This is a genomic window from Ruegeria sp. AI3, assembly GCF_056541245.1.
The window spans coordinates 55,319-168,651 of record NZ_JBQFYA010000005.1 but is presented as its reverse complement, the minus strand read 5'-3'; the positions used below and the strand labels follow the sequence as shown (position 1 = coordinate 168,651).

Annotated in this window: 111 protein-coding genes and 4 tRNA genes (2 of these 115 running past the window's edge); 48 read left to right on the top strand and 67 right to left on the bottom strand. The window is 57.3% G+C overall.

Going from position 1 to position 113,333, the window contains the following annotated elements:
• The 3 genes from pepT to ACRZ95_RS10145 all read left to right on the top strand — a co-directional run.
• A protein-coding gene (pepT, locus tag ACRZ95_RS10155) for a peptidase T (protein ID WP_170678468.1) crosses the window boundary here: on the top strand, positions 1–1,087 show its 3' portion. It extends 158 nt beyond the left edge of the window; the window shows 1,087 of its 1,245 coding nt (coding positions 159–1,245); its start codon lies beyond the left edge, outside the window; the stop codon is at positions 1,085–1,087.
• A gap of 80 nt (positions 1,088–1,167) precedes the next feature.
• Positions 1,168–1,578 (top strand): DUF4177 domain-containing protein, encoded by a 411-nt coding sequence (locus tag ACRZ95_RS10150; RefSeq protein ID WP_170678466.1) that lies wholly within the window; start codon positions 1,168–1,170, stop codon positions 1,576–1,578.
• Between the two features lie 142 nt (positions 1,579–1,720).
• Entirely contained in the window at positions 1,721–2,620 is a 900-nt protein-coding gene (locus tag ACRZ95_RS10145; protein WP_480554903.1) for a hypothetical protein, read from the top strand.
• 6 nt (positions 2,621–2,626) lie between these two features.
• On the opposite strand, the gene ACRZ95_RS10140 is transcribed toward ACRZ95_RS10145, so the two are convergent.
• Positions 2,627–2,881: a BolA family protein gene (locus ACRZ95_RS10140; protein WP_170678464.1), complete on the bottom strand. Its 255-nt coding sequence runs from the start codon at positions 2,879–2,881 to the stop codon at positions 2,627–2,629.
• A gap of 107 nt (positions 2,882–2,988) precedes the next feature.
• Between ACRZ95_RS10140 and ACRZ95_RS10135 the strand changes: the two genes are divergently transcribed.
• Positions 2,989–3,615, top strand: coding sequence for a J domain-containing protein (locus ACRZ95_RS10135; RefSeq protein ID WP_170375034.1), 627 nt, complete (start codon positions 2,989–2,991; stop codon positions 3,613–3,615).
• A 7-nt stretch (positions 3,616–3,622) separates the two neighbouring features.
• Here the strand turns inward: ACRZ95_RS10135 and ACRZ95_RS10130 are convergent, their stop codons facing one another.
• On the bottom strand, positions 3,623–4,519 hold the full coding sequence (locus tag ACRZ95_RS10130; RefSeq protein WP_170678462.1) for a Hint domain-containing protein: 897 nt from the start codon (positions 4,517–4,519) through the stop codon (positions 3,623–3,625).
• A 529-nt stretch (positions 4,520–5,048) separates the two neighbouring features.
• On the opposite strand from ACRZ95_RS10130, the gene cobS reads away from it, so the two are divergent.
• From cobS to ACRZ95_RS10110, 4 genes are all read left to right on the top strand, one after another.
• On the top strand, positions 5,049–6,035 hold the full coding sequence (gene cobS, locus ACRZ95_RS10125; RefSeq protein ID WP_170375030.1) for a cobaltochelatase subunit CobS: 987 nt from the start codon (positions 5,049–5,051) through the stop codon (positions 6,033–6,035).
• Between the two features lie 121 nt (positions 6,036–6,156).
• The gene (cobT, locus tag ACRZ95_RS10120) at positions 6,157–8,034 is read left to right on the top strand and encodes a cobaltochelatase subunit CobT (protein ID WP_170678459.1); all 1,878 of its coding nucleotides are present in this window, start codon (positions 6,157–6,159) and stop codon (positions 8,032–8,034) included.
• An 83-nt stretch (positions 8,035–8,117) separates the two neighbouring features.
• On the top strand, positions 8,118–9,908 hold the full coding sequence (locus tag ACRZ95_RS10115) for an aminopeptidase P family protein (RefSeq protein WP_170678457.1): 1,791 nt from the start codon (positions 8,118–8,120) through the stop codon (positions 9,906–9,908).
• A gap of 60 nt (positions 9,909–9,968) precedes the next feature.
• A complete protein-coding gene (locus ACRZ95_RS10110) occupies positions 9,969–10,310 on the top strand; it encodes a DUF427 domain-containing protein (RefSeq protein WP_170678455.1) in 342 nt (113 codons plus the stop codon).
• A 26-nt stretch (positions 10,311–10,336) separates the two neighbouring features.
• Here ACRZ95_RS10110 and ACRZ95_RS10105 read toward each other — a convergent pair whose 3' ends face one another.
• A complete protein-coding gene (locus ACRZ95_RS10105; RefSeq protein WP_170678453.1) occupies positions 10,337–11,002 on the bottom strand; it encodes an outer membrane beta-barrel protein in 666 nt (221 codons plus the stop codon).
• Positions 11,003–11,484: 482 nt separating this feature from the next.
• Between ACRZ95_RS10105 and ACRZ95_RS10100 the strand changes: the two genes are divergently transcribed.
• The gene (locus tag ACRZ95_RS10100) at positions 11,485–12,852 is read left to right on the top strand and encodes a DUF3179 domain-containing protein (RefSeq protein WP_170678451.1); all 1,368 of its coding nucleotides are present in this window, start codon (positions 11,485–11,487) and stop codon (positions 12,850–12,852) included.
• Here the strand turns inward: ACRZ95_RS10100 and ACRZ95_RS10095 are convergent.
• The 16 genes from ACRZ95_RS10095 to ACRZ95_RS10020 form a co-directional block, all read right to left on the bottom strand.
• On the bottom strand, positions 12,849–14,534 hold the full coding sequence (locus ACRZ95_RS10095) for a chloride channel protein (RefSeq protein ID WP_170678449.1): 1,686 nt from the start codon (positions 14,532–14,534) through the stop codon (positions 12,849–12,851). The two genes, ACRZ95_RS10100 and ACRZ95_RS10095, sit on opposite strands and share 4 nt — an antisense overlap.
• 100 nt (positions 14,535–14,634) lie before the next feature.
• Entirely contained in the window at positions 14,635–16,284 is a 1,650-nt protein-coding gene (gene recN / locus ACRZ95_RS10090; RefSeq protein ID WP_170678447.1) for a DNA repair protein RecN, read from the bottom strand.
• A gap of 36 nt (positions 16,285–16,320) precedes the next feature.
• On the bottom strand, positions 16,321–17,184 hold the full coding sequence (locus tag ACRZ95_RS10085; RefSeq protein WP_170375015.1) for an outer membrane protein assembly factor BamD: 864 nt from the start codon (positions 17,182–17,184) through the stop codon (positions 16,321–16,323).
• 126 nt (positions 17,185–17,310) lie between these two features.
• The gene (lpxC, locus tag ACRZ95_RS10080) at positions 17,311–18,231 is read right to left on the bottom strand and encodes a UDP-3-O-acyl-N-acetylglucosamine deacetylase (protein ID WP_170678445.1); all 921 of its coding nucleotides are present in this window, start codon (positions 18,229–18,231) and stop codon (positions 17,311–17,313) included.
• A gap of 213 nt (positions 18,232–18,444) precedes the next feature.
• Positions 18,445–20,046, bottom strand: a complete 1,602-nt coding sequence (ftsZ, locus tag ACRZ95_RS10075; protein ID WP_170678443.1) for a cell division protein FtsZ — start codon at positions 20,044–20,046, stop codon at positions 18,445–18,447.
• Between the two features lie 349 nt (positions 20,047–20,395).
• On the bottom strand, positions 20,396–20,812 hold the full coding sequence (locus ACRZ95_RS10070; RefSeq protein WP_170678441.1) for a hypothetical protein: 417 nt from the start codon (positions 20,810–20,812) through the stop codon (positions 20,396–20,398).
• Complete coding sequence (ftsA, locus tag ACRZ95_RS10065) at positions 20,799–22,133, bottom strand: cell division protein FtsA (protein ID WP_170678608.1); 1,335 nt, start codon at positions 22,131–22,133, stop codon at positions 20,799–20,801. Before ftsA ends, ACRZ95_RS10070 begins: the two co-directional genes overlap by 14 nt.
• 8 nt (positions 22,134–22,141) lie before the next feature.
• Positions 22,142–23,149 carry a cell division protein FtsQ/DivIB gene (locus ACRZ95_RS10060; RefSeq protein ID WP_170678439.1) on the bottom strand — a complete coding sequence of 336 codons (1,008 nt, stop codon included), beginning with the start codon at positions 23,147–23,149 and terminating at the stop codon, positions 22,142–22,144.
• A complete protein-coding gene (locus tag ACRZ95_RS10055) occupies positions 23,137–24,054 on the bottom strand; it encodes a D-alanine--D-alanine ligase (protein WP_170678437.1) in 918 nt (305 codons plus the stop codon). The genes ACRZ95_RS10060 and ACRZ95_RS10055 overlap by 13 nt, the downstream gene beginning before the upstream one ends.
• A 108-nt stretch (positions 24,055–24,162) precedes the next feature.
• On the bottom strand, positions 24,163–25,089 hold the full coding sequence (gene murB / locus ACRZ95_RS10050) for a UDP-N-acetylmuramate dehydrogenase (protein ID WP_170678435.1): 927 nt from the start codon (positions 25,087–25,089) through the stop codon (positions 24,163–24,165).
• A 56-nt stretch (positions 25,090–25,145) separates the two neighbouring features.
• Complete coding sequence (locus ACRZ95_RS10045) at positions 25,146–25,388, bottom strand: DUF2484 family protein (protein WP_170374999.1); 243 nt, start codon at positions 25,386–25,388, stop codon at positions 25,146–25,148.
• A complete protein-coding gene (locus ACRZ95_RS10040; protein WP_170678433.1) occupies positions 25,385–25,633 on the bottom strand; it encodes a DUF2484 family protein in 249 nt (82 codons plus the stop codon). The genes ACRZ95_RS10045 and ACRZ95_RS10040 overlap by 4 nt, the downstream gene beginning before the upstream one ends.
• Positions 25,634–25,705: 72 nt before the next feature.
• Positions 25,706–27,115 (bottom strand): UDP-N-acetylmuramate--L-alanine ligase, encoded by a 1,410-nt coding sequence (gene murC / locus ACRZ95_RS10035; RefSeq protein WP_170678431.1) that lies wholly within the window; start codon positions 27,113–27,115, stop codon positions 25,706–25,708.
• The gene (locus ACRZ95_RS10030; protein ID WP_170527133.1) at positions 27,112–28,209 is read right to left on the bottom strand and encodes a UDP-N-acetylglucosamine--N-acetylmuramyl-(pentapeptide) pyrophosphoryl-undecaprenol N-acetylglucosamine transferase; all 1,098 of its coding nucleotides are present in this window, start codon (positions 28,207–28,209) and stop codon (positions 27,112–27,114) included. Before ACRZ95_RS10030 ends, murC begins: the two co-directional genes overlap by 4 nt.
• Entirely contained in the window at positions 28,209–29,372 is a 1,164-nt protein-coding gene (gene ftsW / locus ACRZ95_RS10025) for a putative lipid II flippase FtsW (RefSeq protein ID WP_170678429.1), read from the bottom strand. The genes ACRZ95_RS10030 and ftsW overlap by 1 nt, the downstream gene beginning before the upstream one ends.
• Before the next feature lie 127 nt (positions 29,373–29,499).
• On the bottom strand, positions 29,500–30,573 hold the full coding sequence (locus tag ACRZ95_RS10020) for a Hint domain-containing protein (RefSeq protein WP_170678427.1): 1,074 nt from the start codon (positions 30,571–30,573) through the stop codon (positions 29,500–29,502).
• A 249-nt stretch (positions 30,574–30,822) separates the two neighbouring features.
• On the opposite strand from ACRZ95_RS10020, the gene ACRZ95_RS10015 reads away from it, so the two are divergent.
• A complete protein-coding gene (locus tag ACRZ95_RS10015; protein ID WP_170678425.1) occupies positions 30,823–32,001 on the top strand; it encodes a BaiN/RdsA family NAD(P)/FAD-dependent oxidoreductase in 1,179 nt (392 codons plus the stop codon).
• A gap of 23 nt (positions 32,002–32,024) precedes the next feature.
• Here ACRZ95_RS10015 and ACRZ95_RS10010 read toward each other — a convergent pair whose 3' ends face one another.
• From ACRZ95_RS10010 to mraZ, 9 genes are all read right to left on the bottom strand, one after another.
• Positions 32,025–32,399, bottom strand: a complete 375-nt coding sequence (locus tag ACRZ95_RS10010; protein WP_170702515.1) for a glycine zipper family protein — start codon at positions 32,397–32,399, stop codon at positions 32,025–32,027.
• Between the two features lie 105 nt (positions 32,400–32,504).
• Positions 32,505–33,905, bottom strand: a complete 1,401-nt coding sequence (gene murD, locus ACRZ95_RS10005) for a UDP-N-acetylmuramoyl-L-alanine--D-glutamate ligase (protein WP_170678423.1) — start codon at positions 33,903–33,905, stop codon at positions 32,505–32,507.
• Positions 33,906–34,053: 148 nt separating this feature from the next.
• Complete coding sequence (gene mraY, locus ACRZ95_RS10000; protein WP_170678421.1) at positions 34,054–35,136, bottom strand: phospho-N-acetylmuramoyl-pentapeptide-transferase; 1,083 nt, start codon at positions 35,134–35,136, stop codon at positions 34,054–34,056.
• Between the two features lie 35 nt (positions 35,137–35,171).
• A complete protein-coding gene (locus tag ACRZ95_RS09995; RefSeq protein ID WP_170678419.1) occupies positions 35,172–36,566 on the bottom strand; it encodes a UDP-N-acetylmuramoyl-tripeptide--D-alanyl-D-alanine ligase in 1,395 nt (464 codons plus the stop codon).
• Positions 36,563–38,044: a UDP-N-acetylmuramoyl-L-alanyl-D-glutamate--2,6-diaminopimelate ligase gene (locus ACRZ95_RS09990; protein WP_170678417.1), complete on the bottom strand. Its 1,482-nt coding sequence runs from the start codon at positions 38,042–38,044 to the stop codon at positions 36,563–36,565. Before ACRZ95_RS09990 ends, ACRZ95_RS09995 begins: the two co-directional genes overlap by 4 nt.
• A gap of 22 nt (positions 38,045–38,066) precedes the next feature.
• Positions 38,067–39,854 carry a peptidoglycan D,D-transpeptidase FtsI family protein gene (locus ACRZ95_RS09985; protein WP_170678415.1) on the bottom strand — a complete coding sequence of 596 codons (1,788 nt, stop codon included), beginning with the start codon at positions 39,852–39,854 and terminating at the stop codon, positions 38,067–38,069.
• Complete coding sequence (gene ftsL / locus ACRZ95_RS09980) at positions 39,851–40,219, bottom strand: cell division protein FtsL (protein WP_170468027.1); 369 nt, start codon at positions 40,217–40,219, stop codon at positions 39,851–39,853. The genes ACRZ95_RS09985 and ftsL overlap by 4 nt, the downstream gene beginning before the upstream one ends.
• Positions 40,216–41,208, bottom strand: a complete 993-nt coding sequence (gene rsmH / locus ACRZ95_RS09975; protein ID WP_170678606.1) for a 16S rRNA (cytosine(1402)-N(4))-methyltransferase RsmH — start codon at positions 41,206–41,208, stop codon at positions 40,216–40,218. The genes ftsL and rsmH overlap by 4 nt, the downstream gene beginning before the upstream one ends.
• Before the next feature lie 4 nt (positions 41,209–41,212).
• Complete coding sequence (gene mraZ / locus ACRZ95_RS09970) at positions 41,213–41,716, bottom strand: division/cell wall cluster transcriptional repressor MraZ (RefSeq protein ID WP_170460901.1); 504 nt, start codon at positions 41,714–41,716, stop codon at positions 41,213–41,215.
• 780 nt (positions 41,717–42,496) lie between these two features.
• Here mraZ and ACRZ95_RS09965 point away from each other — a divergent pair.
• Both ACRZ95_RS09965 and ACRZ95_RS09960 read left to right on the top strand, forming a co-directional pair.
• Positions 42,497–42,844 carry a DUF1127 domain-containing protein gene (locus ACRZ95_RS09965; RefSeq protein ID WP_480554898.1) on the top strand — a complete coding sequence of 116 codons (348 nt, stop codon included), beginning with the start codon at positions 42,497–42,499 and terminating at the stop codon, positions 42,842–42,844.
• Between the two features lie 374 nt (positions 42,845–43,218).
• Positions 43,219–43,509, top strand: a complete 291-nt coding sequence (locus tag ACRZ95_RS09960) for a DUF1330 domain-containing protein (protein ID WP_170643049.1) — start codon at positions 43,219–43,221, stop codon at positions 43,507–43,509.
• A gap of 3 nt (positions 43,510–43,512) precedes the next feature.
• On the opposite strand, the gene ACRZ95_RS09955 is transcribed toward ACRZ95_RS09960, so the two are convergent.
• Positions 43,513–45,909, bottom strand: a complete 2,397-nt coding sequence (locus ACRZ95_RS09955; RefSeq protein WP_170678413.1) for a UvrD-helicase domain-containing protein — start codon at positions 45,907–45,909, stop codon at positions 43,513–43,515.
• 180 nt (positions 45,910–46,089) lie between these two features.
• Here ACRZ95_RS09955 and ACRZ95_RS09950 point away from each other — a divergent pair, with 180 nt between their 5' ends.
• The 7 genes from ACRZ95_RS09950 to ACRZ95_RS09920 all read left to right on the top strand — a co-directional run bounded on the left by ACRZ95_RS09950 (position 46,090) and on the right by ACRZ95_RS09920 (position 56,219).
• Positions 46,090–47,868, top strand: a complete 1,779-nt coding sequence (locus tag ACRZ95_RS09950; RefSeq protein ID WP_170678412.1) for a sensor domain-containing diguanylate cyclase — start codon at positions 46,090–46,092, stop codon at positions 47,866–47,868.
• A gap of 39 nt (positions 47,869–47,907) precedes the next feature.
• On the top strand, positions 47,908–49,044 hold the full coding sequence (locus ACRZ95_RS09945; RefSeq protein ID WP_170678410.1) for an alpha-hydroxy acid oxidase: 1,137 nt from the start codon (positions 47,908–47,910) through the stop codon (positions 49,042–49,044).
• 146 nt (positions 49,045–49,190) lie between these two features.
• Positions 49,191–52,628 carry a pyruvate carboxylase gene (locus ACRZ95_RS09940; protein ID WP_170678408.1) on the top strand — a complete coding sequence of 1,146 codons (3,438 nt, stop codon included), beginning with the start codon at positions 49,191–49,193 and terminating at the stop codon, positions 52,626–52,628.
• Positions 52,629–52,700: 72 nt separating this feature from the next.
• The gene (locus tag ACRZ95_RS09935; RefSeq protein WP_170554180.1) at positions 52,701–53,084 is read left to right on the top strand and encodes an MAPEG family protein; all 384 of its coding nucleotides are present in this window, start codon (positions 52,701–52,703) and stop codon (positions 53,082–53,084) included.
• Positions 53,085–53,401: 317 nt separating this feature from the next.
• Positions 53,402–53,477: transfer RNA gene (locus ACRZ95_RS09930), tRNA-Thr, on the top strand.
• A 395-nt stretch (positions 53,478–53,872) separates the two neighbouring features.
• On the top strand, positions 53,873–54,391 hold the full coding sequence (locus tag ACRZ95_RS09925) for a hypothetical protein (protein WP_480554895.1): 519 nt from the start codon (positions 53,873–53,875) through the stop codon (positions 54,389–54,391).
• The gene (locus tag ACRZ95_RS09920) at positions 54,366–56,219 is read left to right on the top strand and encodes a 7-cyano-7-deazaguanine synthase (RefSeq protein ID WP_480554893.1); all 1,854 of its coding nucleotides are present in this window, start codon (positions 54,366–54,368) and stop codon (positions 56,217–56,219) included. The genes ACRZ95_RS09925 and ACRZ95_RS09920 overlap by 26 nt, the downstream gene beginning before the upstream one ends.
• On the opposite strand, the gene ACRZ95_RS09915 is transcribed toward ACRZ95_RS09920, so the two are convergent.
• The 4 genes from ACRZ95_RS09915 to ACRZ95_RS09900 all read right to left on the bottom strand — a co-directional run bounded on the left by ACRZ95_RS09915 (position 56,220) and on the right by ACRZ95_RS09900 (position 59,264).
• Positions 56,220–57,281: a site-specific integrase gene (locus ACRZ95_RS09915; protein WP_170678406.1), complete on the bottom strand. Its 1,062-nt coding sequence runs from the start codon at positions 57,279–57,281 to the stop codon at positions 56,220–56,222.
• The gene (locus ACRZ95_RS09910; protein ID WP_170678404.1) at positions 57,259–57,765 is read right to left on the bottom strand and encodes a helix-turn-helix domain-containing protein; all 507 of its coding nucleotides are present in this window, start codon (positions 57,763–57,765) and stop codon (positions 57,259–57,261) included. Before ACRZ95_RS09910 ends, ACRZ95_RS09915 begins: the two co-directional genes overlap by 23 nt.
• A gap of 649 nt (positions 57,766–58,414) precedes the next feature.
• On the bottom strand, positions 58,415–58,858 hold the full coding sequence (locus tag ACRZ95_RS09905; protein ID WP_170678402.1) for a hypothetical protein: 444 nt from the start codon (positions 58,856–58,858) through the stop codon (positions 58,415–58,417).
• 37 nt (positions 58,859–58,895) lie between these two features.
• Positions 58,896–59,264 (bottom strand): antibiotic biosynthesis monooxygenase family protein, encoded by a 369-nt coding sequence (locus tag ACRZ95_RS09900; protein WP_170678400.1) that lies wholly within the window; start codon positions 59,262–59,264, stop codon positions 58,896–58,898.
• A gap of 103 nt (positions 59,265–59,367) precedes the next feature.
• On the opposite strand from ACRZ95_RS09900, the gene ACRZ95_RS09895 reads away from it, so the two are divergent.
• The 3 genes from ACRZ95_RS09895 (at position 59,368) to ACRZ95_RS09885 (ending at position 61,975) form a co-directional block, all read left to right on the top strand.
• On the top strand, positions 59,368–59,856 hold the full coding sequence (locus tag ACRZ95_RS09895) for a MarR family winged helix-turn-helix transcriptional regulator (RefSeq protein WP_170644368.1): 489 nt from the start codon (positions 59,368–59,370) through the stop codon (positions 59,854–59,856).
• A gap of 246 nt (positions 59,857–60,102) precedes the next feature.
• The gene (locus ACRZ95_RS09890; RefSeq protein ID WP_170644371.1) at positions 60,103–61,224 is read left to right on the top strand and encodes a linear amide C-N hydrolase; all 1,122 of its coding nucleotides are present in this window, start codon (positions 60,103–60,105) and stop codon (positions 61,222–61,224) included.
• A gap of 292 nt (positions 61,225–61,516) precedes the next feature.
• Positions 61,517–61,975: a hypothetical protein gene (locus ACRZ95_RS09885; protein WP_170644373.1), complete on the top strand. Its 459-nt coding sequence runs from the start codon at positions 61,517–61,519 to the stop codon at positions 61,973–61,975.
• A 299-nt stretch (positions 61,976–62,274) separates the two neighbouring features.
• Here ACRZ95_RS09885 and ACRZ95_RS09880 read toward each other — a convergent pair whose 3' ends face one another.
• From ACRZ95_RS09880 to ACRZ95_RS09865, 4 genes are read right to left on the bottom strand one after another with little or no spacing between them, the layout of a single operon-like run.
• Positions 62,275–63,186, bottom strand: a complete 912-nt coding sequence (locus ACRZ95_RS09880) for a glycosyltransferase family 4 protein (RefSeq protein ID WP_170678398.1) — start codon at positions 63,184–63,186, stop codon at positions 62,275–62,277.
• A 13-nt stretch (positions 63,187–63,199) separates the two neighbouring features.
• Entirely contained in the window at positions 63,200–64,186 is a 987-nt protein-coding gene (locus tag ACRZ95_RS09875) for a glycosyltransferase family 2 protein (RefSeq protein ID WP_170678396.1), read from the bottom strand.
• A gap of 20 nt (positions 64,187–64,206) precedes the next feature.
• The gene (locus tag ACRZ95_RS09870; protein ID WP_170375782.1) at positions 64,207–65,121 is read right to left on the bottom strand and encodes a glycosyltransferase; all 915 of its coding nucleotides are present in this window, start codon (positions 65,119–65,121) and stop codon (positions 64,207–64,209) included.
• A complete protein-coding gene (locus tag ACRZ95_RS09865; protein ID WP_170678394.1) occupies positions 65,118–66,356 on the bottom strand; it encodes an oligosaccharide flippase family protein in 1,239 nt (412 codons plus the stop codon). Before ACRZ95_RS09865 ends, ACRZ95_RS09870 begins: the two co-directional genes overlap by 4 nt.
• A 195-nt stretch (positions 66,357–66,551) precedes the next feature.
• Here ACRZ95_RS09865 and ACRZ95_RS09860 point away from each other — a divergent pair, with 195 nt between their 5' ends.
• Complete coding sequence (locus tag ACRZ95_RS09860) at positions 66,552–67,781, top strand: polysaccharide biosynthesis/export family protein (protein WP_170678392.1); 1,230 nt, start codon at positions 66,552–66,554, stop codon at positions 67,779–67,781.
• 1 nt (position 67,782) lies between these two features.
• Here the strand turns inward: ACRZ95_RS09860 and ACRZ95_RS09855 are convergent, their stop codons facing one another.
• From ACRZ95_RS09855 to ACRZ95_RS09840, 4 genes are all read right to left on the bottom strand, one after another.
• On the bottom strand, positions 67,783–70,320 hold the full coding sequence (locus ACRZ95_RS09855; protein WP_480554890.1) for an ATP-binding protein: 2,538 nt from the start codon (positions 70,318–70,320) through the stop codon (positions 67,783–67,785).
• A gap of 45 nt (positions 70,321–70,365) precedes the next feature.
• A complete protein-coding gene (locus ACRZ95_RS09850) occupies positions 70,366–70,872 on the bottom strand; it encodes a molybdopterin-dependent oxidoreductase (protein ID WP_170678388.1) in 507 nt (168 codons plus the stop codon).
• A gap of 101 nt (positions 70,873–70,973) precedes the next feature.
• Positions 70,974–71,855, bottom strand: coding sequence for a UTP--glucose-1-phosphate uridylyltransferase (locus ACRZ95_RS09845; RefSeq protein WP_170678386.1), 882 nt, complete (start codon positions 71,853–71,855; stop codon positions 70,974–70,976).
• A 20-nt stretch (positions 71,856–71,875) separates the two neighbouring features.
• A complete protein-coding gene (locus tag ACRZ95_RS09840; protein ID WP_480554888.1) occupies positions 71,876–73,249 on the bottom strand; it encodes a WecB/TagA/CpsF family glycosyltransferase in 1,374 nt (457 codons plus the stop codon).
• Positions 73,250–73,501: 252 nt separating this feature from the next.
• On the opposite strand from ACRZ95_RS09840, the gene ACRZ95_RS09835 reads away from it, so the two are divergent.
• From ACRZ95_RS09835 to ACRZ95_RS09825, 3 genes are all read left to right on the top strand, one after another.
• Complete coding sequence (locus ACRZ95_RS09835) at positions 73,502–74,116, top strand: response regulator transcription factor (protein WP_170678384.1); 615 nt, start codon at positions 73,502–73,504, stop codon at positions 74,114–74,116.
• 267 nt (positions 74,117–74,383) lie between these two features.
• The gene (locus tag ACRZ95_RS09830) at positions 74,384–75,712 is read left to right on the top strand and encodes a GumC domain-containing protein (protein WP_480554886.1); all 1,329 of its coding nucleotides are present in this window, start codon (positions 74,384–74,386) and stop codon (positions 75,710–75,712) included.
• Complete coding sequence (locus ACRZ95_RS09825) at positions 75,712–76,986, top strand: O-antigen ligase domain-containing protein (RefSeq protein ID WP_170678379.1); 1,275 nt, start codon at positions 75,712–75,714, stop codon at positions 76,984–76,986. Before ACRZ95_RS09830 ends, ACRZ95_RS09825 begins: the two co-directional genes overlap by 1 nt.
• A 476-nt stretch (positions 76,987–77,462) precedes the next feature.
• On the opposite strand, the gene ACRZ95_RS09820 is transcribed toward ACRZ95_RS09825, so the two are convergent.
• The 7 genes from ACRZ95_RS09820 to ACRZ95_RS09790 form a co-directional block, all read right to left on the bottom strand.
• A complete protein-coding gene (locus ACRZ95_RS09820; RefSeq protein WP_170678377.1) occupies positions 77,463–78,353 on the bottom strand; it encodes a DUF2950 family protein in 891 nt (296 codons plus the stop codon).
• 1 nt (position 78,354) lies between these two features.
• On the bottom strand, positions 78,355–79,656 hold the full coding sequence (locus ACRZ95_RS09815) for a DUF3300 domain-containing protein (protein WP_170678375.1): 1,302 nt from the start codon (positions 79,654–79,656) through the stop codon (positions 78,355–78,357).
• 186 nt (positions 79,657–79,842) lie between these two features.
• A complete protein-coding gene (locus ACRZ95_RS09810) occupies positions 79,843–80,535 on the bottom strand; it encodes a substrate-binding domain-containing protein (protein ID WP_170678373.1) in 693 nt (230 codons plus the stop codon).
• Between the two features lie 308 nt (positions 80,536–80,843).
• Complete coding sequence (locus tag ACRZ95_RS09805; protein ID WP_480453936.1) at positions 80,844–81,308, bottom strand: phosphate-starvation-inducible PsiE family protein; 465 nt, start codon at positions 81,306–81,308, stop codon at positions 80,844–80,846.
• Positions 81,309–81,357: 49 nt separating this feature from the next.
• Positions 81,358–82,146, bottom strand: coding sequence for a transporter (locus tag ACRZ95_RS09800; protein ID WP_170678371.1), 789 nt, complete (start codon positions 82,144–82,146; stop codon positions 81,358–81,360).
• A gap of 40 nt (positions 82,147–82,186) precedes the next feature.
• On the bottom strand, positions 82,187–83,197 hold the full coding sequence (locus ACRZ95_RS09795; RefSeq protein ID WP_170511132.1) for a DUF1254 domain-containing protein: 1,011 nt from the start codon (positions 83,195–83,197) through the stop codon (positions 82,187–82,189).
• A 17-nt stretch (positions 83,198–83,214) separates the two neighbouring features.
• Positions 83,215–84,270, bottom strand: a complete 1,056-nt coding sequence (locus ACRZ95_RS09790) for a DUF1214 domain-containing protein (protein ID WP_170511134.1) — start codon at positions 84,268–84,270, stop codon at positions 83,215–83,217.
• Positions 84,271–84,745: 475 nt separating this feature from the next.
• Between ACRZ95_RS09790 and ACRZ95_RS09785 the strand changes: the two genes are divergently transcribed.
• The 4 genes from ACRZ95_RS09785 (at position 84,746) to ACRZ95_RS09770 (ending at position 88,830) form a co-directional block, all read left to right on the top strand.
• Positions 84,746–85,822: an AraC family transcriptional regulator gene (locus tag ACRZ95_RS09785; protein WP_480554883.1), complete on the top strand. Its 1,077-nt coding sequence runs from the start codon at positions 84,746–84,748 to the stop codon at positions 85,820–85,822.
• Positions 85,812–86,636 carry an outer membrane protein gene (locus ACRZ95_RS09780; protein ID WP_480554881.1) on the top strand — a complete coding sequence of 275 codons (825 nt, stop codon included), beginning with the start codon at positions 85,812–85,814 and terminating at the stop codon, positions 86,634–86,636. Before ACRZ95_RS09785 ends, ACRZ95_RS09780 begins: the two co-directional genes overlap by 11 nt.
• Before the next feature lie 254 nt (positions 86,637–86,890).
• Positions 86,891–88,066 carry an alpha/beta hydrolase gene (locus ACRZ95_RS09775; RefSeq protein ID WP_170511138.1) on the top strand — a complete coding sequence of 392 codons (1,176 nt, stop codon included), beginning with the start codon at positions 86,891–86,893 and terminating at the stop codon, positions 88,064–88,066.
• Between the two features lie 362 nt (positions 88,067–88,428).
• Complete coding sequence (locus ACRZ95_RS09770) at positions 88,429–88,830, top strand: RidA family protein (RefSeq protein ID WP_480554879.1); 402 nt, start codon at positions 88,429–88,431, stop codon at positions 88,828–88,830.
• A gap of 177 nt (positions 88,831–89,007) precedes the next feature.
• On the opposite strand, the gene ACRZ95_RS09765 is transcribed toward ACRZ95_RS09770, so the two are convergent.
• Complete coding sequence (locus ACRZ95_RS09765; RefSeq protein ID WP_170469388.1) at positions 89,008–90,030, bottom strand: helix-turn-helix domain-containing protein; 1,023 nt, start codon at positions 90,028–90,030, stop codon at positions 89,008–89,010.
• Positions 90,031–90,126: 96 nt separating this feature from the next.
• On the opposite strand from ACRZ95_RS09765, the gene ACRZ95_RS09760 reads away from it, so the two are divergent.
• Complete coding sequence (locus ACRZ95_RS09760) at positions 90,127–91,638, top strand: DUF1214 domain-containing protein (RefSeq protein WP_214648678.1); 1,512 nt, start codon at positions 90,127–90,129, stop codon at positions 91,636–91,638.
• A 34-nt stretch (positions 91,639–91,672) separates the two neighbouring features.
• Complete coding sequence (locus tag ACRZ95_RS09755; protein WP_170678367.1) at positions 91,673–93,166, top strand: DUF1254 domain-containing protein; 1,494 nt, start codon at positions 91,673–91,675, stop codon at positions 93,164–93,166.
• Positions 93,167–93,304: 138 nt separating this feature from the next.
• Here ACRZ95_RS09755 and ACRZ95_RS09750 read toward each other — a convergent pair whose 3' ends face one another.
• Genes ACRZ95_RS09750 through ACRZ95_RS09740 form a run of 3 tightly spaced genes read right to left on the bottom strand, consistent with a single transcriptional unit; the run spans position 93,305 to position 95,268 of the window.
• Entirely contained in the window at positions 93,305–93,607 is a 303-nt protein-coding gene (locus ACRZ95_RS09750) for a hypothetical protein (protein ID WP_214648679.1), read from the bottom strand.
• Positions 93,608–93,667: 60 nt separating this feature from the next.
• Positions 93,668–94,438, bottom strand: coding sequence for a nuclear transport factor 2 family protein (locus ACRZ95_RS09745; RefSeq protein WP_170678365.1), 771 nt, complete (start codon positions 94,436–94,438; stop codon positions 93,668–93,670).
• 35 nt (positions 94,439–94,473) lie between these two features.
• The gene (locus tag ACRZ95_RS09740; RefSeq protein ID WP_170678363.1) at positions 94,474–95,268 is read right to left on the bottom strand and encodes a VOC family protein; all 795 of its coding nucleotides are present in this window, start codon (positions 95,266–95,268) and stop codon (positions 94,474–94,476) included.
• Positions 95,269–95,372: 104 nt separating this feature from the next.
• On the opposite strand from ACRZ95_RS09740, the gene ACRZ95_RS09735 reads away from it, so the two are divergent.
• Positions 95,373–96,254 (top strand): LysR family transcriptional regulator, encoded by an 882-nt coding sequence (locus ACRZ95_RS09735; RefSeq protein WP_170379999.1) that lies wholly within the window; start codon positions 95,373–95,375, stop codon positions 96,252–96,254.
• A 128-nt stretch (positions 96,255–96,382) separates the two neighbouring features.
• On the opposite strand, the gene ACRZ95_RS09730 is transcribed toward ACRZ95_RS09735, so the two are convergent.
• Positions 96,383–97,015 (bottom strand): tyrosine-type recombinase/integrase, encoded by a 633-nt coding sequence (locus ACRZ95_RS09730; RefSeq protein WP_170678361.1) that lies wholly within the window; start codon positions 97,013–97,015, stop codon positions 96,383–96,385.
• A 104-nt stretch (positions 97,016–97,119) separates the two neighbouring features.
• Positions 97,120–98,283 (bottom strand): site-specific integrase, encoded by a 1,164-nt coding sequence (locus ACRZ95_RS09725; protein ID WP_170678358.1) that lies wholly within the window; start codon positions 98,281–98,283, stop codon positions 97,120–97,122.
• A 599-nt stretch (positions 98,284–98,882) separates the two neighbouring features.
• Between ACRZ95_RS09725 and ACRZ95_RS09720 the strand changes: the two genes are divergently transcribed.
• A complete protein-coding gene (locus tag ACRZ95_RS09720; RefSeq protein WP_170678356.1) occupies positions 98,883–99,116 on the top strand; it encodes a hypothetical protein in 234 nt (77 codons plus the stop codon).
• A 47-nt stretch (positions 99,117–99,163) separates the two neighbouring features.
• Here ACRZ95_RS09720 and ACRZ95_RS09715 read toward each other — a convergent pair.
• Positions 99,164–99,247, bottom strand: a tRNA-Tyr gene (locus tag ACRZ95_RS09715).
• Positions 99,248–99,363: 116 nt separating this feature from the next.
• Here ACRZ95_RS09715 and rlmB point away from each other — a divergent pair.
• The 4 genes from rlmB to ACRZ95_RS09695 all read left to right on the top strand — a co-directional run bounded on the left by rlmB (position 99,364) and on the right by ACRZ95_RS09695 (position 101,652).
• The gene (gene rlmB, locus ACRZ95_RS09710) at positions 99,364–100,140 is read left to right on the top strand and encodes a 23S rRNA (guanosine(2251)-2'-O)-methyltransferase RlmB (RefSeq protein ID WP_170480235.1); all 777 of its coding nucleotides are present in this window, start codon (positions 99,364–99,366) and stop codon (positions 100,138–100,140) included.
• 9 nt (positions 100,141–100,149) lie between these two features.
• Positions 100,150–100,431: a hypothetical protein gene (locus tag ACRZ95_RS09705; RefSeq protein WP_170554427.1), complete on the top strand. Its 282-nt coding sequence runs from the start codon at positions 100,150–100,152 to the stop codon at positions 100,429–100,431.
• Positions 100,432–100,531: 100 nt separating this feature from the next.
• Positions 100,532–100,984, top strand: a complete 453-nt coding sequence (locus tag ACRZ95_RS09700) for a YHS domain-containing (seleno)protein (RefSeq protein ID WP_480554875.1) — start codon at positions 100,532–100,534, stop codon at positions 100,982–100,984.
• Between the two features lie 197 nt (positions 100,985–101,181).
• A complete protein-coding gene (locus ACRZ95_RS09695; RefSeq protein ID WP_170678354.1) occupies positions 101,182–101,652 on the top strand; it encodes a CoA-binding protein in 471 nt (156 codons plus the stop codon).
• A gap of 2 nt (positions 101,653–101,654) precedes the next feature.
• Here the strand turns inward: ACRZ95_RS09695 and ACRZ95_RS09690 are convergent, their stop codons facing one another.
• The 3 genes from ACRZ95_RS09690 to hisF form a co-directional block, all read right to left on the bottom strand.
• Positions 101,655–102,221, bottom strand: a complete 567-nt coding sequence (locus ACRZ95_RS09690) for a hypothetical protein (protein ID WP_170374931.1) — start codon at positions 102,219–102,221, stop codon at positions 101,655–101,657.
• Between the two features lie 72 nt (positions 102,222–102,293).
• Positions 102,294–102,611: a phosphoribosyl-ATP diphosphatase gene (locus ACRZ95_RS09685; protein ID WP_170678352.1), complete on the bottom strand. Its 318-nt coding sequence runs from the start codon at positions 102,609–102,611 to the stop codon at positions 102,294–102,296.
• Positions 102,608–103,369 (bottom strand): imidazole glycerol phosphate synthase subunit HisF, encoded by a 762-nt coding sequence (gene hisF / locus ACRZ95_RS09680; RefSeq protein ID WP_170678350.1) that lies wholly within the window; start codon positions 103,367–103,369, stop codon positions 102,608–102,610. Before hisF ends, ACRZ95_RS09685 begins: the two co-directional genes overlap by 4 nt.
• A 118-nt stretch (positions 103,370–103,487) precedes the next feature.
• On the opposite strand from hisF, the gene ACRZ95_RS09675 reads away from it, so the two are divergent.
• Entirely contained in the window at positions 103,488–103,934 is a 447-nt protein-coding gene (locus ACRZ95_RS09675; protein WP_480554872.1) for a DUF302 domain-containing protein, read from the top strand.
• A 5-nt stretch (positions 103,935–103,939) separates the two neighbouring features.
• Here the strand turns inward: ACRZ95_RS09675 and hisA are convergent, their stop codons facing one another.
• Positions 103,940–104,659 (bottom strand): 1-(5-phosphoribosyl)-5-[(5-phosphoribosylamino)methylideneamino]imidazole-4-carboxamide isomerase, encoded by a 720-nt coding sequence (hisA, locus tag ACRZ95_RS09670; protein ID WP_170678348.1) that lies wholly within the window; start codon positions 104,657–104,659, stop codon positions 103,940–103,942.
• A gap of 123 nt (positions 104,660–104,782) precedes the next feature.
• Here hisA and ACRZ95_RS09665 point away from each other — a divergent pair, with 123 nt between their 5' ends.
• The gene (locus ACRZ95_RS09665; protein ID WP_170678346.1) at positions 104,783–105,184 is read left to right on the top strand and encodes a DUF2147 domain-containing protein; all 402 of its coding nucleotides are present in this window, start codon (positions 104,783–104,785) and stop codon (positions 105,182–105,184) included.
• A 4-nt stretch (positions 105,185–105,188) separates the two neighbouring features.
• On the opposite strand, the gene hisH is transcribed toward ACRZ95_RS09665, so the two are convergent.
• Both hisH and hisB read right to left on the bottom strand, forming a co-directional pair.
• Positions 105,189–105,827: an imidazole glycerol phosphate synthase subunit HisH gene (gene hisH, locus ACRZ95_RS09660; RefSeq protein ID WP_170678344.1), complete on the bottom strand. Its 639-nt coding sequence runs from the start codon at positions 105,825–105,827 to the stop codon at positions 105,189–105,191.
• 58 nt (positions 105,828–105,885) lie between these two features.
• Positions 105,886–106,473: an imidazoleglycerol-phosphate dehydratase HisB gene (gene hisB / locus ACRZ95_RS09655; protein WP_170374919.1), complete on the bottom strand. Its 588-nt coding sequence runs from the start codon at positions 106,471–106,473 to the stop codon at positions 105,886–105,888.
• Positions 106,474–106,627: 154 nt separating this feature from the next.
• On the opposite strand from hisB, the gene ACRZ95_RS09650 reads away from it, so the two are divergent.
• The gene (locus tag ACRZ95_RS09650) at positions 106,628–106,867 is read left to right on the top strand and encodes an Lrp/AsnC family transcriptional regulator (RefSeq protein WP_050602861.1); all 240 of its coding nucleotides are present in this window, start codon (positions 106,628–106,630) and stop codon (positions 106,865–106,867) included.
• A gap of 125 nt (positions 106,868–106,992) precedes the next feature.
• Here ACRZ95_RS09650 and ACRZ95_RS09645 read toward each other — a convergent pair.
• Together ACRZ95_RS09645 and ACRZ95_RS09640 are read right to left on the bottom strand one after the other, a co-directional pair.
• Positions 106,993–107,067 (bottom strand) — tRNA-Gly (locus tag ACRZ95_RS09645).
• Positions 107,068–107,104: 37 nt separating this feature from the next.
• A tRNA-Gly gene (locus ACRZ95_RS09640) sits at positions 107,105–107,179 on the bottom strand.
• 106 nt (positions 107,180–107,285) lie between these two features.
• On the opposite strand from ACRZ95_RS09640, the gene ACRZ95_RS09635 reads away from it, so the two are divergent.
• Positions 107,286–107,465 carry a hypothetical protein gene (locus ACRZ95_RS09635; protein WP_170678342.1) on the top strand — a complete coding sequence of 60 codons (180 nt, stop codon included), beginning with the start codon at positions 107,286–107,288 and terminating at the stop codon, positions 107,463–107,465.
• A 202-nt stretch (positions 107,466–107,667) separates the two neighbouring features.
• On the top strand, positions 107,668–108,543 hold the full coding sequence (locus tag ACRZ95_RS09630; protein WP_170678340.1) for a hypothetical protein: 876 nt from the start codon (positions 107,668–107,670) through the stop codon (positions 108,541–108,543).
• A 16-nt stretch (positions 108,544–108,559) separates the two neighbouring features.
• On the opposite strand, the gene ACRZ95_RS09625 is transcribed toward ACRZ95_RS09630, so the two are convergent.
• Positions 108,560–108,826 carry a DUF2312 domain-containing protein gene (locus ACRZ95_RS09625; protein ID WP_170374913.1) on the bottom strand — a complete coding sequence of 89 codons (267 nt, stop codon included), beginning with the start codon at positions 108,824–108,826 and terminating at the stop codon, positions 108,560–108,562.
• 164 nt (positions 108,827–108,990) lie between these two features.
• Between ACRZ95_RS09625 and ACRZ95_RS09620 the strand changes: the two genes are divergently transcribed.
• A complete protein-coding gene (locus tag ACRZ95_RS09620; RefSeq protein ID WP_170468076.1) occupies positions 108,991–109,209 on the top strand; it encodes a hypothetical protein in 219 nt (72 codons plus the stop codon).
• 9 nt (positions 109,210–109,218) lie between these two features.
• On the opposite strand, the gene ACRZ95_RS09615 is transcribed toward ACRZ95_RS09620, so the two are convergent.
• The gene (locus ACRZ95_RS09615; RefSeq protein ID WP_170468079.1) at positions 109,219–109,434 is read right to left on the bottom strand and encodes a hypothetical protein; all 216 of its coding nucleotides are present in this window, start codon (positions 109,432–109,434) and stop codon (positions 109,219–109,221) included.
• A 235-nt stretch (positions 109,435–109,669) separates the two neighbouring features.
• On the opposite strand from ACRZ95_RS09615, the gene ACRZ95_RS09610 reads away from it, so the two are divergent.
• Genes ACRZ95_RS09610 through ACRZ95_RS09595 form a run of 4 tightly spaced genes read left to right on the top strand, consistent with a single transcriptional unit; the run spans position 109,670 to position 111,855 of the window.
• Positions 109,670–110,533: an MBL fold metallo-hydrolase gene (locus ACRZ95_RS09610; RefSeq protein ID WP_170678338.1), complete on the top strand. Its 864-nt coding sequence runs from the start codon at positions 109,670–109,672 to the stop codon at positions 110,531–110,533.
• 30 nt (positions 110,534–110,563) lie between these two features.
• Entirely contained in the window at positions 110,564–110,983 is a 420-nt protein-coding gene (locus tag ACRZ95_RS09605) for a YeeE/YedE thiosulfate transporter family protein (protein WP_170678336.1), read from the top strand.
• A complete protein-coding gene (locus tag ACRZ95_RS09600; protein ID WP_170678334.1) occupies positions 110,983–111,414 on the top strand; it encodes a DUF6691 family protein in 432 nt (143 codons plus the stop codon). Before ACRZ95_RS09605 ends, ACRZ95_RS09600 begins: the two co-directional genes overlap by 1 nt.
• 9 nt (positions 111,415–111,423) lie before the next feature.
• A complete protein-coding gene (locus tag ACRZ95_RS09595) occupies positions 111,424–111,855 on the top strand; it encodes a protein tyrosine phosphatase family protein (RefSeq protein WP_170678331.1) in 432 nt (143 codons plus the stop codon).
• A 1-nt stretch (position 111,856) separates the two neighbouring features.
• Here ACRZ95_RS09595 and ACRZ95_RS09590 read toward each other — a convergent pair whose 3' ends face one another.
• Both ACRZ95_RS09590 and ACRZ95_RS09585 read right to left on the bottom strand, forming a co-directional pair.
• Entirely contained in the window at positions 111,857–112,951 is a 1,095-nt protein-coding gene (locus ACRZ95_RS09590) for a FliM/FliN family flagellar motor C-terminal domain-containing protein (RefSeq protein ID WP_170678329.1), read from the bottom strand.
• Between the two features lie 76 nt (positions 112,952–113,027).
• Positions 113,028–113,333 carry the end of an ATP-binding protein gene (locus ACRZ95_RS09585; protein ID WP_170678327.1) on the bottom strand. It continues 2,373 nt past the right edge of the window, so 306 of the gene's 2,679 nt are visible here — the last part of the coding sequence; the start codon falls outside the window, past its right edge; its stop codon occupies positions 113,028–113,030.

Here is a 113,333-nt window from a genome sequence, read left to right as displayed (position 1 = left end):
GGATGTCGAGATAACCGGCGACAGCGTCGTTGTGGCGACCATTCCTGGCACCGCCGAAGGGCCGACCGTGGGGTTCCTCGCCCATGTCGACACCGCCCCTCAATTTAACGCAACCGGCGTCAAACCGCGCGTCATCAAAGGCTATAATGGCGGTGAGATCACCTTTCCCGATGATCCCGATCTGGTTCTGTCCCCGGACGAACACCCTTATCTAGCCGAAAAGATCGGCCATGATCTGATCACCGCTTCGGGCACCACTCTGTTGGGCGCTGATGACAAGGCCGGCGTTTCCATCCTGATGACCATGGCGCGGCACCTGATCGAAAATCCAGACATTCCACACGGGCCCATCCGCATTGCTTTCACTCCGGACGAAGAAATCGGACGCGGCGTGACCGAGCAACTGCCAAAGGACCTCAAGGCCGATTTCGCATACACGCTGGACGGGCAGGAAGTGGGGGAAATCGAATATGAAAGCTTTTCGGCCGACCGTGCGGTGATCAAGATCACCGGCGTTTCGATCCATCCCGGTTTAGCAAAGGAAAAGATGGTCAATGCCACTCATCTCGCCGCAAAGATCGTACAGACACTGCCGCAGGCGACGTTGACCCCGGAAGTCACCGATGGGCGCGAAGGGTTCATCCATGTCACCGACATGAATGGCGGCTCGTCCGAGATGGAAATCAAGCTGATCCTTCGGGATTTCGAGATGGAAGGTCTTGAGGCCCAGCGCGACCTGGTGCGCAAGGTCTGCGACGCCGTTCAGGCCTCCGAGCCTCGCGCGACCATCACCTGCGATATCAGCCATCAATACCGCAACATGCGCTATTGGCTTGAGAATGACATGACCCCCGTCGATTTGGCGCGCGAAGCCTGTCAGGAATTGGGGATCGAGCCGCTCTCGGTTCCGATCCGCGGCGGCACCGATGGCTCTCGCCTGACCGAATTCGGCACACCCTGCCCCAACCTCTTCACTGGTATGCAGTGCATTCACGGACCGTTGGAGTGGATTTCGGTGCAGGACATGGCGCTGGCGACCGAGCTTTGCCTCTCGGTTGTGGCCAAGGCGGCGCAGAGAACCGGCTGATTTGCGCCACTTGCGCAACGTCTCTTTCACCCGGCGACCTGCGTGATAAGTTGTCGACTAAAGGTACAAGGGAACAGTCGATGCCGCGCTACGAATACAAAGTCATTCCGGCCCCGCAAAAGGGCGCGAAGGCCAAAGGCGTCAAAACGCCCGAGGGCCGCTTTGCCACCTCGGTCGAGCAGGTGCTGAACGAAATGGGCCAACAGGGATGGGAATACCAGCGCGCCGAGTTGCTGCCCAGCGAGGAACGCTCGGGTCTGACCGGATCGACCACAAATTGGCGCAACGTGCTGGTTTTTCGGCGGGTGATTGAGGCCGACGCCACCGAGGTAGTGGCCCCCGTGGCCACACCATCGCCAACCGAAACGCCCGAGGGGGTGCTCTTGGCTCAGCCCGTTCCCGGGCCAGATGCGGTTCAAGCCCCGGAACCAATTTCAGCCGAAGTAGATGAGCCGCCGTTGACGTTGAAACCGAGCGAAGAGGCCAAGTAAAACGCATCCAGACCGCACGGACCAGAGGGTGTGGTTTAGATAACACGGATTGAGCCAACGAGACTCAGGCGGTCATCCGTTCCTGAGTTTTGCTCGTATCGTTCCAAAACATCCTTCGTCACAGAACAGGACCACGGTCGCGATGAAACCTTGCACCGCTCTTCTTTGTTTCCTCTCCGCATTCGCCTGCCAGATCGCGCTGCCTGCCACCGCACAACAACGTCTGGGTTGGGTCAGCCAGATCGACGGGCTCGCCGCATATCAGGGCAGCGCCGATCTGGATCAAGGCGGAGACTTCAGCGCGACGCGATCGTTCCTGCGGGCCACCGGACTTTACCGATTTGATAGCGAAACGTCACTTGGCATTTCAGTCAGCTACGGGCAGCTGGACTATGACTTCAGCGCGGCTGACAACCAGCCCTGGAACGACATTCGTGACATCCGAATATCGGCTCCTCTGCGGTTCCAGGCTGGACAGCGGGTCAGTGTGTTCGTGTCGCCTCAGGTCAGATGGGACTATCAGAAAGGCGCCGCATCTTCGGATGGTCGTACCTATGGTGTTTTTGCGGGCGTTGCGTGGCAGATCAGCGAAAGCCTGACCATAGGACCGGCCTTTGGCGCCTTCACGCAATTGGAAGATAGTGGTGTCGATTTCTTTCCCGCGCTTTTGGTGGATTGGGACATCAATGATCGCTGGAACCTGAACACCGGCTCCGGAATCGGTGCGACTCGCGGGCCGGGTCTCACCCTCAGCTACGCGTTGAATGACGATTTCAGCCTCTCACTGTCGGCCCGATCCGAAAAAATCCGCTTCCGGCTGGACGACGCGGAGCTGGCACCGAACGGGATCGGCGAAGACAAGAGCCTCCCCGTGGTTGCGTCGCTCAGCTATGCTCCGAATCCGGGCGTGTCTTTAACCGTCTTTGCTGGGGCCGAATTCGATGGCCGACTGACACTGGAGGACGAAAACGGCAACGAAATCAGCCGCCAGAGCTATGACACAGCACCTTTGGTCGGGCTCGCCTTACGACTCCGGTTTTAGACGAAATTAAACGCCAATATCCAACGCCAAGGCATGGATACGCGTCACAACGTCCCCTAGCGCTTTGTGAACGGCGCGATGTCGGGCCACGCGAGATTGGCCTTCGAATGCGGCGGAGCGGATGCGGACGTTGAAATGGCTCTCGCCACCTTCCTGAAACCCGGCATGGCCCCGATGGCTTTCGCTGTCATCCACCACCTCAAGCTCACGCGGATCAAAGGCGGCCTGCAGTCGGGTTCGGATTTCGTCAGTCACAGTCATTTTTACGCTCAACGGCAAAAAACTTGCCGCCCCCCTCTTCTACTTTCGGCTGCTTAGACTAAACTGCTGCCTCCGAGTCGAGAAGATGCGTTCTTAAGGATCACAGCATGACGAAATCAGACCCTTTCGGATTCGATATGTCCGTCTCCAGCGCCAAGAAAAAGAACCCGCGCGGGCGTCGGGGGATGTCGGGCGCATCTGAGACCTCGGTGCGAATCTGTGATCATCCGGGCTGCGAAGAGGCGGGCAAGTACCGTGCCCCCAAGGCCCCGGACGTTCTGGATGACTTCTACTGGTTCTGCCAGCAGCATGTGCGCGAGTACAATCAGAAGTGGAACTTCTTCGACGGCACGACCGAGGCCGAGCTGAACGCACAACGCACGAAGGACAAAGTCTGGGAGCGTGAAACCAAGCCCATGGGCGACCCCGAGGCACGCGCCTGGGCGCGGCTGGGCATCGAAGACCCACACCAGGTGCTGGGGGCAAACAGCACCCAGAACAAAGGCCGCACCTCGGGTGGCGGTGGCCGCCGCCTACCCCCCACCGAACGCCGCGCGATTGAGATTCTGGAGGCCAATGACAGTTGGTCCAAGGCCGAGGTTCGCAAGGCTTACAAAAAGCTGATCAAGGTGCTGCACCCGGATATGAACGGCGGCGACCGGTCTCAGGAAGAGCAACTGCAAGAGGTCGTCTGGGCCTGGGATCAGATCAAGGACAGCCGGAACTTTAAGTAGACCGCTCTTACCCTGGCAAAAAATCCCGCAATACTTCTGCTTCGGGTCGCTTCAGACAACGCAAGTATGTGCGCTGTCGCTGCACTGAAGCCGGATTTCGAAGCTCGGGAAACAAGGCACGCAATTCCTCGACGTCTTCGCGTTGGAATGATTTCAACGCAAGATCACCCAGAAACAAGCTTTCGCTTTGCAAACCATGTGACGAAAGGACCACATGCCGACTACAGGCAATGTGGAAGTAAGTTACTGGTGCTTCAGGTGGCATCTGACGGATCAAAACGTCGTTCACCAAGTGTATTGCGGCACAAAAAACCCGGGGCTCACCAAAAAGAAGCTCTGCTCGCCAACCTTCCAGCACAATTCGATGCTGGGGGGAAACAAATAAGTCTTGGCTGGGCAGGTCATCACCCAAAGCGCCGCGCTGAATCCGGACGGGCCTGAACTTTGGATTTTTGCGCAACACTTTCGCGCTCAGAGTTCTTTTGCCTATCCAGATGATCGGCAAGGTATGCCCGCCTTCCACACAGACCCGATCCCCAGCCATCAAAGAGTCTACAGGGCGTGGCCCAATTTCTGTGTCAATCAGCGTTCCGGTTACAAAACAAGGCGGGTTGACCGGGTCGAGGTCACTTACGGTGATCTCCCAATTCCCGGTGCTGAGAGACCCGGTCGGATCGACACTATTGAAAGCGTAAATCTGCCCACCTACTTGGATAAAATCCGCGGTTTCACTGGTCCCGCGATAGTTCCCCTGACCAAGATATGTGTAGGGTACGAAGGTCGTGCCGCCGTCGAAAGAAACCGTTTGACCTGAGATAATCGCAGGTGTCGTTGATCCCTGAACTATAAGGTTACCAGTGCCGCCGGTCTCATTCACCGAGTAGAGGGTCGCGTCAAAAGGCATTCACTGCACCTTGCCCGTCGCCAACAGGTAACAATTGAAGCCGCCCTGATTTAACAGAGGATATCGCGAACACCTTAACCCCCTACATATAGCCCACTACACATGCGGACTTTGCTCATTTTACCCTTCAGTTAGGCCCATTCAAAGAAATATTTATTTTCTTGAATTTAAATCCCTATCCGTCTCGGAGTGAGGCGTCCTCTAAACGATGATTGAATGAACGGGCTCTCAAACTTGTCCTTGAGCAGGAACTCAAGCCCGAGCCCAGACCGCGACTTTTTGTAGTTGCCGCGCGAATAGAGACATCGGGTTTGCCTAAGGTTGACGATTTATTGAAGAACCCAACCAGAGCCGCTTGCTCATCGACACTCTAACGTTACCCCGCCCTTCCCGCAGATAAGGCCAGTTGATAAGAAACATCCTGTCAGCGTTTTTAGCGCGCGGCTTTCCCTTGCCCTTGGTCGGAATATGTTGCACCACACACGGGTTCAAACCCGGCAAGACGGGCCTAAGGATAAGGACAAGGCGAATGGCTGACGGATCGATTGATATCAACGCAAAACCCACCGAAGAGATCTCGGTCCGTGACGTGTTCGGCATTGATACCGACATGGCGGTCAAAGGTTTTGCGGAACGTAGCGACCGGGTGCCCGCGATTGACCCGACCTACAAGTTCGACCCAGAGACGACTTTGGCGATCCTGGCAGGTTTTGCGCATAACCGTCGTGTGATGATCCAGGGCTATCACGGCACAGGTAAGTCGACCCATATCGAACAGGTTGCCGCCCGTCTGAACTGGCCCGCCGTGCGTGTGAACTTGGATAGCCACATCAGCCGGATCGACCTGATCGGTAAGGATGCGATCAAGTTGCGTGACGGCAAGCAGGTGACCGAATTCCACGAAGGCATCCTTCCCTGGGCCCTGCGCAACCCCGTGGCCATTGTGTTCGACGAATACGATGCGGGCCGTGCCGATGTGATGTTCGTGATCCAACGCGTGCTGGAGCATGACGGCAAGCTGACCCTGCTGGACCAGAACGAGATCATCACGCCGAACCCGAATTTCCGCCTGTTCGCCACCGCGAACACCGTGGGTCTGGGCGATACGACCGGCCTCTATCACGGCACGCAGCAGATCAACCAGGCACAGATGGACCGCTGGTCGCTGGTTTCGACGCTGAACTACCTCAGCCACGATGCCGAGACGATGATCGTTCTGTCGAAAGCACCGCTGTATAACACTGCTGAAGGCCGCAAGACCGTCAGCCAGATGGTCACCGTTGCCGACCTCACCCGGACCGCCTTCATGAACGGCGACCTGTCGACCGTGATGAGCCCCCGGACCGTGATCAACTGGGCCCAAAACGCAGAGATTTTCCGCAATGTGGGCTATGCGTTCCGCCTGTCCTTCCTGAACAAATGTGATGAGCTTGAGCGCCAGACCGTGGCCGAGTTCTATCAGCGCTGCTTTGACGAAGAACTGCCGGAAAGCGCGGCGAGCGTGAGCTTGGGCTAACGCCGAATTGCGCCCGGTTTCGGGCGCAGTGCCTCCGGCGGAGGTATTTTTAGCCAGATGAAGGCGGATCCGGCTTCCTGTTTGGTGGAAATCGGGACGGCACTGTGAAAGGCTTGGGGACATGGCACAAAAGAACGACAACCCTGCTGATCCGTTCAAGAAAGCTCTCGCTGAGGCCACCAAAGTCATGGCCGATGATCCGGAGCTTTCGGTAAGTTACACCGTCGACCCCTCGGGCCTTTCTGGTGAGGCAATGCGGTTGCCTCAGGTATCCCGCCGGATGACGCGCGAAGAGGTTTTGCTGGCGCGCGGAACTGCCGATGCCTTGGCCTTGCAGCGCCGCTATCACGATGACGCAACCCATACGCGCTATGCCCCACCCGGAGATATGGCGCGAGACCTCTATGAAGCGATGGAAACCGCTCGGTGCGAGGCGATGGGCGCGCGGGATATGCCCGGCACGGCCTCAAACATTGATGTCAAGATCAGCCATGAAGCCTTACGGCGCGGTTATGACCAGTGCAAGCAACCCGCCGATGCGCCTTTGTCGGTTGCTGCGGGCTATCTGATCCGGCATCTGGCGACCGGGCGTGACCTGCCGCCGGCGGCCAATAATGTCATGAACCTCTGGCGTGGATACATCGAGGAACAGGCCGGTGGCACGCTTGAGAAGCTCGACGAAATCCTCTCGGATCAGGCAGAGTTTGCCAAGTTCACTCGCCAGGTGATCAAGGATTTGGGCTATGGCGACCAGCTGGGCGATGATCCTGATGAGCTGGACGAAGAGCAGGAAGATCAGGCTGAAGAAAACGCCGAAGATCAGCCCGATCCCGACAGCACCGGACAGGATGATCAGGAGGAACAGGATCCTGACGCCACGCCCGAGCAGTCACAGGAAGAGCAGCAGGATCAATCTCAGGCCCAAGTCTCGATGGACGAGATAGCCGAGGATGAGATGGGGGATGAGGCCGAGATGCCCGAGGGCGAGGCTCCGCTGGAGCCGCCTGCCCCTCCGCCTGCGTCCGAGGCTGATCCGGAGTACAAGGTCTATCTAAACACCCATGACGAGGAGATCGCTGCCGAGGATTTGGCAGAGCCTGCTGAACTGGAACGGTTGCGGGCCTATTTGGATCAACAACTTGAGCCGTTGAAGGGTGCGGTCAGCCGCTTGGCCAACAAGTTGCAGCGCCGCTTGCAGGCACAGCAGAACCGGTCGTGGGAGTTCGATCGCGAGGAAGGTATTCTGGACGCCGGTCGTCTGGCACGCGTGGTTGCCAACCCGACCACACCGCTGAGCTTCAAGGTCGAAAAGGACACCGAATTCCGCGATACCGTGGTGACACTGCTTCTGGACAACTCGGGATCGATGCGAGGGCGTCCGATTTCGATTGCAGCCATCTGCGCGGATGTTCTGGCCCGCACGCTGGAGCGTTGCAACGTGAAGGTCGAAATCCTTGGCTTTACGACCCGCGCCTGGAAAGGCGGTCAGGCCCGTGAAGCTTGGTTGAATGCAGGCCGCCCGCAGCAGCCGGGACGTCTGAACGATCTGCGTCACATCATCTACAAAGGTGCCGATGCCCCATGGCGGCGGGCGCGGCCCAATCTGGGCCTGATGATGAAAGAAGGCCTGCTGAAGGAAAACATCGACGGTGAGGCTCTGGAATGGGCCCATCGCCGGATGCTGGCGCGGCGCGAGGCGCGTAAGATCCTGATGGTGATTTCCGACGGTGCTCCGGTCGATGATTCCACGCTCAGTGTGAACCCCGCGAACTATCTGGAGAAACACCTGCGCGACGTGATCGCCATGGTCGAAAAGCGCAAGATGGTGGAATTGTTGGCCATTGGGATCGGGCATGACGTGACCCGGTACTATGATCGCGCGGTGACCATCACCGATGTGGAGCAATTGGCTGGTGCCATGACCGAACAGTTGGCGGCATTGTTCGACAGCGATCCGCGCGCGCGGGCCCGAGTGATGGGGATGAAAAGGGCCAGCTGAGGCTGGCCTTGCCTCCGGCGGGTATTTTTTCAAAAAGATAAAGAGGTGGCTTGAAACCACACTTTGGCTTGAGGGAGGCAGGTATGTTTCAGTCTTTTGAGGTAACAGCACGGCCCGAACAGGGACCTCCGCGATTGACTGCTTTGCGGCAGGAACTAGAGCGCGAAGGTTTGGACGGGTTTCTGGTGCCGCGCGCGGATGCGCATCAGGGTGAGTATGTGGCCCCTCGGGACGAACGGCTGGCGTGGTTGACCGGGTTCACCGGCTCGGCCGGGTTTTGCGCCGCGCTGCGGGACGTGGCCGGGGTGTTCATCGATGGGCGCTATCGGACGCAGGTCAAGGCGCAGGTGGCCGACGACTACACTCCGGTGCCCTGGCCCGATGTGAGCCTGAGCAGTTGGTTGAAACAGCAGTTGCCAAACGGGGGATCGGTCGGATTTGATCCCTGGCTTCATGCCGCAGGGCAGATCAAAGCAGCGCAGACGGACCTTGAGGGAAGCGGGATTGAGTTGGTGCGCTGTGCCAATCTGGTGGACCGGATATGGCGGGATCAGCCTGCTCCTCCGATGAACCCAGTCAAGGTACATCCGATTGAGTTTGCAGGGGAAACCGCTGAGAGCAAAATCACCCGAATGGCTGAAAGCCTACGAGACGGCGGGCGGAGTGCGGCGGTGATCACTTTGCCCGACTCGATCATGTGGGTGTTGAACATTCGCGGCTCGGACATTGCTTACAACCCGGTCGCCCATGGCTTTGCCATTCTGCATGCGGACGGGCGTGTTGATCTGTTCATGGCTGCAGCAAAACTAGGCGAAGTGGGAGAACATCTGGGCCCTCAGGTTTCGGTTCATGAGCCTGATGGATTTCTGGACGCCGTTGCTGCCCTAGAAGGTAAGGTTCAGGTCGATCCGGGCACAGTGCCTCAGATTGTGGCGGATGCGCTTGGGGACTGGATGGTTGACGGTGGCGACCCCTGCGCCCTGCCCAAAGCGCGCAAGAACCCGGCCGAAATCGCAGGCAGCGCCGAGGCCCACCTGCGCGACGCCGTTGCCGTCGTCGAAACGCTGTTCTGGCTGGATCAGCAAACGCCGGGGCAGATCAGCGAAACGCAGGTCGTGACCCGGTTGGAAGAGGCCCGTCGGCGGGACAATGCGCTACAGGATATCTCATTCGACACGATCGCCGGCACAGGTCCCAACGGGGCGATCATGCATTACCGTGTGACTGAAGAGACCGACAGCACCTTGCAGGACGGTCATCTGTTGGTGCTGGACAGCGGCGGGCAGTATCTGGACGGAACCACCGACATCACGCGCACCATCGCAATAGGTGTGGTTGGTGAGACCGAGAAGGCCTGCTTTACTCGCGTGTTGAAAGGCATGATCGCCATGTCGATGCTGCGCTGGCCAATCGGTCTGGCCGGACGCGATATCGAATGCGTCGCGCGCGTGCCTTTGTGGCAGGCCGGGCAGGACTTCAACCACGGCGTCGGTCACGGTGTCGGCGCGTATCTGAGCGTGCATGAAGGCCCGCAACGCCTGTCGCGTGTCAGCCATGTACCGTTTGAGCCCGGCATGATCCTTTCGAACGAACCCGGGTATTACCGCGAGGGCGCGTTTGGCATTCGGATTGAGAACTTGATTGTCGTGGAGGAAGCACCATCGCTGCCCGACGGCGATGCGGAACGGGCTATGTTGCAGTGGCGCACGCTAACCTATGTGCCCATTGACCGCCGCCTGATCCTGGTCGACTTGTTGACCGCGCAGGAACGGGATTGGCTGAACAGCTATCACCGCGACGTTGCGGAAAAAATCAGGCCAAGGCTGGGCGAGGACGCTCAACTGTGGTTGGATGCCGCAACTGCGCCAGTCTGACATCAGACTGTCACATAAAATGGGCAAAGGAGAAGCCCTGACAAGAACGAGGGAAAAGACATGGTTGAAATCACGATCACCGAAGCACCCGGCAAATGGAGCGTCCGCTCTGGTGGGGCCATTCTGGGCGAAAGCTCAAACGCGCTTGAGCTGCGCGAAGGTGATCTGGAACCCGTGATCTATTTCCCCCGTTCTGACATTGCGATGGCCTTCCTGGACCGTACGGACAAGGTGATTCACTGCCCGCACAAAGGCGATGCCACGCATTTCTCGATCGTGAACAAATCCTCGGTCACCGAAAACGCGGCCTGGAGCTTTGAGACCCCCGGTAAGGATATGGCCGGCCTCAAAGACTATCTGGCTTTCTACCCGGTGGACTCGATCAAGGTCGAACAGATTTGAGGGGCGGAAGTACTTAGTTACGTCTGTCAGAAACTGTAGCTGTACCCAAGAATGAGCGAGTGCGACGAGTAGCGGCCATCCGTGAGATCTGTTGGGATGAACACTTGGGTCGTGGTGAAATCAAGATCGCCGGTCGTCTTGTAACGGTACCCGATGTCGATGTTTCCGCGTTCCCCTACTTGGAAGCGGCCACCAAACCCCAATTGCCCTGCAATAGCGGTGTCACTGTCATCGACCAATGTGACGCCAGCACCGGACTGACCGTCGTGGGAAACCCGCGCAAACCCAAGTCCCCCGCCAATATAGGGCTTGAACCTGCCCTGCACCGGGATGTCATACCAGAGGTTTACCATCCCGAATGTCGCATCAAAGCTTCCGTCGTACTGGGTAAACGGGCGGCCGATTTCCTTTGTATCATTCGAGGCGTGTGAAAGTTCGAATTCGGCCCGCAGATTAGGCGCGACCTTCATTCCGACGGCCAGTCCGTAGGAGATTCCAGTGTCGGTTGTGATGGTGCCTTGACCGACCACGACTGAAGGAATCGTTTGGAAGAAATCAAAATCATAGTCGCCCATATCGGTAATACCGAGAAAGCCGGTGACATACGGAGCCTCCTGCGCTCGAACTGGGACAGCACCAATCATCGAGATCGCAACCGCCGCTGTCAGCCAAGAAAATCGTTCGTAAGACATGTCCAAACCTCAATCAGAGTGACTTTAATGAGAAGTTCGTCAATTAGGCTAGGAGACACCGCACTTTCAGACAACGTGCTCAATTCAAAGAGAAGCCCATAGTGGCCCGGCCGCCACCAAAACCTCATGAGTGTTCCTCAGCCGCTGTCCCCGCCAGCAAAGAGGTCGCGATCAAAATCGAGCGCATAACAGGGAAGTCCGACCTATTGCACATAGAAAATGGGCAAAGCGGTGAAGGCAAGGCAATGCGCGAAGGAAGGCAAAACACAAAACCCGCCGCCGGCCAGAGCGCGCGGGATACGGCTGACCACCCAGCATCGCATTGGTCATGGGAAATCTGCTCTGAAAATACCCTCTCTGTTTTTCAGACCTAGCCCCTCAAATCAACGATCGCGGGTGATCACGCGCCAATCACGCAGCTGTTTCATGCAAGGCGGTGCATTTGCCCTCATACTAAGCGCGAAAAAGGATCGGAGGGTGCCATGTCTGTTTCTCGTCGCCAATTTGTTGGAATGGTCGGAGCCAGCGCGCTGTCACCCTCAACAAGCTGGGCGCAGGAAGACCCTGTGCTGGACGCGCTGCACAGCACGTTGCGCGGCGGTCGTACGGATTTCGAAGCCAAGATGGCCTTTCTGGTACAGCGTGGGAACCCGGATGTGGTCCCTGCCCTGTTGACGGCCATGCGCTTCACCGACCGGCGGCGGGACGATATCGTCGAGGTGATGGAGACACTGACCGGCGAGCAACGCGGCACCGACTGGTTCGACTGGATGCTGTGGCAAGAGCAGAACCCTCAGATCGTCCCCCACCCCTCGTTGATCCCGTTCAAACGCGAGGTCCTGCTGCGGATAGACGACAATTTCGACCTGTTCCTGCGTCCCGAATACCTGCAGCGCGAGCGGATGAAGATCCGGCTGGAGGAGATCACCTGGGGCGGCGTGCGCAAGGATGGCATCCCTTCGCTGGACAATCCGACGCTGATCTCGGCCTCGGACGCCGACTATCTGAAAGAGGATGATCTGGTCTTTGGGGTCTCGATCAACGGTGACGTGCGCGCTTACCCGCTGCGTATCATGGGCTGGCACGAGATGTTCAACGAGGTGATCGGCGGCGTGCCGGTGGCGCTGGCCTATTGCACCCTCTGCGGGTCCGGCATTCTGTTTGAGACGCAAGTGCCGGGGCGGCGGAAACCGTTTGTCTTCGGTTCCTCGGGGTTCCTGTATCGCTCGAACAAGCTGATGTTCGACCGCGAGACGCATTCGCTGTGGAACCAATATACCGGCAAACCAGTGGTGGGCCCTCTGGTAGATAGCGGGATCGAGCTGAAGCAACGCCCTGTGGTGATCACGACCTGGGACAGCTGGAAGACCTCGCACCCTGACACGCGCGTCCTGTCGCTCAGCACCGGGCATCGTCGCAACTATGGCTCGGGCGTGGTGTATCGCGAGTATTTCGCCTCACCCGAATTAATGTTCCCGGCTTTGGTGGATCAATCCGAGCATCGCCAGAAAGACTACATCTTCACCATCCGCCAGTTCGGCGCCGCGCGGGCCTGGCCGCTGGACGCTTTCGACCGGACCCGTGTGATCAACGACGCGATTGCGGATCGGCCTTTGGTTCTGATCGGCAACTCAGACCGGCGGACAGTGCGCGCCTATGAGCGTGCGGGCCACCGGTTCAAAGCATCAGACGGAGGTCTGGTCGACGAGAGCGGTCGCAAATGGACCTTGTCCGAAGAGATGCTGATCGGGCCAGATGGCACGCAATTACCGCGCGTGGCCGGGCATATTTCGTACTGGTTCGCGTGGGACAACTATCTGGGCGACGCGGCCAGCGTGTATAACGGCTAGGAGTGTTCCTCGGCTGCTGTCGCAGCCAGCGCCCGGTTGTAGGCCTTTAGAACGTCGATGTGATAGAGCGCGCCAACCGGCGTCTCTGTCCCGTTTTCGTCCATGACGATCACCGGAATACAGGGAATATCATCGCGGTCAAAATAGGGCATCGCCGCCTCGAGTGTCGCGCTTGCCTTGACGCAGAGGCCTTTTTCGATCAGTGCCCGCGCTTCCTCCTTGGTGATCGAGCGCGCATCGCCAATCGGTCGCATCACCGCCCCGGCGCGCAGCATCGCCAACAGATAGGCCTGTGGTCCCGCCGCCAGATGCACATTACGACGTTCCAGCTGGGTCAGGAAGAACGACCGGTCCACAAGGCGTGAGGCCAAAGCCGTGGACATCGACACTGATACCATCACCGCTAGACCGATCTGCCAGTCTCCGGTCAATTCGAACACAATCAAAGTGGTCGAGATCGGAGCGCCCAGAACCGCAGCGGCCACGGCCCCCATACCAGCAAAAGCGTAAAGGGTATGTGTGCCCGATACATCCGGCAGCAATCCAGTGGCGATCAGCCCAAAGGCCAGTCCGGTCAACGCTCCGATCATCAGAGAAGGCGAAAACACCCCTCCGCCCATGCGCCCGCCCATGGTTATAGCCACAGCCACTGTCTTGAGGACCGCGAAGAGGATCGCCGTGGTCAGCACCAGATCACCGGTCAGGGCACGGATCGTCGTTTCATACCCAACGCCAATAATGTGCGGGAACCAGATCGCGAGAAGGCCCAGCATCGCGCCCGAAACCGCAGGGCGCAGCCATCCGGGCAGGGAAAGTCGGGCTTGAACATGATTGCCGAAATCCTCGGCGAAAAAGATCGAACGCATCAGAAGCAAGGATACCAACCCGCAGATCAGCCCAAGGATTAGGAAAGCGGGCAGTTCGACGTAGAATTGCAATGAACCGGGTGTATCCAGCGTGAACTCGGTGACGTCGCCATATTCCAGCCGGTTGATCACCGTCCCCGCGACCGAGGCAATGACGATGGGTGCAAAGGCGTGGACCGCGAAATGGCGTAAAACGACCTCAAGCGCGAATAGTGCTCCTGCAATGGGGGCATTAAAGCTGGCCGAAACCGCAGCCGCTACAGCGCAGCCCAACAGGTCGCGCCCGGTGATTCCGTCGGCATGGATGCGGTCGCTGACCCAGGTCGAGATGACCCCGGCCATATGCACCACAGGCCCTTCCCGACCCGTGGAGCCGCCTGTGCTGAGTGTAATCAAAGAGGCGAACAACGAAGCGACGCCAGCCTTGGTCTCGACCCGTCCATCGCTGACCGCCGCCCCTTCGATCACATCCGCGACCGAGCGTACTCGGCCATCATCAGTAAAGCGCGTGAGGATCAGCCCCACGATCACCCCGCCGATGATTGGAATGATCAGCACGATGAACCAAGGCAGCTTCTCAGCGTGGCTGTGCAGCAGCAGGATATCCTCGGTATCGTAAATATAGGCCTGCAAGCCTCGGATCGCTTTGCGGAACCCAAGCGCCATGAACCCTGCCGCAATCCCAATCGCCAGAGCGATAAACCAGAACTGGATTTGGCTCGGCCCTCGGCGACGCATCACCCGCAACGCATCCTTGATCGCGGCAAGAGCCTGATTGAGCTGGTTGCGCAGAACGGTGCGGGTTGATTGGGTCATTGGCTCTCGGGGATCATAACTTAACCCTTAGTAAGCCACGGCGAGGTCTGAGAAAAGTAAGATAGCGACGGTCAGGCCGGCGGATTGCGCCAAAGACGCACTAAGCCTCCAACAAAGCGCGAGCAGCCGCCCGCGCTTCCTCTGTGATCGTATCGCCCGAGACCATGCGGGCAATTTCGTCCACGCGATCTATTTCGGCCAGCGGCACAACGGTTGAAAGCGTTTGGCCATCGGTGACCTGCTTCTGCACACGCCAGTGATGGGCTGCTCGCGCCGCGACCTGAGGGGAATGCGTGACGACCAGAACCTGCCCGCCCTGCGCCAGAGACGCCAGCCTGCGACCCACCGCATCGGCCGTCGCGCCGCCCACACCCCGGTCGATCTCATCAAAAATCATGGTCCGGGCGCTGTCATCGCCGGACAGGCAAACCTTCAATGCCAGCAGAAAACGGCTGAGTTCCCCGCCTGAGGCGATTTTGTTCAGCGGTCCCGATGGTGCGCCTGGATTGGTGGCAACCGTAAAGGCCACCGCGTCGGTGCCCTCGGGTCCGGGATCGGACTCGGTAAGCTCTGTCCGAAACACCGCACGTTCCATTTTAAGCGGCGCAAGCTCGGCCATGACGGCCTGATCCAATTGTCCAGCCGCCGCTTGACGCGCAGCGCTAAGATCTGCCGCAGCCGCATCATAGGTCGCCTGGGCCGCCTCGACCGCGGCACGTTGGTCGGCCAGATCGGCATCGCCCGCATCAAGCTTGCCCAGACGATCACGCAGCGTATCAGCAAACGTGCCCAAATCATCCGGGGCCACATCATGTTTACGGGCCAGTGCTCGGATGGCGAACAAACGCTCCTCGGCGGCTTCCAGTTCGGCGGGGTTGAAGTCCAGCGCCTGAAGGCAGGTGTTCACACCATCCTGCGCCACGCCCAATTCGATCATGGCCCGGCCAAGCGCTGCGATCGGTTCCTCCAATTGTCCGCCTGCAGAGTCCGACACACCCTCGAGCCAGCGTATCGCATCCGACATCGCGCCTTCGGCCCCGTCACCACCCAGCAGATCAAATGCGCGGGCGACATCGTCGCGGATACGCTCTGCCCCTTGCATCATGCGGCGGCGGGCATCGAGATCAGCGTCTTCTCCGGGTTGCGGATCGAGCTTGTCCAACTCGGCCACGGAATGGCGCAGGAATTCCTCTTCAGCGCGCATGGCTGCCAAAGCGGCCTCGGTCTCGGCCAGCGCTTTTCGGCTGCTCGACATCTCCGACCACGCCTGACGGACCTTGGCCAATAGTTCCGAGACCTGAGCGTAGTCATCCAGCAGAACACGGTGCCCACGAGGGTTCAACAATCCCCGGTCATCATGCTGCCCATGCAATTCGATCAGTGTTTCCGACAAAGCGCGGAGGACTTCACCTGAACAGCGGCGATCATTGACCCAAGCGGTTTTTCGGCCCTCTGCCGTGTTGACGCGGCGCAGGATCAATTCTTCACCACCCGGCAAACCGGCCTCAGACAGAACAGCATGGGCGGGATGCCCTTCGGGCAATTCGAACTCGGCTACGACCTCGCCCTGTGCAGCGCCTTGGCGGACCAGCTCAGCCCGTCCACGCCATCCAAGGACGAAGCCCAGCGAGTCCAGAAGGATCGACTTGCCCGCGCCGGTTTCACCGGTCAACGCGTTCAAGCCCGGCTGAAAACTCAGTTCCAGCCGGTCAATGATCAGCATGTCGCGAATATCGAGGGCGCGCAGCATCGGGTCTTTAGCGTCCCAAGCCTGATGACATGGCGATTACAACCACTCACCTTTGATCGTCTGGCGATAGATCGTGCTGAGCCAGTTGTTACCACGGCTCTTCAGATCCAACCCACGCGAGGTCAGCAGCTTGTACCCGTCATCATACCATTCCGAGGATTGGTAGTTGTAGCCCAGGATCGCGCCCGCCGTCTGCGCCTCATCAAACAGGCCGAGGGACAGATACGCCTCGATCAGGCGATAAAGCGCCTCTGCGGTGTGAGAGGTGGTCTGGAAATCCTCGACCACGACACGGAACCGGTTGATGGCCGCGACGTAGTGATCCTGACGTAGGTAATAGCGCCCGATCTCCATCTCCTTGCCCGCCAGATGGTCAAAGGCTAGATCGAATTTCAGCACGGCCGAGGTGGTGTATTCGCTGTCCGGATAAACCTCGATCACGGTGCGCAGCGCTTGCAGGGCCTGAAAAGTCAGCCCCTGATCGCGGCCAACTTCGTCAATCTGGTCATAATAGCTGAGCGCCAGAAGATACTGCGCATAAGCCGCATCTTCGTCGGTTGGGTAAAAATCGATATAGCGCTGTGCCGCAGCACGGCTTTCCTCGTAATTCTTGTCGGCGTGGAACGAAAACGCCTGCATGATCAGCGCGCGTTTGGCCCAATCAGAATATGGATACAGACGCTCAACTTCCGAGAAATACCACGCCGCGTCGTCCGAGCGATTCTGCGACAGCTCATATTCACCGCGCGTATAGATTTGTTCCGGTGTGAACCCTTCAAGGTTCTGATCCCGATCCGCGCCTTTGCTACCGAACAGGCCTCCCCCGTTGCCGCAGGCGCTCAAAACTGCTGCCAGAAGAATCGCACTTGCGAGTCTGACTGCCGCTTTGTTGCCAACCATACCGCTCATCCTTAGTCGTCTTACTCACAGGATCCCAACCGGATCGAGCCTCGGTCTAGCACAGAAAATTCTGGTGCAAAACGCATTATCCACTTCATGGCGGAAATGTCGTCAGAGTTGATCAGATCAGGCGACGGCAGGGATTTCGGCGGCAATCAGGCCCTGACCGGGCAGACGGGCGGCCTGCTCGGGGGTACAAAGGATCGGACGAACCGCGCCAGGTGTCTCGAACAATGTGCGCAGCAGCGTGTTGGTCATGGAATGGCCCGACTTGTCGCCGGTGAAGTGACCCAGAATCGGACCGCCTGCCAGATAGAGATCGCCCAGCGCGTCCAGCATCTTATGGCGCACAGCTTCATCCGCGTGGCGGAAACCGCCCGGTGTAAGAATCTCGGTGCCCTGAACGACCACCGCGTTTTCCAGCGTCCCGCCCAAAGCCAAGCCGTTCTCACGCATGGTTTCGACGTCGATCCGACGGCAGAAGGTGCGGCTATCGCTAAGTTCGCGCACGAAGGACCCGTTGCGCATATCCAGCGTTTTCGTTTGGCTCCCGATGGCCGCATCCTCGAAATCGATGTGGAAGTCGATGATCAGCCCGTCCGCAGGCTTGATCGAGGCACTGGCCCCTTCACGAGACGCCGTCACAGGCTTCAACACTTCGTAGGCCAGAACCGGGCTGGCCTGCCGGCGAACGCCCTTCGCCATAATGCCCCGTACAAAGTCGATCGAGGATCCATCCATAATCGGAACTTCGGGACCATCAATTTCGATCAGGGCGTTGTGGACCCCACACCCGGCAAGCGCCGCCATGATATGTTCAATGGTCGAGACGGAAACACCGGCGTCATTCACCAGACGGGTGCAAAGCGGTGTACGCTCGACCATGTCGTAAACTGCAGGGATCAACGCATTGCCCAGCTCAATATCCGTCCGTTTGAACCAGATCCCGTGACCGGCAGCTGCCGGTTTCAGAACCATGATTGCAGGCTGACCGCCATGCAGTCCAACGCCTTTAAACGTAACCGGAGATTTGAGCGTATGTTGCAAAATGGGCCTCAGAGCGTGGTGTCCAGCCTATGCGGGCTGTGTTGGACACTGAGTTAAGGAAGAGGCCTCTCAGGCTCAACTCACTCTTTGCAACTGAATGAAACATGAATGTGACAGATCGGCAAAACCCTGCTCAGGGCTATTTAAGATCCTGTAAATCATGAAGAAAGGGCCGCCTTTTGGCGACCCTTTACGATGATTTTGTTACCGCGATTAGTTCGCTTGACGGCGCAGGAAGGCCGGAATTTCGATACGATCCTGATCCGGATCAGCCTCTTCCTGCACAGGTACCGTAGCGTCAGCCTGGCGCATTTGCGGCTGATGACGCGGCGGTTGCGCAGGTGTATCTGCCGCGTGGCCGGTCATCCGGTCGATCAGACGATTGAACCCGAATCGGGGGCGCTCTTCGTATTCTGCCTGCGGCTGAGGGGCTGGTTCCTGAGGCCGAGTAGCCGTCAGGCGTTGCGCCGCTGAGGGGACATTCTGAACGGCGGCCTGAAGGCGCTGCAGCGCCTCGGGCGAGGGGGTGCCGGCAGAATGCTGATGTGGCGCGGTATAGGTTTCGGGGGTCTTTTCAACCGGTTCCGGCTGCGGCTCGAATTCGGCCACGCGCGGTTGGTAGGCTGGGGGAGGAAGACCATCATCATCCTGCTCAACCTGCGGCTGGAACTGGCTTGGGGCCGGCTCTTCCGCCGCTTCGAACAACGACGGTTCGCGGTTTTCGGTCTGAACCGGCGCGGCCTCGGCTGCGGCGGGTGCCTCTTCCTGGACTGGCTCTTCAGCTGAAACAGTGCGAGTCAGAGGCTCGGACATCGAGCGGCGCGCGACCGGAACTTCCGAGGTCTTCTCGCTGGCGTCGATACCAGTTGCGACGACCGAAACGCGCATGCCACCTTCCATTGCGGTATCCAGCGTCGAGCCAACGATAATGTTCGCCTCGGGGTCCACTTCCTCACGGATGCGGTTGGCGGCTTCGTCCAGTTCGAACAGCGTCAGGTCGTGCGACCCGGTGATGTTGATCAGCACACCCTTCGCGCCCTTGAGGCTGATTTCGTCCAGCAGCGGGTTGGCGATGGCCTTTTCCGCCGCCTGAATGGCGCGATCTTCGCCAGTGGCTTCGCCTGTGCCCATCATCGCCTTGCCCATCTCGTCCATCACGGCGCGCACGTCCGCGAAGTCGAGGTTGATCAGGCCCGGACGGACCATCAGATCGGTCACACCCTTTACACCCTGATACAGAACGTCGTCCGCCATCGAGAACGCCTCGGTGAAGGTGGTCTTTTCATTGGCCAGACGGAACAGGTTTTGGTTGGGGATGATGATCAGCGTGTCGACAACCTTTTGAAGCGACTCAACGCCGTCTTCGGCCTGACGCATGCGCTTGGCCCCTTCAAACTGGAAGGGTTTGGTAACGACGCCAACGGTCAGAACGCCCAGCTCACGCGCGGCCTGCGCGATGATCGGAGCAGCACCCGTCCCGGTGCCACCGCCCATACCGGCAGTGATGAAGCACATGTGCGCGCCCGCGAGATGGTCGACAATCTGTTCAATGCTTTCTTCTGCGGCAGCGGCGCCAACGGTTGGTCGGGCCCCTGCCCCCAGACCTTCGGTGACTTTCACACCCAGCTGCACCCGCGCCGAGGACTGGCTTTGCTGCAGCGCCTGCGCGTCGGTGTTCGCGACGACGAAATCCACGCCGTCCAGCTGTTTCTCAATCATATTGTTGACTGCGTTACCGCCCGCACCGCCAACGCCAAATACTGTAATCCGAGGCTTCAGTTCGTCGTGCCCGGGCATCGAAAGATTCAATGTCATGCTCTGTCCGCCTGTATTTTTGTTCCGCCAAAGCGGTGTTTTTCTTTACCTATCCATCTTTGATTCTAGCGATGTGATGCGTAAAGGTCACGTCAAAAATCACGCGATTCCACAAAATATGGACGAAATAAGGCAGCAACCGGCGGCATTTCGCATGCTTTGCCAAATATAGCGGAAACAACGCGGATCACTACAAGACACAGAGCATCCGAGCAGTGAACGACCTATGCGTCACGCCTCGAATTCGAACCAAAACTACTGCGGAAAACTGCTCAATGTCCTGCCGCAAGACCTCTGACGGGTCCTGTGGATATCTTGAGGGATAAAGCAGGCCTCCGCAAGGTGTTTTTCAACTGATTGGGGCACTTGGACAATTCAGGCTGTGATTGGTCATGCTGCGCACCTCCTGGATTTCACCATTGCCCAGCTCTGCCAGCCGGACCATCAAACGGCCCTCGTACTCGAACGGCCACCAGCAAACAGGAATGCCGTCTGTATCATCATCATAGAGAAAACAGACCTGCCCATTCGGTGTTGTGATCTGACCGTAGACGCATGCCCCACCTTCAACCCGCCAGACCGAGGTCTTGCGGTTCAGGAATTGCTCGGTTCCCACCAGATCACCGCTGCGGATTTCGTGGAACTGCACCGTTTTGCCCAGCACAGCATCCAGAAACTTCTCAGGTGAGATGACGGACTGCGCCGAAGCGAGGCCGGGCGCAAGCGCCACGCACAAGGCGCGGCGCAGAGTTCTACCAATTGTCACGGAACCACCGAACGGCGCGCTTAAACGGCCGCGCGGCATAGGTGTCGACAGGGACCTCGAAATCCCACCACTCATCCTGCGGATGCGCCGCAAACAGGCTTAGACCAACGGCCGAGGAAAAGCCCGGACCAGTCGCGGATTGCGGCAGGCCGTGAACGCGCAGCGGGCGGCCCAAACGGACGCGCTGGCCAAGTATACGGGTCGCGAGGCCGTCCAGCCCCATGATCTGACTGCCTCCACCGGTCAGCACGATCTGCTGGCTGGGCATATGCTCGAACCCGGCGGCATCCAGACGGACGCGAACCTCTTCCAGAATCTCTTCGACCCGAGGGCGCATGATCCCGATCAGCTCGGCCCGGCTGACGGTGCGGCGATCATGTTCCCAATCGCCGGTATCGCCGCCGATATCGATCAGGTCGCGATCGTCGGCTCCGGTCGCGTGGACACCGCCATTGAAGGTCTTGATCCGCTCGGCCACGGCGGTTGGCACACCCAGACCCATCGAGATATCCTGCGTGACGTGATCACCACCCATGCGCACGCAATCAGCGTAGATCATGTGTTTCTTCATGAAGATCGACACGCTGGTCGTACCGCCGCCCATGTCGATACAGGCCGCGCCCAGCTCCTGCTCATCCTCGACCAGCGCCGAGATACCCGACACATAGGCCGAGTTCGCAATCCCTGCGAGCTCCAGATCGCACCGCTTGATGCAGCGGACGATGTTCTGGATCGAAATCGCGTCGACGGTCAGCATATGCATGTCGACGGCCAGAGATTGTCCCATTTGCCCGCGCGGGTCGATCAGCCCCGATCGGTTGTCCAATGCGAAATTCACCGGTTGGGCATGCAGAACCTCGCGCCCTGCCCCGTAATCCGGGACGTCGCAGGCGTTCAGAACACGGCCGACCTCGGCCTCGGTCACAAGCTGGCCTTCCAGATCGACCTGCGCATCCAAACCGTAGGAACGTGGGTTCGCACCCGAGAAACAAGCGATCACATGATCGACTCGGATATCGGCCATCTTCTGCGCGGCTTGCAGGGCGGTGCGGATCGCACGCTCGGTTTCCTGCATGGCCGTGACTTCGCCGAACTGCACCCCGCGCGAGCGGGTGGTCGCCGCGCCAATGACCCGGAACCCGGTCTGCCCGGCCATCGAGCCGATGGTGTTATCCTCACTCAGCCGCCCGGTGCCATCAAACCGCAGCACGAGGCACGAGATTTTCGAGCTACCCACATCCAGAATGGCGATAACGCCCCGCTGCATCGCTTGTCTGCGCATTTGCCGCATGGCGCGTTGGGACTGATAGAGATCGGTCATCATGGTCGTTACTGCCCGTTACCCACTGTCACTTTTGTATTCCACCAGTCTTCGCTGGCGGCTTTGGTCATTCTGATAGTTGGCCGCTGTCCGAGGCGCATATCCACCACGGACACGTCTCGCTCCAACAGATCCTGCACTTCGTTCACGGCCAGCACCCGTTCGAGCGCGCGCACTGGCCGGTCCGTCGGCAGCATGATGCGCTGGCCGCGATCCAGCACCAGATCCCAGCGCCGCTCACCAATGCGCACAAGGCCCCGAACACGGCTGCCAAGGCTGCGTGAGGTGCGGAAAATCTCAAGCGCTTCAGCGACATGCTCATCCGCGCCCTTGCCCGCGATCAAAGGCAGATCGATGTGATCCTTGCGCGACGCGATCAGGTCCACATGAACGCCGGTCTCATCCAAAAGCTCGATAGACTCTCGGGTGCGCCACACGATGACAGGCTGACGCTCGACAACGTCCACCTGCAGGATGCCACCGGGCCGAATGCGCACGGTGGCCGATTTCACCGGGTCCAGGCCGATAATCGTGTCGCGCATCTGTTCGACATCCAGATCCCAAGAGCTGATCGGGAAATCCAGAGGCACCACCTCGCGAATGTCATCCGACAAGCCGGAGCCCGCGCCATCAATGGCCATCAGATTGACCATGAACTCAGGACGTTCCTGAATCGAGGTCCGGATGTCGGCGATATAGGTATTGAGCGCCTCGCGCCGTTCCTCGGACGCAAAGTAGAGCCCGACGGCCGCCGCAACAACGCAGACAGGCAGACCCAGCTTGACGCCCATGCGGATGCCCGGTGTCAGCATCCAGCGCTGGAACCGGTAGCTGAGGCGCGAGGGGGCCGGGTCAGACCGGCGCGCGGTGCGTTTGAACAGCTTCACCCCGCCCAAACGCAGAACAGGCTGCGTATAATGGGATTCGGTATCGGCGGCTTCGAAATCGGCATCCGGCCCGGCCAGAGGTTTGGCCCGATGGATCACCGGCGCGCGGGAGGCTCTTAGCGGTCGCATGAAGCGTCCTCCACCATCCAGGCACAGAGCTGTCCGAAACTCATCCCGCAATGTTCTGCCTGTTCCGGCACCAGAGAGGTTGGCGTCATACCGGGCTGGGTGTTCGTTTCCAGAAGGAACAACCCATCCGCGCCCATAGTGTCGTCCCAACGGTAGTCGGTACGGGTCACGCCGCGGCAGCCCAAAGCGTTGTGCGCTTTCAAAGCGTAGCCCATGCAGCGGTCAAAGATATCCTGCGGGACGTCAGCGGGCAGCACATGCCACGAGCCGCCGGGCTTGTATTTGGCATCGTAGTCGTACCAACCACCATCCGTCATGATCTCAGTCACGGTCAGGGCGCGATCACCCATCACGGTCACCGTCAACTCACGTCCCGCAACGTATTTTTCGACCATGATGTGATCGGGCATATCCTCCGACAACTGCGGAGGACCGTTCGACCCTTCGTGGACGATGTAGATGCCGACGCTCGACCCTTCGTTGTTGGGCTTGGCGACGTAAGGCGGCTCCATCACATGAACCTCAACCACCTCGACCTTGGGCACGATCACGCTGGGAACAATGGGCAGTCCTTCGGCCTGATAGACCTCTTTGCTGCGCTGCTTGTCCATTGCAAGCGCCGAGGCCAAAACACCCGAATGGGTGTAGGGAATGCGCATCCACTCAAGCAGGCCCTGCACACAGCCATCCTCGCCCCAGCGGCCATGCAGAGCGTTGAAGACCACATCCGGTTTGATGTTCAAAAGGCGCGCGTAGAGGTCGGGACCTGCATCCAGCTCAACCACTTCAAAGCCTTCTCCCACAAGGGCGGCTGCGCATTCGCGCCCAGAGCTGAGAGACACCTCGCGTTCCGCCGAGGGGCCACCCATCAATACCGCCACTTTGGGGTTTGTCTTGCTCGACATACCCAACGTGCGCCTCAATGTCCCCGGACCTTATGTGGTGGTCCGTACTGTGTTTATGCCTTTGATCCGTCGCCGTTAATTGCCTGTTATGGTCTGACGGTTGGGGCTTTATTCTTCCAGCGGATCACCGACCCGCATGATTTCCCACTCTAGCGTGATGCCGCTTGTTTCGTAAACCTTTTTTCGCACCTCTTCACCCAGACCTTCTAGGTCTGCGGCGGTGGCATCGCCCGTGTTGATCAGGAAATTCGAGTGCTTGGGGCTCATCTGCGCGCCACCTTTCGTGGCCCCACGCATGCCCGCGTCGTCGATCACCTTCCATGCCTTCAGGTCATGCACATCATCCGCCTTCCCCGTCGAGGAGAACCCAGCCGGATTGCGAAAGGTCGAACCGGCGCTGCGGTCTTTGGTGGGCTGGGTTTCGTCGCGCTTTTGCAACTGCGCCGCCATTCGGGCACGAAGCGCGTCGGGGTCACCTTTGGGACCTTCGAAACTTGCCGAGATCAGCACCGCGCCATCAGGCAGATCGGATTGACGGTAGCGAAAGTTCAGGTCCTCGGGGTCAAGGTCCATCACCTCACCTTGCCGTGTGACGATAGTGGCCTTTTTCAGAACATCCGCCGTGTAGCTACCATAACACCCTGCGTTCATGCGCACGGCCCCACCGATTGACCCCGGAATCGTGCGCAAAAAGGTCAGATCCACACCAGCATCCGCCGCTCTACGTGCCACATGCGCATCCAACGCTGCAGCACCTGCGGTGACAGTAGTGCCCTCGATCTCAATCCCGTTGAAGCCCCGGCCCAGCCGGATCACCACTGCGCGCAAACCGCCATCGCGCACAATGAGGTTCGAGCCGACTCCCATCGGAAAGATCACGACATCATCGGGAAGTTCGCGCAAAAAGCCCTGCAGATCTTCAACATCCGCAGGTTGGAACAAATAGTCTGCCGGACCGCCGACACGCAGCCATGTCAGGTCGCTGAGGCTTCGGTTTTCGGACAGTTTGCCTCGAGGCACAGGAAGAACAGTCATAGCTGCTAACTCGCGGATTCAGAGGGAGTTGGCAACCTGTATCCGCAGCGAAACGGTCAAATCCGCCTACGCAGCCACCGCCCCAGATAGATCACCGGCCAGCGCAAGATCGACATACCCATCACGAGGACTATCAGCCCTATCCACGGGCCGTTCTCATAGGTGACATATCCAAGCAGAGGGATCCCGACTGCGATCAGGATGTAGGCGCGGGTCCAGTGGTTGTCCTTGCTGGGGATCATCGCCAGAAGGTTCGCAACAAGGCCCCAAAGGGCCGCGAGGGCAAGAGAGAAGGTCATTCCATCACCTCTCCGCGCACCCATTTGCGCCAGTAATAGCGGATCGGGTTGCGGAACATCGAGACGAAACCTCCGAAGGCGAGAGCCGACCAGACCCATCCATGGTCATAACCCAGCCAGAGGATCATCACCGGCGCGCAGAGCAACAGGACAATCCCCGGAGGGAATTGCAGCCGCATCGGCAACAAGGCCACGATGGTGGCGCTGATCACCCAAAGGGCGGCAAATATGGTCGAATAGTCCATTGTCCCCTCCTGGGACGCGGTCTTGGCAATAGGTCACACACCCTCAGGTTGTGCAGCAAATAAGATCAGCCGTCAAACAGCCTGTTTTCGTTGCAACCGCTCAGGCAACCCGTTCGCCCATGCACTGATTGTCCCGGCGCCGAGACACACGACCATGTCGCCCGGGCGGGCTTGTTCGCGGACCAGACGCTCCAGATCGTTTTCGTCCAGCAAGGCCCGCGCATGGCGGTGGCCGTGACGGATGAGGCCCTGCACCAGATCATCGCGCGAGGCGCCCTCGATCGGGTCTTCTCCGGCGGCGAAGATATCGGCGATGGCGACCACGTCAGCGTCGTTGAAGCAGGTGCAGAAATCGTCGAACAGGTTGGACAGACGCGAATAGCGGTGCGGTTGGTGAACGGCGATCACGCGGCCCTCGGTCGCTTGGCGAGCGGCTTTCAGGACGGCGGCGATTTCGACCGGGTGGTGGCCGTAATCGTCGATGATGGTGACACCGTCGACCTCTCCGACCTTGGTGAAGCGGCGGTTGACGCCACCAAAGTTGGCCAGCGCCTCGCGGATTTCAGTGGTCTTCATGCCCAGATGGCGCGCCACAGCGACAGCCGACAACGCGTTCGAAACATTGTGGTCACCCGGCATCGGCAGGGTGCAACCTTCGATCACCTTGTCCTCATATTGCAGGTGGATATCGAAATGCGCGACGCCGGCTTTGTAGGTCAGGTTCTCAGCCCGCACATCGGCCTGCGCATTGAAGCCATAGGTACGAACGCGGCGGTCAGTAATGCGCCCAACCAGCGCCTGCACTTCGGCATGATCCGTGCAGCACACCGCCAAACCGTAGAAGGGCAGGTTCGATACGAACTCATAGAACCCGTCGCGCAGCGTATCGAAATCACCCCAATGCTCCATATGCTCGGGGTCGATATTGGTGACGATGGCGATGGTTGCGGGCAGGCGGTTGAACGAGCCGTCGGATTCGTCGGCCTCGACCACCATCCATTCGCCCTGCCCCATCCGCGCGTTCGAACCATAGGCGTGGATGATACCGCCATTGATGACGGTAGGATCGAAGTCTCCGGCCACCATCAGTTCGGCCATCATCGTGGTCGTGGTGGTTTTGCCATGCGTCCCGGCGATGGCAATGTTCGAGCGCAGGCGCATCAATTCGGCCAGCATATCAGCGCGGCGAACGACCGGCAGTCCTTGGGCGCGCGCCTCGTCCAGTTCCGGGTTGCCCGGTTTGATCGCGGTCGAGGTGACGACCACGGCGGCGTTCTGCAGGTTTTCGGCCTTCTGCCCCACAAAAATCTCGGCCCCCAGAGACGCCAACCGATCCGTGATTTTCGAGGCTTTCAGGTCCGACCCCTGCACCCTGTAGCCAAGGTTCAGCAACACCTCGGCGATCCCCGACATCCCGATCCCGCCAATCCCAACGAAATGGATCGGTCCTACGTCCTGCGGCAGTTTGGTTGCGGGGTTCATGTGGTCTCCTTCTGCGCCAGTTGCTCGACAAGGGCGACCAGCCGCTCGGTGGCGTCGGGGGCTCCTGTCGAGAGGGCGGCATGGGCCATTTTCTGTGCGGCTTCGGGGTTGGTCAAAACCGTGGTCATTTGCTCGGTCAATGAGGGAACGTCAAGCGCCTTTTCGGGGATCATGATCGCCCCACCCGCCTGCACCAGCCCTCGGGCGTTGGCGGTTTGGTGATCCCCTGCGGCGGCGGCAAATGGGATCAGGATTGAGGGGCGGCCGATGACCGAGATATCGGCCACGCTCGACGCGCCCGAACGGCTGATGACCAGTTGCGCATCCGACATGCGGCGCGGAACGTCATCAAAGAACGGCTGCACATCCGCGCGAATGCCGTGATCGGCGTAGAAGGCCGTGACCCTCTCACCATCCTCGTCGCGGGCCTGATGCGAGACGCGGATGAACCCGCGTAGAAATTCCGGCAAAGCCGCGATCGCTTCGGGCACCACATCGCTGAGGATACGCGCACCCTGACTGCCACCCATCACCAGCACCGACATCGGATATTCGCCGGGCGGAATGTAGGGCGCACCGGCCCGCTCCAGCACCGAGGCGCGGACCGGGTTACCGGTGTGAATGCCGCTGGACCCTTCGGGCAGATCGGTCGGCCAAACACCGCAGGCCACTTGGGCCACGCGTGTGGCGAAGAGCTGGTTCACACGCCCCAAAACGCCGTTCTGTTCGTGGATCATACGCGGCAGTTTCAGCAGCGTTGCCGCGCCCAGCGCCGGGATCGACGGGTAGCCGCCAAAGCCCACAACCACGTCCGGACGGTCGCGCAACATCTGCATCGCCATGCTGGTCACACCGCCTACAATCTTCGGCCCCACCAACGCCTTTGCGGCCAGACCGCCGCGTGCGAATGTGGCCGAGGACGCCTCGACAATCTCGGTCGTGTGCGGGAAGCCCCCGGTATAGCGAGCGCCACGCGGGTCGGTCGACAGACGCACGCGCCAGCCTTTTTGCAACATCGCCTCGGCCAGAGCCTGCGCCGGGAACATGTGGCCCCCGGTGCCGCCAGCCGCGATCAACAGGTAAGGTTTGCCCATCAGCATCGTCCGCGCAGAATATCACCAAGCTCACCCTGTGGGCGCGAGCGTGTGAAGGCCAGCAACATACCGACTGCAATACCACCTGCGATCAGGGATGAGCCGCCATAGCTGACAAAGGGCAGCGTCATGCCCTTTGCGGGCAACAGGCGCACGGCCACACCCATATTGATCATCGCCTGTACGCCAAACATGCAGGCCAACCCCGTCCCAGCCAGACGTATGAACATATCCCGCTCACGCATCAGGCGCATCAGCGAGCGCACAACGATGATCGAATAAAGCGCGATGATGATCAGCACCAGGATCAGCCCATATTCCTCGGCCGCTACGGCGATGATGAAATCCGTATGCGCATCAGGCAGAGACCATTTGACCTGCCCCTCTCCCACGCCAACGCCGAACAAACCGCCCTCACGGATGGCATTGGTGGCGTAGCCGAGCTGAGTGGTCGGATCGACCTCCTGGTTCAGAAATCCGTCGATGCGGCGCGCAAAGTGGTCCGAGTTGGAATAGGCGAACATCCCGCCTAGCACGACCACTCCGGCCATGCCAACCAGCAGAAGCATCGGCGCTCCGGCCACGAAATACATCACGCCCCAGCCGAACAGGATCAGGCAGGCTTGCCCGAAGTCAGGCTGCATCACCAGCATGCCGACAATCGCCATACACAGCGCAAAGGACCACAACCGCCCCGGAGGGCCATTGATCTCTTGCGAAGCCGCCAGCAGCCACGCCGCAACGACCACAAATCCAGGCTTTAGAAACTCGGACGGTTGCAACGAGGCGAACCCCAGCGAGTACCAGCGCACGGCCCCTTTTCCGAAATCCGTCCCGAAGACCGGCAGGAACGCCAGCGCCACGAAGGCCCCTAGAAAGCCCAGCACCGCCAGACGACGCACCAGTGTCGGCGACATCATCGAGGTCAGCAGCATCGCGATCAGCGCCAATCCGCCGAAAAGAGCCTGTCGCTCGACATAGTGGAAGGGATCAAACCCGTTACGCCCGGCCAGAGGCGGCGATGAGGCCAGCCCAAGCAACAATCCGATGACAAAGAGAATCAGAACGCAGGACATCGTCCAGCGATCAATCGTCCGCCACCACTTCGGTAGAATCGGTTCCCCGCGCCGGTCCTGGACCGCGCCATACACCATCTCAGTCATGAGATACCGCCACTTACTGCCTCACTCGCGTCCCGTTTTCGGGATCTGTTTGAGAGTCTACAGCGAAATTGGCGTTTGGGCTAGGGAAATGAGCCGTGCAAACGAAAAACCGCGCCTTAACGAGATGTCATCCGCCCCTGCTAGCCTTAGCCTTTCCTTGAACCACTGGCTTACCGTTTTTCACGTGACGCTGCACCAGATTGCGCATTTGCCTCCCCCTCCTCGGGACCAGTCGCGCGGGTTCCGGCTTGTGGGTGTCTAAAAACAACTGCGGAAAAATTTGCCGCAATTCTTTGACCGCATCCTTTCCAATCGCCCTAAGCGCTTCGGGCCCCGTGAACAGGCTTTCCGTCGGCGCGCCCTCGGCAAAGATGACCTCGTGGTGGTCAAGGAGAAGGTGGATATACGTAACCGTCGCGCCTCCCGTCTGCACTGAAACGCCAGGCAGATCGAGCAGTTTGCAGGCCGGGACAAAGACCTCATCTTTGGCGAACATGCGCTCAGCAATGGCTGACTTGACCAGCATGCGGTGTTGTGGCGAGACACACAGATCACGCGCAGGAACGCCCTGTCCCAAAGCACCCTGCGCGATATGGATTGGCCTTAGCTTGGGTTTCAGCGTCAGATCTATTTTGTCGAGGTCCTGCGTGCCGATCCAACGGATCGGTTGAGCACCATTATCCTGAGTGAGAACCAAATCACCTGGGTTCAGATCGTCAATCAATCGTGGGCCATCAGGTGTTTCGATCAACGTGCCCGAAACGAAACACGGCACAACCGTATCAACATCAATATCGGGGCCGTTGTCGATAACCCCGTTGACGGTCAGAGGCGTGTTCAGCGGTGGAACAGAGCCATCAAGAAACCCAATGAAGAACCCGGATTCCGCGTTGATAACGTTCGAGTTTCCATTGCCGTCGATGTCGTAGTCGAAGATACCGATCTGGTACGTATTGGTGCCGTCAGTGACTTCGATAGTGAAGTCCCAGAAGATCACATTGCCATCGAAGGTCTGCGTTGGATCGTTTGGAAACTCGTTGTTCTGGTCATCACCATCGATGATTGTAGCGTCGGCCCCATCCTCGATAGTGATCTGGCTGTAGGCCGAAATCTCGAAGACAACGCCTGTTGGATCGAAGGTAACGTCATTCGCAGACAGATCTGTATCGGTTCGGAACGCACCGAAAACATTGGTCGGCATAGTGAATACACTCCGCAAAACGGGAAACAGCTCGGAACTTGGCACTTTTTTATCGTCACTCAGGCAAAGGTAACAGGTGGTAGGCCTCACAACGGTTCAAAATACATTAATCTGTTGCTGTTCAGGCGCTCTCGGCTGCGGAAACTGTGCCTTTCGCCTGATAGAAGCTGGCCTTTGGACACGCTCTGTTTTTGAGCGGGTGTCTTACCAGCGCTTGCCATCCGGGCCAATCCGCGCCATTCGCAGCGCATGACCTATGACACGATCATCCTCGGGGCCGGTGCTGCCGGTATGATGTGCGCGGCGCATTGCGGCGGGCGGGTTCTGGTGATCGATCACGCAAAAGCCCCCGGCGAGAAGATCCGCATCTCGGGCGGCGGGCGCTGCAACTTCACCAATATGTATGCGGGGCCTGCCAATTTCCAGTCGCATAACCCGCATTTCTGCAAATCCGCGTTGGCGCGCTATACGCAATGGGATTTCATCGATCTAGTCGGGCGTCACGGCATCGCATGGCATGAGAAAACGCTGGGGCAGTTGTTCTGCGACGACACCTCGAAGCAAATCGTGCAGATGCTGCTGGATGAGATGACCCGGGCCGGGGTTGACTTATGGCTACGGACCGATGTCAAAGCGCTGCGCAAGACCGAAGCCGGATTCGCGCTTGAGGTCGACCGCGAAGGTGCGCGGCACAGCCTGACCGGCCGCAATCTTGTGCTGGCAACCGGCGGCAAATCGATCCCCAAAATGGGTGCGACAGGTCTGGCCTATGACATCGCGCAGCAATTCAATCTACGCGTCACGAATACTCGCGCTGCGCTGGTTCCGTTAACCTTCTCGGACGGGAGGTTCAAGGAGCTGTCAGGCGTCTCTCTGCCCGTACGCCTATCCAACGACCGCACGAGTTTTGACGAAGCACTTCTGTTCACCCATCGCGGCCTCAGTGGGCCGTCGGTGTTGCAACTCTCGTCATATTGGCATGAGGGAGAAGCGATCCGCGTCAATCTGATCCCGGACCTGCCTTTGTTCGATCTTTTGCGCGATCAGCGACAGACCGGAGGGCGCAAGGCGCTGACCACCGAACTCGCCCGGCACTTGCCATCGCGGTTGGTGGATCACCTCGCCCAGCATATCCCGATGAAGGGCAACCTTGCCGATCAGTCCGACGCCGCGCTGAACGATCTGATCTCGGCATTGTCAGAATGGCAGCTGACCCCCTCAGGGACCGAAGGGTATCGCACCGCCGAAGTCACTCTGGGCGGAATTAACACAGATGACCTGTCGTCAAAAACGATGGAGGCCAGGGATGTCCCCGGCCTCTATGCGATTGGTGAAGCTGTAGATGTCACCGGTTGGCTTGGCGGCTATAACTTCCAGTGGGCGTGGTCCTCGGGCCACGCCGCCGGAAAGGCCATTTCCGCGCGTTAGCCGACACGACTAACTGCGCGGCCTCAGCCGACGACGTTATAGCCGCGTCCGCGCATGCAGTTGCGCACGATGACTTCCTTATTCTGGTTCTTCGCGATCACGTCAGCTCCGGCCCCGATCAGAGCCCCCGCCGCAGCAGCGCGACCCAGATTGTCGCTGCTGTCCTGAATGATGGCAGTGGTCGCCGCAGCACCGGCCGCACCAATCGCCGCGTTACCCGCGGTCGATCCATCGACCGCTGCCTGAGACGCCGCCAGTTGCTGACATTGCAGCAGGTCCGACTGGTAGTTGGGGCCAACCGGGCCATCAATAACGGGCACGTAGTTTGCGCCTGTATTCGTGCAAGCCCCAGCCAGCAGCAGAGCCGGGACGATCAGAAGGGATTTCGGGTTAGGCATATTCATGACCTCTTTTTGAATTTCCGAGCAGAAAAGCAAATCCTTAAACGGCTTCAAGCCGATACCCGCAAACTGTCGCCCAATCGGCAAGGAATTGCAAACGGGCTAGGCGTTTAGGCACTTTTGAACCTGCGCTGCGAAGTCATCCCCGCGCTGCTCAAAATTGTCATATTGGTCAAAACTGGCGGCTGCTGGGGCCAGCAAGACGGTCTCCCCTGCCTCGCTGTCGGCTATGGCCTGCTCAACGGCAGCGGCCATTGTGGTACAGACCTGCGCCTCGATCTTTAGCTGCATGGCGAAACCCGCCGCCTCGCGCCCGATCACATAGGCCTTGATCACCTGATCCGAGGCACCGTTCAGGGAGTCGATACCGCCTTCTTTCTCCAACCCACCGCAAATCCAGCGGATTTTCTTGAACGCACTCAGAGCTTTCACGGCACTGTCCACATTCGTTGCCTTGGAGTCGTTCACAAAGGTCACCCCACCCGCTTCGGCGATGATCTGACTGCGATGCGGCAGGCCCGGATAGCTGTGCAAGGCATCCTCGATCACGCGCGGCGCCAGACCCAGAGACCGGCAAGCGGCATAGGCGGCACAGGCGTTCTGGTGATTATGCGCGCCCGGCAACCCCTTGATACCGCGCAGATCAATCGAGCCGGTCTGCCGCCCTTTGCGATACTCCGAAAGGAAGCCTTTGCGGGCAAAGACCTGCCATCCCGGACCGGTCAGTTTGCGCTCAACCGAGATGCGGATCACCCGATCATCCGCCGGACCCTCGGCCAATTGTCCGGCCAGGAATGCGCCTTCGGCTTCATCAATGCCAATCACGGCACGGTCTGGCCCACCCTCGGCAAAGAGGCGTCTCTTGGCGGCGAAATACCCACCCATTCCACCGTGGCGATCCAGATGGTCCGGCGACAGGTTCGTGAAAACAGCTACATCAGGCGTCAATGCGCGGGCCAGCTCGGTCTGATAGCTCGATAGCTCCAGCACGACGACCGATCCATCGCCGCCGGGGTCGATATCCAACACGCCGCGCCCGATATTGCCCGCCAACTGCGCCTCACGCCCAGTTTCAGTTAGGATGTGATGGATCAGGGCCGCCGTGGTCGATTTGCCGTTCGACCCGGTCACCGCGATCACGCGCGGCGGCATGTCGTAGTTGTTCCACTCAGACCCGGCAAAGGATATAAAGAACAGGCCGATATCGTTGTCCACTGGTACCCCGGCCTCCAACGCGGCTGCGACAATCGGGTTCGGTTGAGGGTAAAGATGCGGAATACCGGGTGAGACGATCAGCGTGGCGATATCATCAAACGCCCCGTGGCGCCGCAGATCGAGGCATTGAAACCCCTCCCCTTCAGCAGTCTCGCGCGCAGCCGGATTGTCGTCCCAACAGATCGCCTCGGCCCCACCGGCACGCAACGCGCGCGCCGTCGCCAAACCCGACCGACCAAGGCCCAAAACGGCGACCTTTTGCCCTGAGAAACCTTTGACCGGGATCATGCCGCCCTCTTCTTTTCAACTTGAATGCGCGCCACACTGCACCGAAGAAAAACCCGATGGCAAGGGCGCTTTCAGGCTCGCGCGCCAGCGCGAGCCTTGCCCAACAGGTGGCAAGAGGGCCGCAGGCCCTCTGAACCTGGCGGGAGGGCTACCGGACTTTCAGTGTCGCCAAACCGATCATCGCGAGGATCAGCGAAATGATCCAGAACCGGATCACGATGGTAGGTTCCGCCCAGCCTTTCTTCTCATAGTGATGATGGATCGGAGCCATCAGGAACACGCGCTTGCCAGTGCGTTTGAAATAGAGAACCTGAATAATCACACTCAGCGCCTCGACCACAAAGAGGCCGCCAACCACTGCCAGCACCAACTCGTGCTTGGTCGCCACGGCAATCGCGCCCAGCGCACCGCCCAAGGCGAGTGACCCGGTATCGCCCATGAACACAGCCGCAGGCGGTGCGTTATACCACAGGAACCCAAGGCCGCCGCCAAACAGGGCCGAGGTGAAGATCAGAATCTCGCCCGTTCCGGGCACGTAGTGCACATCCAGATACTCGGTGAAGTCGACACGACCCACCGCATAAGCGATAATCCCCAGCGTTGTGGCGGCAATCATCGCGGGCATGATCGCCAAACCGTCCAGACCATCGGTCAAGTTCACGGCATTGGCAGAGCCGACAATCACGATAATGGCAAACGGGATGTAGAGGATCCCTAGATTAACCAGAGTATCCTTGAAGATCGGCACCGCCAGCTGGTTCTGCAAAGCCTCCGGATGATGCAAAGACGCCCAAAAGGCCGCCAATACGGCGATGATGATTCCCAGTGCCAAGCGCATTTTGCCCGATACGCCTTTGGTGTTCTGCTTGGATACCTTCGCATAATCATCGGCGAACCCGATGGCCGCATAAGCCAACGTCACAAACAGCACCATCCAGACGTAGGGATTATCCCAGCGCGCCCAGAGCAGCGTTGACGTGACCAGCGCGCCTACGATCAGCAAGCCCCCCATGGTCGGCGTTCCGGCCTTGGAAAAATGGCCCTCGGGACCGTCATCACGGATCGGTTGGCCTTTGCCCTGCCTGCGGCGCAGTACGTTGATCAGAGGCTTGCCAAACAAAAACCCAAAGATCAGCGCCGTCAAAAAGGCCCCACCCGCGCGGAACGTGATATAGCGGAAGAGGTTCCAGAAATCCCCTCCGTCCGACAGGGCGGTCAACCAATACAGCATTACAGTACCTTTCTCACACGAGGCGCACGGGCGCGTTACCCGTCAAGCGCGCCCCCTTGCCCCATTTTCCGTAGACCGTCAACAATCCGGGCTAACGCCATGCTGAGCGAGCCTTTCGCCAGCACGGTATCGCCACTTTCAATCAATTCCGGCAGGTGTCCCGCCATCTCGGCGCTAGTTTCAAACCACAGGCCCCTCTTTGTATCCGGCAAAGCCTCGTGCAGCGCTTTCATCAACGGACCAATGCAGTGAACCTGATCTACCTGCGCCATCGCGCTGACCTCGGCCATGCCTGCATGCATCGCGTCCTCTTGCGCGCCCAGTTCCTTCATGTCGCCCAAAAAGGCAATACGGCGCGTTCCGTTCGAGGCGGCCAAGACGTCCAGCGCAGCCTCCATCGAGGTCGGGTTGGCATTGTAACTGTCGTCCAATAATTCGATCTGACCGCCAATCGCCAGCGGCAGAGTCTCCCGAACCCCGCGCCCCTTGACTGGCGACCATTGACGCAGGCCGTCTATTGCCTGATCCAAGCCGACACCCATCTCAACACAAGCGGCCAACGCGCCCAGCGCATTCAGCGCAAAATGAGTGCCTGCCGATTGGACGTCGAAGTTAAACAGGGTGTCACCAACCTCAGCCCGTGCGTGAACGGAGTCTGGTCCAGCCGTCACGTTGGTCAGCTTGTAATTTGCAGCCTGCCGACCGAACTCAACGATTCCAGCGCCAAGGCCATGTGCTGTCTGGCGCAATATACCCGCATGTTCGATATCAGCGTTCACGATGGCTGCGCCACCGGGCTCCAGCCCTTCAAAGATCGCCGCTTTCTCGTGGGCGATTCCGGCAACGGACTCGAACGCTTCTAGGTGAACTGCCGCCACCGTCGTCACCAAACCCACATGCGGGCGCGCCTGACGGGCCAGCGGAGCTATCTCGCCCGGATGGTTCATCCCAATCTCAATCACTGCGAATTCAGTGTCTTGCGGCATCCGCGCGAGCGTCAGTGGAACACCCCAGTGATTGTTATAGCTGGCGACACTGGCATGGGTTTTGCCCTGCGTTTCCAGAATGGTGGCCAGCATTTCCTTGGTTGAGGTCTTGCCAACACTCCCTGTCACGCCCACCACACGCGCCTCGGTCCGGGCACGAGCGGCCTGTCCGAGTGCTTCCAGCCCGGATTGCACGTCGTCGACAATCAGCAAAGGCGCATCTTCGGACACCCCTTCAGGGACGTAAGACACCAAAGCTGCTCCAGCGCCCTTCTCCAGCGCCTGAGCTACAAAATCATGGCCGTCGCGCGCGGCCTTCAACGCGACAAACAGGTCGCCCGGCTGCAAAGTCCGCGTATCAATCGACACGCCATCCACAGTCCAATCACTGGTGGCGCGTCCACCGGTCGCGGAGGCGGCCTCTGCCGCAGTCCAGAGCGTCATGCGACCCTCCCGTCCAGAGCGGCCACGGAAATGCTCGCTTGTTCCACATCATCAAAGGGTAGCACCTGATCACCTACGATCTGGCCGGTTTCGTGCCCTTTGCCTGCAATCAGCAGCGCATCGCCCGGTTGCAAAGCGTCAATACCTCGCAGAATAGCCTCGGCGCGATCGCCCACTTCGGTCGCCTCTGGCGCACCATCCATCACGGCGGCGCGGATAGTGGCCGGGTCTTCGCTGCGCGGGTTGTCGTCAGTGACAAAAACGATATCCGCGTGGTTGGCGGCGGCCTTTCCCATCAGCGGGCGCTTGGTTGCGTCGCGATCTCCGCCCGCGCCAACAATAGCGATCAGACGGCCCATCACATGCGGGCGCAACGCTTTCAAAGCCGTGGCAACCGCATCCGGCGTGTGGGCATAGTCCACAAACACCGCAGCGCCATTGTCACGCGTTGCGGCTAGCTGCATGCGGCCCCGGACCGTTGTCAGATGCAGCAGGGTCTCGAACACCCGCTCAGGGTCGTCGCCTGCCGCGATGACCAGTCCGCAAGCCAGCAAGATGTTTTCAGCCTGGAACCCTCCGATCAGGTTCAGGCGCGTCTGGAAGGTCTTTCCCTGCCACGAGAACCGCAAATCCTGCCCGGTCGAGTCAAACCGTTGGTTCATCAAGCACAGGTCGGCCTCACCCAGCCCAACGGTCAGCACTGTCTGCCCCCGTGCTTCGGCAATCTTGCGCACCTGCGCACCCTTCGGGTCACTCAGGTTGACAACCGCCGTGCCGTCCTGCGGCAGAACCCGGTCGAACAAACCCATTTTGGCTGCAAAATAGGCCTCGAAGGTCTCGTGATAGTCCAGATGATCCTGCGTGAAGTTCGAGAAACCAGCAGCGGCCAGATGCACTCCGTCAAGGCGGCGCTGTTCCAGCCCGTGCGAGGACGCCTCCATCGCTGCATGGGTGACGCCATTCTCGGCGGCCTCGGACAGACAGCGATGCAAAATGATCGGTTCGGGCGTTGTATGGGCCAGCGGGGCCGTCCATGCGCCTTCGACCCCCGTGGTGCCTAGGTTGACGGCGGCGTGACCAAGCTCGGACCAGATCTGGCGGACGAATGTGGCGACCGAGGTTTTGCCATTGGTTCCGGTGACCGCAACAATCGTCTGCGGTTGCGCACCGAACCAAAGTGCAGCGGACCCGGCCAATGCCTGTCGCGGGTCTTCAACCACCACCAAGGCAGCGTTGGATGCGGCCAGTTCGGCCTCGGCGATCTGCGCGCCTTCAGCGTCGGTCAGAATAGCAGCAGCGCCCATGCGCAGAGCGAATTGGATAAACTCACCCCCATGGACGCGCGTACCTGGAAGGGCTGCGAAAAGGAAACCGTCTTTGACCTCTCGGCTATCGACGGCCAGCCCGGTGATGTCGGGATTCGCGCCTCCGCGTGCTGTCAGGGCCAGTTGGCTGAGTTTCTTTGTTCTTGCGCCCATGACCCACCTGTTCTTTGGCACCCTAATTCGAGGTCAGGGTTATAGCAGCGCTCGCCTCAGGCTCAAGCCGGGGTCGCAGGCCCAACAAGGGCGCGACGCGGCCGATCAACTCAGCCGCCACGGGCACCGCTGTCCAGCCCGCAGTCCGGCGCTTTTCTCCATAAGCCAGAATGGAGGGTTCATCCAATGTGACGATAAGCACGTATTTCGGGTCGTAGGCCGGGAAGATGGTCGCGAAGGTCGCGATCACCTTGTCATCATAATACCCACCACGCGGTTTGGGCTTATCGGCGGTACCGGTCTTGCCCGCCACATCATAACCATTGACCTCGGCAAAACTGGCCGTGCCGTCGGTCACCACTTTGCGCAGCATCTTCTGCGCCTGACGCGCGGTGTTTTCCGACATCACACGTGGCCCGTATTGAGGACCATTGCGGCGCAGGATCGTTGGGCTGACATAGTGCCCGCCATTGGCAATCGCCGCATACCCTGCCGCCAGATGCATCGGGCTGGTCGACAGACCGTGGCCGTAAGAGATGGTGACCGTGCTCAACTCACCCCATTTCTTGGGCTTGAGGGGCGCACCGCCTGCCGCTTCGACGATCTCGAACGGGGTGGGTTCGAACATTCCCAGCGTTTCCAGAAAGCTCTGCTGGCGTTTTGAACCAATCTGCAAGGCCAGACGCCCGGTGCCCCGGTTAGAACTGTGAACGATCACATCTGCCACGCTGATCTTGCCATAGTTCTTGCCGTTGAACTCGCCAATTGGGAATCGACCGATCTTCATTGGGCCCGAAGTGTCGATGATGGTGTCCGAATTCACCAATCCTAGTTGCACAGCCTGTGCGGCGGTAAAGATTTTGAAGACCGACCCAAGCTCATAGACACCCTGCACATAACGATTGAACAGAGGGCTGTCGGACGGATCAAAGCCCGAGGTTGGCGGGCGCGGACGGTCATTGGGGTCAAACGAAGGCAGAGACGCGGCCGAGATCACCTCACCCGTATGTGCATTCATCAGAACCGCCGAGGCCCCCTTGGCGTTCATGATCTTCATCCCGCCATACAACACCTGCTCGACCGCTGCCTGAATGGTCAGGTCCAGCGACAGTTGCAACGGCTTGCTGCCGTTGGCCGGGTCTCGCAGGTAGTCGTCAAACTTCTTCTCGACCCCGGCAACACCGATCACTTCAGCAGCACTAACGCCTTCGCGGCCAAAACCTGACCCGCCAAGAATATGTGCCGCCAGCTTGCCATTCGGGTATAGGCGCATTTCGCGCGGACCGAACAGGATGCCCGGATCGCCGATGTCATGCACCGCCTGTTTCTGCTCGGGCGAGATGCGTTTCTTGATCCACAGGAACTTGCGTTTACCGGTGAAGTCCTTGACCAGACGCTCTTTGTCGAGATCCGGGAAAATCGCGACCAGCTGATCGGCTGCCGCAATCGGATCAATCATCAAAGGCGGTTGGGCGTAGACTGAGTAGGTATCCAGATTGGTCGCCAGAATGCGGCCTTCGCGATCAACGATATTGGCGCGCTGCATTGCAATCGAAGCACCGGGCGCGCTGGCCAGCGGCTCTTGCGCCTCGGACGTCGCCAGCATTCCCATACGGACACCCACAACCGAGAAAGCGCAGAAGAAAAACAGACCCAAAACCAAAAGGCGCCCCTCGGCACGAGCACGGGCGCGGTCTTTCATCTTTTCATGACGTTGGCGGATGTTCTCGCGCTCAATGGCCTTTGGGTTTTCGCCCTTCGCGCGGGCATCCAGAACGCGTGCCAGAGGGCGGAGGGGAGTACGGGTCATGGAATCTGCACCTCGCCCAAAGCCTGAATGTCGGTGATCGCCTGCAGCTCGATCGGGTCGACAACCGGCAGGTCGGGGTCCTCGGCATAGGCGATCTGGTCTGCACGTCCGAATTGCTCAGCCCGTAAAGGCAGCAGGCCCATGCGTTCGAAATTCAAATCAGCCAGTTCACGCAAACGATCGGGGCGGTTCAGATAGGCCCATTCGGCATTGAGAACCGCCAGCTTAACCTGCGCCAAGCCGATCTCACCCTGCAGCGCCTGCATTTCCTTTACAACTTGCTGGGTCCGGTAGTTCTCCTGATAAGCCCACAGAGCCAATCCGAACACGGACAGAGCGGTCAACACATACAGAATACTCTTCATCTTGCCCTTCCCCCAAGTTGTGGCATACCAATGGCGCGGGCCTCAATTTCCCCCGCCTGAGCCTCAGTACGGATCGCAACACGCAGCTTGGCCGAGCGCGCACGCGGGTTTTCCTGCAATTCCTGCTCGTCCGGCCCGACGGCCTTGCGTGTTTTGAGCGTAAATTGCGGCAGTTCCTGTTCCATCTCGGGCGCATAGCGGTTGGCCCGCCCAGTCTTACCAGCCCGAGACTGGAAGAACCGTTTAACCATGCGGTCTTCGATGGAATGAAAGGTCACAACGGCCAGTTGCCCGCCGGGCTTCAAAGCCCGCTCGGCGGCCATAAGACCTTTAAACAACTCATCATATTCGGCGTTCACTGCAATCCGCAGGCCCTGAAAACTGCGCGTCGCCGGGTGCGATTGTCCCGGCTTGGGGCGCGGCAAGCAGGATTCGATAATCTCGGCCAGTCGCAAGGTCGAAGTGATGGGGTCCTCGGCGCGCGCTTTGACAATCGCCTTGGCGATACGCCGACTCGCACGCTCCTCACCGTAGTGGAACAGGATGTCAGCCAATTGCGCCTCAGTCGCGGTGTTGACCAGATCGGCGGCGCTTTCACCCTCCTGGCTCATACGCATGTCGAGCGGGCCGTCTTTCATGAAAGAAAAGCCGCGCTCGGCCAGATCCAGCTGCATGGACGAAACCCCAAGGTCCAGCACTACACCGTCGAGATCCTGGGCATACTCATCCAAGCGCGAGAACACTCCGGGCTGCATTACTAGTCGGTCGCCATAGTCACCCGCCCAGTCTGCGGCCATCTCAAACGCAAGAGGATCGCGATCCACGCCGATCACTTTCTCAGCCCCGGCCTCAAGCAAACCCCTAGTATAGCCGCCTGCGCCGAAGGTGCCGTCCAGCCAAGTGCCCTCCACCGGAGACACCGCCGCCAGCAAAGGGCGCAGCAGGACGGGAATATGTGGCTTAGAAGATGAGGAGACCGCGCCGGACATGCCGTTACGCGTCCCCAACGCCATCGAGATAGACCATCGGGTCGAAATCATCCGGCAGATCGTCCATCCATTCCTCGGCTTTGGCCAGCTCCTCGACCTCATAGGTCTCAGGCTTCCAGATCTGGAAGGTGTCACCGGCTGCTATGAAGAACGCCTCATTCTCTAGGTCGATTTTGTTGCGCAGCTTGGCCGGCAAAACCAGACGTCCGGTTTCATCCACATTGGTGGGAAAGGACTGACCATGGAACATGCGTTGAAGCATCTTACGCTCCATCGAGCCACGCGGCAGAGCGTCGATCTTGTCGTCGACCTCATCAATCGCCTGCATGGTATAGCATTCAAGGTATTTGCGGCGGTGGTCACCATAGACAATCACAAGCTCAGGATTGTCACCGGGCTGCCAATTGGGGTCAGACGATTCAAGCACACGGCGAAAAGAGGCCGGGATCGAGACCCTGCCCTTCGTGTCCACCTTATGGTGGCTTTCACCTCTAAACCTGCGCGCCAAGACGACTGTCCCTTTCGCTTGCGCCCCACTTGAATTTCACGTTCCCCCCGGATGAAAAACGGCGGGTTGATCTGCTGCCACTGATCAACCCGCCGCATTGGCCCGCTTTGCGGGATGTCCAGCTGCACGCGCCACCTGGGGGGATGTCTGCTCGCCCGCGCGCCGGATCTCTTGAGTGATGAAAGCGAGATGCCTGTATGAAACCTGATTATTTTTGGTTGGGGTCGTTTGCTGCCCCTGCTGCCTCGTCCTCATCGGATGCATTAGGGATGACATGGGAATTCATGGAAATCAATAGGAATTTTTGGGCACCATCTAGTACGAGCTATGAAAACAAGGCGAATTTTGAGCCAATTTTAGAACCAACACACCTCATATCGACACCCAAAGTCAATCGATAGCTATATATGGTAACCTCAAGAACCTCCCGCGATCACCCATGATTTCCCAAAAAAATTTCAAATTCTTGGAAATTTTGCCGACTGAGACCCATCAGCAACGCAAAAAACAAAGAATCACACAGAAGGAAACAGCGTGGAATGTGGCCGCTTTGATCTACTCCCACGAATTCCCAAGCCACGATCCAAGATCGCTTTCCCGTGATCGAGTTGAAACAAAACGTCCATCAAACGCACAAACTTTCGCAGCTGCGCTCAAACTCCGGGCAAGTCGAATGGTGAGACGGAAACTTTGCTCGACCAAGACTTAGCGCTCAAGGTCCCGCAAACCCCAAAAAATCATGGGTGATTTCAAACCGAGACTGACAAGGCTCTGATATCCATGCATTTGCTGCATAGCAGCATTGACGTTGCGAGCTATTGTGCAATCGCAGCATTCACTTATTTTCATCCTCAAGCAAACGCTGGCACCGGTCAGCAAGACAAGAATGAACGGAATAACAAGATGGCAATGGCAACAAACACACCGGCACTTAAAGGCACTCAATTTGGCGGTATCACCACCATGATCGAGGCCGCAAAGACACGTTTTGCCCGCTACCGCCTGTACCGCCAGACGGTAAGTGAGCTGTCCGCGCTGTCGAACCGCGAGCTGGCCGATCTCGGCCTGAGCCGTGCAATGATCCGCGGCCTGGCCAGTCAGGCGGCAAACGACTTCACAGCGCGCTAAGCGCACAGGAATACACGAGATCAGACCCTTCCTCCTCCCTTTAGGGTCTGTAATCAGCGGCGGCGTCTCTCCTCCTCCCTGACGTCGCCGCACCAAATACCGGCCTCGCAACGCCGGACCAAGACACACCGGGCTCTCCTCCTCCCTGCCCGGTGTTGAAAGCGCGCGGTGACGTCTTCCTCCTCCCTGACGTCGCCGCGTCTTCCTCATACCGGGCTCAAACCCGGGTTCGGATACATCGGGGCTCTCCTCCTCCCTGCCCTGATGTAGAAAAGAACGGCGGTATCCCTTCCTCCTCCCTGGGAAACCGCCGTTTTTGCTTTTTGGGCAAACGGAATAAGATCGGCGCAGTTACGATTATTCAGGAGTGCGTCATGGCCGCCTATTTCATCGCTCAGATTTCCATTCATGACCCGGACGGGTATCAGAAATATCTTGAAGGCTTCATGCCCATCTTTGACCGGCACGGTGGGCGCCTGCTGACCATTTCTTCAAAACCCGTTGAGATCGTCGAAGGCAGTTGGGCCGAAGAAGGCATCGTGCTGATGGAGTTTCCGGACATGGCCGCGGCCCGGGCGTGGAAAGACGACCCGGACTATATCGAGTTGGCCAAGATCAGACGCAAGACAGCGACGGCCAATCTGGTGCTGGTCGAAGGTCTCTAGCGGTCAGAACGGAACGTCGTCCTTCGCGGTCAGGAAACGGGAAACGACCTTTTTCACGCCTGCTTTGTAGAAATCGACCTCGACCTTATCACCTTCGATGCCGGTAACCGCGCCGTAGCCAAATTTCTGGTGAAACACCCGCTCACCCAAGGTGAAACTGGCAATCGCAGTGGCGTCAATCACGGTATTCCGGCTTTCTTTCGGCTGGGACATCCCATACTGGCCCTGCCGTGCCTGCATCCGCTTCCAGCCCGGAGAGTTATAGACATTCGCCTCAGCCGCGCGGGTTTCGATCGTCGCAGCTGGTTGCCCACCGCCATACAGCCCCGGAGGCGTCAGAACCTCCACATGATCCTCGGGCAATTCGTCGATAAACCGCGACGGCATCGCGTTCTGCCATTGCCCGAACACCCGCCGATTGGCCGCGAAAGAAATCGTGCAAACCTCCTCAGCGCGGGTAATGCCCACATATGCGAGACGGCGTTCTTCCTCGAGGCCCTTGAGGCCCGATTCGTCCATGGAGCGTTGCGAAGGGAACAAACCGTCCTCCCACCCGGGCAGGAACACGGCGGGAAACTCCAACCCCTTTGCCGCGTGCAAGGTCATGATCGAAACCTTCGCTCCATCGCCCTCTTGTTCATTGTCCATAACCAGGCTGACATGCTCCAAAAACCCTTGCAGGTTCTCAAAATTGTCTAGCTGATTCACCAGTTCCTTGAGGTTCTCCAACCGGCCCGGCGCTTCGGGCGTCTTGTCGTTTTGCCAATGCCCGGTATAGCCAGATTCGTCCAAGATGATCTGCGCCAGCTCGATATGCGTGTGCTCCGGCGCACCATAGCGAATGGGCGACACCCCGTCGTCAATAACCGAGTCGTCATCGACCTCGATCCGAGGCCCTCGCGTCAGTCCATTCCACCGCGCCAATCCGTCGATCAACTCGCGCAGAGCCTTACCGCCCTTGCCCTTGATCAACTGGTTCTCAACCGCAATCCGCGCCCCTTCGACCAGAGATACCCCGTTTTGGCGCGCAACAACCTGAATCGTCTGCTGCGCCTTGTCACCAAGGCCGCGTTTGGGAGTGTTCACGATCCGCTCGAACGCCAGATCGTCCTCAGGGCTGACCACCAGCCGGAAATAGGCCATGGCATCGCGAATCTCCATCCGCTCATAAAAACGAGGGCCGCCAATCACCTTGTAAGGCAGACCAATCGTCAGAAACCGATCCTCAAACGCGCGCATCTGGTGTGAGGCGCGAACCAGTATGGCGATCTGGTCGAGGTTCATCGGGCGCACACCACGCGTGCCGCCCTGCATCGCGTCGATCTCTTCCCCGATCCAGCGCGCCTCTTCCTCACCATCCCAATGGCCGATCAGTCGAACTTTTTCACCGTCTTCGGCATCGGTCCAAAGCTCTTTGCCCAAACGGCTTTCGTTGCCGCGGATCACATTCGACGCAGCCGCCAGAATATGCGGGGTGGAGCGGTAGTTCTGCTCCAATCGAACTACATGCGTGCCGGGGAAATCCTTCTCGAATCGCAAAATATTGTCGACTTCAGCCCCACGCCATCCGTAGATTGACTGATCGTCGTCACCAACAACACAAATGTTTCGATCGTCATTGGTCAGTAAACGAAGCCAAAGATATTGAGCGACATTAGTATCCTGATACTCGTCCACCACGATGTATTTGAACCAACGCTGATATTGTCGCTGCAGGTCCCGATGTGTCCTAAGAATATGGATCATATGCAGCAGAAGATCCCCAAAATCCACTGCATTAAGTTCACGCAAACGGGTCTGATATTGGGCGTAGAGTTCAATACCCCTTTTGTTAAAGGCCTCGGCATCCGCCGAAGGAACACTTTCAGGCAGCAATGCGCGATTTTTCCATTCGTCGATATGCCCTGCCAAAAGGCGGGGCGGCCAACGTTTTTCGTCTATGTTGGCAGCCTGAATGAGTTGCTTGAGCAAACGAAGTTGGTCGTCACTATCAAGAATTGTGAAATTTGATTTCAGCCCTACAAGTTCCGCGTGGCGTCGAAGCAACTGTGCGCATATTGAATGGAACGTTCCCATCCATGGAATGGGATGCTGAAGTTTATACGGATCATCCGCCATTCGTTTTTTCATGTCTCTAGCAGCTTTATTAGTGAACGTTACCGCCAAGACTTCGTTTGGTCGCGCCAGATGGTTTCGTATCAGATACGTCACACGGGCCATCAGCGTCCTAGTTTTTCCGGTACCCGCACCGGCCAAAATAAGAACAGGTCCACTAACCATCTCAGCGGCCTTGCGCTGCTCAGAATTGAGATAGCCCAATTCATACCGCTTACCCGCTGCCATTGCTTTTTGGGATAGCGATGCGCCCTCAAAGGCGTCCATTTCGTCAAAACTGCTCATATCAGCAAACTACGCTGGATGGGCCAAAAGGAAAAGGGTTTGTTCACGGCTTGTTCGCACGAATTTTCCTTCTGGGTCTTACAAATCTTAATCATTTTCGCACCCGCACATGCAACGAAGTTAACACTCTGTCAAAACCTGTTGCCGATGCTGCTCTGCACTTTGTGGGAGAACGCGGGTATGGAACAGACAGCAAAAGCACGCCTTATGGGCAAGCTGAAGGTCTTTGTCAGCACGGCAGTGCTGATCGCTCTGACGGTTTTGGCCGGTTGGGGGATATATACGCTGCCTGCCCCGCTTGTGGACCGCATGCTGGAATCGGATCTGCGGCATCACGCCGTACGCCTTGAAAGGAAAGTGGAAAGTCAGCTTTTTGACGTCAAGACCAGCTTTGAACGGCATATCCTCAGCCAACATGATGAGGCTTTTCTAAGCTTGCTGCCTGAAACCTCAGATATCTACCGCTTCAAACTGTTCGATTCCTCGGGTGAGGTTTTCTGGTCTACGCGGGACGGCGATGTCGGCTCGGTGAATACCAAACCTTATTTCACGGACGTAGTTGCCATGGGCAACCTGTTCTACAAGCATGAGGAAAAGCCCATCGCCGAGGTGGACTCGCTGAACGCCGACCAGTTGGAGAATCTGGACAGCAACACCCGCCACGTGGCCGAAATATATACGCCTGTGATTCAGAGTGGAAAATTCCTCGGCGCGATTGAGTTCTATTCCGACATCACGGATGTGAGAAATCTGTTCATTGATCGGGTTCGAATGTCGCTGATCGCGATCAGTGCGGTGGTCCTACTGGCTTTGTCCGCCGTAATTCTGATTGTGCATCGCAACAATCGCAGGCAGTTGGGCGTACTTCGCGTTCGTGCGCAGAAAGAACGAGAGTTGATGGATGACCAACTGCGCCTCGCGCGCGAAGTCCGCCTGCTGGGCGAGTTGAATGAATGGCTGCAATCCAGCCGCTCTCTGGATGAGCTGTTTGACATGGTCTCACGATTCATGACGCATATCCTGCCCGAGGCTGAGGGCAGTGTTTATGTCTATTCCAACTCGCGCGATGTTCTGGACGGATGCGCCAGTTGGAACGGTGGCACCCACAAGACGCATATCCACCCCGAGGGTTGTTGGGGCCTGCGCCGTGGGCGGACCTATGAATTCGGTGCCTCCGAGATTGATTTCGTCTGCGAGCATGCCGAGCCCCATGACGGTCGGGCCTATTTCTGCTTTCCGATACTCGCGCATGGCGAAACGGTCGGTCTGTTGCACCTGCGCGCGCATGAAGGAAAGTGCGAGGCCTTTCACGCCAGCAAGAAACTGGCGCAGCTCTGCGCGGAACAGATAAGCATGGCGATTGCCAATGTGCGGATGCGCGATCAGTTGCATGACCAGTCAGTGCGAGATCCACTGACAGGGTTGTTCAACCGACGCCACATGACCGACAGCCTCCGCCGGGGAATCAGCCGTAGCCAGCAAACCGGAGCACCGCTCAGCCTGATCGCAGTGGACGTGGATCATTTCAAGAAATTCAACGACACACATGGGCATGACGCGGGTGATATGGTTCTGCGCGCCGTGGGCGCCGCCTTGGAACAAGGGTGCGACCGCGATGAGATCGCCTGCCGCATCGGTGGCGAGGAGTTCATGCTGGTTCTCCCCGACAACACGCCAGATGATGCGGTGACACGGGCTGAAACCCTGCGCCAAGCGGTCGAGGCCGTATCGGTCAGATATGGTGACAAGTCCCTGCCTCGGATCACGATCTCGGTCGGAGTAGCGCATTACCCTGCACATGGGACAATGCCGCAAGACCTGATGCGAGCGGCTGATGACGCCCTCTATTCAGCCAAGGACAACGGCCGAAATCAGGTGCGCGTTGCAAGTGGTCATACCGATTCGGCCGCTGAACGTCCGGGGCCAAAATCACTCAACGGGAGGCCTGATGCGGCGTGATCCCCTTGCCGAATCGCAGTGCAGGTCGGATCAAACCTCATGGACCTGCACAGCACCTATCCCGGCATTGCCGACCTGAAACGCCGCGCCCGACGGAGGCTGCCGCATTTTGTTTGGGAATATACCGAAAGCGGGACCGGTACTGAAACAGCCCTACTTAGAAATCGAGCAGCGCTGGATGCGGTGAGGCTGCGCCCCTCGATTCTAAAAGGTGAACTGGAATACGATACCAGCACGCGTTTTCTGGGGCAGGACTGCCCACTTCCTTTCGGAATCGCGCCGATCGGCATGTCGGGTCTGATCTGGCCGGACGCAGAAGGCATATTGGCGCGTGCGGCTGCGCAGGCCTCTCTGCCCTACACATTGTCAACGGTGGCCAGCCAATCCCCGGAGGATCTGGCCCCTCATCTGGGTGAAAACGCGTGGTTCCAGCTTTACCCGCCTAGGGATCCCGAGATTCGGGCAGATTTTCTGGCCCGCGCCCGACATGCTGGGTTTAAAACGCTGGTTCTTACCGCCGATGTTCCTGTCGCCTCCCGCAGAGAGCGTCAGACACGCTCAGGGCTGACCCATCCGCCAAGGCTGACGCCAAGATTGCTGGCCCAAGTAGCGCGGCGCCCCGCTTGGGCGTTTGGGATGCTGCGACAGGGCATGCCCAAAATGCGCACGTTGGACAAGTACATCGACAACACAAAATCGATGCCGCTCACGGCCCATGTCGGATACTTGCTGCGCACGTCACCGGACATGGATTACGTCAAACGGTTGCGCGATCAGTGGGATGGGCCCTTCGTAATCAAGGGAATCATGCGCCCCGACGATGCCGAAATGCTTGAACAAGCCGGGGTGGACGCGCTTTGGGTCTCGAACCACGGAGGCCGTCAATTTGACGGTGCCCCCGCCAGCATCGAAGTTCTACCGGGGATTCGCAGGGTCACCAGCCTGCCTCTGATCTTCGACAGCGGCATCGAAGGTGGGTTGGACATCCTTCGCGCTTTGTCCAAGGGGGCCGATTTCGTCATGCTTGGACGGGCCTTTTTGTATGGCCTGGCGGCACTTGGCGCCAAAGGACCAGCTCATGTGATTGATCTCTTACGGCAGGATATGCTCGCAAATATGGGACAGATGGGCCTTGCCGACCTGACCCAAATCAAGACGATTCATCACGAAGATTGATGCTGCGGCGCAGCAACGCTACAAGAAACGCGCGAACAATGGCCGTTTGCGAGCGTTAACATGCCGGTTATACCCAGAACCACTGATACACCTGCGCGTATTCTCCGCCTATGAACACGGCCGAAACACCAAGACCGGGACCCAAAATGACCGATTTCAAGAAGATCCTGATCGCCAATCGCGGCGAGATTGCCATTCGCGTGATGCGCGCAGCCAACGAGATGGGTAAACGCACCGTTGCGGTCTTTGCCGAAGAAGACAAGTTAGGCCTGCACCGCTTCAAGGCGGACGAAGCCTATCGCATTGGCGAAGGTCTTGGCCCTGTCGCGGCATATCTGTCGATTGACGAGATCATCCGCGTTGCCAAGGAATCGGGTGCGGACGCGATCCATCCCGGCTACGGCCTGTTGTCCGAGAACCCGGACTTCGTGGATGCCTGTGTTCAAAACGGCATCACCTTCATCGGCCCCAAGGCCGAAACCATGCGTGCCCTGGGCGACAAGGCTAGCGCCCGCAAGGTGGCGATTGCCGCCGACGTGCCGGTTATCCCTGCCACAGAGGTTCTGGGTGATGATATGGCCGCGATCAAGAAAGAGGCGGCCGAGATCGGCTACCCATTGATGCTGAAGGCCAGCTGGGGTGGCGGTGGGCGCGGCATGCGCCCAATCCTGTCCGAGGATGAGCTGGAAGAGAAAGTTCTGGAAGGCCGCCGCGAGGCCGAGGCCGCATTTGGCAATGGCGAAGGCTATCTGGAAAAGATGATCACCCGCGCCCGTCACGTCGAGGTTCAGATCCTCGGCGATAAGCACGGTGAGATCTATCACCTCTATGAGCGTGACTGCTCGGTCCAACGCCGGAACCAGAAGGTGGTTGAACGCGCCCCTGCCCCCTATCTGACCGAAGAACAACGCGCCGAGATTTGCGAACTGGGCCGCCGCATCTGCGCCCATGTGAACTATGAATGCGCTGGCACCGTCGAATTCCTGATGGATATGAATACCGGCAAGTTCTACTTCATTGAAGTGAACCCTCGCGTTCAAGTGGAACACACCGTCACCGAAGAGGTCACTGGCATCGACATCGTTCAGGCTCAGATACTGATCGCCGAGGGCAAGACACTGGCCGAGGCCACTGGCAAAACCAACCAAGATGAGATCCGCCTGAACGGCCACGCGCTGCAGACCCGTGTGACCACCGAAGACCCGCTGAACAACTTCATCCCGGACTATGGCCGCATCACCGCCTATCGCTCGGCAACTGGCATGGGCATCCGTCTGGACGGCGGCACCGCCTATGCGGGCGGCGTGATCACGCGCTACTACGACTCGCTGCTGACCAAGGTCACTGCTTGGGCGCCGACGCCCGAAAAGGCGATCGCCCGGATGGACCGTGCCCTGCGTGAATTCCGCGTGCGCGGCGTCTCTACCAACATCGCATTTGTGGAAAACCTGCTGAAGCACCCAACCTTCCTGTCGAATGAATACACCACCAAATTCATCGACGAGACACCGGACCTGTTCGCCTTCAAAAAGCGCCGTGACCGGGGCACCAAGGTTCTGACCTATATCGCGGACATCACCGTCAACGGTCACCCCGAAACCAAGGATCGCCCTGAGCCGCGCGCCGACCTGAAAGAGGCGAAAGCCCCAGCTCAGAAAGCCGAACCCCAGATGGGGACCCGCAACCTGCTGGAGCAAAAGGGCCCGCAGGCCGTGGCCGACTGGATGAAGGCCCAGCGTCAGCTACTGATCACCGACACCACCATGCGGGACGGTCACCAGTCGTTGCTGGCGACACGGATGCGCTCGATCGATATGATCAAGGTCGCGCCCAGCTATGCCGCGAACCTGCCGCAGCTGTTCTCAGTGGAATGCTGGGGTGGCGCGACATTCGACGTGGCCTATCGCTTCTTGCAGGAATGCCCGTGGCAACGCCTGCGTGACCTGCGCGAGGGGATGCCGAACCTGATGACCCAGATGCTGCTGCGCGGCGCAAACGGTGTCGGCTATACCAACTACCCTGACAATGTGGTGCAGGAGTTTGTGCGCCAGGCCTCGCAAGGGATCGACGTGTTCCGCGTGTTCGACTCGCTCAACTGGGTTGAAAACATGCGCGTTGCGATGGATGCAGTCGTTGAAAGCGGCAAGATCTGCGAAGGCACCGTTTGCTATACTGGCGATATTCTGGACCCGGATCGCTCGAAATACGATCTGAAATACTATGTCGGCATGGCGAAAGAGCTGCGCGATGCAGGGGCGCATATTCTGGGCTTGAAAGACATGGCAGGTCTTCTGAAACCGGCCTCGGCCAAGATCCTGATCCGCGCGCTGAAGGAAGAGGTCGGCCTGCCGATCCACTTCCACACACATGACACCGCAGGCATCGCCAGCGCCACCATTCTGGCGGCGTCTGAGGCCGGCGTCGACGCGGTGGATTGCGCGATGGACAGCTTCTCAGGCAACACGTCTCAGGCGACGCTGGGCACCGTGGTTGAAGCGCTGCGCCATACCGAGCGGGACACTGGCCTCGACATCAAGTCGATCCGAGAGATCAGCGATTACTTCGAGGCCGTACGTGGCCAGTACGCGGCCTTTGAATCCAGCCTGCAGGCCCCGGCCTCCGAGGTGTATCTGCACGAGATGCCCGGCGGCCAGTTCACCAACCTCAAGGCTCAAGCGCGCTCTCTGGGGCTTGAAGAGCGCTGGCACGAGGTCGCGCAAACCTATGCTGACGTGAACCAGATGTTCGGTGACATCGTGAAGGTGACGCCGTCGTCCAAGGTTGTCGGTGACATGGCGCTGATGATGGTCAGCCAGGGCCTGACACGAGAGGAAGTGGAAAGCCCTGCAACCGATGTGGCCTTCCCCGACTCGGTCGTGGACATGATGCGCGGCAATCTGGGCCAGCCTCCCGGTGGCTTCCCGCCTGCGATCCTGCAAAAGGTTCTCAAGGATGAGGCCCCCAATACCGAGCGTCCGGGCAAGAACGTACCCGCCGTCGATCTCGAGGCCACCCGCGCCGACCTCTCTAAGCAGCTGGATGGCAAAGAGGTCGATGACGAGGATCTGAACGGCTACCTGATGTATCCGAAGGTGTTCCTTGACTACATGGGTCGTCACCGCACCTATGGTCCGGTGCGCACCCTGCCGACCCGTACCTTCTTCTACGGCATGGAGCCGGGCGAAGAGATTACGGCTGAGATCGATCCGGGCAAGACGCTGGAAATCCGCTGTCAGGCGATCGGTGAGACCGACGAGAAAGGCGAGGTCAAAGTGTTCTTCGAACTCAACGGCCAGCCCCGCGTCATTCGAGTGCCCAACCGTCTTGTGACAGCCACCACGCAGGCCCGCCCGAAGGCCGAAGTCGGAAATATCAACCACATCGGCGCGCCGATGCCGGGTGTTGTGGCTACTGTTGCGGTCACCGCTGGCCAAGAAGTCAAGGAAGGCGATCTCCTGCTGACAATCGAGGCGATGAAGATGGAAACCGGCATCCACGCCGAACGCGACGCGGTGGTCGCTACCGTCCATGTACAGCCCGGCGGCCAAATTGACGCAAAGGACCTGCTGGTCGAACTGGAATAACCAGTCTAGTTTTCGAAAGCACAAGGGCCGCTCGGGGAACCGGGCGGCCTTTTTCTACTCAGGAGGAACACGATGCTGTCCATCACCCCAATCTACGCCTCGTTGCTGGCGATCCTTTACATTGTTCTGAGCTTCCTGGTCATCAGCCAGCGCCGCAGTGACAAGGTCTCCTATGGCGATGGTGGCAAGCCGGACATGCTCAAGGTGATCCGGACGCACTCCAACTTCATCGAATACACGCCCTTTGCCCTTCTGCTGATCACCATGGTCGAGCTTCAGGGTGCCGGAGCGCTGATGCTGAACCTGTTGGGCCTCTGCCTGCTGGGCGGTCGCTTGTCGCACGCCTACGGCTTTGGCCGCAGCCCGCAGATCGTGATTCTGCGCCAGATCGGGATGGTCCTGACCTTCACAGCTATCCTCGTTGCGGCAATTGCGAACCTCGTGTTGGCGCTTTGAGCCAAGCATCCGTTTTTTGGCGAACGCCTATATTTTTCGAGCCGATGCGATCAAGCTACGACGGAAGGATGCCAACGGTTCCATTGGCTGCCTCCAGTTAAAATCGGAGTGTATGAACAACGTTGCAAACTGAGTAAATTAGCGGGTTGCGGGCCAAAAAATTTTGCCATATACGCCTGCTCATCCAGTTGGCCGTTGCCCAACGAACATAGACCAAAATGTTCAAGGTAGCGCCCTAACTTTTGAAACTTAGCCTTTCGTGGCTTGATCTGAACAAAAAGATCTGGCTTTGCACTGAAGGACCAAGTTGAAAAAGTGCCCCTATAGCTCAGCTGGTAGAGCAACTGATTTGTAATCAGTAGGTCCGCGGTTCGAGTCCGTGTGGGGGCACCACTGTTTTCAAAGACTTACGAGGCGATCTCATGCCTAACACTCGCTTCGGGTAAGCGCAGGGTAAGCGAAGGCCGCCATTTTTCCCTTTACATTCGCCTGATGGTTGAATGGCTCTTCAGGCAAGGGAGGAGCGGATGGGACACATCAGGCTTGGCACTTTGCCTCGGTCCAGGAAGTGGCGCGAGGTCGTTGATCTGATCGCAACCAATGCGCCGGTCGAACAGATCGCCGAGGCCGCAGCGGATGCATCCGACAAAGATCTTAAACGGGCGAGTCGTGACCCTCGGTTTCAATTTGTAAGTGATCTTCTGGTGCGGTTGCCTTTGCTTGCGAGGGCCCCTGGCTTCGAAGACGCTTTGGTCGATCTCGGAATCGACAGATCAGAGCTTAACTCTGTGACAGGACTGCTTGCAGGATTGGAACGCGTTGTTGATCGCAACAGTTTTGATCTCCGAGGTTCCTCAGATGCAGGCGAATTGGCGAAGGCCGCGCTCTTGGAAAGCCTTTCCGTTCAGCTGCACGACCGGTTGCCATCGCTGTTTGAACCGACACCGCAAGAAATTCGCCAAGCACTCGCGAGTTTCGCCGTGGGTGATGCATTTGCGAGACTCGCGCGGGATTTCTTTGCCCGGCTGACATACCGCTCTCTAGACTACTATCTGAGCCGGGAACTCGCCAATCACACTGGCGAGGATCGACGCTTTTCAACCGATGCACAGCGAGTGGCATTTCAACAAGCCCTGGCCCAGCACACATTTGAAGTGTCAAGAATCGTCGAAGAATATGCGGGCGGCTGGTATGGCAAAACCGTCTGGCAGAAGCAGGCGCTTGATCGCGATGCAATAGACAAGTTCACAGCTTACGCGTTCAAAAAGATGCGCTCGGAATTTGGGCGCCGTCGCGCCGTTGCCTGAAGTTGAAGTCAGATGGTTGCCGCCCCTGACAAAAAGCGGCGGTGATGAAGTCCTGCGTCTCGACATTGCTGGCCGCGAAGTCGCAATGACGCTACGGATTGGACAATTGAACCGTCAATTGGTCGAGGGATTGCAGGATCGTGTGCTCGATTTGCTGGAGATTGCCGCGCTTGTCTATTGCGCGGACGCGGCAGTCAGCCGTGGTGGTTTGGCAGATCAGAAGATGGGTGAGAAGTGGCACAGACGGTTCGTAGCCACCATGCCGGTACGCGATCTGGATTTCTGGCAACGTGAGAGCGTAATACAGGCTCTGGAAGAAACGTTGATGTTTCTATCCGGCGATCGCTTTGAATTTTCTTTTTCGATCAAAGACGAACCGGATGCAGAGCGATCGCGCTTCTTCAAATTCGGTCGAAATAGTTCATGGAAGCCCCACCGTGTCTTGATGTTTTCCGGCGGGCTCGATTCCTTTGCGGGCGCTGTGGAAGAAATCGTGGAACAGAAGCATCGGGTTGCTTTGGTCAGTCATGCCTCGTCCACGAAAATAGCGCCGGTCCAGAAACGGCTGATCTCAGCGTTGAGCAAACGGTACGGACCGGAAAAGTGCCGTCACATTCCCATGAGCGCCCAGTTGAAGGGTCGATCGACTGCGGAAAGAACGCATCGCACGCGCTCATTCTTGTTCGCGGTACTTGGGTCGATCACTGCAAAGGCCTTCGGACTGGACCGCTTGTCGTTCCATGAAAACGGCGTTGTGAGCCTCAACCTGCCGCCGGTTGGCAGTGTCATTGGAACGCGAGCGACGAGAACGACCCATCCTAAGGCACTCAACCTGTTGACCGGTTTTCTGCAGCTTGTTTTCGAGAACGATATGCGCGTCGACAATCCCTACTTCGCGCGCACTAAAGCTGAAGTCGTGGAGCGCATCTCCCAACTTGGGATGGCAGATCAAATTGTCGAGACGCGCAGTTGCGCGGATGTGCATAATCAAACCAATCAATACTTCCATTGCGGTCGCTGTTCGCAGTGTATCGATCGGCGTTTTGCGATGCTCTCAATAGGGCTTGAACGTTTTGACCCTGAAGATGCGTATCGCGTGGACTTGATGTCGGACGCTCGACCGAACGGCATCGACCGGGAGATGGCGTTGTCCTATGTGCGCAATGCAGTGTTGTTTGAAAACGCCACGCCAGATGCACTGATCCGAAATTTCCCCGTTGTGTTGGATGCGGTCAATTACCTCGACAATCCGCCAGACACAGCCATGGTGATGATCGCAGATTTGCTGAACCGCCACGGCAAGGCGGTCACATCTGTCATGCGCAGAACTCTCGAACGCAAGTCACCCGGTGAGTTCCCTGAACAGAGTTTGCCAAGACTATATGGTGCGATGCAGAGCGCCTTGACCTTGCCGTTCGTACCTGCGGCCTCAGTTGATAAAAACGAGAAACAGCAACTTCCGCTGTCCATAGAAATCGACAAAGCCTCCCGTTTGGTTGTGATCGGCGAACATGTTGAGCTTAAGAAAAATGCCACAGCTGACCTGTTAGTGGTCTTGGCTGAAGAGTGGCTCCGTTCTGCTGGTGAATGTCTCGAACCCATGGACCATCACTGCGTGAAATCTGGCGAACTCGTTGAAAAATTAGGCGTTGAATCCGACGAAGCCGTTAGACGGAGAATTCAGACTGCTCGCAGAACGCTTGCAGGGAGATTGGAGTCCGCTGGCCTGTCAGTTGATAAGCCCCAAGAGTTGATTGAAAATCTCCCTTGGCATGGATACCGGCTTGCTCCCGAGCGCGTGGTCGTTCGGGTGCGTCACCGGAGCTGATCATTCATCAATAACCGCGTCCTCGTCTGGCAACGGTCCACGGCGGCGAAACCGCCCCATCAGTTCGACCTGACGGCCAGGTGAAACAGAACCATAGGAGCTGAACGTCGTCATCACGTCGTCGTGTCCCATGTTCTGCGACCAGGCTTTATAGTCCTCTGGTGTCCTGCAGTGAAGTTTTGCCAGCTCTGCGATCGTATCTCGCACGCGGTGCGGCGAAAACGGTGGCAGCCCGGCGTTAACGAAAGCTTGCTTGAAGATCCTGGCCACAGACGACGGGCCGGCCCACGGCTCGCGCGCGATACCTACTGCCTCAAATCGTCTGGACGGGCCAACAGCTACGCGCGTCTTGGGGAACAGAGGATCCGTGTCCGAGAAAAGATGGTCCTGACGAAGCTCCGTGATCCAGTCTCGCAGAATCCTTTCGTCATCATCACCTAAGGGAAAGAAACTGGTCGTGAAGGACTTTCCAAACTTTGTATCCACGGAACGACCGTCAAACTGCACGCATTTATTGGCTGGATCGACATGACCCAGCCGCAGGGTGATGGCGGCACCTTCACGTGATCCGGTCAAGAAAAGGAAGGCGATCAGGGCGCGGTCACGGCGCTGGACCACTGTTTCTGCAGGCATGTGGGACAACAGGTGGTTTAGTTGTTCAGGGGACGGATGCGGCTTCCACAGGGTGCTTCGACGGGCCTGTTCCGATTTGCGGTCCGGCGTGAGATAGGCGATGTCTGAGCGTGAGATCTTTGACTTGTACCCCGGTTGGTCCGCCATCCAGTCAAAGAGCTTCATTACATCGCGCAACACACCGTTTATCGTGGCAGCCGACAATGGGGCGCCCGTGCGTTCGTTGCGCAAACTTTGCAGATGGCGTTTGAACGCGCGCGCCCTTTCTGAATGAAACGCCCTGTAGTCCTTGCCTTTGAGCCATCTGTCATAGATGGCAATCGACGCTGCAGCTTTGTCGATCGAAGATTGCGACAGCCCCTTTGCGTCCTTCAGCCAGACAAGGTGTTTGCGCTTGATGCGCAGGTTATCCGAGGTGTGTTTTGGCATGGGTCTCGGGCTCCTCTTTCAAGGTCACTTTTGAATGAGTTTCGGTACAGGACACTAATCTTGGGGAGGCTTGTTGAAGTGTGACCTCCAGTTTGGCCTGAATGGCTTCCAGATCTGAACGGCGAATGATCTTGTTCATGACCGCACCGCACGTCGGACAGAGGGCTGTTACGCGGCCGCTGGAAGCTGTTTCCTGAACATAATCCGCAATCTTGCCGTCAGGTTCACGCGGACCTCTGCAACTGAGGCAGTAGCAGTGATGCAATGCCAACTTGCACCGCGCCTTGCGTTGTCTTTGTCCGAGGAAGTTCTTGAGCACATGTCCTTCGATCAACCAAGGCTTGCTGCTGGTATCAGCCGCAAGTCCGTTGTTCCAAATCCAGCGAATGACGGTCTGGCGATGACAGCCCAAAACGTCCGCCACCTCCCAGACTGTGTAGACAAGGTGCGATTTGACTTTGTGTGAGGGGAAGGACTTTGCCATTACACACCCTCCCCGGAAATTGGTCCGCATGTGTTCTGGCAGATCTGGGCCTCTTCATAGGCTTCGATCACGCCTTCATCGTATAAAACGCGCGCGCCGATCTTCAAAAACCTGGGACCCTTTCCGAGCCACCGCCACTGCTCTAGCGTTCGCGGCGACATGTGCCACCGCTCCGCCAGCTGATCTTGTGTCAACTTGGTCACATCAACCTCAACTGTTCTCTGCGGCACGAGGAAGTTCGGTCCGCTTCTGTTGAACAAAGTGAGGGTTCGGAGTTCAGAAATCTGTGGCCACCGCCAATAAAGGCGTGACACATGCCAGGGCTAAATCATTGATATTATGTGACTTGAATCAGAAAGGTGTGACGCATCCGCAAAAATGCGTGACCTTGCCACCCAAATCGCAGGGAGTCAGCGGCTGCAAACGACCCGAAAGCTGACGTTAATCAAAAATGCTTGGAAGACGGCTTCGAGCCCTTTGCAGACTTCTTGCCGCAACCCAGTTTTTGCAACCGCATCAGGCCGCTCGCAGCCCTAATCGGACATTCCAAACTGAACTTTGCAAATCCCTACAAGCGGACATAGCATTAGTTCGCTGCATTTGCTCGAATCTCGGCAATTTCGCCAGTGGTTGGACTAGCATCGAGCTTTCAGCGAGGCCTCTGAATTTTGCCGGTCATTCGCAAGCCATCACGAATGTTCAATCCCATCATCGTGAGGTTTGCTCCCCCAGCGATCAGTTCAATCACCTGAATCGTATAAAACGTGCTGTCGAATTCGCCAGCAGTGGCTTTGCCAGCCAGAAACCAAGCGGCCGGTACGAGGACTAACAAGCCGTTCAGCGCAATGATCGGCATACGGGTTTTCTTGGCTTTTGTAAGCGCATCCTTGCGTTTCCGGCCCATTGCCGTGCCCGATCCGCCAGCAATTGCCATTGCTGGAACTAGAATGAACATACCTTTAAGGATCAATGCTTTGACGGTTGCGACTGTTTCATGGGTCGCAAAGAGTTCGCTAACGACCGTCGATGTCCAAAAAAGCAGGATCATCACAAAACCGATGCCGCCAGCGATGGCGTGAATCTTTGTTTTCATTGCGGTTCCCTCAAATGGGCTTTTTCAAAGGGTTTTGTCAGGCCGTGCAACAATTTGGCACCGCAACCTTTTCGAACAGGTGGGGTGCTGTCACAGCGCTTGAGGGATAGTGGCTGAGCTGCTGCTGAAATTCGGGGATTGAAAACGCGGCGCGGAAATCTGCCACAGACTCCCAAATCGCGTAGTTCAGGTATATACTGCCCTCCCCAACGGCTTTGTGCAGTTGAGTGCTGATGTAACCCGGCTGCTTTTTCATCCATTGGGCATCGCTCCTCCAAGCTTCAACCAAGGCGTTTTGGTCATCGGGATCGACTGTGAAGAGATTGACGAGAACGACGGGTCCAGCGTCGATGCCCAATTGCCGTTCAATGGGAAACTCAGGGTCGAGCGGTTTGAAACTCACCATTTCGGTGCTCCTTGAAAGTGGATTCATTATGGTGTCATGTTGTCATATTTAGGAAGCACCAAACATAATGACAATACGTTGTCAAATGAAATGAGGAATCGACATGCCGGATGCGCGAAGGACTGAAGAAGGAGAAGCCGTGACAGCCTTGATACTGGATGTGTTTCGGTTGAACGGTCGATTGCAGCTTGCCGGTGATCGCCTCGTATCAGAACTTGGTCTAACAAGTGCTCGATGGCAGATTCTTGGTGCCATCGCCTATTCTGATCGACCGGAATCCGTTGCCTGGCATGCACGGACGATGGGCGTTCACCGGCAGGGCGTACAACGGATCATCAATGAATTGAGCAAAGAAGGCATGGTGGAGTTTCAGTCGAACCCACACCACAAGCGGGCGCACTTAGTCGTACTGACCCCAAAGGGGCAGGAGTTGTACGAAGCCGCGATTGCGAGACAAATCCCATGGGTGAATAAACTCTCAGAAGGCCTGTCGCCAGATGACATTGCGACAGCGCAAAATGTTGTTGGCTGTCTCAAGGCACGTCTCGAAGAAGCCGCAACGCGACTAGATCAGAGCCCGACCCAAAGTTGACACTCATACCGAGTGTAGCATCGGTCAATCTGGGCTCGTAGTCGACCTTCGCTACCTCTCGAATAATTGGCTGGAGGCAGCCCGAAGCAGACATTTCCGACTGGACTTTGCAAAGTCCGAAGGACGGAATAGGCGGACTTTCTCGCCTATTTAGAGATCATGCAAACGTCATTCAACTTGAGAACCGGTGTGGTAGCTTGGTCGAGTGAGTTCATGAGATCAGATCAGTCCAATTGGAGAACGACCATGCGTCATTTCAAGTTACTTCGAACATTGCCGAAAGCGACCATAGCCTTTGTGGCTTCAGTATCGATGGCTTGGGGATGTACTGGCATCATGTTGACGGGGCAGGATGGAAGCATCGTTCGCGCTAGGACCGCCGAGTGGGGGCCATTCGATCTTGAGACAAAGATCAACATTATTCCCGGAGGTTTCACGTATTCCGCAGGCGGAATGCCAGATGGGCAAGACGGAGCAAACTGGACGGGTCGTTTTGGGATGGTCGGTATCAGCATGTTGGATCATGGGGCTCCCGCAGATGGGATCAACGAAGCCGGATTGACCGCCGGACTGTTTTATCTGCCCGGCTTTACCGAGTATCAGGACTACGATCCCGACCTAGCTGACAACACGATCCCCGGCGATTTGCTCGCCAGCTATGTTCTTTCCCAGTTTGAGACGGTTGAAGAGGTTGCCACCGGGTTGGCGAATGTCCGTGTGGTCGGGGTCGTGGATGAGACTCTCGGTTTTCCCTTCCCATTTCATATGTTGGTTGCTGACCGGTTCGGCGGAAGGATCGTTGTAGAGTACATTGATGGCGAACTGACGATTTTCGATGCTCCGCTTGGGGTGATCACCAATTCGCCAAACTACGATTGGCACATGACCAACCTAAACAACTACGTAAACCTGTCAGCACTCGGGCTTCCGGAAGTTGAGGCAAGCGGCGTGACCTTCGCGCCCCTTGGCGCCGGGAGCGGCATGATAGGGCTGCCTGGTGACTTCACACCCCCATCCCGCTTTGTCCGTGCAGTCGCCTTTTCACAGACAGCGCGGGAAACGCAAGGTGGCTATGACACCGTGCGCGAGGCGTTCCGTATTCTGGACAACTTCAACATTCCTGCCGATGCCGCTGAGGGTGCCCAAGACGACGTACAATCGGATGACCTGCTTTATAGCGCAACACAGATCACGACCGCTGCGGACTCTCTGAACCTCGTCTACTACTATCACACGATGTACGACAGAACGGTGCACATGGTTGATATGAAGCAGATTGACTTCGAAGCTATGGGAGACGAGATGATCAGCTTTGAAACTAGCGGTGATCGCGAACCCACGTTGGTCGATGTGACCCCAACGAATTGACGCAATACCACGCGGGCCGTGGCGGCATCACCGCTGGCTGCGGCCCAATACAACTTCGGAATAGAGAGTTTGCCGCTCCAGCGAATAAGCGGCGTTAGGATCTAAGTCGCGTTCGCCATTATTCGCACTATTGACTGGAGGCAGCCCGAAGCGGACCTTCATCACCAAGCTTTGCAATCTCTGAGATGCGGGACGAAGCTGACTTTTCAGGTCCGGCTATGCGTTCCTTTCCTAGCAATAAATTTCGTAGGCTCTATCATGCTGGCTTTGCCCCATTGTCGAAGGAAACAACATGTTGCGTTCAATGCTAATCCCCGCAGTTCTCATTGCACCTCATTGTCTGACTGCTGCAGAGAAAGTGTCGGCAACGAACTTCTATGTCGTCAACCAAGAGCAAATTTCCGCGGGCGAGGACGTGTTCTGGAAAGAGGACAACTATGGGACTTATACCGTTGACGAGGGACCAATCGATCCTGGTTTTGTCCGGTGCGTGGGCTCGGGTTTCGGCGGACCCAGCGGTGTCAGCGGCGGTGGCGTCTGTGTTTATGGTGAAGAAGAGGACACGTTCACCATGAGATGGGAGGTTGTTGCCTTCGGCGTCAACAACTGGCGGATAGTTTCCTCTACCGGCAAATATTCGGGGATGACTGGAAGTGGAACGACCAAAACACGTGTGGCGTCAAAATTCCTGGCGCTACCGCACCGTATTTCTGACTGGGAAGGCGAGGTTGCCTTGCCCGCTAGGGATTGAAACTCGAACTGAAATGGTCGGGGATGATGCTGATTTGAAAGGTTGGCAAAGCCCGCATTGGGCTCGCTGCTGTCGTTCGCTGTGATCTGTCCGAGGGACTGCTATGCGGACATAGCTGCCGTCCACTTAGCACAAGGCAATGACCGCTCCCAGTCCAAAGAGGGCACCAAAATGTACTGCGCTAAGTAGGCTCGCGCACAAAACGCAAAGCTGGACTCAGGCAATTTCTTTGAAATCACAATTGATTTTGCAGCGAATGGCTCGGCAAAAACGCAAAAGATCCAGTGTCAAATTTTGATTCAGCTGTTTTTCTCAATAGTGTTGGAAAGCAGAAAATTATTGATCGCAAGTCGCCAATCATAAGGGTCAAGGTTGCAGAATGAAACTCTCGTATCTCCTTCACGGTCACGTAACCCATCAACTTTACTGGCGATCACATTGCGCTTCGCGGCAAGCGCTTCGTCCAGCACAAGTCCATAAGCCTCCCAACGCGAGGGAATCGCAATGATATCGACGGCTTGATAAGCCTCTGCTGGATCTTTGGCATGACCCCTAAATTCGATGCGCAGGTCACCCTCTGCCAACGCCTCAAGGTATGAACGCTGACCGCCTTCGCCAAAGATCAACAAGCGCGCCTCCGGCGTTCGGGTTGACCGAAAACCCTGGATCAGGATGTCGAACCCTTTCTGCTGTTCCAAACGCCCGATGGCACCAATTGTGGTCCTTGACTTGGGAGGTATCGCCTTTCGTGACAAGCGCTCAAGATCAACGGTTGGAGGAATGACGATCAGCTTTTCCGAAGTAGCCAGGCGTCGTTCCTTCATCCAGTCCGACTGCGCATGGCTGACCGCGACCACCTGATCGAAGAAGGAATAGATCACCCGCAGCATCGCAAAGAACCGACGTTTGTGTGGGACATTCAGGGTGGTGAATGCCCGGGTGTAACTGTGTTCGACATGGACCAGTCGAGTGTCCAGATGCATTGCGCGAAGCGATGAGAACGCGGGCAGGCTTCTCCAACTTGGTACGACGTGGGACACGATGACATCCGCATTCAGTTTGCCCCAAGAAAACGCGGTCCGTTTGACTTTCAACACCTTTTGCTCGACCGCGCCGGACAGATCTGACTGCGCCAAAAGATGGTCGAGCATCCGCATCACGCCACCCGCTGTGGTGTCGTCTACCAGGTGGAGGATCTTTTTCTGTTCCATGATGGCGCCTCTCTCAGATCGATTGCAGTTTGGATTTCATTTGTCCCAGCCGTGTGATCGGGCCGGGTCCAAACGTTTTCAACACAAGGGCTGCGGCGAAAGTGCTGAACGATTTCAGAGGTTCCTGCAGCACCGGGCTGGGACTTTCCTGAACGCTTCGCACAAACAACTCCCAAGCTGTGTCCCGGTCTAGGTTGGTGATGGCCCGCCGCGCCAGATAACGCAGCTGATAAGCACGAGCTGAGGGTTCGTGCCGGGCAAAGAACTCAGGGTTCAGCGGGCGCAGCTTCGCGACCATCCGCTCCCACGCTTCCAACTGGCGATCCAAAGCCGCCGAAAGCCCGCCTGCATTGATCCGGTAGTGGGTCAGAAGCCCCGGAACGCCTTCGATCTGCCAATCGGTCTTCAACATCAACCGCATCCAGCATTCGATATCTTCGGACTGCCGGAAGGTCTCATCGAAGACCCAATCCCGCTGGGTTTCAAAGCTCGGACGGTAGGCCAGAGCCTCCAGCACCGTCTTTCGAATAACGGCCGCCGATCCATTACCGATTGGGTTGCGGTTCAGAACATGTGCTGCGGTCACATCCTTCAGGCGGGGTGCTTGTTTGATCCCCATCGCGCACCCCGCCTCGTCGATCAAGGCACTGCCGGAGTAACTAACCCCCACATCCGGTGCGGCCTTGAGATGGTGAATATGAGCCGCCAGCTTCTCGGGCATCCACAGATCGTCGGCGTCGCAAAAGCCGATGAACGTACCCCGCGCGGCAGCGATGCCGGTATTTCTGGCCCCCGCCAGCCCGCGATTGGCTTGCCCGACAAGTCGTACGCGCGGGTCGCATTGGTGCGTGCGGGCAATCCCGGCGGTCGCGTCCTGCGATCCATCATCGACGATGATGATTTCGAAATCGTCATAGGTTTGCGCCTGCAGTGCGGCGAGCGTTTCGGCCAAGGTTGCTTCGGCGTTGTAGGCGGGTACGACGATGGATGCTGTGGGCATGGTGATCTCCTTCAGAATTCTCATGAAAACAACGCGCGTTTGATCGCTTGCGGCAGGATCGGGGCCAGCGCGGCCCCTGCGGCGGTAGGCAGTCCTCGGCGCAGGGGCAGCAGGAAACCGCGCGCATGCAGACTCAAGCCTTTGCCTGTGTAAGACAGCGCCTGACCCTGATGTCCCAACCGCAGCGCTCGGCGGGCGAGATAGCGCAGATAGACGGCCTCGGACGACCGGGACGGGAATACGCCATATGATGCGGCTGTTTTGACCGCGTAGGCCCGCCCAGCGCGCATTGCGTTCAAGTCCGAGGACAAGCCCCCGGTGCTGGTGCGATACCAGACTTGGAACTGATTGACCCCTTTGATGGTGAACCCTTCGCCTGCGACGCGGATCAGCAGTTCCAAATCTTCGTTATGCACCGTTCTCGTGTCCAACCCGCCGACCTCGTTGAAGACCTCACGGCGGATCGAAAGATTGGACATGGTGCAGACCGGGTTCTCAGCCAAAAGGTCCTGAATGGTCAGGGGTGCGTCAGGAACGGTCGAACCTGTCTGAGAATCTCCGGGCCGATCCGTGAAGAACCGGATCTGCCCAAAAACAGCATCCGTCGAGGAGGATTGGAAGGTTTCGTTTAGCTGCGCCAGCTTGTCCTTGTGCCACAGATCATCCGCGTCGCAGAACGCCAGTATGTCTCCCTTGGCCAGTTCGGCCCCATAGTTGCGGGCAACGCTTGGGCCATCGAAGGGGCTGCTGGCGACCCGGATACGGTGGTCTTGCGCAATGTGATATAGCACGATGGACAGGCACGCGCTTGAAGGACGGTCGCCGACGCAGATCGCCTCCCAATTCGTGAAGCTTTGCGCGCGAATGCTGGTCAGCGTGTCGGCAATTGTATCCGCATCGGTGTGAAACGGCACGATAATCGTAAAGTTGGTCATTGGAAGCCGAGCCTTTCTGTTGTTTTGTGATCCCGAGGCAGCAGAACCCAAGAGGCCGTTAGCATCACGGCAGCACTCGTAAGCAGGTACCCGGTCGCCACTGGCATCAGCCCGAAAGGCGCTATGATCGCGGTGTTGAGGATCAATGCGAAGGCCAAGGCCGCGCTGACCCATAGCTCGGTAACCGCGCGGTTCTCGGACCGCAGCCATCCGGCCACGGCTGACCAGATGACGCTGGGCAATGCGGCAAGGCACAAGACCGAGACTACCGGTGAAATCTGTTGCCACTCGGCCCCTAGCAGCAGCGGCACATAGACCGGCGCAAGCGCGGCTTGCAGCAAAACCAACGGGCTCAGCACCAGGAGGGACGTGCCGAGCCCATGACGCAGCGCCTTGGTTTTATCCAGGGCTGCGCAAAGATGTGGGAAAAGAACAACTGAAAAGGCCTGCGTGAAAGATGTCGCCAAGCCGAGCCCAGCGTTGAAAGCCATGAAGTAGATGCCAAGGCTCTCGGCCCCCAGCATCGCGCCGACGACAAGCTTGTCGGCCTGGAGACGCAGAACTTTGACTATCTCGACGCCCAGAACGGCCCAGCCGAACCCAACAAAGGGGCGAAGAGCGGCAAATCCTTGTTTGGTGTCCAACGCCCAGGGACGCAGGCGGCGCATCAGGACCAGCCAGATCGGAGCAGCCAGCAAGCGGGGCAGCACCAAAGCCAGCGGCGAGGCCCAGAGCAGCGCCAGTAGCGCCGCCATGACATTCGCTCCAACCACCTGCCCTCCGGCAATGGCGGCGGTCTGCTGCAGCTTGCCCTCACGCATCGCAAGCGAGGCCTGTACTAGACCGGCGGGCATGAACAGGTACTCTCCCGCCAGAATGGCGAGCAGCAGCGCCAGCGTCTCGTGCCCTATCGCGTAGAGGAACGCAGCGATAGCCAGCTGCAGCGAAAACAGCGCCCCGCACCAGACCCAGAAGATGCGATGCGCAGTGTTGCAGCGCTGTTCCAACTCAGCCTGAGGGGCTTGGATGATCCTCTGCCCTACGCCGTTCTCGGTCAGCGCCTTGAGGATATCCCCTGCCGCAAGGGCAGCAGCAGCCAGACCGATTGCCTCGGGGCTGAGGCTGCGGGCCACGACAACAACGACCACAAGGCGCGACGCCTTTGCAGCCACTTCGGACGCCGCATAGGCCAGCAGGTGCCGCAAAAAACCGGAATGTGCCAATTGCTGAGTCATGTCGCCAAATGTCCAAAAACAGTGTTGGGATCAGTTCTAATTGGCCGCGACTTCCCTGTCCCAGACGCGGGCGGACAGCCAGACGAACCATCCGGCGAGGGCCCTATCCGAATGGGATAAACGGCAATCCCGATGCCGGTCTGACGCATATCAAGACACTGCCGTAGCTGTAGATGCAGTTCAGGAGAGTTCAAAATGACACAACATTTCAAAGTTTTGGTATTAGGAGCCGTCAGCGCGATTGCTCTGTCGGGTTGCAGCAGCATGAAGACCCCGCGCAACATCGAACCCGTCGCAAAAGGCGACAGCTATCAGGCGCAGTACCGTGCCCCCTCGCGGCGCCGGGCAAATGCACCTTTGCTGCAAGCGGAACATATGAATGGACGCGCCTGTATGCCTCAGACCGGGGATCAGGGCGCAAGTGCTTTTGCCAAATGGTCACAGCCCGCGCTTAGCCCATTGTTGGGCGAGAAGCTTTCGCGCAATGACATGGTGCAGATCACCATCGACGGGGATGAGCTTCTCAGCGACACCTATGTTGTGTCCCGCGATGGCGATCTGAAGCTGCCCTACCTACCGCCGGTGCGTGCGCAGGGTCGTACGACCGAGCAGGTAGAGCGGGATGTCGCCCGCGTTCTAGTGGCGGCACAGTTCTATGACAGTACCCCGCGTGTCACGGCGCGCATCAGCGATTTCGCCTCGGTTACTGTCGGCGTGAAAGGCGCAGTGTTTGAGCCCCACTCGGTCGAGATCGGAGGCACCCCAGGCGACTCACTGGATCGAGGACGCCAGGGTGTGCTGGGCGCCTCGACCGAGGCGCGCAACCTCTCGGTCGCCATTCGCGCTGCCGGAGGTGTGCGCCCTGATGCGGATCTGTCAGCGGTCGAACTGCACCGGCAAGGCACGATCTACCGGCTGGACCTACGCGGCGTGTTCGAAGGCTCAGACCCGACCGACATCATGCTGCTGACCGGGGATCAGATCGTGGTCAACAGCCGAGGGTGTTTCCAGGATGATCTTATGCGCCCCAGCCCGATCAGCCCGCCCGGCGTGACGCTTTACATGTCCAACCTCACACAACCTGCAACTGGCAACGCAGAGTCGGCTATTGGACGCGACGTGCGTGAGGTACCCTATGGCACGCGCTACCTGCAGGCCGTCGTCGATACCAATTGCGTCGGCGGAGCCAAGACAACCAACGCCAATCGCAGCGCGGTCCTGTTCACCCGCAACCCGATGACCGGGAACTCGATCGTCATTGAACGCAACATCGAAAAGCTGCTGCGACGCGGGGATCGGGATGACTATGACCCCTATGTTTTGCCGGGTGATGCGATCGCCTGCTACGACAGCAAGGCAACCGGCCTAACCGAGGTCGCCCGCGCGGTTGGCATCGTCGGCGCAGCGGCACTGCTAGCCCCCTAATTCAATCCCGAGCGGGCGATGCTTTCGCCCGCTCCCAAGCGGTAGAAACTGCGGCGAGTTTGTCAGTAATGTCTTTGTGTTCTTTGACCGCAGTCTCTACCGCAATTAACGCCTCGCGAAATTCTTCCGCGCCGAAGGTTGCCGCGCTGCCAGCCAGTTTGTGACAAGCCTGAGCGATTTGGGTCAAATCTGACTGGTCAATGGCACCGGTTTCGAGCTGTTCAACGAACTCATCCCCTTCGACAATGAACTTGGCATACAGACGGCCAAAGACTTCGGGCCCGAGGCTGTCTCTTAACTCAGCCAACGGATCAGGCTGCGCATGCCCTGAAATCTGGCCGTCGGTTCGGGTGACCACCGAAAGCGCCTTGCGCAGAGCATCAAGCGAGATTGGTTTGCCAATGAAAGCTGTCATGCCAGCGGCACGAAAGGTTTCGACCGCGTCTGGCAGGACATTGGCCGACACTGCGATAATCGGCACATCTGTCGACTGCCCCTGGCCATTGCGGATGTGGCGTGCAGCGGTTGGTCCATCCATCACCGGCATGCTGATATCCATCAGGATCGCGTCGAACCGCTGACTGCTGGCCTTTTCGACGCCGACCTGCCCGTTTTCCGCTGTCGTTACACTATGACCGTCCAGCGCCAGCATGTTGCAGATGACCTCGAGGTTGATCTCGTTGTCTTCGACCACCAACAAGCTCAGCGGGAGAGCGGTCTCGGTATTGATCTGAGCAGCTTCTAGCAGTTGGTCGCGCGCTGACGGCTGTAACGGTATCCGCAGCCAAAAAACGCTTCCTTCGCCCAATGTGCTTTCCGCCCCCACCTCACCCCCCATGGCCTGCGCGAACCTACGGGCAATTCCCAGGCCAAGCCCAGTTCCTCCGACCGTGCGACCGATAGAGGGATCGCTGGTGTAGAAGTCATCAAAAATGGCGTCGATCTCATCATCGGCGATGCCAACCCCGGTGTCGATCACACGCACTTCGTAGACATGTGCCTTACTCTGATCTGCCGGTTCACATCTTTCGACCTCGATCGACACACGGCCATTTTCGGTAAATTTGATTGCATTACCGACAAGGTTCAACAGAATTTGCCGCAACCTTTGCGCATCAGTCGCGACATGCGGATAGGCACCTCCTACCCATTGCCACGAGATTGAGTTGCCGCGCGAGGCCGCATTGCCGCTTTGACCATCCACCAGGTCCTGCAGCATCGCGTTCAGGTCGGTTGGCTCGTGCGCGACTGACAGCTTGCCGGCCTCGAACCGAGCAATATCCAGCACCGCATCCACATGATTTTGCAGAACCTGGCCCGATATCTCCATGTTGCGGACAAACTGAGACTGCTGTTTAGTCGTGCGTGTATTCTTGAGAAGGGTGAGGTTGCCCAGCAGCCCGTTTAACGGGGTTCTGATCTCATGGCTCATTACAGTCAGAAAATCCGACTTGGCCTTTTCCCCGGCAAGGGCACGGTCGCGGGCCGAGACAAGCTCTTTCTGATCCGCAACGCTTTGTGAGATATCGCGGACGAAACCGATTACGATTTCCTCGTCTCCGGCCCGGGCGGATTGCAACGCAAGTTCGACGGGAAAGACCTCACCATTCTTGCGCATCGCCTCAAGCTGGACGCGACCTTTGCCGACGACGTGGCGGTCTCCTCCGCTCTGCATCCGCTCCATGCCTTGGTTGTGGGCCTCGCGTAGATGCGAAGGTACAATCAATTCACCGATCGAATGCCCTTTGGCCTCTGCCTCGGAATACCCGAAAATTGCTTGTGCAGCCGCGTTGAACTCCAGCACTGTGCCGGCGGCGTTCACCACGATCACGGCATCCAATGAGGTCGAAAGGATCGTATTCATGCGTTGGTTTGCCTGCTGAATCGCCTGCCCCCGCCGATCAGCTTTGCGGTTGACCACCAAGAGGTATGCGCTGACCGCAGTCAGCGTCAGAAATAACCCACCGGACAAAACGGCCAGTTGAAACAGGCTGAGCGCGGTTTCCTCACGGCGCTGATCCGACTGGCTTGCAAAGTACGAGATCGCCGAGACCGAAAGTTCGCGCACCCGCGGAGCGATCCCCTGCGCACCGTCATAGAGATTTGACAGCCCAGCAATCAGGCCTGGGTTCTCAGCGTCGATTGTAGGCACCGAGGCCTTCAGATAGGCGGAGACGTCGTTCAGAGGTTCAGCGAATTTCGGGTCACTTCGCAGCGTTTCAAACAAACGCGAGGTGTCAAGAATGTCGATACGACTATACAAAAGATCGAAACGGCGGCGGACAAGGTCCAGGTTTTCAAGACTTGGCCCTGCATCCGATACACCCGCCTCAAGCGCGTTGAGGTAGAACAGGAACTCGACCTCGACCTGCGTTAGCGTCCATTGCACGTTATCTGTCCGAGCTGACTGCCGGTCGCGCAGGTCGGATATCACCTTGGCGGACAGCAACAAAACCAAAGCAAGGGCACCCAGAACGGCGATGCCGATGAGCCCGAAAGCCCACCGGCGCCGCGAGTGGTTTTGGAAATTTCTTGTCAATGTCTGGCCCGTATCGCCCACTTCATACCGAATTGTAACCCCACGCTATTTAACGATTTCCAACCTGTCGAGTTGCCAAATACTGCGAGAGTAAATCACCTCTGTCTGGTACTTGGTATCACTGTCATAGGGATATACGATCCAAAGCGGACCCTTCTGTCGCCGGGACATCGCTGCACCGTCCATCTCATAGGCGACAATCGGGTCCTTTGCCGAGATCGACTCCACAGGGATCTCAACCGCGTAGTCGTTGATCGCCGTCGCCCGGATCGTCTCGCCCTCTGCTCCGATCCGTTCCAGCAAGACAGACAGGGGCACGCCAACAAAGCTGGTCTCGCCTTCAGTCCAGATCGTCGATGTTTCAAAACTTCGCTGCGGCATCGCCTTCAACATTTCCATATCGAACTGCGCCGCCCCGTCGGGCCCGGTCTGTGCGATATTGCCAGAAATGGTCAGCACGACCTCTCCTGCCGGGGTCGCCAAATCTTCGGCTTTCGCAGACGTCAGGCAAAAAGTGAACACCGCTGTGAGGATCGCAAAAACCAGACGCATCTTAGTCTCCATTTCTTTGGCCTTAAGAAACCAGAAAGTGGTCCACAGCGACAGATGGGCATGGGGATACGCGCCTATCCGAACGGATAGGTGCGCAGGTCTCATGCGGCTGCAGACAGCAGGTTCATGCGCTGATGCAACATGGATTTGAACCCCTCCCGCAACTCCACACGTTGCAACGCAAAGACGGTGGTTGCTTCAAGATAACCGGCGACCGACCCACAATCGAAGCGCTCTCCCTCAAACGCGAACCCGTGGCATCCGGTCCTTTCGATATCCGCCGCAATCGCATCGGTCAGTTGGATCTCCTTGCCCGCGCCGGGTACTAATCCTTCCAGCTGATCGAAAATCGACGGGTGCAGTAGATACCGCCCGACAATGCCAAACTCTGACGGAGCCTGATCGGACGAGGGCTTTTCGACCAACCCTTTCAGATGCTGCACCTGCCCAGCCCTATGCGCGATATCGACCACGCCATAGGCGCTGATCCGGTCGGATGGAACCTCTTCGGTCGCGATCATGTGTCTGCCTTCAAAGTTCTGGACCATTTGCGCCAGGACCGGGCGCTGCGCGTGGATCACATCATCCGGCAGGATCACCGCGAAGGGTTCATCACCGACAATGTCACGTGCCAGAGAGACTGCGTGGCCCAGTCCGCGTGGGCTGTCTTGTTGGATAAAACTGTATGCCTCATCCTCAAGATTCGTGCGGCGCAAACGGTTCAGCAGGGTGGTTTTGCCGCCATCCTTCAGTTTGCGCTCCAGCCCCGGGTTCCGCCCAAAATACGTCTCCAGCGCGGATTGGCCAGTTGACGTGATAAAGATGAATTCAACAATCCCGGCGGCGCGGGCCTCGTCCACTGCATATTGGATCAAGGGGCGGTCGATCAACGGCAGCATTTCCTTGGTCACCGATTTGGTGGCCGGCAGAAACCTTGTGCCCAGACCTGCGACCGGGAAAACAGCTTTGCGAATACGGGTCATTTCAATGCTCCTAGGATTGATCAGTAAGCGCCTCTACCCGACACGACGGCACGTGCGGTCAATGCGATGAGAAATAGGTTCAGAAGGGGCGAGCGGGCGCGGACATAGGCCGTATCCAGTTCGATCATGCGGTCAAAGCCGATGCCCGCGCGGCCCGAAACCTGCCAGAGGCCAGTGATACCGGGACGCACCTGAAGGCGCTCCAGTGCTTGCTCAGGATAGGCTGCAACCTCTTCGGGCAAGGCCGGGCGCGGGCCAACCAGAGACATATCCCCTTTCAGCACGTTGAAGATTTGCGGCAGTTCGTCCAGCGAGCACCGGCGCAGAACTTTCCCAACACGGGTGATACGCGGGTCATTTTTGGCTTTGAAGCATACGCCTTCACGATCCGAATGGGCGAGCAGGTCCGCACGCTGGGTTTCGGCGTACTGCGTCATCGAGCGGAACTTGTACATCGTGAAGGGCACCCCGTTTCGACCGATGCGTGTCTGTCGAAAAAAGGCGGGGCCGCGGCTGTCCAATCGCACCAATGTGGCGATTGCGGCCATGGGCAGGGCCAGAAGAGACAGCGCGACCACCGCCAAAGTGAGGTCCAGCAGGCGACATGCTGAGACCTTGGGAACAGAATTGTGCGCGGCACGCCCAAGGAATTCGAAATTGCCCAATAGATATCTGCGGGCCATGCGACGGGGCTCCATCGCTAACCGCCATGCCCACTCCATCCGGGCGCGTCGAACCATGCGCGGTGCCCGGCGCACGTTGCCAGCCAGGAAATCAAACAAAGCACCCACGCCCAGCGCGATGCGAGGGTCTAGCCGGTGGCGGTTCTGCGTAATCCACAATTCCTGCAGCGGAACACCCATCGCGACCAACAGGATGTCGGCGCCGGACTGGTTGATATCGTCGATCGCCTCATCAACCCGCGCGGCACCTTCATAACCATCGCGCGTACCAGACACGGCCAAATCGGGGATCATATGCTGCAACCGGGCCGCCGCTGCCTGAGCTGTTCCGGGACGTCCCCCCAACAGGTAGACCGACTGCCCAAGACGCGCCGCGCGTTTCAGCAGTTTGGGCACAAAGTCCGTACCGTTCAGGTTCTCGGCCAACTGGACGCCTTGCAACTTTGCCGCGACATCTACCCCAATCCCGTCAGGTAGGATCATATCTGCCCGGGCCAATGCTGCTCGATAGGTATGGTTACGGGCTCGTATGTTTGCGCAATGTGCATTTAGGAAAAAGACCGTCCGGCGGGTTCCATCCAGCAGTTTTGAGATCACCTGCCCGGATTGGGCATTCACAACTGGCAAACCCAAAATCTCGGTCTCTTCCAGAGTTGGTGTGGGGGTCGGCTGCGCGCCTTTGTACATATCTTGGACTGACAGGAACTGCATGGAACTCTCCGATCAACGATGACAATCTGTGGTTTCAGACTGCCAACGTGATCCTGCAACCGATAGGCGAGCATCCGGAGAGGGATCGGAGAATAGGTCTATTCAAACGACCCCGCAGCACATAGCGTGGTGGAAACGGCCCGCTGACCTATCCGATTGGATATTCACCTGTCCGTCAGGCAGGCTTCATGCCATGTGTTCAATGATTTATTAACGCATTTGGGTGTGGTTGGGGGCAGACGGAGATTTGAGATGAAAGTTCTTATTGCTGACGACCATGAGCTTATTTTGGACACGCTCGTTGCCTTCATAGATGCCGCGGGCGGGATCGAGGTTGAGACCGCGACGGATTTCCCAGCCGCGAAAACTCTGATCCAGAACGACGGAGCCTTTGATCTGGTCCTTCTGGACCTGAACATGCCCGGCATGAACGGGTTGGCCGGACTTGAAACCTGCATCGCTTTGGACGGTGCCCAACATGTGGCCTTGTTTACCGGCGACACCTCGCGCGATCTGGCGCAACGCGCGTTGGAGCTTGGGGCGGCCGGTTTCGTCCCCAAGACTCTACCAGCCAAATCCCTGGTCAATGCGATCCGCTTCATGGCGATGGGCGAGCAATACCTTCCTGCGGGTTTCATGAACGCGGAGCAGCCAGAAGACTCCCACCCTATGGCTCAAAAACTCACAGAGCGAGAGCGGCAGGTTCTGAAGGGACTGACTGAGGGCAAATCCAACAAAGAAATTGCCCGTGATCTGGATCTGTCAGAGCCGACGATCAAGCTGCATATGAAGACTTTGTACCGCAAAGTGGGTGTCAGCAATCGAACGCAAGCCGCCCTGGCCGCGCGCGAGGCGGGGTTGTTCTAAGCGTCGCTATCCGAAGGGATAGGGGGCGCTCCCAATCCCCTCGGCCCCTAGCCTGCTGAGCGAATGATCAGCGATTAGATGCGGTGTATCACCCTTGTAAGAAAGGGTTTTTCCATGCCGCAACAGATTTCAAACTCCTCTGATTCCACGCGCGACATGCAATTTCTGCATTGGGTGCGCATTTCCCGATCCAATTTTCGAACGCTGGGGTGGCGTCGCATCTTAAAGGGTGGGCGCCTTAGCGATCTAGGCCGCCTGCCCCGTTACATGGCATTATACCTTCTTGGGGCGAGTTGCATCTGGGCCCCCATCAGCGGCTATTTGGCGACCGCGCCTGTCAAATACACCTCTCACGCATCATTGATCCTGCCAGGATCTGGCGCTTCCGCATCGGTCAATCTGGCCAATATCGGTCAGGCATCCTCATATGCGAATTCTGCCTTTGCCAACGGGTCGATCAGCCCGACCGAGACGTATAAACGTTTGTTGTCGGCCGATCGTATCCTCGATGCGGCAGCCAAGGCGGTAGAGGCTGACCGAGATGCGTTTGGCAAGCCGCGGGTTCAACTGGTCGATCAAACCAGCCTGATCCATATCGAGCTTCAAGCGGCCTCTCCGGCTGACGCTCAGCAATATGGTGACGCCCTAGTGGCGGCTTTTTTAGCCGAAATTGACGCCCTGCGCGCCGATGAAATTGCCACCCGTGAGGCCAGCAATACAGGCGCGATCGAAGACTACACGCGTGCAATTCAGGCCACACGGGCCGAAATCAAACAGCTGCAGTCGCAAAGCGGCCTAATATCAGTCGCGCAATACCAAGAGCAGGTCGCCGCGAATGACCGTGCAAAGCAGGAACTGCGAACGCAGGAGAGCGAGCTGGCACGCCAATCGGAACGTGTCGCCGCGTTTCAAGTCGCGTTGGATCTGCCCTCTGATGCAGCCGCGGCAACGTTGAAACTCTATGCCGATGCGCAGTACCTATCGTTGCTTGAGGACGTGTCGGTGGGGGCTGCAAAGCTGGCGCAAGCTGACGCGACCTATGGATCGCGCCATCCGATCTACGTGAATGCCCAAAACGACTATGAAGGGGCGCGTTCGGTTGCGTTACAACGCGCGTCGCAGGTGACGGGCTTGACGGCCGAGCAGCTCGGTGGACTGGATCGCGCGCCGGAAGGGCAACGGGCGCAGTTGCTCAGCGAGTTGGTGCGCGAAGATGCCTTGCGGGCCGGTTTGGACAAGCATGTCGTAACACTGCGCGCACAAATTCGTCTGGAAACTCTGCGCCTCTCAGACCTTGCCCCCATCGCTGCTGAATTGGAGGACCGGCAGAGAGATTTCGCAGTGGCAGAAGCCGTGTTCGCCTCTGCCATCGCCCGGTCCGAGTCGAAAAAAACCGATGTCTACGCCTCCTACCCTTTGATCCAAGTGCTGGAAAACCCGTCTCTGCCGACCCGCCCGTCTTCCCCGAACAAGAAGATCTCGATCGCCGCCGGGATCGCTGCAAGCCTTATGCTACTGATGGGTTTGGTGCTGGCATGGATCCGAAATCCGCTGATCTCAAAGCTGCTCAAAGACCAGAAAAAGGCCGCAGCTTAATGCATGTGGCCCTTCAAACCCCGGCCGAAAAGATCGTCTGGTACACGCTGATCTGGACCTGGCCGTTCTACGGACTCGGTGCGCTCTATGTTGTCGGTCCGGTGTTAGGTTGGATGTTGGCTGCGATAGCCGGGGTGTCACTTTATCTCGGCCCGGCGATCCGTTTGGATATGCGTGCAACGGGCCAAGCACCTACTCTGGTCTGGATCTGGAGCGTTGGCATGCTAGTGATGCTGGTCTCACTTTGGGCAGGCCACGCGGATTGGAATCTCGGCCCCACCAAAACGATCAAATCGAGCATCGGATGGGCCAAGGGTTGGGCGCTGATCCCGTTGTTCATCCTTGCCGGGTCGGTCTTGCCCATCCGACGCGAGGTGCTAGTCAGAGGACAATGCGTACTGGGCCTTTGGACCTTGTGCCTTCTGCCGTTGCTAGTCGTCGCCCCCTATGCCGGACTGCCTCATCTGCTTTTTACGTCTCCGTTGAAAGCAGTTGGCGGCCCAGGGCCTGAGTATTTCTCGGTCTACCTGTACACAATCGACCCGGCCAGCAGCACGCCGCGTTGGCAGTTCTTTGCGCCCTGGTCACCATTTGCGGCCCTGTTGGGCGTCTGCATGGTCTTGTTTGCTCTCGAAGAAAAGCACCGCACATGGAAATTCATCGGCTTGGCCGCCGGAGTTTTGATGATCCTGATGTCGAAGTCCCGCATGGGCTTGGTCGGATTGGTGGTCTGCTCGCTGTCACCCCGCCTATTGCCACTTGTCGCCCGCAGCTTGGGGTGGATTCTAATGTCTGCAGTCACCACCACCGTAGCCGTTTGGGGCGCAGTCTTTGTCGAATTCGGCAACCGAGCACTTTACAGCTTCAAATCCGCGCGCGCCGATAGTACCCGCGTACGCGAAACTCTGCAGCGTATCGCGTATGAGCGGTGGCAATCGGATGCGATGGTTTTCGGGCACGGCACAATCAGACCCGGAGCGCATCTCGTTGAGTACATGCCGATCGGCAGCCATCACACCTGGTACGGGTTGCTATTCGTCAAAGGGCTGGCCGGATTTGCCGCGTTCCTCATCCCTTTCCTCGTTCATTTCTGGGTCGTCACCTTGGACGCCATAAAGTCGGAACGCGGGAGGCTACCGCTCGGGCTGTTGCTCACTGTTCTCCTGCTGACTTTTGGAGAGAACGTCGAAATCCAAACCTATCTCCTCTGGCCGACCTTACTGATGCTCGGATTGCATTTGCGAGAGGTCAAATCAGTGTGTCTGGGAAGCTGATACGCCGCTAGGATTGTTGCGATACCAGCGTAGTGTCAGACGTCATTCTTTTGGGTTGGTTCAATTACCACTCTCGAGAACGAATGGTAGAGATTTTCAGGTGAAGACTTTCATGTTTTTTTCGGTGAACTTGCTGTCGATCTGAAATCTGCATCTCAAAGTTCATCAACGACAGTTTGGTTCTTCAGCCAACTACTGAGATCGGATATCTGGTAGTCTGCTTTGGGCTCAAAGCGGTCATTCGGTAATTTCAGATGAAACACCGCTCTGCGAACTACCCGATCATTCAGTTTAAACGTGTTAAGGCCGAAGAATGGATCAAACCGTAAGATGGGCAATTTGCTCGCAGTCACAATGTGTGTTGCAACAGCGATCCAAGCTGAATCTGTAACCATCGAACTAAAGCTTGTTACACGAAGTGCAAATAGTGGCCTCAGCAAAGCAGCAGAGCTTAAACGCCACTATCAATCCAAACATTACTCGACCGGTGACCAATTGGTGTCTGGATCATAGGCAGTAATTTCAGCGGCAATACTGAGTGTTTCCGGGCCAAAATCTGCCTCGTAGACTATGCCGTTTTCGCCTACTAGAAAAGAATAGATGCCTGTTTCTCCGTAGTCTGCCGGTATTGCGAGCAAGGCATGTCCTGCAACGAAGAAATCCCCGACGAAATAGGGGTAGGCGCCCCCCGGAGCGTTAGGGCCCTGCTCTTGCAGGATTGTGTAATAGTAGCCAAGAAACGGTTCGGCTTCATAGTCAGCCTGACCATCACTCCAGCCCGAAGCTGCGGCGCGGGCGAGCGCTGCGCCGACAAAGCTGTCTTTACCAGGCCAGAAGAGTCCGTTTTGCTCTTCGGGATCAGAAATGATCGTCTGAGCGAATTCCATAACGCCATCCCCGTTATGGTCCACAAGCCGGAATGCTGCCTGAAGGTCAACATAGGCCTCAAGCAATTCGATCACTTCCAACTCATTCAAGCCAATTTCGCGGGCTGAAAGTTCCTCGATCCCAGCCTCCAGGTCAAAGCGCCAACCGTCCTCTTTACGCAGAATTGGGATAGGAAAAGGCCAACCGTCTTCACCCAGAAGAAGTACAACGCCATCGTCCTCAGGCCGGAAACGATACCCCTCGGCATACATGCCAAGCACTTCCTGCCTTCTTTCTTGATCTTCCGTCGGATCACCCGTTCCGACTAAATCCTCGGCTTCAGGACCGAAAATTTCGAGCAGCTTGCTCTGATCATTGGCCTTCAACGCACCAACAAAAGCATCCAGAGCGGTTTGCGGGGTATCAAATCTGGCTCCGTCAGAGAGGACCGGGCTTGAAGTCCCGGCGAGCAACAAAATTGTAAATACTATTCTACGCATCTTACCGTCTCCGCGTGCCTTTAGCGGCGTGTCCACGCTTGGACGCGCTTTGAGTTCTGCTACCGGACGCTTTTTTCTGCAACGCTTGCCCTTTGGATGCCCTAGGCTTGCCTTGTGTCGATGCGGCTTTCTTCGCCTGCGGCTTTTTAGAGGTCTGCGGTCGTTGTGCGACTGGCTTTTTCGTTGCATCTGGACGTTTGGTACGATCAATGGCCTGTTGCTTTGCTGCGGCCTTGTCCCGATTAGCGTCGCCCCGGTTCGCTAAAGCCCCGCCTGCTACAGCCCCAGCACCGGCACCAACCACAGCTGCGGCCGCTCCGCGGTCCCGGCTAATATCTGCAGCGCCAGATTCTCGGCTCAACTTTGCACGCAGTTCATCTGTGCGACCATCAGGACGGTTAACTGGCAAGTCGCCACGGCCACCTTCAGGTCTTTTATGGTCCGCTATTTTCTTCCGGGCCTCCTGTTGCCGGTCAGGATCGGGGTTCCATCCGATATCCGTTCGGTCACCTAAATCTATATCATTGCCGATATTGACGTTGCCATCGACGTCTATGTCGATGTTTGGATTTCTATAAATCGGACCACCGCCCCAACCACCGCAATTTCTGCACCCCCAGTAGTCATACCAATCATCGTCGTCGTCAAAAATTTCGTCGATAAAGGCAACAGCACCAAAAGTCAGTAGTGCCGCGCCCACAACATCCCCGGTTGACGGGCCAGTATAAACTGTCTCGGGATTGTATTGTGGGACGTATACCGTTTCGGGTTCTGTCGGTGTTATTACTACTGTGTCGTCGTCAGACACTTCGACAGTTTGCTCGGGACCTGAAACAAGTGCGCCGCTGTCAATTGCCTGATCCCGCATGACCTGTACCGCATCCATCACATCATCGGACTGAGCCAACATGGCGGTGCCGACTGTCTCGGTCCAGTCGATATGGGTGGCCATCTGACCAACAACTTCGGGAAAAGCCGTCGCCAACACGCTGACAGAAGGATCCCATCCCATTGCTTCGATTTCCGGCTCAAGTTCAACGGTGTCGCGGTCGGCGTTATCCAGCAAATACCGTTCAGCCTTAACAATTTCCAATGGCTGGGTGGCCGCGACAAATATCTGTATGAGTAACGTGTCGGGATACAGAGCAACCGGGGCGACCAATGTCTGCAACTCAGCGTCAGTTAGCAGGCTGGACGAGGTCGCTGAGTTATCGTCTTTTGCCGCTAAATCCTCGGACGACTCTTGCGCTAACGCGAAAGTAGATACGCAAATACCCAATGCAATTAAAAGAAACCTAAACATATTGCGATCCTTCGATTTCTTAAAGGATCACCTAAGACTGCGATTCTGGCAACCGATCAGTCAAATAGACGGTTGTGGGATAATAGTGGCCCCCAAACCAAGTTTGAGCGAGTGTTCGCTTTGGGCTCTCAGCGGACTTTGCGGCCGTCGCGAAAGGCCCAGCAGTTCTGGTTCGTCGTCGTCATGTCAATCTAATGCAAATCGAAATATGCCTGCCGCTGCAAGCTCGTCATCCAGCTCACTTGACGTCAGAAAAGAGAGTGCCTGTGATGCACCTGGGTGGGCTTTGATGCCGAGGAAAACCGATATGTCGATATGCGTTCCAAGTTCTTCGGGAAACACGGCTGCCAGAACGATATCCGGGGTGGAAAGGATCGTCGTGAGGGGGGCGACCGCGAGTTCTGCTTCACCGGCTGCGACAGATGCAACGGGTTCACCGCCACCCATGGCCTTGCTTTTGGGAAAGACAGCATCTGTTAGACCGATCCTTTCCAACGCCTTAAGATAAGTGCGGCCGCTTGTGCCGACCCCAGTGAAAGCAATGCTTTCAGCCTCACGAAAAAGGGCTTTGAGATCCTCGACATTTTCCTTCACTCGATCCTGTCGCCCTGGCCTTTGAGCAACCGCAAGCGGGACGCGGCCAAAGGCACGATGACTTCCAACTTCCGCATAACCCGCTGCAATCAATGCCTTTGCGTAGCCTGGATTGGTCATGCCCAGATCATATTCCTCTCCAGCTGAAACGCGTTCGGAAATTGTCGGGTTAAGATCGATCATTTGCTTGATCGACACACCTGCGGCAACTTCGATGCGTTGAACGACGCCGTTGACGAACGCTCGTATGGCGGTCGGCACGAAGAAGCGAATTTCATTCGACATCACGTTTGGAGACCCCTCGGGCCTTGCGGCGCTTGATCTGCATGATTCTCATGAGCTCAGAAGTGGGCAACTGTTGCAAATACAATTACCGCTTCGGGCTCACACCAGTCATTCGACGAGCTCAGACAAACGACCGCAGTGCGGACATAGTGATCTTTCGCCGAGCAAGTGCCAAGGTCAGCTTCTAGATTTTTAAGATTTTCGTCCGTTTCTTCTTTGGCTGAATAAGGAGGCGATTGCGGCTTCAAAAGCACCAATGTCGGCGATCTCTCTTTTGCCAGCGTCGATATAGGCGTTCTGTGAAATACCTACTTGCCACGCCACAACAACCAATACGTGACGCCAAACGCCAGACCGAGTCCAGAGTACCCAACGAAATAAAGCGGCTCCAGGTCCGTCGTGTCGAGTGTGATGACCTTTCTGGCAACGGCCATAAGGGCAGTTGCAACTACCAGCTTAACATGTATGACATCGGCCGTCAGGTAAAGCGTAACATTCGTGTAAATCTCGATGGCGATCAGTACGACAAGCGCGGCCGCAAAAACCTCCAACAGATCACTGACGTCAAGAACCAGGACCGGCGGACTTATAAGCTTGATATAGAACGAGTAACCGGCGTCGATGACGGCAAATCCGATCACAACGACCATGAACAAAGACATCACCCGAACGGCGTGTCGAATGATCCGATTGCAGCTTCTGACAATCAGATCCTCATGGTCTGGGTCAAGCTCGACATGCGCTTGCGCATTGCGTTGCATCTGATCGGCCATCAAGATCACCCTATTGTCGACGTTTCATGAACAATACTTCAGCCAAACGTCAGCGCCCTCTGGGCAAGACGACCTGAGTCTGCAATCGCAAGCGAAAGCCCTCCGCGCCCACCTCGGGCGCTTCCAGCCAATAGCCCGCCCCCGCTTGCAGATTGACCGGCAGCGCCCCCCATTGGACCAGCTTGGAGACCGAAGCGTTTATAGGCACAGCCCAGGCTTCAGTTTCCCAGTCATAGGTGCTTTCGCTTTGCAGAGAATAGGTCCACGCGCCTTCGGTGGAATAAGCAAGAAAGGGCTGGAGAAAACTCACATTCGTGGGGGTGTCGGGGTTGCTTTCTAGTTCCCACAGATGATTGGCCAGCGCACCATAGGTCCACGGCCCGGTCTGTCGCAGTGCAATGCCGGTGATCCCAGCAGCCCATGTATCACTCGATACGTCGCTAAAGGTTGGCAAGCGCACAACGGGACCCACGCCCCACGTTATGTCCTCGGTTCCGATTGGCGAGAACCACGCAGAGAACAGGATATCTCCGAACCCCTCCTGGCGTGTGCCCGGCACAACGTCTTCCTGCCAGATGTAAGGAATGATAGTTCGGGTGATCAGGTTAAGGTCATCGTTCAGTTGAAAGGGCACGACTGGTTGAAAGTTCAGCGTGGTGCGCGAGCCCTGATCAGAGACGCCCAGATTTTCATCATAGTTCAATTGAAACGGAACCGAGACGATTGCCGCAAGTGGGTTGGCCAGTTCCTGTGCCAGATCGGATGCCTCGTCTGCAACGGTTGTGGTTCCGGCACTGGCTGTAAAAAGCAGCCCCATAAGAGTATGGGATCGACGCATAGCCGTGTACTCCTTTTGAGATGCGATTTGGGCGAGTGGCCTAGTTGATCGGCTCCAGCTTCGGGAAGGTCCAAGTGCCGTTCAGGATTGCACCCTCGGGCTCATAGAGGCGGATCGCGTAGTTCCAGCCCGGAGTAATCGGCAGACAGTTCACGCGGCCATCGTCGCACCCGCCGAAATGCAACGTGACCGAGCCGTCTTCTGCTGCTTCGGCTGTGTAGCCGTTGTAGCTGTTTACGCCCAGATCATTGGCTTCCAGAAAGCCGTCACCGTTATAGACAGTCACCGACCAGAACGCCCGAACCGGCACATCCTTGACGGTTACCGCATGCGGTGTTTCGCCGTCATTCTGATCGACCGCGTCCAACAGATAGATCGCGGCCTCAGGCGGAAGACCGCCCCAGCCCGAGAAGGCGCCGACCAGAAACTGAACCGGATCAATATCGTCTTTTGTTCTGCCAAAGGCACGGGCTGAATCGGTGCCCAGCAAGGACAGGTCGTTTATCGCCTGACGCGCAGTGGCAAGCTGTTCGGTGTTCCAGTTCGGCGCGTCAAATGGACCCGTTCCACCGCCGCTGACGACAATTCCATCCTGTGCCGCTTGCGCGGCGACAATATCATCCGGGTCAGTCACATCGACGAATGTGCGAAACGCGATGAAACCAAAAGGTGTGCCTAGGTCTTCCTTAGTGATTTGGTAGGTGCCGGGCTTTGCCTCGGCGTACATGAAGTGATCCTGATTGATGACATGCATCGAGATATAGCGGCCATCCGCCTCGGGGAGCGTCACTTCAACGGGTTCGCTCAAATCCAGCAGAATGCCGGAGTAGAGCGTGTCCTGATTCATGCGGATAACCGGCTGGTTGTCCGGTGTCGTGGCTTCGCGCATATGCCCCAATTCGCCAACAGCGAGGCCGAGATTGGCCATGTTGGTGCGAAACATGTGATCTGTCTCGGCGCGCACAAGGGTGTCGACGGTCACATCGACAATGTCTTCGGCCCAAACGCCTGTCGGGAGCGTAAGCGCGACTGTCAGAAGAAGCTTTTTCATCGTAAGCATCCTGTTGTTCAGTTTGCGGTTTCTACGGAGGGGAAGACCCAGCTTCCGTCGATGACCTCTGGGCCCGGCTGATAAAGGCGCACGGCATAGTTCCAGCCATCCATGATCGGGAGACAGTTCATGCGTCCGTCGTCGCAGCTGCCGAAATGCACGGTCACACTGCCATCATCATTCTTGGTGCCTGAGACCGAATTGACCACATACGAGTCGAGGGAATTGAGTTCAAAAAACCCGTCTGCATTATAGAGGCTCACGGACCAGAACGCGTTCACCGGCACATTCGCTGGGACCTGGATTTTGTATTCTCCAAGCGGCAGGCCGGGCTCGATATTAAGATAAAACGCCTCGTCTTCGGGCAGTCCACCAAAGCCGACTGCTGTGCCAAGGAAATGGCGTAATGGGTCTACATGATCTGCCGTACCAAAAGTCCGGACGCTGTCTGTGGCGAACCTGCCCAGCTCAATTGCGGCTTGGCGCAGCGCCTCAAAGCTCTCCGCGTCGTAATTGGGCATCTCGAAGGGCGTTACGGAGGCGGCATCAATGGTGAAACCGTCCTGAATTGCATTAACCGTCGCAACATCCTTGGGGCTCTCGGCATCCACAAGTATTCTCATGAAAACAAGTACGTAAGGGGTATGGAATGTATCCATGTCAAGCTGGAACACACCGCCACCGTCGAACACTTCATTGATAAAATGATCTTGATTGACCACCATCGTCGTCATGTATCGGTCGCCCACATCGGGCAGAGTCAAGGTTGCACCTTTGCTGATATCAATTACCGCAACGCTGTAGAGCGTGTCGCGGTTCATCCGAATGGTTGGCTGATTGTCGATGGGGGTGGGTTCTTTGAAATGAAAGAACTGATTTACGCCTCCGGCCAGGCCATTGTACGTCTTCAGTTCGTTGTCTGTAGCAGCCCGAACAAAGTTGTTTATGGTAATGGGCACTTCGTATGTCTCTGCAAGTGCATCGACCGTGGTATCAAAGCTCTGAGCGGTCGCTGTGCTTCCAATCAGGACAGCTAAAGCAGCAAGTTTCCAGTGTTTGTGCGTGAGATTCATAGTTTGCCCGCTCCACTAGCCAATTACAGAAATGCATTGCTTGATGGTTCCGGCACCTGATCAAGGGCGCATTCTCGCGCCTCTCATTGTGTTGTTTTTTGAAATGCTACAATCGGAGCCTTGGCCATCTCTCTCCAACAAACCACAAAGTTCGAATGTATGCCCTGACAGATTGGAGCGACCGCCTCCGAAAACTGGTCAAAAATGACAGGTAGCGATAGCACTTTGGCCAACAACTAGAGGCTCTCTATTAAAATTGACCCGGCGGCGGGCCTATCGTTCATGCAGTGGTGCCAGTTTGCTAGACTGCTCTCTGCAGTTGGCGTGGTTTAATTCCATTGAGCCTCTGCGAGCGGGCACCTGACTTTTTCATTCAAAAAAGTGTCTTCGGCTTTGACGCAGGTCAGGGACACAGAGCCGCGCTGGTCTATGCTTGACGTGCCCGGCCTTTCAATTGCGGTGTCTTAAGGGAGTTATGATGACAGGGCAGGACGCGCATGCTCGACACAGAACACCACCGCTTACACGCGGGCGGGTCATCGTCCCGCTTTTGCTTGCGTTTCAAGAATCCGGTCAATCTGTAGAAAGTCTCCTTGCGGAATTCGATCTATCCTTCTCGGAGTTGAGCGCTCCGAGTTGTTTCATTCCGCACGACACTGTCTATGCCGTGTTTGAAGCCGTCGCACAAAAGACATCCCCAGACTTTCCAGCACTTGTTGGTCAAACTTCAGATCCGACGATTGCATCCCCATTCGGACAGGCCTTTCGCGTCGCAAAATCGCTGGCTGATTTCATTGCCAGGTTCTGCGTTCATGCGGGAAACAACACAAATGCGGTCACCATGACACTTGATGTCTCTGGCGAGTTCGCCGTGCTGTCCGCCAAACGCAGATTCACGCCATGCTGTTCGCCCGCCTATATGGATGCGTTTCAGATCAGCCGATGGGCTACGTTGCTGCACGAAACTGCAGGTCAGCGTTGGGAAGCAAATAAGGTTCTTGTGCGTGTGAACCGTCCTGATCTTCTCCCGTCTTACTTCTACGGTATCCGGGCGATAGGTGCGGGCTCAGACGGGTATTCCATCCGCTTCCCAAGTGCTTGGCTTTTATTTGAACTGGTTAACCGAACCTCAACCGAGTACGTGTCGACCACTCAGGACGAAAAAAACCCAGTGCCTACAGATTTGCTGAGTTCGATCCAAAGCGTTGCCTACTCAATGGTCGGGCGCACGGAGTTGTCGGTTACGACGCTCGCCAAGGCATGCGGTTTTCGAGGCGCGGTTCTCAACAGACGGCTTGCTGCCTATGGGACATCACTGTCTCGCATCGTTATCGAAGCTAAATGTGACCGGGCGAAGCGCCTGCTTTCAAAGTCTGAAATCTCAATGGGCGATATCGCGGCTCAGTTGGGGTATTCTGACGCGACGGCCATGACACGGGCCTTCAAGAAATGGACGGGTCAGACACCCTCAGAGTTTCGAACCCGTGAAATGAATAGCCTTAAGGCATCTGTTCCGATACTCGACCCGGTCGAATGCGATTGTGAAACGTAACAGGAATACGACGCGGCTCACCTTTTTGCCGCGCTTCAATCTTGGGATCAAAAAAGGGGAGCAGATCGTGGAATTCACACAGGTAAGGAGTATCGTGTGCAGCTTTCTAGTTGCGCCGACTACGCTGCTCTACGGATCTCCAGCAGTGGCTCAGGACTCTGGCTGGAGCTTTTACGGCAGCTTCTACATCTATGGCGCAGATACCGAGACAACTATTGGCCCCTTAGAGTCGGAACTGAGCTTCAGCGACGCACTTGATAATCTAGACCTCGCCTTTATGAGCACGGTTGAGGCGCGACACGGTCGATGGTCACTGATCGCAGACTACATGCGCACAGATCTGACATTTAAAGGCGACACCCCTGGCCCGGTGTTCAGCGGCGCAGAAACCATCCTGAAGACACAGTTCTTCAGCGGGTATGCGGCGTACACGGTCTATCAGGACCAAGCTCTGGACGTCGATCTCGGGGGTGGGTTTCGTTGGTTTGATACCAGCAGCACAATCACTCTGGTCGGTGGCCCCAGCCCGGCACCAAGTGCAAGAACAAGTGACGATTGGATCGACCCCCTGATTGCAGCTCGCCTCCGGTATCAGATCAATGACCGCTGGTCAGCAATTGCCCTGGCTGACTACGGCGGATTTCGCTCAAATCGCGAAACGGCGCAATTTGTAGCTACGGTGGGTTATGCCATCACTCCAAAGTGGAATTTGCGCGCAGGTTATCGCTACATCATGGTCGACAAAGGTGAAGGTGACAGCAGGTTCAAGCTCTCACAATCCGGACCCGTGTTGGGTGTGACCTACAGCTTCTGAGTAAGGGCACCATGCGAAAAGCGGCTATGCCTAACACAAACAGGTTTGAAGTAGCGAAGTTGCGTCAAGGCGCGAGCAGCGGTACCGACAGGCTTGGGACAGACAATTGTAGCCGGATGCGAACAGACGGACAAAGGCAATTGAGGAAAGGAACGACGAGGCAACTGACTACCAGGGCTTTGCCTGCGGCAACCGTGTGTTCGTTCTGTGTCCTCGCTGCCTGCGGGCCAAATGTCTACGACGAAATTGAACTGATGCCCTCCCCAACGGTCTATGCCGAGGCTGCTTTTGACCCTTACACGGACATCACGGCAGACAATTTCGTTCAGCGTTCGCAGCTATTCTACGCCACAGATCGGCTGCCTGCGGTTCCTGGCGACCCACAAGCCTATTATAATAATGAGCGCGGTCACATTCTGCGCACCGGCGTTGCCGATGTGCAAAGCACCCCCCCACTGGCGACGCTGGAAAAGCTTCGCCACGTTACTATGACGCGCGACCGCGCTAAGGAATACACGCTCAGCGTATCCGACGTACAAGAGATTGGTGTCATGCCGTTCAGCGTCACGCACTACATGAACGATCCACCTTCACAACAGGAGATGAAGACAGCCGGTCTTCGGTTTGCCCAACGGGTTGACGATCACCTTGCAGCCTCTCGCAACAAGGACATTTTCATCTATGTCCATGGCTACAATGTCGATTTTGATTACTCGACCCTTGTTTCCAAAGAGTTGCAGCACTTTCTGGGCTATCAGGGCGCTTTCATCAGCTACAACTGGCCCGCTACACCCAATCGCCTGGCGTATTTCCGGGATCAGGAATCTGCATTGGCGACGCGCCGCAATTTGCGGTCTCTTATCGAATACCTGTCGGAAAACACTAACGCCCGACGAATTCATCTCATAGGATACAGCGCAGGCTCGAGGCTCGCATTTGAAGCCGCCTATCAGATTGCTCTGCGGCCTGGGCCAAAGCCGCGGCTGGGACGGCTGATCCTGATCAGCAGCGATCTTGATCGAAGCTACTTTTTGCAATCAATAGAAGACGGCCTTCTGGATGCCGTTACAGATGTGACACTCTATCAATCGCAGACCGATTCAGCGCTGGCGATGTCACGGTTGGTCTTCGGCCGCGACCGTTTGGGTCAGGTTTCCGATGAAGCAATAAATGGGTCTCTGTTCCAGCGCCGACTGTCTGAGATGAAAACCCTACATATCATTGACGTGACCAAGGCCGAAGCGGCCGATACAGGAAACGGGCATTGGTATTTCCGATCTTCGCCATGGGCCAGCAGCGACCTGTTCATTTCTCTACTTACAGACCGAGATCCTGAAGCGCGCGGGCTTGTGCGCGCTCCGGGCGAAGCTGTCTGGAGTTTTCCGCCGAACTATCCGCAGACACTACAACGCTATCGTAGTGGCAGCTAGTACTGGGATTCCAACGGGTGAGAACCATTAGAACCATTAGAACCATTAGAACCATTAGAACCATTAGAACCATTAGAACCAGTTTCTGGAACTAATCTATGAGCCTGACAACGCACCTAGAATGCTCAGCGCAAAGCTGACGTTCGAGCAACGCGCAGCATCGGTTGAAGTGGGCTCGAAGAAAACATTCGCTGTCCAATGCTTTAATGTCTGCTGTGCGGGACGGAACTGCCATGCCAAAGCCAACCATAAATGGCTGCTTTCGCATTGGTCAGAAGAATCCGTCAAGGGTCGTAGTCGATTTCGAACCTGATTGACGAGGAAGTTTGTCATAAGGTTCAGTTGCTTTGGGAGGATGAGCCATGAACGAAAGACGACTTATTTCCAATGGAAACCCGATGGAGGAAATTGTCGGTTTCAGCCGGGCGGTTCGGGTTGGCCCATTTATCGCTGTGGGAGGAACTGCACCGGTCGATGCAAACGGCAAGACGGTCGGCATCGGAGACGTCTATGCACAAACGAAACAGTGTTTTGAGATCATCAAGTCCGCGCTCGAAGACGCGGGATCCGGTTTGCAGGACATTGTTCGAACACGCGTCATCCTGACCGACATCGAAAACTGGAAGGAAGCAATCGAAGCCCGAAAACAATACTGCAAAGACTCCCGCCCAGTGGACACAATCATGGCCATTGAACGCTTCGTGAACCCAGAGTGGCTTGTCGAAATCGAAGTGGACGCGGTCGTTTCGGGCGACAATCGCTAAGTCATTCCGTGGTCGAGGCTGACATTCAATCGCTACAGAGCATTGAGCACTTTGGGCTCGGAACGGTCGTTCGGCAAATTTGATTGAGCGTCTGCTTCGCGGACTTTTTTGCCATTGGATCAAAGTCGGCTATGCGGACAAAGCAGACATTGGAAGATTGCTCTCGCGACCCACAAGTCAACTATTGTCGGAGTTCATCTTGCGATAGTCAGAGGGCGTCAGTCCCGTCACCTTCCTAAATGCGCGGCTGAAATTATTTGCGGTTTCATATCCTAGCATGGAGGAGATACTGGAGACTGTCTCGCGCGTATCTGTGAGGAGTTCCTCGGCCCTTGCTACCCTGACATCGTTGACGATTTCGCGAAAACGAACCCCTTCGGTTGCTAACTTCCGTTGTAGTGTGCGAACGCCAAGATCGAGCGAACGCGCGGTGGCATCAATCGACATTTCCTCCCGATGAAGTTGTTGCCAAACCACTTCCTCGACTTGTCCTCTAAGTGTTTGAGGTGGGCCGCCCAATCGTTCGCGAGAAATATCTCCGACGGTTGTCGAGCCGCCGGTAAGTTTTTTGGGCGTGGTTTCGGCTCGCAAAGCCGATGCATCAAAATCAACCCCAAGCCGGGAGGCGTTCCAGATTACAGGACAAGCGTAGGTGTCTTCTGCCTCGACAAATCCAGGAACCTTCGGGAAGTCCAAGAGCACGGCAGATGGCTTCCAGTCGCTTCCTAAATACGCGCGGAATATGCTCAAAAAAACCCCAACGGCCGAGAAGCCGATGTCCGGATACGCGAAATGCGAGCGAAGTCCAAAACGATAACAGTAGCGCGCGCTTGTGCCCGAAGTTTCAAGCCACGCGCGATCCGTAGACGAATGAAATGGCATGACGGCAGAAGCTCGTATTAGCGCTGCCCCCAGCGTTGGAGCAGAAAGAACGTAACTCCCCCAGGCGCCGTAGTCAGCGACAGTGAGATACGGTGACCACAACAATCCGATGTTTTGTTGTCCCGTGGATCGTGCGGCTTCGTGCACAAAGGTCGCCAAGGCATGCTCCGAGATGTAACCGCCTCTTTCCTCAATGAAGTGAACAGGAAGATCGGCAGAGTCAAAAGCACGCAACAAGCGTCTTTCCCCAGCGGCCTCAAGCACAAACTGGGGCATCGCGCCCAAGGCCTTAGCCGAAATCATCGGTGGTAGGTTCAATCCGTCAACCCGCTTGTTCGCCCGCGTGTCGTGAAATGATACGCATCGGCTGAACGGATGTGCAAGCTTTCCCTAAACAGCAGGGAGCATTGCAATATGAAAATACTTCGGCCATTACACGGCGGTTTTTCGATGCATTTTTTGGGAATGGTGCTCGGCGCAGGTATTTCTGCTTCACCAGTTTTCTCCCAGTCCTTCAACGACACGGGCGACATCCTTGCACGATCAGCCGAGGTCGAGGACATCGAGTACAAGATTATGGTGCAGCGTGCCACCCAGACGGCCATCTGGGGAATGCCTGCCGCCGGTATGATCGATTTCCTCAAGGGCATTCGCCGCGACCTCGGTGGCGACTACAATGACATCATTTATCTCAACAAGCCGTTCGACTCCAAACATGGGTTTCTTACGGCCAACGATGTTACGGCCTATGCTTGGGCTTCAATGACCTCCGAACCCGGTCCCCTTGTCATTGAAGTGCCCGCTGCCACCGACAAGGTGAACTACTTCGGTACAATCGTGAATGCTTGGGATGTTCCTATTGTGGACGTAGGTCCCGATGGTTTCGATGAAGGTGCCGGCGGCAAGTACCTCATGCTACCCCCAGGCTACGAAGGGGAAATGTCGCTGGAGGAATTAACTGAAGCGGGATACCTTCCCTTTGAAACAGATACCTACGAATATGGTTTTTCGTTCCGGCCAAAACTGACGAATGGCGGAACGGACACCGATGCGGCCGAGTACGCTCAGACGATCAAAGTGTACTACCTGTCTGAGGCTGACAATCCACCACCCAACAACTATCTCGAAGCGTCAGAAGTGCCGTACGACTCGCTTCCATACTACAACGAGACCTTCTTTCAGGACTTGAATGATTACGTTCAAAACAACCCCGTCAGACAACAAGACAAGGTCATGGTAAATTTCCTGAAGGATCTCGGGATCGAAAAGGGAAAACCTTTCGAACCATCGGAAATTCAGTTGAAAGCAATGAATGAGGGTTTGTTGTTGGCGTATGCCTCTATGCAGAACTACTTTGTTACGCCCGGCAAAGCCATGATACCGCTCTGGGTCGACGATAGCGGCGAGATGAAAAGCCAGTGGCTGATATGGGACTTTGCCGAAGGTCAACCCGAGGCAGGCTTCCCGTATGAGACTGAGACAGAGGTACTTGTGGATGCGCGTGCGGGCGGCAGCTACTTCTGGATCACGTACCTGCCGAAACAACTCGGTGGCGGTACCTTTTATCTGACGGGCCTTCGCGACAGCGACGGCGACATGTACGACCACAATCAGACTTACAGACTTAACGTGCCAGCAGACACACCTGCCGACGATTTCTGGTCCGTGATTGTTTATTCGATGGAGACCAAGAGCTTCATCCGGAACGTTGATCCAGTGGGTCTGTCCGAGCGCGACACAGACTCTATGCAAGCCGATGAAGACGGTTCTTACGACATCTTTTTTGGACCGGAGGCACCGGAAGGCAAGGAAAGCAACTGGATACCAACCACAGAGCCGTACTTCCTTTTGTTCCGTCTATATGGGCCGCAAGACGGATGGTTGGAAAGTGGCTGGATGCTGGGCGATCTAGAAAAAGTAAACTGATCAAAACAAACAAAAATTCCCAATGGAGTGAACAATGAAAACAAAGTCGTTAGCCGTGCTGACCGCCCTGGTACTCGCATCGCAATCTCCAGCCCAAGAGTACAAGGCTGAAGTTCCGGATAGCATAATCGTACCGGATCAGGTGGAGACACGATTTGGAACGTTGGAATATTTTGACGGCTTGCCGACGCCGGATACAGCTAAGCTGTCGTATAACGCATTAAATTTCTTGCGTGGCATGCAGGTATTCATGGATGGAATGCCTGCAGCCTCAACATATGCAATGTGTCACGGGCTCGAAGAGGGCGCTGGCGTTGATCCGATGAAGATCGGGATCTTTGAAGACCTGTATAACGCCCGTTCGCTTCTTCTCACGCCGAACACCACGACAATCTACATTCTTAACTGTACGGACCTGTCCGAAGGGCCAGTGGTTTACGACGTGCCGCCGGGCATGCTGGGGTTCGTGAACGATGCCTATATGCGTTATGTCACTGACATCGGGAATGCTGGGCCTGACGCTGGCGAGGGTGGGAAGTTCTTGATCGTTCCGCCCGACTATGAAGGTGAGTTGCCGGACGACGGTTACTATATTGTGAAGCCGCCAAGCTATCGGAACTGGTTTCTGTTGCGTGCGTTTTATGGGGAAGACGGCGTTGGAGCCGCAGTGGATCGTGTGAAGGAAACTCTTCGTGTTTACCGGTGGGAAGACCGCGACGCGCCGCCCGATCAGGAATTTGTGAACCTGACTGATCTTCAGTTCAACACGATACACGCCAATGACTTTTCCTTCTTTGAAGAGATGAAGGCCGTTGTAGACAACGAAGCGGAAGGAGCACTTCCCGATGAATTGATGGGAGCAATGTTCTCGCTGGGTATCCGAAAAGGTGAACCATTTGAACCCGATGACGAACTGAGGCTGCTGCTCACAGAGGCAGTCGCATTGGGCACGGCGGCGGCTAAGTCGTTGAATTTTGCTCCTCGCTCGCGTGCGCCATTCTACTATGACGAAGGGTATTGGAAGACGGCGTTCGTCGGTGGCAATCATGAGTTCCAGGCGGGGGACGTGAAAATCCTCGATGCGCGGACCCTGTTCCACTACTACGCGACTGGCATTACGCCTGCCATGGTTGCACAAAAGGTTGGTGTCGGGTCGCAATATGCGCTGGCAAACCGGGACAGTGACGGGAACTACTTCGATGGGAGCAACACCTATTCCGTCACCATCCCGCCAAATCCGCCCGCGCAGGATTACTGGTCTTTCGTCGTTTACGACACCCAAACCCGTTCACTGCTCGAAACTGATCAGAAACTCGCAGGGGTCGACAGCAACCAAGCTACATTGGAAGCGAATGAAGACGGAAGTTACACTGTCTGGTTCGCGCCTGAAGCGCCTGAAGGCAAAGAGGGCAACTGGATACAGACGATGCCGGGCAAATCTTGGTCGACCGTACTGCGATTGTATGGCCCTCTCGAGCCTTGGTTCGACGGATCGTGGCGCCCGGGCGAGATCGAACTTATGGAGTGATAGACTGTCAATTTAGCACCCTAACAGTTCGCTATCGAGAACGAGATGTCGTGCCATGTGAGTGCGCATCCCGAACAACGCGACAACAACCAGGGGAGGGCGGCAACTACCTCGTAGTGCCGCCCTTCTGTTTGTCTGCTATCGCGCTAAATTGTAGCGTGTCATCGACATTGTGGTTGCATCGATCATGCTCATGAATCGTTCAGCAGCGGGTGCTGATGCAAAGCTATCCATGGACGCTTGGGCGTCTTCGGCACTTTCCCAGTTAACTACCACTGCCCATTTGCCATCTGTGAATGCAGCTTGGCGCGAGACAAAGCCTGGTTGTTTGCTGACATGCTCATCTTCGATGACTTTATCAACAGGTTCGAACTCTTGCGGTGTAACGCCTTCAGCAAGGTCCATCGTCACAATTTCAATGACGCCGACGTCTTGTGCCATTGCGTTACCTCCTACGAGCATTATCAGGGTGATCAAGAACGCTTTCATGATGGCACCCGATCAAAACTTTCCATTGTCGTGGGCCATCTCGGACGGGATGTCCGCGATTACGTCCCAATGCTCAACGATCTTGCCGTCTTCGACGCGGAACAGGTCATAGAAGGCAGTCGGCTTGTCGGCAAACGTGCCCTCGGAGGCGGTGAAGACAAAGTTGCCCTCGGCCACAACAATGTGGACGTCCGTGTAGATCATCTGGATGCCTTGCTCGGCCATGCCTGCAAGAGCCGCACCCAAACCGTCCAGACCGTCAGCAATGTTGCTGTTGTGCTGTATGTAGGTCTCCGTCGACAGAAATTCGGTTATCCGGTCAACGTCGCCATCCTTCAGGATGGTGTGCACAAAGTCTGTGACCAGCGCCTTGTTCTCAGCGGTCTTATCCAGATCGGTTATCTCAGTTGGACCATCGGTCTGAGTATGACCCGACGGGTTCGGCGGTGTGATTGGTGTCAGGTTGTCCCAGTGTTCTGCAACCTTTCCGTCCTCGACGCGGAAGACATCAAAGCCAACCAAGGTGTCTGCACCAAACGCCTGGGCGTTGTTATAGGTCGTATGCAGGACGACCATATCGCCCTCCGTGATCACCCGGTGGATGTCCACCTCGATCCCGCTTTCCTTGAGACCGGGGATAAACCCGAGGATCGGTGCGGCACCCGTGGGGACAGCAGGGTTGTGCTGAATATAGTCATTTGCCAGCAGTTGTTCGGCGGCGGTTGCGTCGAAGTTGACGAAAATGGCGGCTAAAGCATCCAATACGAGTTCTTTAGGTGTCATTGTTGTAGTCCTCTCTTGGTTTGATTTGACGACATTCACGCGGCGCAGGCTTGCGCCGAGGTGATCGTGAATTCTGTGCCCCATGGATCGACCTTGTGGCCGGGCGTGAGATTTGCGGGGTCTGCCAACAGCCCAACACTTGCGAGACCAGTGGCTCCAGCAGAGCGCGAGCCTGCTCCCTTGGATTGCCATGCGTTTGTAGCTAGGTGGTGATGATAGCCACCGGACCCGAACCAGCGGGCCGAGGGCAGCTCAAACGTCTGCACCATTCTCAGTTCGTCAGTAACGAATTTCGCTGCTTTGCTGACATCACCGACACGCAAGTGAACATGTCCAATGACTGTGCCTTGCGGTGCGCCTTGCCACTGCATGGCATCTTCCGTGAGTGACTTCAGATCGAGCGGGTGTGTTGTCATGTGGACGGTATCGCCCTCGCGTTTCCACATTTTGCGAGGCAGGTCACGATAGATTTCGATGCCGTTTCCTTCGGGATCGTTCAGATAAAGCGCCTCGCTGACACCGTGGTGGGATGCCCCGTCCAGGCGAACACCGCGCTCATCCGCGTAGATCAGCCATGCGCCGAGGTCTTGTTTGGAAGGCAACAGAAATGCCGTGTGAAACAGCCCCGCCTCTTTAGGAAAGGGTTTGGCGTTTCGGTCCTGGCGCAGCTCGATCAGCGTTCCAGCCTCGGTGCCGAGGTAGGCGCTTTCACCGTCGCGTTCGATCAGGCCGAGGCCAATCACGTCTTCATAGAAGGTGGCGGTCTTATCCAGATCGCGCACCGTCAGGGCGACCTGACCTATTGAGATGGGGGCGTCTGACGCTGCCATGTTCTTTTCTCCTGCGATTAAGCTTGAGAGGAACTTAGCGATGGTCTTTTCTCCATAAAATGGCGATAAGAGCGAGTGTGTATCGCGCAAATGGAGACAATTCTATGGACCGGATCGACGGGATGCAGAGCTTCGTGGCTGTTGTGGAATCCGGTTCTTTTGCCGCCGCCGGACAACGGCTTGGCATTTCAAACAAGCTGGTCAGCAAGCGTGTCGCACAGCTCGAAAACATGGTTGGGCTGAATCTTCTCCATCGCACCACCAGGTCTATGTCGCTGACCCACGAGGGGGAGCGATATCTGGAAGGAGCGCGACGAGTGCTGGCTGAGATGGAGCAGTTGGAGACTGAGTTTGACGCTTCAGAGGGCTTGAAGGGCATCGTTCGTGTGGCCGCGCCCCTTACCTATGGCGACACGGCGGTGGCTAAAGCAGCAAGCCGCTTCGTAGAGCAACACCCGAACGTCACGGTCGAATTGGACTTGTCGGATCATTATGCCGATCTGGCCAAGGGCGGTTTCGATATCGCAATACGGATCGGCGCGCTCAGTGACTCCAGTTTGGTCGTTCGCAAGCTTGGTGAAACGCATATGAAAGTCGTCGCGACCCCTTCCTACCTTGAAGAACATGGCGCACCTTCACATCCTGCGGAACTCTCGGACCACATTTGCATTCGAGATGCGAACAACCCGGATCCAAACCGCTGGCCCTTCCAGATCGAAGGGCAAACCGTGCAGGTGCCTGTCTCTGGCCCATTTCTCGCAAACAGTCCTCCCGCCTGCCTCGTTCCGACGCGCGCAGGGAGCGGCATCTTCATATGCCCAGATGTGTTTTTGGGGGACGACCTTGAAACCGGACGTCTTGTGCAACTCTTTCCGGAGTTCCATTCCCGCACTTTGCCGATCCAAAGCGTGCAGTTGCCTTCGGCCTTTCGAAAGCCGCGTGTTAAGTCCTTTGTCGAGTTTATGCGTGAAGAGATTCGAGCGTAGGAAGTCCAAAGCAGTCACTCGCGCTATGCGCAGCATTTGGTAGGTATGGGCTCGAAGCGGAAGATTAACGGGAGATTCCGAAAGTCTGCTTGGGAGCGGCGAGCGGACGATCCCGCCCGCCTAAAAGGTTAAAGATCGATGCGTTCGGCAATACTAAGCGCGTCTTCAAGCTCGACGCCAAGGTAACGCACCGTACTGTCCACTTTGCTGTGACCGAGCAGAAGTTGAATGGCACGTAGGTTTCCGGTCTTTCTGTATATCAAAGCCGCTTTGGTGCGCCTAAGCGAATGCGTGCCGTAGCTGGACGGATCGAGACCAATCGCTGACACCCATTCCCGGACAAGCCTAGCGTATTGCCGGGTCGAAAGATGCGGCAAAGCATGCATACGACTTGGAAACAGATACCGTTGTCCATGCATATATTGAGAAGAGACCCATTGCGACACGACTTCACGTGTATTCTCCGTCACTTCAAATTGCACTGGCTTCGCAGTTTTACGTTGAACAACGGATACCCGATCGCGAACAGAATTGCCGACGGCGAGATCGTTAACCCTCAGGCGGACGAGATCGCACCCGCGCAACTTGCTATCGATGGCAAGATTGAACAAGGCTAGGTCTCTCAGCTTGTTTGCAAGTTCGAGCCGAGCGCGAATGGCCCAGACTTGCTTTGCCTGCAATGGCCGCTTCTGTCCGACTAGTCTGCCTTTGTTCCAAGGCGGACGACGCGTTGTGACAACGGGAAGTAGAGATTTGGACATCTTATATCTCCGTCCATTCCCTTCCGTCCCAAACATCGACACTGTGCCGACAGCTGCAGTCTAATTGCCACTCGCGTGTCTTCAGCACAGGAAATTCTCAGGTTTCAGGAACTGCCACCGCTGATCTTCTTACCCATCACATCCGCTGCCTGCCGCAACGGGTCATCTGCGAGATGCGCGTAGCGTTGCGTGGTAGACGGGTTCGTGTGTCCAAGCAATCGACCAACTATAGGCAAACTCAGACCGCTGGAAACGAGATGCGACGCATGCGTATGCCGATTGTCGTGGATACGGTAGTCTTGAAGGCCTGCTGATGTGGTGACCGAGCTCCAAAATTTCTTCAGATCTTTGTACGGTTGGTCCGGAGAGCGTCCCGGAAACAACCAACGACTTTCAGGAGATGCCCCTGCTTTCATTGCCGCAAGCAAATCACAGGTTGCTGACGAAATCGGCAGGTGCTCTCGTCGCTTTTGCTTTGTGTGGTGCGACGGCTTTGTCCAGACCGCGCGGTCCAAATCGAAGTCTTCCCATTTTGCCTTCAGCACTTCGCCGATCCGTGCGCCTGTCAGGAGCTGCAGGCGAATAGCGTTCGCTGCAACCTGATTTGGATGCTCTGACAGAGCCACCAAAAGTCTTTGCAGCTCACCATCTGACAACCAGCGGTCCCGCTTTTCCTCGGGGAACTTTTCTATGCCGCGCGCCGGATTGTCAGAACGCTGACCCCAGCGCACAGACAGTCCAAACATTTTCGACATGAGCGCCAGAGTGCGATTGGCTTGGTAGGGCGTATCACGCATTTGATTGTGAAGCTTCTGAACATGCTGATGCGTCACTTCAATGACTTTAAGATCCCCAAGCTTGGGGAGAATGTATCTGTCCAGCATTGACCGATCATTCCGAACGCTACCGGGACGTTTCTTCGGTTCCGCATGTTCGGTCATGTATTGCTCGGCAAGTGAGCTCACCGTTGGTGAATGCCTTATGCTTTGCGCATCTGCGACAGGATCTGCGCCACGTACCACGTCAGCAAGAAGCGCGCGTGCTATTTCGCGGGCGGCGCCCAAAGACAAGGTCGGCCCATATCGCCCAAGTGTCTTGCGTTTCGACCGACCGGTTTGTTTGTTGCGATATTGAACTAAGAAGCTTTTGACGCCGGTCGTTTTCACGCGAAGTCCAAAACCAGGTAGACCGTCGTCCCAATAGATCGTGTCCCGGTTTGTTGCTGAAAGGCGATCGACACTTGATTTTGTTAATCTGACGTTGGGCATATTGGTCTCGGACGGATTGGGTAAGCACAAGGTAAGCAAAGTGCGGAGGGTTGGGAAGGGTCTTTAAGAAACCTCTGCACGCTAAAACTTCTGTTATTTAAGAGAATATACTGCCCAATCGAATTGGATATAATGCTATCGAAAATATGGTGATAAGATTTGTAATCAGTAGGTCCGCGGTTCGAGTCCGTGTGGGGGCACCACTTTAAAGCAAAAACAGTATGCTAATCTACGCTCATGGTCGATTTCGATCTATCTTGTGGAGCAAAGATCAAGCGCGCTTGGTTACAACAAGGCTTGGCGCATTCGAATAAACTGAAAACTTTGTGCGCTATGTGAACAACACTACAGAACCCAAAACCGAAAACCGCCATAGTCATGCCTATAACGAGTTAGCGTTCATGGTGTGTTTCGAACGCGAGATCGGTTTCTCCTCCCTGAGATAGGGGCGCGCTTTGTTTCCAGCGCGCCCCGTCTTTTTTGGCACGATGTCACGCTTACCGACCCAACTCGGGCTTGCGTAGAAGCCGCGCGGTACGACGTTGTCAAACGCCCGCACTGTCCTACAATTTGGGTGTGAACAAACGAAGCGAATGGCCATGTTGGAAGACAAGCGCAAAGATCTTGACTCGGAAAAGCAGAAACAACTCCTCCGGAAGTTGGTTGAAGATCTGAGTAAACAGCAGATCGACCTCTACTATCAGCCCATAAGCGAAATCGCCGCGTTTCTTGAGAAACAGATCGAAGGCGGTGAGTCTCTTCTGGCAGAAGACAGGGCACTTCTGCGTCGGTTGAGCCGCCGCGATATCGAAGTTCTTCTCAGTCTACACTAATAGATTTCTGCACTGATAGATTTGCCAAAATTTTCTGCTAGAGAAAGTGGTGGGCGACCCTGGAATCGAACCAGGCGTGCGTCTCCGCGAGGGAGTTACAGTCCCCTGCCACACCTTGCGGCCTGTCGCCCACTGTCAGGCGTTGCACCTGACGTGGAGGCGTGATTACTAGCGCACCAAAGGAGCGTCAACAGGAAAATACCGCTTTGACGCAGGAAATCGAACGCCCGGCCCGGAGGCCAATAAAATGAAGAAACCCAAGTGGGTCGTGGAAAAGGAACAGGCGCGTAAAGCAGCGGCTGCAGAAACGGTTTGGCTGTTTGGTCTGCACGCCGTGCGCGATGCTTTGATGAACCCAAAACGGCAGAAATTGCGCCTGATTGTGACCCGAAATGCCCGTGACAAGCTGGCAGAAGCCATTGATTTTGCGGGCACCGAGGCCGAGATGGTCGATCCACGGAAGTTCAACGCTCCAATTGATCAGGGATCAGTCCATCAGGGTGCCGCCCTTGAGGTCAAGCCGCTGGAATGGGGCGGATTGGCCGAAAACTGTATCGGGCGCGAACACCCACGTGTGATTTTGTTGGATCGGGTGACAGACCCGCACAATGTCGGGGCGATTCTGCGCTCGGCCGAGGTGCTGGGCGCCAGTGCTGTGATCGGGACTCGGCACCATTCCGCGCCTGAGACTGGAGCGCTGGCCAAAACCGCGAGCGGCGCTTTGGAGCGTCAGCCCTATTTGCGGGTCCGCAATCTGGCCGACGCGATTGTCGAGTTGCAGGGCATGGGCTTTCTGGTGCTGGGTCTCGATGGTGAGGCCGAGGATACGATCGAGGCCGCCATAGGGGATCAACGTGATCGTCCAGTGGCGCTGGTGCTGGGTGCAGAAGGCCCTGGATTGCGGCAAAAGACCAAGGAAACCGTGGACAAACTGGTTAAAATTGACGCAGCCGGTGGTTTCGGATCTTTGAACGTTTCAAACGCGGCGGCGATTGCCCTATATGCCTCACGGTACACAGGATAGGAGCGCGTCATTTCTGGCCCATCGAAAATCGCCACCTGCTGTTATTGCGGGACCCGAGCGGCGCTTGTCCTGAAGGGAAAGCAGCGGCATGAGTTGAGCTGTTCCAGTTGCGGCGCGCCGTTACATGACCTCAAGATGCTGCCCAAGCGCAAGGTGACCGAAAGCGCGCCCAAGAAACATGCGGTATCCCATACCGCCCAGCCGAAATCCAAGCGCAAGAAAAAGAAGAAAACCCTGTTTTCGCGCGTGATGGATGAGGCCTGGGATGTGATCGAGGATATCTTTGACTGACCTTCGCGCTTTCGGGATGTTCACAACCACGTCATCTGGGGTGTCTCGCAGCGCAAAACGTTGCAGATTGAGACGCTGAGTCCATGATTCCGGTGTACCTATGCCAATCCGCCACGCTCTCATTGGCGCGCTGAGCGCCACTCTTATCGCTTCTGCCGCTGTTGCGCAGCCCATGCCCGTGTATTTCGCGCCCGAGGGGGCTGCGATGGCGGGATACGATCCCGTGTCCTATTTTCAGGGTGACATACCCGTGCAGGGCCGTCCCGAGATTTCAGTGACGTGGAAGGGAGCCGAATGGCATTTCGCGTCCCTCGAAAACCGCGCGATGTTTGAGTCGAATCCGCGGGCCTTTGCCCCTCAGTTCGGGGGGTATTGTTCCTATGCGATGGCTCAGGGCATCCTTAAGGGAACCGATCCGGGGGCCTGGCAGGTTGTGGATGGGCGCCTCTACTTGACGTTTTCGCCTGAAATTGAGCGGAAATGGCGTGAGGATCAGTTGGAATACATCCATCAGGCCGAAGGGAACTGGCCTGAGATTCTGTATCGAGAATAGGCAACCTTCCGCCGTTTGTGAAAAGTCATCACAAAAATGCGCACGCCCTCTTTTTTTTAACCAAAACATGCCTAAATGTCACAGTGACCGCGGAACGGAACTGCCGCGGGTCATTTCACTGTCCCTCGTTCCAACAACTGGCGCCCAAGGTTTCTTGGGCGCTTTTTTCTTTTTCAGCCGTCGCATAGGGTAGCGGTATGGCTGAATATTCTGATAAGTTCCTGAGATCCATTCTGAAGCGCACCAAGACCGTTGCCGTGGTCGGAGTGTCCATGAACGAGGTACGGCCGAGTTTCTACGTGGCCCGCTATCTGTCGCTGAAAGGCTTTACCGTGATCCCGGTCAATCCCGGCCATGCGGGAAAGCAACTTTTCGGCCAAACCGTGCGCGCCAGCCTGTCAGATATCACAGAAGATGTTGATATGGTGGATATCTTCCGCCGCTCTGAGGCTGTGCCTCCGATCGTGGATGAGGCGCTGGAGGTATTCCCATCCCTGCGCACCATCTGGATGCAAATCGGTGTTGAACACGCAGAGGCTGCCGCCAAGGCTGAGGCGCGCGGCGTGGATGTGGTGATGAATCGATGCCCCAAGATCGAATATCAGCGCCTGTTCGGAGAGCTGCGCATGGGCGGCTTCAGCACCGGCATCATTTCTTCCAAGCTATAACGTCACTGCGCCTGGTAGGGCTTGAGGCGGGCCACCTGCTCTTGCCTGCGCTTTTCCAGAACAACCTCGCGCGGGACCCAGTCATATCTTGTGTCTTCCTGCAGTGGAGACCAGAAAAGAACCCCGCCATAGCGCCACGGGTCCAAAACCACGCCGTCATAGAGCGACTCGCCCCGCGCGCTGATAATGGCTGTGCTGTGGTCGATTCGCAGTGGATTGTCGGCATTGGCGATGGCGCGATGCATGTCCAGCGTTTGGAAGTTCTCTTGCTTCAACCGCCGCTCGATATCTTCGGCCCAGTGCCAGCATAACCCACGCGGGCGCAGGCCCTTGTTGACCTTGGCATTGTGGATCAACGGAGGGTCGGTGATCTCGTATTCCTGCACCAGCTGCGCGGTGTAGGAATATGCAATGCGGGCGGCCCGGTTGGCCTCAGCCGGGTCGATATCGGGACCGAGGCTTTGGATTTCCGAGGCAAGACGCTGAACTTCATCACCGGTGGACGGTGGCGGGGCCGCACAGGCGCCCAAAGTCACGAGGGCCAGAACGCAGGCCAAAGCTCTGATCATTGTGATGTCCCTCGACCGATAGACCGTGAAACATGATCATAGAACCGCTTCGGCGCGGACGGAAGACTGAGCTTAGCTTTTTGGGCGTGCGGCCTTTTCGGCGATACCGCTAAGGCCCTGACGCCGCGCCAACTCCGCCAGCACATCGTCCAGCGCAACGTCGCGCGAGGCCAGCATGACCAGAAGGTGATACAGCACGTCGGCGGCCTCGGCCGTCAGCCCGACTTTGTCGTTCTTGATAGCTTCGATGATGGCCTCAACGGCCTCCTCGCCGAATTTCTCAGCGCATTTTTCTGGGCCCTTGGCCAGCAGCTTTGCCGTCCAACTGCTCTCCGGGTCCGCCCCTTTGCGCGCCTCGATTGTGGCGGCCAGATCGTGCAGGATACTCATGTCAGCCTCATCGGGATACCGGCGGCGGCCATGTGTTCCTTGGCCTCGCGGATGGTGTGTTCGCCAAAATGGAAGATCGAGGCGGCCAGAACGGCACTCGCCCCGCCTTCGGTGACGCCTTCGACTAGATGGTCCAGATTGCCAACCCCTCCCGAGGCGATCACCGGCACATCCACCGCGTCGCTGATTGCGCGGGTCAGTGGCAGGTTGAACCCTGATTTTGTTCCGTCCCGATCCATCGAGGTTAGCAGGATTTCTCCGGCACCTTTGGCGACCACGGTTTTCGCGAATTCTACTGCGTCGATGCCGGTAGGCTTGCGGCCACCATGAGTGAAGATCTCCCATTTTCCGGGTCTGACGGTTTTGGCGTCGATCGCGCAGACGATGCACTGGCTGCCGAACTGGTCTGCCGCCTCGGCAATGACATCCGGGTTGGCGACAGCGGCCGAGTTGAAGCTGACCTTGTCAGCCCCTGCCAGCAGCAAGGCACGCACGTCATCCTTGGTACGGACGCCACCACCCACGGTCAGGGGAACAAAGCATTGCTCGGCCGTGCGCTGAACCACATCGAACATGGTGCCACGGTTCTCATGCGTTGCATGAATGTCTAGAAAACAGATCTCATCCGCGCCGGCGGCGTCATAGGCCTTGGCCGATTCCACTGGGTCGCCTGCATCGCGCAGACCCACGAAATTCACACCTTTGACCACGCGGCCATCGGCGACATCCAGGCAGGGAATGATACGGGTTTTCAGCATGCGCTTTCCTTTGTTGCCCGCACCCTTACCGGCAAAGCCCCGCCGATGCCAGACTTGTGATTGTCACCCCTCTCAAACCTGTGAAAACTGTCCCCAAATTCATCAGGAGATCAATAAGATGCGAAACCTTATTCTGACCACCACTTTCCTTTTTGCAGGAGCAGTTGCCGCAATGGCTGACGATATCATCAAAGTAGAAACCACAAAATCTGTTCCCGAGGCGCTGGACGCCCTGGAAGCCGCAGTGGGGAACGCAGGCGCGACGGTCTTTGCGCGCATCGACCATGCCGCAGGAGCCGAAAAGGTCGGTACGCCGATTCCGCCCAATCAGGTGCTGATCTTCGGCAACCCGGCGCTGGGGACGCCTGCGATGCAGATCGACCCGCGTGCAGGCCTGTTCCTGCCGTTGCAAGTGCAGGCCTATGAAGACGCGAACGGGCAGGTCTGGCTGGCCTATGAAGACCCGAAAGAGACGATGGATGAACTTGACGAGGTCGAAAACTCGCCCGTGATCGAGAAAATGCGCGGCGCGTTGAAGAAACTGACCTCGGCTGCCGCGCAGTAAGGCGTTTAGCTCAGGGCGCGAATGGCCTCAGCCAGGTCAATCGCGCCATCATACAGCGCCCTACCCGAGATCGCGCCGTTCAGCTCAACTCCGCAATCGCGCAGGGCGATGAGATCGTCCAATGAACTTACGCCACCCGAGGCAATGACCGGAATGGAGACGGCTTGGGCCAGCGCGGCTGTGGCTTCGATATTCGGGCCCTGCATCGCGCCGTCGCGGTTGATGTCGGTATAGATGATTGCCGCGACGCCAACATCTTCGAAGCTGCGGGCCAGATCGGTGACCTGTACGTCAGTTTCCTCGGCCCAGCCTTTGGTGGCGACCATGCCGTTGCGTGCGTCGATGCCCACTGCGACCTTACCGGGGAAGGCTTTTGCAGCCTCACGCACCAGATCGGGGTTTTCGACCGCAACGGTGCCCAGAATGACCCGCGCCAAACCCTTTTCGATCCAAGTCTCGATGGTGGCCATGTCCCGGATACCGCCACCCAGCTGAGCGGGCACGTCGCAGGCCTTCAGGATCGCCTCAACCGGGGCGGCATTGACCGGCTCGCCCGCGAAGGCACCGTTCAGGTCGACAAGGTGCAGCCACTCACATCCTGCATCAACAAAGGCACGGGCCTGCGCGGCGGGGTCCTCGTTGAAAACGGTGGCTTTGTCCATTTCACCGCGCAGCAGGCGAACAGCGTTGCCGTCTTTCAGGTCGATGGCGGGATACAGGATCATGTCGGGCGGCCTTATCTGAATGTTACACGGGCGGCGTATCGCACAAGCGGGTTAGCGACGCAAAGTCAATCTTGCCCGTAGCCCGACACCGGGCCAGAGTGAACCCAAATCAGGGAGGTTATCATGAAGAAACTTGCACTTTCGATTGCTTTTGCATCGCTGGCCACAGGCGCGATGGCGGCAGATCCGGCGGATGGGCTATGGAAAACACAACCCGGCGACACAGGTGGATACCTGCACGTGTCGATCAGCGAATGCGGCAGCGCAATTTGCGGCACCATTGACAGCGCCTTTGATGGCAATGGCGATCAGATTCTGGACTATGAAAACCTCGGTAAACAGATCATCTGGGACATGGTTGCAGAAGGCAGCGGCGGCTATGACAACGGCAAGATCTGGGCCCCGGATCGCGACAAGACCTACAACTCGAAGATGACGCTGGACAGCCAGAACCAGCTGACAGTCAAAGGCTGCGTCGCAGGTGGTTTGGTCTGCCGGGGGCAGACCTGGACCCGCATTCAATAACGCCCTAAGGCGCCCAAGTCAGGAAGTTGCCGATCATGCGCAAACCAACATCCTGACTTTTCTCGGGGTGGAATTGCATCCCAAGCATCGTGTCGCGGCCAATCACGGCCGTGACGTCCTGCCCATAGTCCACATAAGCCAGCCGTTGCGCCGGATCCGTGACACGGAAATGGTAGGAGTGGACGAAATAGACATGATCGCCGGATTTCACACCATTAAACACCGGGTGATCGCTATCCAGAACAAGATCGTTCCAGCCCATATGCGGCACCTTGAGCGAAGCGTCCGAAGGCTCAATCCGCAGCACGTCCCCAGCGACCCAATCCAAACCATCGGTTTCGGTGTATTCATGGCCTTTTGAGGCCATCAACTGCATCCCAACGCAGATACCAAGGAAAGGGCGGCCTTTCTGTTCAACCGCCTCAACCATCGCGTCATAGATGCCCTTGTGGCCACGCAGCTCGGCGGCGCAGGCCGGAAAAGCTCCGTCCCCGGGTAGCACCAGCCTGTCTGCGCACGCGACGACACCCGCGTCCGAGGTCACAACGACCTCACCCGCGTTCAGTTCTTTCGCCATACGCTGAAAGGCTTTTTCGGCCGAGTGCAGATTGCCGCTCTCGTAGTCGATAATCGCGGTGAGCATTTGAGTCCTTTCTGTGCGCAACTTGTCCGAAAACCGGTGCCCACTTTTCGGGTTACGCTTACAACGCGCCCTTCGTTGACGGAATCGCATCCGCCTTGCGCGGGTCGGTTTCAACCGCATCCCGCAGGGCGCGGGCAACGGCCTTAAAGGCAGCCTCAGCGATGTGGTGACTGTTGAAACCATGCAACTGGTCGATGTGCAGCGTGATGCCGCCATGGGTGCTAAGCGCCTGAAAGAACTCGCGCACCAGCTCGGTGTCGAAGGTACCGATCTTCTGGGTTGGCAGGTCCACGTTCCAGATCAGGAACGGGCGCGCTGACAGGTCCAGCGCACAACGCACCTGAGCGTCGTCCATGGGCAAGTGACACTCGCCGTAGCGGCGGATGCCTTTCTTGTCGCCCAGTGCCTGCGTCAGAGCCTGACCCAGCGCGATGCCGGTGTCTTCGACCGTGTGGTGGTCGTCTATGTGATAGTCGCCCTTGGCGCGGATCGTCATGTCGATCAGCGAATGACGCGCCAACTGATCCAGCATGTGATCAAAGAAGCCAACGCCGGTCTGGTTGTCATACTGGCCGGTGCCGTCCAGATTGACCTCGACCGAGATCTCGGTCTCGGCGGTCTGACGGCTGATCTTTGCGCTGCGCATGGGCGAATTCCTTTTGCTACAGGCGCGCTTATAGACGGGGTTGGGCGGGTTGATCCAGTGCCCGCAGCGCAATCGGTACAAACTGTTGCAGGGGATTGCACACAGGTCCGGGCCATGCCAGCCTGCCGGAAACTCAAGTCAAAAGGCCCGGCACATGTCCACCTGCGTTTTTATCCAGATCCGCTGCAAACCCGGCACCACCTACAAGGTCGCCGAAGAGATCGCCCTGCGCGAGATTCACTCAGAGCTTTATTCCACCAGCGGCGAATACGACCTGCTGCTGAAGCTCTATATCCCCGAAACCGAGGATGTGGGCCATTTCATCAACGAACACCTGCTGGTGATTCCAAACATCGAACGATCCTTGACCACGATGACGTTCAAAGCGTTCTGATCTGAACCTGCACTCTTGATGCGACAGAATCGGCCCGGTAGCGAAAGACATCCGGGCCACAGCTGAACACAGACGCTCAGGCACCGCGTTCGCATCGAAATTGATCAGTTGGGAAAGTTTGCATCTGGAGCGGGCGAGGCGATTCGAACGCCCGACCCTAACCTTGGCAAGGTTATGCTCTACCCCTGAGCTACGCCCGCATCAGATACACATGTTGGTCCGAAGACCTTAACTCAATGGAGCGGGCGAGGCGATTCGAACGCCCGACCCTAACCTTGGCAAGGTTATGCTCTACCCCTGAGCTACGCCCGCGCCGTTGAGTGAGGAGGGATGTATAAATTCCCGCGCGAGCCTGCAAGCGGAAAAAGACAAAAACCTGCAAAAATCTTTCGACGGAAATTCGGAGCTGATGCGTTGAATGGGTAATGAGGCTTACAAGGCGAAGGGACGCGTGATGAAATCAAGGGCTTTGGTAGAAATGAAGACGGCACTGCTGGCGGCGTTGATTGTTTTCGCGGTATTGCTCTGCCCGCCCGAGGATGATCCGTTGGCCGAGGCCCCCTCTCCTATGTACGAGCGGCAGGTTTTGACTGGATAGTTCGTCTTGCCGGGATTTGCCAAAAGAAGGCACCGCATTCGACGCGGGCGTGGTCCAAGCTGACCTCTGCGGACGCGCGCCAAATCTCGATGTCTCAATAACGACTCTAGCAGCTAACCACCCGCTTGCCGGTTACGGCATTTACCGATGAAGGCGCAGGCTGTAACACCGGAGAAAGGAGCCCGGCAAAAACAGGACGAAGATGCAGGTTGTTATCCACGCAGGCGTGGCCTTTTCCGACAATGACCGGTTGATCGAAACCCTTATGGCGAACGCGTCGGTTTTGAACCAGCAGCGGGTCATCCCTCTGGACCTCGCGCAGGGGCGGCAGTTCGTGAAAGTCGCCTCGGATTCCATGACGACCGGAGTGCCTCTACCAGATGTCTTGATAGGTTTGAATGAGGTTCTTCCCGACCGCAACACCTGCGATCGCGTTGTCCTGTCGAACGACAAGGTTTTTGGCCCCAGACGCGCCGCGATTCTGCACGGGCAGTTTTATCCGAATGCGGCCGAGCGGATTGCGTTCCTGGACCGTGTTCTAGAGGCGGATCAAATCGAGCTGTGTTTCGCGCTGGTGAACCCGGCGAGCTTCATCTCGAAATTGCTGATGTCACTGCCCGCAGAGCGGCGGAAAGCCGTTCTGGGGAACACCGACCTGAGCAACCTGAACTGGCTGACCATGGTCCACGACCTGCGAGAAAAAGCTCCGAACGTTCAGATCACGCTCTGGGCGAATGAGGACACTCCGCTTATCTGGGGCGATATCCTCAGAACGCTTGCCAGACTACCCGACAAGGCGGCCCTGCAACATGAATACGCGTTCCTTGCTTCTGTGCTGACGGACGCGGGCCGTGCAGAGCTGACGCAACTGTTGGAACAAATAGCGTGGCAGGATCGAGACATGCTACGGGATAGTCTGACCCATCTGTTTGATGAACATGCCGACCCGGCGCAGATCGAAGAAGAGCTTGAGATTTCGGGTTGGAATTCCGATGTGGTCAGCGCGTTTTCCGAGATCTACGAACAGGATCTCGCGGCACTACGCGCCATGCCGGGCGTAAGGGTGCTGCAGCCCTGAAACGGGCTGCATCGCATTACATACCCAGAGCTTCCTTATACATTTCGAGAACCGCCTCTTCTTCGGCGATATCATCCTTGTCGCGCTTGCGCAGAGCGACCAGTTTGCGCATGACCTTGGTGTCGTAGCCGCGCGCTTTCGCTTCGGCCATGACCTCTTTCTGCTGCTCGGCCAGATCTTTCTTTTCGGCATCCAGACGCTCGATCCGTTCGATGAACTGGCGCAGCTCGCCTGCTGTCACGCGGTAGTTGGCGGCGGCCTGATCTTCGGTCATGTCTTCCATGTAGGTCTCTCCCAGAGGCTGAATTGCGATGCTGAGACATCGGGCATGGTGCCGGATACATCGCTGGTGCCCGGGTCGCAAGCACCCAATCCCATGGGCGGGCTTGTCGGCAGGCGCCTGATCCGCTAAGCGCAAAAACACGGCACCAGCAGAGGCAGGCAACCATGTTCGAAATCATCACCTGGGGCGGCGCCGCCCTGTCAGTGGCCGGGCTTGTCGGTCTGATCTGGTGCATTCTGCGCGTGATGAAGGCCCGAAAAGCGGGCCTTTCAGATGACGAACTGCGCGCTGTTGTTCAGGGTGTTCTGCCCTGGAACCTTGGGGCGTTGTTTCTGTCGGTCATGGGACTGATGCTGGTCATCCTCGGCATATCGCTGGGATAACCCGACCGATCAGATCGGCAAATTGTCAAACCGCGCTTCCATCGCGTCCTCGCACAGGGCCGCATCAAGTCGGCGCATGCGCGACGGAACATGCATCCCCTGCTGACGCATGCGATCCACGATCTTGCTGAAACTGGGCTGCAGCGCCAATCGGGTATCCAGACACGCGTTCTGAAGTTTTTGCTCTAGCTCTTGCGCTTCGAAATAGAGGTTATCTGTCGTCATTGTGATCCTCCCAATTGTCAGTATCCCCGATATAGGTAACGCGGATACGACACGAAGATGCTACCGGAAACGATGGCGGTTTATTGCCCGCTAAAATAGCCTGTTCGGCAAATCTGCGCGTCTGGGTTAAAGTTTAGGCAAATTTCATATGTCGTGCCTTGACGGACATCAAAACCCGAACTGACTCTTGTATCACATTCTGATTTTCCTATATGTCGTCTAAGTGGAGGAAACCATGAAGCCAAAAGTGAAAGCGTTCTTCGACGACCAGACCTTTACGGTCTCGTACGTCGTCCACGAAGACAGCAGCCGCGCTTGTGCGATTATCGATAGCGTTCTGGATTTCGATCATGCCTCGGGCCGGACGGGGACAAGCTCTGCCGACCAGATCATCGCTTATGTACACGCCAAAGACCTTAAGACCGAGTGGATTTTGGAAAGCCATGTGCATGCAGACCACCTCTCGGCTGCGCCATATCTGCAGCAGGAACTGGACGGCAAAATCGGGATCGGACATCACATCGTCGAGGTGCAGGAGACCTTTGGCAAAATCTTCAATGAAGGGACCGAGTTCCAGCGAGATGGCAGCCAGTTTGATGCCCTCTTCCGCGAGGGCGACAGTTTCCACATCGGACAGATGCGAGGCGATGTGCTGCACACACCCGGTCATACGCCGGCCTGCCTGACCTATGTGATCGGCGATGCCGCTTTTGTCGGCGACACCTTGTTCATGCCCGACTTCGGCACCGCACGATGCGATTTCCCAGGCGGCTCGTCCGAGGTGCTTTTTGCTTCGATCCAGAAGATCCTGTCTCTGCCCGATGAGACCCGCATTTTTGTGGGGCACGACTACAAGGCTCCGGGGCGGGATGAGTATGCGTGGGAGACCACGGTGGGCGAGCAAAAGGCGCTGAACATCCATATCGGGCAAGGTCGCAGCATCGAAGAGTTTGTGGAAATGCGGGATGCGCGCGACGCGACACTCTCCAAACCCCGGCTGATTCTGCCGTCGCTTCAGGTCAATATGCGCGCGGGCCAGATGCCCCCGGCCGACGAACAGGGCGATGTTTTCCTGAAGTTGCCGATCAACAAGCTGTGACCCGCGCCAACAGTATAGGATGGACATAGAATGAACCCGGACTGGATATGGGGCCTGTGTGGCGGCATCTTGATCGGCTGCGGCGCTGCGCTTTACCTGCTTGGCAATGGCCGGATCATGGGGGCCAGTGGCATTCTGGGAGGTTTAATCGACGGCCCGGCGAGGCGCGAGAAACTGGTATTTGTCTTGGGGCTGATCGGTATGCCGCTGATCATGAGCCGTCTGATGAGCGAACGGCCTGAAACGCACCTGACGGAAAATCTAGGCCTTCTGGTCGTGGCCGGGCTTTTGGTTGGCATCGGCACGCGGCTGGCAAACGGGTGCACTTCGGGTCATGGGGTCTGCGGCATCTCTCGGTTTTCGCTGCGCGGGATTGTTGCAACCCTAATCTATATCGCTGCCGGAGCGGTGGTTTTGGCCCTGTTCCGCCACGGTTTGGGGGTGATCTGATGCGGTTGTTGATCGCTTTGATATCGGGCGCGATGTTTGGCGCGGGGCTGTTGCTATCGGGAATGACGGATACCCAAAAGGTTCAGGGCTGGTTGGATATCTTCGGTGCATGGGACCCGACACTGGCCTTCGTCATGGGAGGCGCGATTCTGCCCATGTTGGTCGCGTGGCGCATGACCAAGACCCGCCAACCGGTGACTGGCGGCACATTTCCCGCACCTGCTCGGCCCGAACTTGACCGAGGGCTGATCCTCGGCTCAGTCCTGTTTGGCGCAGGCTGGGGATTGGTCGGCCTATGCCCAGGCCCAGCCATGGCGGCACTGTCCTATGGCGGGACCAGCAGCGCCGTCTTTCTGGTTGCGATGGCGGCGGGGATGCGGTTGGCGCCGGGGCTGCGCGCGCAACTGGACAGGGCGGCCAACGCGGCCTAATCAATTGGCATGGAGATTCGACCTATAACCCCCCGCTACGCCGTGTCCCCGCAGATCACTGTCGAGGACGTGCCCGCCATTGCCGAGGCCGGCTTCGTCAAGGTTATCTGCAACCGACCCAATGCTGAGGTCCCCGAGATCATGCAATCGGATGCGATCGGAGACGCGGTCCGCGCAGCAGGGCTGGAATACGAGGTGCTGGAACTGACCCACCAGACAATGACACCCGAGAATGTCGCCCGGCAGAGGGATATGGCCGAAAGTTGCTCTGGCCCGGTTCTGGCATATTGCGCGTCCGGCACGCGTTGTTCGGTTGTTTGGGCTCTGGGTCAATGCGACCAGATGAGTACGGATGAGATTCTGACTGCCACCACCAATGCCGGGTATCAGTTGGAGCAGCTGCGCCCTACTCTGGATCAACTGCGCAACACGTCAGACTAGATCAGACCTCCCCATACTTCGGGCCATCGAGGCCCGCCAGTTGCGAGATTTCTGCAGCCATTAGATCGGGTTCAACAAGGCTCAGGTCGTCGTCGACCGGATCGGCAACTGAGGGGCTCGCGACCAGATCGAGAGGGTCGGACAGGATATCTACGTCCGTGTCAGCCATATCGCCCCGGACACTGGCCGGTCGGCTTTCTATGAATTCGGCGGACTCCAAAGCATCCAGCGCGGGCAGCGGTACGTTTTCGTTCAGCCGAACGGCGCGCATCCCGCCCGACTGCCCCAGACGCCCGACCGAGGCGCGGGTGCGTTCGATCGTCAGAACCTCAGTCCGGTCCAAGCGTGCGCCGGTCAGCGGCAACAGGCTGCCTACCTCAAGCGTGGAAAGATGTGCCAACGGCAACCTCATCCGGCACACCACGGCGTTCAGCTCGGCTCGGACGACGCCTGATGACTGCTCCAGCCGAGGGCCAGTGTCGATATCCAGCTCGACCTCAGCTTCGTCGGGCGCGAGCGGATCAGGCAGCACGATCGTGATCTGGCCCTGACGCAACCCGCCTCCAAGTTCCACGGTCAGGTCAAAAACTCGGCAGCTGTCTGCCTCCAGCGATAAGATCAGACCACGCAAATCCGCCGCCCGTGAGGTATACTCATACCCTGTCAAACCCTGCTGATCTGCCGCATCGACCAGACCGACGGCACGGCGCAATGCATCCTCGACCAGCGGGGCTGCCATGGCGGCGTCCGTATCCGTAAAGCCTCTCGCGGCGGGCGCGTCCGAAGTAACCTCACCAATTGTTTGGGTCTGAACGATGGCCGAGACGCAGTTCAAATCCAGACAGGCCGCGGCAACCCCCTCTGGCCCCGTAAATTTCAGAAGCAGCCAATCCTCGGCCAATGTGGCCGCAAGGCCAGCCTGCGCCCGGTCTGCCTGCTTTGCACCAATAATAGCCAGCGGAAGATTCAAACGCTCACCTGCGGCCCGCGCAAAGCCCAGACGCAACGCCCGCAGGATCGAGCGGGGTCGATCCCCCAAATCCCCCTGCCCCAATGACAATTTACGCGCCAGAGCGGCGCCGACCGATTGTGCCATGGCTTCGGTACCATCCGATTTCTTGTCGTGAGTCTTAGTGTAACCCGGCAGAGGTTACGAACTTCTTTAAACCGAACTATTGCGCCGCTTGTCGGTAGGCCAAAGGCAGGCTGACGCGGAACGCCGCACCGCCCTGCCCGGGCAGATAGGTGATATCGCCGCCCAAACGGTGCATGATCTCGCGGCAGATCGCCAAACCCAGCCCGGCGCCGCCAGCCTTGTCCCCTCCGACCCGCGCGAATTTCTCAAAGATCATCGACCGCGCCTCGGGCGGGACACCGCTGCCGTTGTCGATGAAATCCACAACCAGCTGCCCGCCCACATCATGAGCCGAGATCGTCAGTACGGGTTCATCGGCATCACAGTATTTCCGCGCGTTGGA

Coding starts and splice junctions, on each gene's coding strand:
- ACRZ95_RS10150 (WP_170678466.1), top strand. CDS start 1,168: ATGCCGCGCTACGAATACAAAGTCATTCCGGCCCCGCAAAAGGGCGCG.
- ACRZ95_RS10145 (WP_480554903.1), top strand. CDS start 1,721: ATGAAACCTTGCACCGCTCTTCTTTGTTTCCTCTCCGCATTCGCCTGC.
- ACRZ95_RS10140 (WP_170678464.1), bottom strand. CDS start 2,881: ATGACTGTGACTGACGAAATCCGAACCCGACTGCAGGCCGCCTTTGAT.
- ACRZ95_RS10135 (WP_170375034.1), top strand. CDS start 2,989: ATGACGAAATCAGACCCTTTCGGATTCGATATGTCCGTCTCCAGCGCC.
- ACRZ95_RS10130 (WP_170678462.1), bottom strand. CDS start 4,519: ATGCCTTTTGACGCGACCCTCTACTCGGTGAATGAGACCGGCGGCACT.
- cobS (WP_170375030.1), top strand. CDS start 5,049: ATGGCTGACGGATCGATTGATATCAACGCAAAACCCACCGAAGAGATC.
- cobT (WP_170678459.1), top strand. CDS start 6,157: ATGGCACAAAAGAACGACAACCCTGCTGATCCGTTCAAGAAAGCTCTC.
- ACRZ95_RS10115 (WP_170678457.1), top strand. CDS start 8,118: ATGTTTCAGTCTTTTGAGGTAACAGCACGGCCCGAACAGGGACCTCCG.
- ACRZ95_RS10110 (WP_170678455.1), top strand. CDS start 9,969: ATGGTTGAAATCACGATCACCGAAGCACCCGGCAAATGGAGCGTCCGC.
- ACRZ95_RS10105 (WP_170678453.1), bottom strand. CDS start 11,002: ATGTCTTACGAACGATTTTCTTGGCTGACAGCGGCGGTTGCGATCTCG.
- ACRZ95_RS10100 (WP_170678451.1), top strand. CDS start 11,485: ATGTCTGTTTCTCGTCGCCAATTTGTTGGAATGGTCGGAGCCAGCGCG.
- ACRZ95_RS10095 (WP_170678449.1), bottom strand. CDS start 14,534: ATGACCCAATCAACCCGCACCGTTCTGCGCAACCAGCTCAATCAGGCT.
- recN (WP_170678447.1), bottom strand. CDS start 16,284: ATGCTGCGCGCCCTCGATATTCGCGACATGCTGATCATTGACCGGCTG.
- ACRZ95_RS10085 (WP_170375015.1), bottom strand. CDS start 17,184: ATGGTTGGCAACAAAGCGGCAGTCAGACTCGCAAGTGCGATTCTTCTG.
- ftsZ (WP_170678443.1), bottom strand. CDS start 20,046: ATGACATTGAATCTTTCGATGCCCGGGCACGACGAACTGAAGCCTCGG.
- ftsA (WP_170678608.1), bottom strand. CDS start 22,133: ATGACCGATCTCTATCAGTCCCAACGCGCCATGCGGCAAATGCGCAGA.
- ACRZ95_RS10060 (WP_170678439.1), bottom strand. CDS start 23,149: ATGCGACCGCTAAGAGCCTCCCGCGCGCCGGTGATCCATCGGGCCAAA.
- ACRZ95_RS10055 (WP_170678437.1), bottom strand. CDS start 24,054: ATGTCGAGCAAGACAAACCCCAAAGTGGCGGTATTGATGGGTGGCCCC.
- murB (WP_170678435.1), bottom strand. CDS start 25,089: ATGACTGTTCTTCCTGTGCCTCGAGGCAAACTGTCCGAAAACCGAAGC.
- ACRZ95_RS10045 (WP_170374999.1), bottom strand. CDS start 25,388: ATGACCTTCTCTCTTGCCCTCGCGGCCCTTTGGGGCCTTGTTGCGAAC.
- ACRZ95_RS10040 (WP_170678433.1), bottom strand. CDS start 25,633: ATGGACTATTCGACCATATTTGCCGCCCTTTGGGTGATCAGCGCCACC.
- murC (WP_170678431.1), bottom strand. CDS start 27,115: ATGAACCCCGCAACCAAACTGCCGCAGGACGTAGGACCGATCCATTTC.
- ACRZ95_RS10030 (WP_170527133.1), bottom strand. CDS start 28,209: ATGGGCAAACCTTACCTGTTGATCGCGGCTGGCGGCACCGGGGGCCAC.
- ftsW (WP_170678429.1), bottom strand. CDS start 29,372: ATGACTGAGATGGTGTATGGCGCGGTCCAGGACCGGCGCGGGGAACCG.
- ACRZ95_RS10020 (WP_170678427.1), bottom strand. CDS start 30,573: ATGCCGACCAATGTTTTCGGTGCGTTCCGAACCGATACAGATCTGTCT.
- ACRZ95_RS10015 (WP_170678425.1), top strand. CDS start 30,823: ATGACCTATGACACGATCATCCTCGGGGCCGGTGCTGCCGGTATGATG.
- ACRZ95_RS10010 (WP_170702515.1), bottom strand. CDS start 32,399: ATGCCTAACCCGAAATCCCTTCTGATCGTCCCGGCTCTGCTGCTGGCT.
- murD (WP_170678423.1), bottom strand. CDS start 33,905: ATGATCCCGGTCAAAGGTTTCTCAGGGCAAAAGGTCGCCGTTTTGGGC.
- mraY (WP_170678421.1), bottom strand. CDS start 35,136: ATGCTGTATTGGTTGACCGCCCTGTCGGACGGAGGGGATTTCTGGAAC.
- ACRZ95_RS09995 (WP_170678419.1), bottom strand. CDS start 36,566: ATGACGCTCTGGACTGCGGCAGAGGCCGCCTCCGCGACCGGTGGACGC.
- ACRZ95_RS09990 (WP_170678417.1), bottom strand. CDS start 38,044: ATGGGCGCAAGAACAAAGAAACTCAGCCAACTGGCCCTGACAGCACGC.
- ACRZ95_RS09985 (WP_170678415.1), bottom strand. CDS start 39,854: ATGACCCGTACTCCCCTCCGCCCTCTGGCACGCGTTCTGGATGCCCGC.
- ftsL (WP_170468027.1), bottom strand. CDS start 40,219: ATGAAGAGTATTCTGTATGTGTTGACCGCTCTGTCCGTGTTCGGATTG.
- rsmH (WP_170678606.1), bottom strand. CDS start 41,208: ATGTCCGGCGCGGTCTCCTCATCTTCTAAGCCACATATTCCCGTCCTG.
- ACRZ95_RS09965 (WP_480554898.1), top strand. CDS start 42,497: ATGCATTTGCTGCATAGCAGCATTGACGTTGCGAGCTATTGTGCAATC.
- ACRZ95_RS09960 (WP_170643049.1), top strand. CDS start 43,219: ATGGCCGCCTATTTCATCGCTCAGATTTCCATTCATGACCCGGACGGG.
- ACRZ95_RS09955 (WP_170678413.1), bottom strand. CDS start 45,909: ATGAGCAGTTTTGACGAAATGGACGCCTTTGAGGGCGCATCGCTATCC.
- ACRZ95_RS09950 (WP_170678412.1), top strand. CDS start 46,090: ATGGAACAGACAGCAAAAGCACGCCTTATGGGCAAGCTGAAGGTCTTT.
- ACRZ95_RS09945 (WP_170678410.1), top strand. CDS start 47,908: ATGGACCTGCACAGCACCTATCCCGGCATTGCCGACCTGAAACGCCGC.
- ACRZ95_RS09940 (WP_170678408.1), top strand. CDS start 49,191: ATGACCGATTTCAAGAAGATCCTGATCGCCAATCGCGGCGAGATTGCC.
- ACRZ95_RS09935 (WP_170554180.1), top strand. CDS start 52,701: ATGCTGTCCATCACCCCAATCTACGCCTCGTTGCTGGCGATCCTTTAC.
- ACRZ95_RS09915 (WP_170678406.1), bottom strand. CDS start 57,281: ATGCCAAAACACACCTCGGATAACCTGCGCATCAAGCGCAAACACCTT.
- ACRZ95_RS09910 (WP_170678404.1), bottom strand. CDS start 57,765: ATGGCAAAGTCCTTCCCCTCACACAAAGTCAAATCGCACCTTGTCTAC.
- ACRZ95_RS09905 (WP_170678402.1), bottom strand. CDS start 58,858: ATGAAAACAAAGATTCACGCCATCGCTGGCGGCATCGGTTTTGTGATG.
- ACRZ95_RS09900 (WP_170678400.1), bottom strand. CDS start 59,264: ATGGTGAGTTTCAAACCGCTCGACCCTGAGTTTCCCATTGAACGGCAA.
- ACRZ95_RS09895 (WP_170644368.1), top strand. CDS start 59,368: ATGCCGGATGCGCGAAGGACTGAAGAAGGAGAAGCCGTGACAGCCTTG.
- ACRZ95_RS09890 (WP_170644371.1), top strand. CDS start 60,103: ATGCGTCATTTCAAGTTACTTCGAACATTGCCGAAAGCGACCATAGCC.
- ACRZ95_RS09885 (WP_170644373.1), top strand. CDS start 61,517: ATGTTGCGTTCAATGCTAATCCCCGCAGTTCTCATTGCACCTCATTGT.
- ACRZ95_RS09880 (WP_170678398.1), bottom strand. CDS start 63,186: ATGGAACAGAAAAAGATCCTCCACCTGGTAGACGACACCACAGCGGGT.
- ACRZ95_RS09875 (WP_170678396.1), bottom strand. CDS start 64,186: ATGCCCACAGCATCCATCGTCGTACCCGCCTACAACGCCGAAGCAACC.
- ACRZ95_RS09870 (WP_170375782.1), bottom strand. CDS start 65,121: ATGACCAACTTTACGATTATCGTGCCGTTTCACACCGATGCGGATACA.
- ACRZ95_RS09865 (WP_170678394.1), bottom strand. CDS start 66,356: ATGACTCAGCAATTGGCACATTCCGGTTTTTTGCGGCACCTGCTGGCC.
- ACRZ95_RS09860 (WP_170678392.1), top strand. CDS start 66,552: ATGACACAACATTTCAAAGTTTTGGTATTAGGAGCCGTCAGCGCGATT.
- ACRZ95_RS09850 (WP_170678388.1), bottom strand. CDS start 70,872: ATGCGTCTGGTTTTTGCGATCCTCACAGCGGTGTTCACTTTTTGCCTG.
- ACRZ95_RS09845 (WP_170678386.1), bottom strand. CDS start 71,855: ATGACCCGTATTCGCAAAGCTGTTTTCCCGGTCGCAGGTCTGGGCACA.
- ACRZ95_RS09840 (WP_480554888.1), bottom strand. CDS start 73,249: ATGCAGTTCCTGTCAGTCCAAGATATGTACAAAGGCGCGCAGCCGACC.
- ACRZ95_RS09835 (WP_170678384.1), top strand. CDS start 73,502: ATGAAAGTTCTTATTGCTGACGACCATGAGCTTATTTTGGACACGCTC.
- ACRZ95_RS09830 (WP_480554886.1), top strand. CDS start 74,384: ATGGCATTATACCTTCTTGGGGCGAGTTGCATCTGGGCCCCCATCAGC.
- ACRZ95_RS09825 (WP_170678379.1), top strand. CDS start 75,712: ATGCATGTGGCCCTTCAAACCCCGGCCGAAAAGATCGTCTGGTACACG.
- ACRZ95_RS09820 (WP_170678377.1), bottom strand. CDS start 78,353: ATGCGTAGAATAGTATTTACAATTTTGTTGCTCGCCGGGACTTCAAGC.
- ACRZ95_RS09815 (WP_170678375.1), bottom strand. CDS start 79,656: ATGTTTAGGTTTCTTTTAATTGCATTGGGTATTTGCGTATCTACTTTC.
- ACRZ95_RS09810 (WP_170678373.1), bottom strand. CDS start 80,535: ATGTCGAATGAAATTCGCTTCTTCGTGCCGACCGCCATACGAGCGTTC.
- ACRZ95_RS09805 (WP_480453936.1), bottom strand. CDS start 81,308: ATGGCCGATCAGATGCAACGCAATGCGCAAGCGCATGTCGAGCTTGAC.
- ACRZ95_RS09800 (WP_170678371.1), bottom strand. CDS start 82,146: ATGCGTCGATCCCATACTCTTATGGGGCTGCTTTTTACAGCCAGTGCC.
- ACRZ95_RS09795 (WP_170511132.1), bottom strand. CDS start 83,197: ATGAAAAAGCTTCTTCTGACAGTCGCGCTTACGCTCCCGACAGGCGTT.
- ACRZ95_RS09790 (WP_170511134.1), bottom strand. CDS start 84,270: ATGAATCTCACGCACAAACACTGGAAACTTGCTGCTTTAGCTGTCCTG.
- ACRZ95_RS09785 (WP_480554883.1), top strand. CDS start 84,746: ATGATGACAGGGCAGGACGCGCATGCTCGACACAGAACACCACCGCTT.
- ACRZ95_RS09775 (WP_170511138.1), top strand. CDS start 86,891: ATGCCCTCCCCAACGGTCTATGCCGAGGCTGCTTTTGACCCTTACACG.
- ACRZ95_RS09770 (WP_480554879.1), top strand. CDS start 88,429: ATGAACGAAAGACGACTTATTTCCAATGGAAACCCGATGGAGGAAATT.
- ACRZ95_RS09760 (WP_214648678.1), top strand. CDS start 90,127: ATGAAAATACTTCGGCCATTACACGGCGGTTTTTCGATGCATTTTTTG.
- ACRZ95_RS09755 (WP_170678367.1), top strand. CDS start 91,673: ATGAAAACAAAGTCGTTAGCCGTGCTGACCGCCCTGGTACTCGCATCG.
- ACRZ95_RS09750 (WP_214648679.1), bottom strand. CDS start 93,607: ATGGCACAAGACGTCGGCGTCATTGAAATTGTGACGATGGACCTTGCT.
- ACRZ95_RS09745 (WP_170678365.1), bottom strand. CDS start 94,438: ATGACACCTAAAGAACTCGTATTGGATGCTTTAGCCGCCATTTTCGTC.
- ACRZ95_RS09740 (WP_170678363.1), bottom strand. CDS start 95,268: ATGGCAGCGTCAGACGCCCCCATCTCAATAGGTCAGGTCGCCCTGACG.
- ACRZ95_RS09735 (WP_170379999.1), top strand. CDS start 95,373: ATGGACCGGATCGACGGGATGCAGAGCTTCGTGGCTGTTGTGGAATCC.
- ACRZ95_RS09730 (WP_170678361.1), bottom strand. CDS start 97,015: ATGTCCAAATCTCTACTTCCCGTTGTCACAACGCGTCGTCCGCCTTGG.
- ACRZ95_RS09725 (WP_170678358.1), bottom strand. CDS start 98,283: ATGCCCAACGTCAGATTAACAAAATCAAGTGTCGATCGCCTTTCAGCA.
- ACRZ95_RS09720 (WP_170678356.1), top strand. CDS start 98,883: ATGTTGGAAGACAAGCGCAAAGATCTTGACTCGGAAAAGCAGAAACAA.
- rlmB (WP_170480235.1), top strand. CDS start 99,364: ATGAAGAAACCCAAGTGGGTCGTGGAAAAGGAACAGGCGCGTAAAGCA.
- ACRZ95_RS09700 (WP_480554875.1), top strand. CDS start 100,532: ATGCCAATCCGCCACGCTCTCATTGGCGCGCTGAGCGCCACTCTTATC.
- ACRZ95_RS09695 (WP_170678354.1), top strand. CDS start 101,182: ATGGCTGAATATTCTGATAAGTTCCTGAGATCCATTCTGAAGCGCACC.
- ACRZ95_RS09690 (WP_170374931.1), bottom strand. CDS start 102,221: ATGATCAGAGCTTTGGCCTGCGTTCTGGCCCTCGTGACTTTGGGCGCC.
- ACRZ95_RS09685 (WP_170678352.1), bottom strand. CDS start 102,611: ATGAGTATCCTGCACGATCTGGCCGCCACAATCGAGGCGCGCAAAGGG.
- hisF (WP_170678350.1), bottom strand. CDS start 103,369: ATGCTGAAAACCCGTATCATTCCCTGCCTGGATGTCGCCGATGGCCGC.
- ACRZ95_RS09675 (WP_480554872.1), top strand. CDS start 103,488: ATGCGAAACCTTATTCTGACCACCACTTTCCTTTTTGCAGGAGCAGTT.
- hisA (WP_170678348.1), bottom strand. CDS start 104,659: ATGATCCTGTATCCCGCCATCGACCTGAAAGACGGCAACGCTGTTCGC.
- ACRZ95_RS09665 (WP_170678346.1), top strand. CDS start 104,783: ATGAAGAAACTTGCACTTTCGATTGCTTTTGCATCGCTGGCCACAGGC.
- hisH (WP_170678344.1), bottom strand. CDS start 105,827: ATGCTCACCGCGATTATCGACTACGAGAGCGGCAATCTGCACTCGGCC.
- hisB (WP_170374919.1), bottom strand. CDS start 106,473: ATGCGCAGCGCAAAGATCAGCCGTCAGACCGCCGAGACCGAGATCTCG.
- ACRZ95_RS09650 (WP_050602861.1), top strand. CDS start 106,628: ATGTCCACCTGCGTTTTTATCCAGATCCGCTGCAAACCCGGCACCACC.
- ACRZ95_RS09635 (WP_170678342.1), top strand. CDS start 107,286: ATGGGTAATGAGGCTTACAAGGCGAAGGGACGCGTGATGAAATCAAGG.
- ACRZ95_RS09630 (WP_170678340.1), top strand. CDS start 107,668: ATGCAGGTTGTTATCCACGCAGGCGTGGCCTTTTCCGACAATGACCGG.
- ACRZ95_RS09625 (WP_170374913.1), bottom strand. CDS start 108,826: ATGGAAGACATGACCGAAGATCAGGCCGCCGCCAACTACCGCGTGACA.
- ACRZ95_RS09620 (WP_170468076.1), top strand. CDS start 108,991: ATGTTCGAAATCATCACCTGGGGCGGCGCCGCCCTGTCAGTGGCCGGG.
- ACRZ95_RS09615 (WP_170468079.1), bottom strand. CDS start 109,434: ATGACGACAGATAACCTCTATTTCGAAGCGCAAGAGCTAGAGCAAAAA.
- ACRZ95_RS09610 (WP_170678338.1), top strand. CDS start 109,670: ATGAAGCCAAAAGTGAAAGCGTTCTTCGACGACCAGACCTTTACGGTC.
- ACRZ95_RS09605 (WP_170678336.1), top strand. CDS start 110,564: ATGAACCCGGACTGGATATGGGGCCTGTGTGGCGGCATCTTGATCGGC.
- ACRZ95_RS09600 (WP_170678334.1), top strand. CDS start 110,983: ATGCGGTTGTTGATCGCTTTGATATCGGGCGCGATGTTTGGCGCGGGG.
- ACRZ95_RS09595 (WP_170678331.1), top strand. CDS start 111,424: ATGGAGATTCGACCTATAACCCCCCGCTACGCCGTGTCCCCGCAGATC.
- ACRZ95_RS09590 (WP_170678329.1), bottom strand. CDS start 112,951: ATGGCACAATCGGTCGGCGCCGCTCTGGCGCGTAAATTGTCATTGGGG.